Source organism: Marinomonas sp. THO17 (genome assembly GCF_040436405.1).
GTDB lineage: Bacteria > Pseudomonadota > Gammaproteobacteria > Pseudomonadales > Marinomonadaceae > Marinomonas.
Genome location: NZ_AP031575.1, coordinates 1,484,745 through 1,600,087 on the forward strand (window position 1 = coordinate 1,484,745; position 115,343 = coordinate 1,600,087).

Sequence of the window (115,343 nt, forward strand, 5' to 3'; positions counted from 1 at the left end):
ACAACCTATCAAATGGGCTCTACCCGGCCCTATGACTATGATTGATACAGTCTACGATGACCATTATAAAAGTCGCGAGAAGTTGGCTTGGGAATTCGCCAAAATTCTCAACCAAGAAGCTAAAGAATTAGCCGCCGCTGGCGTGGACATCATCCAATTTGATGAGCCTGCGTTTAATGTGTTTTTTGATGATGTGAATGATTGGGGCATTGCCTGTTTAGAAAAAGCCTGTGAAGGACTGAGCTGTGAAACCGCAGTCCATATTTGTTATGGATACGGCATCAAAGCCAATACTGACTGGAAAAAGACGCTGGGCTCTGAATGGCGTCAGTACGAAGAAGTGTTTCCCAAACTACAACAATCCACTATAGATATTATTTCACTGGAATGTCATAACTCACATGTACCAATCGAGTTATTGGAACTGATTCGTGGCAAAAAAGTCATGGTTGGTGCGATAGACGTTGCCACTAATAAGATTGAAACGCCTGAAGAAGTCGCCGACACCCTGCGTAAAGCACTCAAATATGTCGATGTGGATAAACTCTACCCGTGCACCAACTGTGGCATGGCGCCTTTGTCACGTAAAGTTGCTAACGCCAAATTAAAAGCACTCAGTGACGGAGCGGCTATTGTTCGACAAGAAATTGCTTTGCAAAAACAAGCGTCGATTGCTTAAGGAAGGTACGAACAAGTCCACTGACTTCAGCGTGTGGATAACTCTCTTTTATTCGAGGCAAGTTTCGCTGTCCAATATAAGCATATTGGCAAGAAGCTTAACAAAGAATAAAGAGAGCTTAGCCCACGCCCTTCGGGTCTTTCAGAGAAACGCCCTCTCTGTGTTAAGAGTGATTGAAAGGTATTAACATTCCTGCTCACTCTTGCCTTGATAGGCCGTTTCTCTGATAAGACTGATGTTCAGAAGACTTATTCGCACCTTCCTTAACGTTTTAACCAAGGACAAGGTAAAGGCATCACTTGCCTTGTCCCCAGTTAGGCGATCAATTATTTGGCCAATATGACAAATGCCCCTCACTCTCCACTTTATTTGCAGCGGATCACTGTTGGCTTCAAATCACTGTTGGCTGCGGATCCATTGCCCTGCTAAACGACTCACATTCAACTGCACAAATAATGAGCAGGAAAGCCTTTTTTGATCCAATATCGACCATATGGTCAGCTAATGATTTTTAATCATTTCATAACTCTTTGTAATTTATAAGAAAAATTTATTGGCATAGTTAATGCAAAATGAATACTGATCAAATGGTCAGGAATGAATTCATTCTACCAAATCCCTGTTTTTATAAATGATGAATAACTAGAGAAGACAAGAGAGGCAATTATGGACGTAGGCGTATTTATCCCCATTGGTAATAATGGTTGGCTGATTTCAAAAACCTCACCTCAGTACAAACCGAGTTTTGATCTCAATAAAGAAATTGTTATGAAAGCAGAAGAATATGGAATGGATTTCGCGCTTTCCATGATCAAACTGAGAGGCTTCGGCGGTGAAACCGAATTTTGGGACTACAATCTTGAATCTTTCACCCTAATGGCTGGCTTAGCGGCCGTTACCAGTAAAATCCAACTCTATGCAACAGCGCCAACCTTGGTGCTCCCCCCTGCCATTATGGCACGCATGGCAACCACCATTGATTCCATTTCTAATGGGCGCTTCGGCGTTAACCTAGTAACTGGTTGGCAACGACCAGAATATTCTCAAATGGGCATGTGGCCAGGCGATGAGTACTTCTCTAGTCGCTACAATTATCTTGAAGAATACATCAAAGTCGTCAAAGAATTATGGACAACAGGCAAGAGCGACTTCAAAGGTGAATTCTTCCAAATGGACGATTGCCGCATGCTGCCAAAACCTTCCCGTGACATTCCGATTATTTGTGCTGGACAAAGTGCATCCGGCATGGAGTTCACTGCCAATCATGCCAACTACAATTTCTGTTTCGGTAAAGGCGTCAATACTCCTACCGCTTTTGCCCCTACCGCAGCCAGATTACAAGAAGCCGCTGCCAAAGCAGAACGTGATGTTGATTCCGCTGTACTCATGATGGTCATCGCCGATGAAACGGATGAAAAGGCTATGGCGAAATGGGAACTTTATAAAGAAGGTCAAGATTTTGAAGCTACAGATTGGATGACGGAGCAAGGTGCGGCGGATAAAAAATCAGGCAAGGATACCAATGTACGAGATATGACAAACCCAACGTCGGTGGTGAATTTTAATATGGGTACGCTGGTCGGTTCTTATGAAAAAGTCGCCGCTATGCTAGATGAAATTGCTACCGTACCAGGTTGTGGTGGCGTGTTATTAACCTTCGACGACTTTATCCAAGGCATGGACGATTATGGTAAGAAAATCCAACCGCTGATGAAATCCCGTCAACACATTCAGGCAGCGGCGGTTTAAACATGAGCATTGAAGAACTCAAATTATCAGGCTATTACGATGGCACTCAAGCTAATGAAATCATATTGCCAGCCAAACCTGAGCCATTAACCATTAATCTAAAAGAAACTGCCATTATCGTAGTCGATATGCAAAACGCATACGCCACCAAAAACGGTTACTTGGATCGTGCGGGGTTTGATATTTCAAGCACTGGCCCGGTGATTCAGCAAACCGCCAAAGTATTGGATGTGGCACGTAACGCAGGCATGCCTGTGGTCTACTTCCAAAATGGTTGGGATCCAGAGTACACAGAAGCAGGAGGCCCCGGCTCACCCAACTGGTACAAATCCAACGCCTTAAAAACCATGCGTAAGCAACCTGAACTCATGGGAACCTTGTTAGCAAAAGGCACGTGGGATTATGAACTGGTAGAGGAACTGGCCCCGCAACCTGGTGACATTGTTATTCCAAAAACTCGCTACAGTGGTTTTTACAACACCAACTTGGACAGCATGCTGCGCAGTCGTGGAATCAAAACCCTCGTCTTTACAGGCATCGCCACCAATGTGTGCGTGGAATCGACTTTGCGAGACGGCTTTTTCTTGGAATATTTTGGCGTCGTCTTAGCCGATGCAACTCATCAGGCGGGTTCGGAGTCTATCCAACAAGCTTCTTTATACAACATAGAAACCTTCTTTGGCTGGGTTTCTGACGTAGACACTTTTTGTGACCAAGTCGCAAAACAATCGACATAACAAAACCATTATCAATCGAGGAAACATTTATGAGTAAAAAATCCATTATCCCAGCAGGCACTGGTAAACCTCTTGCTCCATTCGTTCCTGGTTCAATGGCAGACAATGTTCTGTATGTGTCTGGAACCTTACCCTTTGATAAGGACAACAATGTGGTTCACGTTGGCGATGCAGCAGCGCAAACCCGCCACGTTCTTGAAATCATCAAAGGGGTAGTAGAAGAAGCCGGAGGCACCATGGACGATGTTACCTTTAATACTGTGTTAATCACCGACTGGGACAATTACGCAGCAGTAAACGAAGTGTATGCGGAATACTTCCCGGGCGAGAAGCCGGCCCGTTACTGCATCAAATGTGGTTTGGTGAAACCGGATGCCTTGGTCGAAATTGCCAGCTTTGCGCACATTGGCTAATAGAAAGTTGATCGCAGCAGCCTAGGAAAACCACCTAAGCTGCTTTTTCCAATGATTATGGTGATGAGGCCCCAGTATGTATTATGAACTCCACGGGTTAGAACAAGTTGATGCCCCCACATTGGTGTTTAGCTCTGGTTTAGGAGGTTCCGCAAACTTCTGGCAAAGCCAGCTGCCTGAATTAACCGAGCGTTTTCGTATACTGATTTACGATCAAGCTGGAACGGGCCGCAGCCCTGCCAAACTCTCGTCTGATTACAGTATAAAAACCATGACGGACGAATTGCTAACACTGCTAGAAGAGTTAAATATACAAAAATGTCATCTCATCGGTCACGCTCTCGGTGGTTTGGTGGCCTTGCAAATGGCCGATCAAGCCCCTGAAAAGCTGCAAAGTATGGTGCTTATTAATGCCTGGAGCAGCCCGAATCCACACACCCTAAGATGTTTCAATATTCGCAAAGCCATATTAGCCAATTGTGCGCCAGACATTTATCTGCAAATGCAAGCCTTGATCTTGTATCCGCCAGATTGGATTGCCAACAATATCAAAGCATTGGAGGAGGAAGAAGCGCATTTAAAAGCACATTTTCCAGATCGAGACAATTTGTTAGCACGCATTAGCGCATTAAGTGAGTTTGATATTGAAAGCCGCTTAGCCAATATCACCACACCCTCTTTGGTGGTCGCTAACAAAGACGATTTATTAGTGCCTTGGCAACGCTCACAAGTGCTGTCCGATGCTCTCCCCAATGCCCAGTTACGTTTGATGGATTATGGTGGTCATGCCAGTACCATTACGGCAAAAGACCATTTTAATACCTTACTCATCGACTTTTTAGACGCACAAAATTAGCCGAGTCCGCCATGTTTCCATCTAACCAAACAATAAACGGCCCTTATTAAAGCGCCATTACCTCAAAGATTAATAGGATTTCATTATGAGTACCCCTTTAAACCATGACGCTTTGGCACAGCTGTTTAGCGATGCCCACACTCATACCTCTTGGCAGGATAAAACCATTCCTGAGGATGTCATTCAGCAACTGTATCAGCTGGTAAAAGTGGGCCCTACTTCCGCTAATTGCTGCCCTGCACGTTTTGTGTTTGTGCAGTCAGAGGACGCCAAAGAAAAGCTTAGACACTGTCTATCTAGTGGCAATGTAGAACAAACCATGAGCGCCCCTTGCACCGTAATAATTGCCTACGATGAAGCGTTTTATGAGCAACTGCCAAGCCTCTTCCCTTATGCGGATGCACGCAGCTGGTTTACTTCGAGTCCTGAAGCGGCTTATGAAACCGCCATGCGCAACAGCTCATTACAAGGTGGCTACCTCATCAGTGCGGCACGTGCCTTGGGATTAGACAGTGGTGCCATGTCGGGCTTTGATGCCACATTACTGAACGACACCTTCTTCAAAGACAGTACTTGGAAAGTGAATTTCCTTCTCAATATTGGTTATGGCGACGACACCAAAGTACATAAACGCTTGCCACGTTTGAGCTTTGATGAAGCCTGCAAAGTTATCTAATAAAGAACCCCAATAATCTGACAATAAAACAAATATCACGAGAGAATATGCTATGAGCGAAATGCAAATCGAAACCAAATTGGGAATTTCAGCGCAAGCCTTTAAAGATGGTATGGCAAGTTTGGCAGGTGCGGTCAATATTGTCACCACACTGGATCAAGGAGAAAAAGTCGGTTTCACAGCAACCGCCGTTTGCAGTGTCAGTGACAGTCCTGCCACTTTATTGGTGTGTTTAAATCGCAATGCGTCTGTCTACGAACGCTTCAAAAACGCCTCAACACTGGCCATCAATACCCTAGCAAAAGGGCAAGACGGCTTATCTAATGTATTTGGTGGCAAAGCCCCCATGCAAGAGCGCTTTAACAATGGTGAATGGCAAAGCTTACAAACCGGCTCCCCTGTGTTAGCGGATGCCGCAGTGAGTTTTGATTGTCAGATTATCCATCGTCAAAGTGTGGCGACTCACGATGTTTTCTTTTGTGAAGTGTTAGCCATAAAACAGACAGATAACGCTGGCGCCCTACTTTATTTTCAACGTGGCTATCATCACTTAAACGCCAATGCTGTATAAAGCCTTGTGTCGTACTAACGAAAAAGGCAGCTCAGCTGCCTTTTTTACATTTTCAACAATATCACGACATAGATAAACTGATAGCAAAAAGCGGCCCTCTTAAAGCTGCCCGTTCACTAAGATTTAGCCATTGAGATGATCCCAAAATAGCTACACACAAAAAAGACTTTCAGCGGCTCTCAAAGCAACACCGAAAGTCATTCTTGTTTAACCAGCTTAGTGTTTATCGTCCCGTCTTCACTTTCGTCCATAAACGCGTCAATAATCGCTCGATTCTGACCCCACGAACTTTTTGTGTATAGAGGAGCTTTTTCACACTTTCTGGCGGATAAATACCTGGGTTACCTGAAATCTCTTCATCAAGTAAATCAAAGGCTGGCAAGTTTGGGTTAGCGTAGGCAACATAGTTAGACACCTCAGCAATCACCTCAGGCTCCAATAAGTAATTTATAAACTCAAGAGCTGCATCTGGGTTGTTAGCCCCTTTTGGAATGCCTAGCATGTCAAACCACAACTGTGTGCCTTCCTTTGGAATGCGATACTGAATATCAATACCATTCTCGGCTTCCGCGGCACGATCTTGTGCTTGGATGACATCACCAGACCAACCAACGGCTACACAGATGTCGCCATTTGCTAACGCACTAATATAAGAAGAAGAATGGAACTGACGAATATAAGGTCGCACCGCTTCTAACAAAAGCACCCCTTCACTGTCCAAAGCGTAATCGCTACGATTTGTACTGTTTGGATCTTTGCCAAGATAATTTAGCACCAAAGGATAAATTTCATCAGGAGAATCCAAGAACATCACACCACACTCTTGGAGCTTTGCCATGTTCTCAGGTTTAAAAACCAAATCCCAGCTATCAACAGGAGCGTCTTTCCCTAAAATTTTTTCCACTACTGCTTTGTTGTAACCTATACCTGTTGTACCCCACAAATATGGCACGCCATATTGGTTACCTGGATCCAAGTTATTGAGATAACTCAGTAATTCAGGATCAATATTTTGCAAATTGGGTAACTTGCTTTTATCCAGCGGCATAAACACACCCGCTTTAATCTGACGTCCCATAAAAGAAGCCGTCGGGACCACTAGATCATAACCAGAATTTCCGGCCAGCAATTTGGCTTCTAATACCTCATTACTATCAAACACATCAGCAGTCACTTTGATGCCGGTTTTCTCTTCGAAGTTTGCAATCGTATCTTCACCTATATAATCAGACCAATTATAAAACTTCAGTTCATCTTCAGCATGACCAACCACAGGAACCGTTGCCACCATCGACAGCAACAATGGCGACATAATATGTTTTAACGAATGGAATAACGCTTTTTTCATACCTTTTGTGCCTCAATTAATAACGATTGATAATTATTTATAATTATTCTTTATCAAGCTAATTTTAAATGCCCAGAGCCTTTGCTAAAACAACGGCCTTAGACATTCAACAACAGATGCTCTCGCTCCCACGAACTGATGACCTTATTGAAGGTTTCAAACTCAGATCGCTTCACACCAATATAAGCATCGACAAACTGTTGCCCCATGATTTCACAAATCTCAGGACACCCCTCTAAAAGACGCAGTGCCTCTTCTAAAGTACGAGCCAACTCAATTTCTTCCATATCAATGGCTTCTTCCTCATTAGAAGGCTCACTTGGACGAAGCTTCTCTTTCATGCCTAAATAGCCGCAAGCCAAGCTCGCCGCAATGGCTAAATAAGGATTGCAATCTGAACCGGAAAAGCGATTTTCAATACGGAAACCTTCCGGCGAAGACACCGGAATGCGTAATCCCGCAGTACGATCATCTACCCCCCACTTCATATTGATTGGCGCCGCCATTTCTGGCGCAAAACGTCGATAAGAATTTACGTTTGGTGCAAAAAAACTGATGGCATTTGGGGTATATTTCTGCAAACCACCTAAGTAATGATAAAAAGTCTCACTGTACTTACCATCAGTATTAAAAATATTCTGGCCTGTTTTTATGTCCACAACACTTTGGTGAATATGCATTGCACTGCCTGGCTCATTCTGCATCGGCTTAGCCATGAAGGTGGCATGAATATTATGCTTTATCGCAGTCTCACGCATGGTACGTTTAAAGACAAATACCTGATCGGCAAGATCAAGTGGATCACCATGCAAAAAGTTAATCTCCATTTGCGCCGCGCCAGATTCATGAATTAGAGTATCTACGTCCAAATCCTGTGCTTCACAATAGGCGTAAAGAGTGTCTATAACAGGATTAAACTCATTTGCAGCATCAATACTATAAGACCGACGTGCGGTCTCGCGACGTCCCGAACGCCCTTCTGCAGGTTTAAGTTCGTAATCCGGATCTTTATTCTTTTGTACCAAATAAAACTCCATTTCTGGTGCAATAACCGGGCGTAATCCTTCCTTTTCATACAAGGCCAATACATGGCGCAAAATAGTTCTGCTGTACAAAGGATGAGGATTGCCTTCAGAATCATAACAATCATTAATTAACTGTGCCGTTGGTTCATCTGCCCAAGGCACAATTCGTAAGGTATTCGTATCTGGTACTAAAATCATGTCCCGATCACGGGCATCGACAATATCATAGTGGTTATACGCCCAGTCTCCCGTCACGCTTTGTACCAAAACAGTTTCAGGCAAGCGACCTTCTTTTTCAGCCAAAAATTTTCGCGTCGGATAAAACTTACCTCGCGCATTCCCCGTCATATCTGACAGTAAGGACTCAATTTCTGTAATTGCATTTTTTTTAAGGAAATCCTCTAGGACACCCATATATCACCTTTTATAAAATCTCTATGGAAGGTCAAAAAAACGCTCTGTACTATCTTCTCAGGCATATGACACTATTTTCAGACATATGACACTATTTACAAAAAAACCGTCAGAGTGTTTTTCTTATCGAGCAGTTCATTCAGTAAACAAAAAACCGAATCATTACTCGAATTAAACCCTATTTAATGATCGAATAAAAATCAACAAAAATTTAAAAACGTGACTCTAATAGGCAAAAAGTCGTTTTTTTAATTGAATTATTATTCGGCTTTCATTAGATTTCATTGCTAAATTGTTTGCCTAGGGAACACCTTATGAAAAACCATGGATTTGAAGCGTCTTACTACGCCAATACAGTCAATCAAACCCTAAGTTTTCCTTCATTAGGTAGCGATATGGAAACGGACGTCTGCATTATAGGTGGAGGTTACACAGGGCTGTCCGCGGCACTTCATCTCTCTCAACAAGGTTATCGAGTCATTTTACTGGAAGCACACCTTATTGGCTCTGGCGCTTCTGGGCGTAATGGTGGTCAAATTTGCCAAGGTCACAACATGAGTCATCAGGCAATCGCAAAACGCACTAACAAAACAGTAGCAGATAAACTCTGGCAGCTGTCGATTGACTCCGTTGACTTGGTTAAACAGCTCATTAAAGAACACCAGATTGACTGTGATTTCAAAACTGGCGTCCTACATGTGGCCGCAAAATCGTCTCACATTAATGAGATAAAAGAAGCCGTTGACTACAAAAATACCATCCTAGGCTACGATAAAATTCACTACCTTGATAGACAGAGTGTCGCCGCAAAACTAGGCACTGAAAAATTTCACGCTGGCGAATTTTATCAAGACGGTGGGCATCTTCATCCCCTTAATTTTGCCCTTGGTCTTGCTAAAGCGGCACACAATAAAGGTGCTAAGATTTTTGAACACACTAAAGTATTAAGTTACTCAGCCGGTGAAAATCCCAGCGTAAAAACGGCAAAAGGCACGGTGAAAGCCAACTACCTGTTATTCGCATGCAATGGCTATCTCGGCAAGCTTAACCAGCAAGCGGCCAAAAAGATCATGCCGATTAACAACTTCATTATTGCTACCGAACCACTAGCAGACGAAGTGGTTAATCACATTAATCCTGACGATCTTGCTGTCGCGGATTCCAAATTTGTTATCAATTATTTTCGTTTATCCGCAGACAAGCGTATGTTGTGGGGCGGTGGCGAAAACTACAGGTCACGATTTCCAAAAGACATTGCTGCATTTGTACAAAAGCACATGCTATCTGTCTATCCCGAATTACAATCCAGCAAAATCGATTTCAGCTGGGGCGGCACCTTAGCCATCACGCTCAACCGAATGCCGTATTTTGCTCACCAAGAAAAAAATGTCTTTGTGGCCCAAGGTTACTCAGGACACGGTGTCGCATTGGCAACGTTTGCAGGCAAACTGATTAGTGAAGCCATCGCAGGAACCGCAGAGCGTTTTGATCTGTTTGCTGAAATCCCAACGGCCAATTTCCCAGGAGGCACTCTGTTACGTTGGCCGGGCTTAGTCGCAGGTATGTTGTATTACTCACTTAGAGATAGGTTATCCTAACAAGCGACACATGAGGTAAAAGAATCCTATGACGCCACCCCGTAAAACTCAGCAACTTGATGAGATCACACAAAACTTGTCACCACGCAGCGAACCGGTACAAAACCGCTCTATTCGCCGTTCAAAACAAATTATTGATGTGACCGCTGAGCTCTTGGAGCGCGTTGGCTTAGATGAACTGAACACCATTATCATTGCCAAAGAAGTGGGCATTTCTATTGGCTCTCTCTATCACTACTTTCCCAACAAATACGCCATTCTGTATGCCATGGGCACCCGTTGGCTAGACAGCATCGAAAGCGTGTTCACAGAAGTCCATCAATGGCCCCTTGAACATCTGGCGGTAAACGATCTGATCGACAAAATATTGGCAATCCACCTCAAAACCTATAAGAAACAAAAAGCCATTCTTGCCCTAGTGCAAGCCATGTTTTCCGTCAAAGAACTCAGAGAATTAGATGAAAAGCATGACGAATTGGTCATCAACCAAATGTCCGATGTCTTTAAACGAATTGGTATTCAATGCCATATTCGGGAAAGAGAACGTATCGCACGCCTCTACCTTGAAGTGACCCACAGCACCTTTCTTGTCGTGGTAAATCAAAATGAACAAAGAGCGAAACGCACTTTGGCTGACTTAAAGCGTATGATAGAAAGCTTATTTCATTACCATCTAGCGGCAAAAGAAAGTTAACAAGACTACAAATATCACTATGTTTATCTTTATAGGAAATCACGACTCATTCAGCGCATTTACGGCTCATGTTCAAACCTAATAAGAGGCTATAACCTCACGCGCTTTTTCAGCTTACCCACTTTCTCAATCGCGTCTTCTAAGCCTTGATCCGCCGCGAGTTTATACCAATGATAGGCTTGCTCTTGGTCTTTGGGCACAGCATAGCCAAACTCATAAAAAATCCCCAAGTTAAACTGGCCTTGCTTTTCGCCCTGCTCGGCTGCTTTTGAATACCATGCAAACGCAGTGGTTAGGTTTTTCTTTACCCCCTGTCCATTTTCATAGGCAAAACCGACATTCACTTGTGCAGAGGAGTAACCTTGCTGAGCGGACTTTAAAAACCATTCATAAGCAATCGCATGGTCCTTTTCAACACCTTTACCATCAGTATAAAAGACCCCCATTTTATATTGTGCATATTGGTCGCCTTGTTGTGCTGCTTTTAGGTACCAGTTTAGCGCTTCATTATTATTTTGCTCTACGCCCAGACCATATTCGTAGCTATAAGCTAAGCTATATTGCGCCCTACCATAACCTTGTTGCGCTGCTTTTTGATACCAGTAAACAGCCATCTGATAATCTTGTTCTCCCCCTACTCCCTCATCATAAAGGTCGGCGAGATTCGCTTGCGCATACATGTAGTCTTTATCGGCTGCCTTTTGGTACCAATCTCTTGCGTACTGATAATTTTGTTCCACCCCCAAGCCTTCTTCGTACATATGGGCAAGATTATTCTGCGCTCTTAGATTACCTTGCTGCGCCGCTAAGAGATACCAGTGGGCGGCTTGACGATAGTCTTGCAATACGCCCATTCCCTTTTGATAAACATAGCCTAAATTCACTTGAGCAGGCGCATAGCCTCGTTGAGCCGCTTCATCATAAAAATGAGCGGCTTTCACAAGATCCTTGGTAACCCCAAGCCCTTGCTCATAAAAATACCCAAGGTTAGTCAAGGCACGGCGGTTACCTAATTGCGCGGCTTTTTCATACCAATGAAGCGCAATGTTATAATCTTGCTCGACCCCAATGCCTTGATCGTAGAAATAACCAAGATTAACTTGCGCATAAGCATAATTTTGCTCTGCCGCTTTAGCATACCAATATCTAGCTTGTTGGAAATCCTGTTTGACGGAAAAACCATTTTCGTAGAAAAAGCCCAAATTCGCCTGCGCTTTTACTTCCCCCAATGCAGCCGCCTGCCGAAACCATTTCTCGGCTTCTTGATAACTTTGCTTCACCCCTAAACCGTCTCTTAACAAGTAACCAAGATTACTCTGAGACGAAGCATGTCCTTTGTTCGCAGCCAGTAAATACCATTTCGCCGCTTGCTCATAACTTTGTTCAACTCCCGAACCTTCTTCATACATAACGCCGAGATTGTTTTGCGCATAAATATTGCCTTGATCAGCCGCTAACTGATACCAAGACACCGCCAGCTTATCGTTCTCTGGTACACCAATACCATCATCATAAAGATACCCCATGACATTTTGCGCCGGGGCATAATCTTGTTGTGCCGCTTTCAAATACCACTCACGGGCCATATCATAATCTTGCTCAACCCCTAAGCCTTTACGATACAAGGTTGCCAAACTGTATTGACCATTCATGTCACCCTGCTCTGCCGCATTACGGTACCAAGCTTCCGCTTTGTTATAATCTTGGTTAACTCCTAAGCCTGTCTCATAAAGATAACCAAGGTTCACTTGTGCTCGGGCAAAATTGCGACTCGCCGCTTCTTGATACCAATAAAACGCCTGAGCATAATCCTGTTCAACACCCTTTCCCTCTTCATACAAATAACCTAAATTGGTCTGCGAATAATAGTCGCCTTCTTGTGCCGCGATGCGATAAAAGTCGGCTGCTTTAGAGAAGCTTTGTTCAACACCCAAACCATTTTCATGTAAATAACCTAGATGGGCATTGGCCACATATTCCTTATGATCCGCTGCCTTTTGATACCAGAAAAGAGCTTGTTGATAATCCACAGACATTCCCATGCCATACTGATACAGATAAGCTAAATTAAATTCAGCGCTGCCATAGCCTTGCGCGGCTGCCAATTCATACCAATACTTAGCTTTTGAATAATCTTGCTCTATTTTTGACGCACCTTCATACCACCAACCGAGATTATTTTGCGCTTCTGCCAATCCTGATTCGGCTGCCAAGGTCATCCACTTAAGCGCCAAGTTCATATCTTCGGCCACTTGCTTTTCACCAAACAGCATTCTGGCCAAATACATTTGCGCTTGCGCATCACCTTGCTCAGCCGCCGCCAGACAAAATGGCAACGCCTTAACATAGGCTTCACTATCGTATTTGAAATAACATTGTCCAGACTGAGATACGAGAACCTGATCAGCCACCATATCCTGAGTTATTTGTGGAAGAGGCTCGATCACAGGCTGAGATGGCTTACTGACACAAGCACTCAACACCAACAGGCACAGGGAAAAAAGAACCCAAACAGAGAAAAAACGTGACAACGAGCGCAGTTTGAGGTGAAGCATTACATTTCCTTGCTAATCTGATTCACACTTCCATGAAAAGAAGCTTTACCATTTTTAATGAGGATTTATCCTAAACACAATACCTCAAGCGAAAGAAAATATTGAATGTTGAATATGACAAAGTCTGCAAGCGCTCTTGTTGAGCCTTTCAATGAAGCAAAATAATAGGAAGGTAAGGGACAGCCCACTCATGTTGGTCAATTCGGCTACAAAAGAAAAAGAGGCGAAACATGCCGCCTCTTGAATTGGACTCGCTTTAAGGCTTATTTCAAATCCGCGTCGTATTCCGCCTGAATTTTTTGTTCAGCCGCTTTCGCCGCGTCGTTGAGGAGCTTGTACCACTTTTCGCCGTCTTGAATGTTTTCTTGGAACCAAGCGTAAACAGGTTCAGCGGCTTTAGCGAACTGCTCTTTCTCTGCTGGAGTAGGTACATATAATTCGCCGCCTGCTTCAGCGAAAGCTTGATATGCGGTAATGGACTTACGCTTTGGCGAAGCAAAGGTAGCTTGCTGCAACGCCGAGAAACCATCAACTACAACGCGACGTAAGTCATCTGGCATAGCCATAAAGACTTCATTGTTCATGTACCACAAGGCAGACATATATGCATGGCCGTCTAGAGTAACGTGTTTTAATCCTGCATCAGTAAACTTCATACCCATGATGTCAGTAATGCCGTTTTTAGAGCCTTCTACTACGCCAGTTTGCAACGAAGTAAACAAGTCACCCCATGGAATCGGTGTCGGGCTCGCACCTAACGAACGTACTAGTTCCTGCGGTAGATCTGACACCACGGTACGAATCTTCAGCCCCTCTAGGTCTTCAGGTGTTTTCACCGTACGTTGAGTGTTGGCAAAGTTACGCCAGCCACCAGTATTACCTATGGTCATCAAGCGAACAGTATCCCCTGAGTCTGCTAAGATTTGCGCACGTAGTTGACGAGTGAAATCCCCAGTGAATACTTCTTCTGCAACACGGTCATCACGCAATACATAAGGCAGATCCAGCACTTGTACATATGGATACATAGCTGAAGCACCGCCCGAGGTGGAAATATAAATGTCTACCGAACCGTACTCAACCGCTTCAAGACACTCAACACCATTGCCACAAAGCTGAGTTCCCATAAAGATATCAACGGCGATTTTGCCATTTGAATGGGATTCTACAAAGTCTTTAAAGACCACTAGGCCATCATAGTCTTCATCGTTCTCGTTGGAGTTTGCTACGGCGCGCAGATTAAAATCCGCTGCTTGTGCCAAGCCACTTAACATGACTCCAGCACCGATTAACGTCGCGGCAATTACACTATTTATTTTTGTTTTCGTGAACATGTAACAGTCCTCTTTAATGGTTTTGCTTTGCTTTTGCACCTATCCAGCCACCAATCCGAGCATGCGTGGTAAAGTCATGGATAGAGATGGGAAAAAGGTCACCAAGAAGATCACTAAGACCTCCACGGCTAAGAAGGGCAGGATCGCCTTGGAAATGCTTTCGATACGCTCACCAGAAACACTGGACGCCACGAACAAGACTAAGCCCATGGGCGGTGTCGCCAACCCTACGGTCAAGTTGACACTCATGATGATGGCAAAGTGTACTGGGTCTATGCCTAAATTGATAAAAATTGGCCCTAAGATTGGTCCCAGGATAATAATGGCTGGACCGGCATCTAAGAACATACCCACCACAAATAACAGTAGGTTGATCAAGAACAACAACATCAATGGATTTTCACTGATGCTCAGTACCCAGTCAGCCAAAATCTCAGCACTGTGGGACAAGCTCACCACTGTCTTAAACGCAATAGCGGAGCCAACCAACAAGAGCACCACAGCTGAAGCCTGCGCCCCCTTGATAAAAATGTCTGGCAGGTCTCTTAGCTTAACGGTTTTCATCACCCAAACACTGATGATCAAGGCATAAGCTGTTGCAATGGCAGAGGCTTCGGTTGGCGTGAAGATACCACCTATAATGCCCCCCAAGATGATCACAGGTGCAAACAGCGGAAAAATAGCATTGCGCGTCGCCGTACCACGCTGTTGCCAGGTTGATTTGGGACCAGCCACAGGAAAATCGTATTTCTTCGCCATCATAGCGATCATAATCATCAAGCCGCCACCAATCATGACCCCCGGCACAAGACCCGCAGCAAACAGGGCAGCAACAGACACTTCCATGGTGTAAGCATAAATAATCATAATGCCAGACGGCGGAATGATGGGGCCAATGACAGAAGACGCCGCGGTAATCGCGGTAGCAAACTTACGGCTGTAACCATTCTTCTCCATGGCTGGAATCATCATGGAACCTATGGCTGAGGTATCCGCCACCGCCGAGCCCGACAGGCCCGCAAACAACATACTGGAAAGCACGTTAACATGCGCCAAACCACCACGCACATGACCGATAAAAGCTTGTGAGAACTGCACTAGATTCATGGTGATACCGCCACGGTTCATCAGCTCACCAGCTAGCATAAAGAATGGAATGGCCATCAAAGGAAAGGAATCAATGCCGTTATAAATATTGCGGAACAGTAAAGAAATGTCTCGTTCCATGCCCGTCACATAAAGCATGGCACCAGGTGCTGCCAACATGGCGAAAAACACCGGCATACCGATCAACAGCAAGACTAAAAATAAAGGTAAAAACAGAGCTAACATAATGTGCGTCTCTTGTTATTATTGTTCTAAATAAGCGCCGTCAAACTGCGACCTGACTATTCGGCAGGGGCATCCACATCAACGTCAGCACCCAGGGCAAAATGCTTATGGCCAAGCAGGCAACCAATTTCCCGCAGACACAACTCGATATTTGCCAACAACATGGTGAAAAAACACACCGGCATAGCGAGGTAAATCCATGCACGAGAAATGTGAATCGAGGCCGCTCGAGAACGGAAACCTCGATCAAAGAAGTCGATACCCAACACTGTTAATTTTACCAATACGGCTCCTGCGACCAGTAACAAGACCAATTTCAACACACTGGACGCTCGTTCAGGTAACGCGCTTAAAAACATATCAATAGCAACGAATGAACCGCGTCGGTAGGCTTCTCCGGCTACCATTGCCATCATCCAAATCATCAAAGCACGCGCCGCTTCTTCCGGCCAAGGTAAAGCATTACCCAGCACATAACGACAGAAGACTTGCAACAAAATCACACTGATCATCATTGCCACCAGCACCCAAGCGATGTTTCGCCCGATGCGGTTAAGCAGCATATTAATGGCGGTAAAGCAGGACACCAGCATTCTAAGAATGGCCATGTGTTACTCCCTCATAAACCTATTGTTATTATTATCGTATGTTACCTTTAAGGGACTTCATGTCCGGCTGCCGCGGTCCAAAGCTCGAACCAAGTTTCACGGTCAATTTGAATATCCAAGATGCTTGAAAGATCTTTGATACGCTCAAGATTATTGGTTCCCACCACTGGCAAAATATTCGCTGGGTGGGCTAACAACCAAGCTAAGGCAAGATGATCAGAGGATGCCCCCTGCTCTTTCCCTAAACGTTCAAACAAAGGTGTCAAACGGCGAGTTTCAGGCGTATCAGCAAACAAAGCACCGCCACCTAGAGGCGACCATGCCATTGGCGTGATTTGATCTAACTGCATGGCACTCAAGCTACCATTGGTAAAAGCGTCTCGCTGCAACAGGCTCATTTCCACTTGGTTTACCACAAGTGGATGACGCATATTGGCCTGCAATAAACGCCAATCCCAAACATCAAAGTTAGACACGCCCACAGCGCGAACTTTACCACTGTCTACTAAAGCATCTAACGCAGCGCCGGTTTCGGCAGCATTCATCAAGGGATCAGGGCGGTGAATTAATAATAAGTCTAGATAGTCTGTGTGAAGATTGTTAAGACTCTGTTCAACACTGGCTGTGATGTATTCAGCACTGGTGTCATAGAACTTCACTCGGCGGTCAGGGAACTTTTCTGACATCAGGGCAATGTCACATTTTGAAATAAGCTGCATCTTAGGACGCAGGTTAGGGTCTTGAGCTAAAGCTTGACCGAAAAGCTTTTCGCATTCGTAATCGCCATAAATATCTGCGTGGTCGAAGGTAGTAATGTCTTGCTCAAGACATAGGTCAATTTTCTTTCTAACATGAGCAAGTGACACATCACTAGCGTCTGCTAAACGCCAAACACCGTAAACTAATCGGCTGAACTGCAGATCAGATTTGCCAATTTGAACCATTCGCATTGTTTTTCTCTCCGAATTTTGAGCGTTACTGGCTTTTGTAGGACACTCAGAATTTTTGTTTTTATTTTGTGCTCCTCGTTTTCGGCGAGTTAAAACCGCTACCATTACGAGAACTTGTATATTTACACTAACAGTGTATTCTTGTGATGTAAATCAATAGTGAATGAATTTTCTCAAATATTTCTTTCCTCTTGCCAAACCATGCTTGACTTGATGAGCGCATACTCTGCTAAGTCAGTCAGTTAGAGTATTTTAGCTACTTACAATTGCTCATTTGACTTGTAAGATAAGGATACATATTGCGCAGAATCAGGTGAAAAAGTGGAAAAGAAGAATAAGACAAAACAGCTACCGCTCTATATCCAAATTAGCGAATTATTGCATCGCGAGATTGCAGCGGGACATTGGTTACCTGGAGATAGACTGCCTATCGAAGCCGAGCTTGCTGCGAAATTAGGTGTGGCCATTGGCACCCTTCGTAAAGCTTTAAAAAAGCTTGAAGAAGATGGCTTTTTAGAGCGCCGCCAAGGCTCAGGCAACTATATAAAACGCGCTCCTAGCGGTCGCGCTATTTATCAGTTTTTCCACCTAGAAACCTTAGCAGGTGGTGGCGTGCCAAGCGCTGATATCTTGTCTCTCACGCTTGATGAAGATGAGTTTGTAAAACGCCAGTTGAATGTCAAAGCAGATGGCAAACTTTGGTGTATCAAACGCGCTCGCTATCTCAATCGTGAACTGGTTGCCATGGAACAGATTTGGTTCAAACATGCTCATGCACCAAATCTCAAAGCCAAAGATTTGCACGAATCACTTTATCTTCACTATCGTGATCACTTTTCCTTTTGGATTAGCCGAGTGGAAGACGAAGTGGATTGTGCCCCCGCACCTAAATGGGTGACGGATAACCTGGAGCTGGCTCCAGAAACAACCATGCCAAAGGTGCATCGTAGAAGTTGGTCAAACGCAGGCTTAATCGAAGAGTTCTCGTTTACATGGTACAACCCAGCCAAATGTCGTTATGTTGCTCGTTGGCACTAACATTTAATAAAAACAAGAGGTTAGAAAAATGGGGAAGTCGGTTCGATATGGCATCCTAGGCTGTGGAATGATGGGGCAAGAACACCTCAGAAACTTAGCCTTAATTGATGGCGCTCGGGTGGTCGCGATCACCGAACCCAATCAAGACATGCAAAAACGCTGCGCACAGCTAGTGCCTGACGCGCAGTTTTTCAACAATCTCGATGACATGCTTAACGCTGACCTTGATCTTGAAGCCCTTGTCATCGCCACACCCAACTACCAACACGCCGATCAACTGCTTGAGCTATTTGAACGTACCACTCTGCCAATCTTGGTAGAAAAACCCGTGGTCAGTGACATTAACCAAGTAGCTAAAATTCGCGATGCCGCAGCCAAACACCCCGCTCCAGTATGGGTAGCCATGGAATACCGCTACATGCCTCCGGTTGCTCAGTTTCGTAAACAGCTTTTAGAAGGTGATATTGGCACCCTGAAAATGCTTAACATTCGTGAGCACCGTTTCCCATTCTTGGAAAAGGTGGATGATTGGAACCGTTTTAATCGCCAAACTGGTGGCACTTTAGTCGAAAAATGCTGTCACTTTTTCGACCTGATGCGCCTTTTAATCCAAGGGGAAGTAAAACGTGTTTACGCATCCACTGGCCAAGATTGCAACCATCTGGAAGAGTGTTACAACGGAGCAACACCAGACATCATAGACAACGCTTTTGTCCTAGTGGATTTTGAAAACGGTCAACGTGCTTGCTTGGATCTCAACATGTTTGCCGAAGGCTCCCGTTACCAAGAAGAAATCTGCGCCATTGGTCCTAAAGCCAAACTGGAATGTTTCGTACCTGGTCCAGGACGCTTCTGGCCAACTGACACCCTAGGCGCTGCCCCAATTCCAAAAGTGGTTCTTAGCCCACGCAATCCGAAAGGCCCAATCGAGTCTGATATCCCAGTAGACCCGACTCTGCTCGATGCGGGCGATCATAATGGCTCCACTTTTTATCAGCACCTTGGCTTCTTCAAAGCCATCACAGAAAAGGCCGTAGTAGAGGTCACAATAGAAGATGGTTTGAAAGCGGTAGTAATAGGTTTAGCCGCCCAGCACTCTGCACAAACTGGCCAAGCAGTCACAATCACAGATTCCGGTTACGCTTTCGCATGAATTAATTTCATAAAACAAAACTAAGTAAATCAATAAGTAATGAGTTAATAAGGCGTTTCATAAAGAAAAATCATTCACTATTGATTTACTTTTAAAACTCATGTGATTAGAGTAAATAAAATTCATTCACTATTGATTCACATCAATAAATGGATCTCCGACATCACCATGACCTAAATCGGGAGTAGATATGAGTGTGGTAATTTCCAAACTAGAAGAACAAAAACAAGTAAATGGGTTGGATTTTCCATTGCTAGTAACGCCTCACAATTCGGACGTTCAAAGCAATAAATTGGCGTTTCTCAACTGGGTTGAAGACAACAAAGCTGAGCTTCATGACTTATTGATTAAACACGGAGCAGTATTATTCCGTGGTTTTCCGGTTGACAACTCCGACGAATTCGAGAAGATGCTCGATCAAACAAACTATCAGAATATGCCCTATGTTGGGGGCGCTGCGCCCCGCGCTCAGGTAACCGCATCGCGTATTGTGACCGCCAACGAGTCTCCTGCATCCGAGAAAATCCCATTCCACCACGAAATGGCACAAGTACCAACGCCTCCGGGCTACATTTTCTTCTACTGTGAAACCTCGGCTGCTAAAGGGGGCGCGACATCCATTCTGCACTCTGGCGAAATCTGTGAAAAGTTTTTTGAGATCGCGCCTGACTTTGCCCAAAAAGTCGAACAACAAGGCGTTCGCTATGTTCGCGTGATGCCAGAAATCACCGACAATACCTCTGCCATTGGCCGCTCTTGGAAAGACACCTTCCACGTTTCCACTCACGAGGCAGCTGAAGAAAAAATGCGCGAAGCTGGTATGGATTGGGAATGGTTAGAAAATGGTGATGTGCGCACCGAAACTCGCGTCTTGCCTGGTATTCGCTTTGATGATGAAACCCAACAAAAAACCTTCTTTAACTCTATTGTGGCGGTATTCACTGGCTGGAATGATGCCCGCAATCAAGGGGAAAAAGCCGTCACCACAGCAGATGGTCAGCCAATGAACGCAAATGCGCTTGCCCAGCTCGTAAAAGCCATGGACGAATTATGTGTGAACTTTAAGTGGCAGTCAGGTGACGTACTATGGATCAATAACCATACGGTATTACACGCCCGCCAGCCGTTTGAAGGCGAACGCCGCATCTTAGCCTCTATCTCTTATAAATAAGCTACTTTACCTTGCTTAAAGACCAAAAGATGGAACACCCTACTCGGTGTTCCTTCGATAAATGGGGGACACAGTTAAATTGATTCATCATTGCATGTATCGTCTTTTCATTTACGCCAACTCTTTTTTGCCCCCACGTTTTCCATCAGGCTAACATTGTTCTGTTAGCACTTCCATCTGTGCCTAGATCATTTACACAAGGCCATTCTCAGCATGCCCCTAACATAAAAGAGCCACTTGATTCGTCATCAAGCCCCAAGGATGGATAGACACATCAAGGTCGCTTAATCAGTTTTCGCTGTCTTTCCACGCCCCAAAAGACAATTCAGCTGTTTTTTCCAACACCATAAGACACCTTCTAAGGGGTTATGCAATAGGCTCTCTCCTATGTTTTTCATCCTATAAGAGTCAAATTATGAAAACATCCTTCTCTGTTTCTTTACAGCCATGGTGGAGCGCATAATGTTGTTTTTTCGAGGTTTTATTTATCTGGTTTTGGTCTCAGTTGTGGCTCAGATTATTTCATTGGAAGGCTACAAAATGCTATCGGCAGCGCAATACAGTGAACAATCACTCACTGAACATATGCAGGATATGTTGTCTTTCTTAAGTTGTATCTTGTTCTTATATGTCTCACGTCGCGATAAATCCATGAAAATCGCCGCAACATTATTAGCCGCTCTCATGGCGATGATGTTTGTACGGGAATCGGATTCCTTGTTGGATCAGTATGTCTTTGATGGTGCTTGGCAAAGTATCGTACTGGTCATTATTGCTTGTGTATTTGTGTTTCTTTGGGGGCGTTTTAATACGCTTTATCCCGCCCTGAAGCACTATGCAAATCAAGCTTGTTTTGGCACATTTTTGGCTGGCCTGGTGACCTTGCTTGGATTTTCACGTTTGATGGGACGGGGCTCATTTTGGGAAGCTGTCATGGGTGATGTCTATATGCGAGTCGTTAAAAACATTGTTGAAGAAGGGATTGAAACACTCGGTTATACCTTGATCTTTATTTCTGCCGTTGAACTCGCTTTAGCCTGCCGTCGTCAACCACCAAAAATCTTAAATACTCTAGTAAAACAAGCACCTTAGAAAAATCAATCACCTGCAACATGCTTAATGAGGCTTTAACGATAATTTCGACCTATCTATGCCAACAAGCGTGGAAGCTTTTGCTGATAAAACGCTTGTTGGTGATATTCACAACCTATTCCTCAACTTGCTATTTCTTATCACACCAAGCGACTTTGCATAGTCAGTATAGTGGTTGAAGCAAAAAAACCTTATCCTTAAAAGCATCTTTGAACTGACTAAATAATAAAATGACCTCTCTGACACCCGCTTGCCAAAATACCATCTCTCTTAAAACCGTATCCGGGCCGGATTTATTGCCTTATATTGAACAGATTGCCCAATTAAGAATCCAGATATTTCGTGCTTTTCCATACCTCTATGAAGGTTCATTAGCATACGAGCAGAAATACTTACAACGTTATCTTGATGCAAGTCATGCTGCCGCCATACTAGCGTTTGATGGTGAACAACTCGTAGGTGCCTCTACTTGTCTCCCGATGAGCCAAGAAGACGAGGCTTTTAAACAGCCTTTTATCGAATCCGGTTATCCCATAGAGCGCCTCTTCTATTTTGCCGAATCCGTATTAGATGCTCGCTTTCGAGGACAAGGTATAGGACAAAGATTCTTTACCGAAAGAGAAAAGTTTATGCGCAGCGTGGGGAATTTTCAGTGGGCGACGTTTTGCGCAGTGGATCGCGGAATCAACCACCCTCAACAGCCGCAAAACTATCGGCCATTAGATCCGCTATGGCACAAAAATGGCTTTGTAAAAACACACTTAACAACACACTATGCTTGGCAAGATATAGGAGAATCAAACGAAACCTCCAAGCCCATGATCTTCTGGATAAAAGAATTCCCCAAATCAGCAAGTGTGTTTATCGATTAAAAATTGCAGATGATTTTGGTTAGCAAATAGCTGTTTATACTGTTTCATAAAAGGACTTTATAAGAGGAAATGGCTTTTTTGCGACATCTATCCTGTTAAATCAATTTCACTAGATAGTGAACCATAGGAGTATGAGACTAACCTCCCGAGAGGCTTTGATAGAAGTAACAATTCAGAACTTAATAACGCATCAGCTTCTGCGTTTCTTCTTCAATACGCAGGTAAAACTGCTTATGCTCCAAGTCTTGTCCGGCTTCGGCATCAACAATCAGTTTGACATTCGGGTGGAATTGCAGAATCGATGCTGGACAGGACGCGCTCACCGGCCCTTCCGCAGTCGCTTTAACAGCGGCTGCCTTTGCACTGCCGGTTGCCAACAAAACAATATCGCGTGCTTGCATAATCGTTTCGATGCCAACAGTAATGGCTAACTGAGGCTGAAACTCATCGGCTGAAAAAAAACGGGCATTATCCTCAATGGTCTGGCTAGACAGAGTTTTCACCCGAGTACGTGAGCGCAAGCTGGAACCGGGTTCATTAAAACCAATATGTCCGTTCACACCAATACCCAAAAGTTGCCAGTCAATGCCACCACTTTGCTGAATTTTACTTTCGTAGTCCACGCAGGACGCCTCAATGTCATCCGCAAAACCATCAGGAACAAAGGTATTTTCAACCGCAATATCGACCTGATTAAAGAAATTCTGCTGCATAAAATAGCGGTAACTTTGAGAATGATCTGGCGTCAAACCTATGTATTCATCCAGATTAAAACTGCGACATGCGGCCAGAGACAGATCGCCCTTTTTAACCTGTTCAATAACATGCTGGTACATTTTAATCGGGGTTGATCCAGTTGCCAGACCCAAAACAGAATCTGGCTTGTTTTTTATCTGCTGGCTCATAAGCCGAGCACCATAAGACGCAACATCTTCCGGCTTATCACAAAGAATAATTCTCATAAAATACTAACCTTCAATGTGTTTTTTCATCTGGCCATCAATCCAAGTGTGACAGACTTTTTTATCACTGATATGAATAATGTTGGCTTTGTATCCCGGCTTAAGTTCACCAAGCTGATCCGTAAGCCCCATAGCTTGAGCGGGATACATAGTCGCCATGCGAATGGCCTCAGCCTCTTCGACTGCCAATGCATCCTGCACATAATTTACCGCATCCAACAGGCTGATTGCTGAACCAGCCAGAGTCCCTTGGGCGTTTTTCAAAACGCCATCGACCGCATAAATGGTCTGGCCATCCAGTTGAAAATCAGCACCATCAGTACCTACCGTACTCATTGCATCGGATACCAGCAGTAACTTGCCAGCTGGCTTACATCGCATCGCGATCTGCAGTGACGTCGGATGCAGGTGATGCCCGTCCGCAATAACACTTGCCCAGCAATGATCGGTAACCAAGGCACTGCCAAGCATCGCTGGCTCGCGTGCACTCAGCATAGACATGGCATTGTACAGATGCGTAAAACCAGAAAGACCAGCAGCGATTGCCTGATTAACCGAGTCAGCGTCTGCGTTACTGTGCCCAGCCCAAACCTGATACCCCAACTCAGATAACTGCTTGATAAGATCAACTGCTGTTTTTTCAGGGGCTAGGGTTAACAGGCGAGTGCCTTCCGCTTTTGCCAATATCTCGATGTCGTCTGTCGTTAATTGTCGAAGGTACTTTTCATTATGTATGCCTTTTTTTGCAACATTAAAAAACGGACCTTCAATATGAATGCCTAGCAACTGACTGGGCTTTAGCGCATGAACAGCATTGGCGGCGTGAATAGCTTTCGCCATGATTTCGGGGCTATCGCTCATCAGGGTTGGTAGAATTGATGTCGTACCAAAGCTACGATGAGCTTCGGCCATGGTATAGAGGGTCTGTACTTGGGGTTGATCATTAAATAACAAACCACCACCGCCGTTGACTTGTAAGTCAATAAAACCGGCACAGAGCAACCCATCAAAAAAATGAAAGGATTCAGCGTGAGTGTCAATTTGTGAAAGCGGTTTTAACTCAACAATACGATCATGCTCAATAAGGATGGCATAATCGCTTAAATAGGATTCACCGGTGAAAATCCGAGTGGCACTTATCGTTTGTTTCATGCTGCTTTAATCTTGTTAATCTGATTGGTCACTGTCAAAAAAATACCCTAACCCTAAAGGTCGTTAAGGCGCCGTTCGAGCCAGTTGTAATGCGCCGGATAATGCATCGCCTTTACTGTCTGCAATCCATGACTGATATTCTGCGGCCAGATTTTGTTTTACGATTTCAGCCAAACCGCCCATTAACACCACTGGTTGATCATTAAAATCGTGCATGGATTTAATTAATGCCTGAATGATGCTTTGCTGTTCAGCAAGAATAGATGTCGCATTGGAATCATTCTGCGCAGCATTCTGCACAACCAAAGGTGCCAACTTTGCAAAACTGGCCGGTGTCGCATTGCGATAAAACTGAACGATTGCCTCAGCTTTAAAATCAAAATCCGCAGCAAAAGAATGGGTAAGGTCACTGGCCGCAATAACACCATCGAGCGCTTGCAGCGTCAGTTGATACAGTCTTAATCCCAACCAAGCACCACTGCCCTGATCCGCAAAAGGAAACCCCCAGCCACTCCAGGAACTATGCTGTTCACCTATAATCGACCAACCACAAATACCAGTCCCAATAATTAAAATGCTGCCATTCTTACCTGCATGGGCTCCCAAGCAGGCTATATGAGCATCACTCGCATGAGCCAACTTAGCAAAGGGGTGCCGCCACTGACCCAAAAAGCTTTTCGCAACCCTCATTTCAGCCCCAGCTAATCCCAAGCCAAGGTGCAATCGAGAAAATGCTTGTTCGTCTAAACCGGCTTGATGCAGAGCTTTGCGAATCGCATCGAGAATCGACACAACGGCCCCTTCCGCATCGCTATAGACATTTGCTGAGCCAGATACCCCCTCTCCCAGCACTTGGCCATGATGATCAGTTAAGCGCGCACGACAATGGGTACCACCACCATCAACACCAACATAAAAAATTTCGCCTTTCTGCTTCATTGTCGTCTGATCATCTTTTTAAAAATTCTGAGACTAACGCGCCAGCCCCAATGCCATACCCTGTCCAAGACAGGTATTGCTTCCTGTCACTATGGCAACCTTGCCAGCTAAACTAAACGACGCCAACATACTATTCTCTCAACCAATTCTTTATGCTGATAGGGACTGGTTTACAACGCATCCTCTGATCATTGTTAATAGCAGACTCTGATCAATCAGGATCTGCTTGTCTAAATTTGCACTTACGATATATCTCGACAGGTACGGCGGGCGATTAACCGGCATCCCAGCTCAACTTTTCGAATCGGTGCATTTATGTGAGTCTCACGAGCCAACTGTTCTAACTCTTCCAATGCCGTTTTGGCGATATGGTGAAGTGGAGTATGAATGGTTGATAATGGTGGTGATGTCATTTGCCCTGCTAAAATATCGTCGAAGCCAAGCAAAGAAACATCCTGAGGTACTTTAATGCCTCTCTGTTGAAACGCTTTAAGCGCACCTAACGCTATGTTATCGGCCATACAGAAGAAGGCCGTCAAGCCTTGCAAATCAGGATTGACATCAAGCCAGTCAAGCATGCCTTTTTGCGCCACTTCCGGCCTGAAACTTTCCAGTAAAATCGTCACGCCGTTTAAATCATGGTCACTGTATTCGCGAATCGCTTCTTTGAAGCCATCTTGGCGTTGACGAATGGTGTATCGACCTGGCCAGGTAACAATACAGATATTCTTGTGACCTAAATCTTTCAAATACTCAACACCTAAACGCGCACCATTTCGGTCACCAATACCGACTGAACCTACGTGCATAATCGGGTCTTGTCCTGCCAGTAATAAGCAAGGCATGCCGGTTGCCAATACTTGATCCAGCAAAGTTCGATCTTCATCGAAATACACCAGAATACCGTCACACTTTTGTGATTTAATCTGTTCGATAACCTGATGATAATCATCAGCGGCTTCATCCAGCATAATGGGTTCAATGTCGATTTTTCGATCAGCGCATTCTTTACGCAAGGTATCGAGAATGGTCCAAGAAACGTAATTCTCTGAGGTATGCAACAAGCGCTCAGACTTTACGACCAAAGCAATACGACGTAAGGACGGAGGCATGGCCCGCTTGCGGCGGCTATCCAGATAGCCAATTTCATTGGCTACAGCGAGCACTCGCTCGCGCACTTCATCCGATATTTTGGCGGTACCATTCAGTACATGGCTGACTGTACTGATGGCAACACCGGCTTTCTCTGATATTTTTTTCAGGCTCACGTTATTTAACGCCAGAACTGGCGACCCCTTGTGTGATGTATTTTTGCAACAGAATAAAGACAACCGTCACCGGCAGTAATGCGATAACAGTCATTGCCAGAATATAATGCCACTGCACGGAGAACTGGCCTTGGAAGGAATTCAAACCAATCTGCAAGGTATAATTTTCTGGACTTGAAAGCACAATTAATGGCCATAAGAAATCATTCCAACGCCAAATAACCGAGAAGATAGCAAGCACGGCAAGTGCCGGTGCACACAGGGGCAAAACAACCTTCCAGTAAACCCGGAACTCAGAAGCAGCATCGACACGCGCCGCTTCGATTAAATCGTCGGGAATGGTCAGCATATACTGTCGTAGCAGGAAAACACCCGTCGGTGTTGCCACAGTCGCCAAGATAACGCCCCATAAATTATCGGCCAGATTTAAACCAACAACGACAATAAATGCCGGCACCATAATGACCGAAAGCGGCAGCATTAAGGTCGACAGAATCGCAACGAAAATGGCGTTCTTACCCCTGAAGTTATACTTAGATAACGCGAAGGCTGACATGGAATTCAGCAGCAATGTCAGCAATGTCGCAACCAGGGTTACAAAAGTGGTGTTTTTAATGTAAGTCACAAAATCAAACTGTTCCAGCGGCTCAGAATAGTTATTCCATGCAAAATGAACATCCTTTATCTGTTTGATTTCATTTATCGGCACCTGAAACTTTTTATTAGGTTCGGCCGGATCAATCATGGTCGCCTTAATACCAATACGGCGTACCATAGCAACCTCTTTGGTCTCTCCTTCCGGTGTGGTCCACTGCCACATAGACAAAGGCTTGGATTGACCTTCAATTTCAACCGTACTTGCAGCTTGTGGCATCAGCGTGGGTGGGAAGCTATTAATTTCCGACTCAGATTTAAATGACGATAAAAGCGCCCAAGCAATTGGAATGGCAATCATAGTGGTGCCAAAAAACAGCCAGATCCAGGAAATAATATCAACGGGTTCGATACGCCCAGGATGACGGGTTCGAGTTAAAAATTTAATCATGCTCAATGCTCCGCTTTCTTGGACATCCAAACCTGAACAAGTGTTAATACCAGTAACACTAGTCCCATTAATACTGAGGCTGCAGAAGCCAGACCATAGAGGCGAACTTCAGAGTTAAAGGCCGTCTGATAAATAAATTGTACAATAAAGGTGTTCGCCGTTCCCGGTCCACCGCCATCTGTCAGTACCCAGGCTTCATCGAATACCTGTACTGAGCGAATCAGCAAGAGTACCGTCACAACCAATAAATTAGGTATCAGCAAAGGCAAGGTGAGTTTACGGAACTGACGCCAACGGCTGGTGCCATCCACTTGTGCGGCTTCATAGATATCGTTAGGGATCGCCTGCAAACCAGCAAGAATAATTAAGGTATAGAACCCCATCTGGAACCAGATAGAAATATAAACAACCCAGAACCGCGACCAAAAAACATCGAGCATAAAAATAATGCGCTCACCGCCAAAGTTTTCAACAAAGAGGTTTAACAAGCCATTTCGCGCTAGGAACCATTTCCATACCAGACCAATAACAACCGGGGACAGCAACACAGGGTAAAAGAAAACTGCCCTGAAAAATGCTTTACCACGGGTAAGTCGATTGAGAACCAAGGCAGTGGCAAGTGAGATTAATAAAGTGCCAATCACATTTAAAGCAGTATACCAACCTGTATTATGAATGGCTGTCCAAAAAATATCGTATTCGCAGGTCGCTGGGTCCATATAGGAGGAGCAGGATAATAACCGGCGAAAGTTTTCCAGTCCCACAAATGGGCGATTCCAGATCAGCATTTCCGTGCCACCAGTAAAGGCATAGGCTATTGCCAGCCCCACCGGCAGAAACACAAATAAAGCAAACAGAATCATGTTAGGCGCAAGAAAAAAATACGCCATACGATGAATACCAATCACTTTTTGCAGCGCTAACAGTGGCCGCTCAAGCAAACGTAAAAATCGATCAAAAAAGTCACAAATATATTCTAAGAGTATGTTCATAGTGCTACCCGCTCAAACGCTTTGGCTGATTTTTCTGAAAACAAGTGAATGAACTCCTGAGGGAACGCCAAAGTTAACCTTTCACCCGCTTCAGCAACAAAGTTTTTCGCAATATGAACAACCACTTCTTCTTCCAGCTCAGGGACTTGACCATAAATAAAGGTTTCATGTCCCATGGACTCGATATTCGATATGGTAAATGGCACGCCATCAGAAGCTTCCACCACCTCAATATGTGATGGACGAATCCCGACCGAAACCTCATCCCCCACCCTAGCTTCGTCTAGCATCATTGGCAGTGACAACTGACCTAACGCGGTCGAACTAATCTCAAGTTGCCCCTCCTGAATATCAGTAATTTTCGCTGGGAACATATTCATCTTGGGGGAACCGATAAACTCAGCAACAAATTTGTTTGCCGGGCGTTCAAACAATTCCAATGGCTTACCGACCTGTTCAACACGCCCCTGATTCACAACCACAATTTTCTGTGCCATGGTCATCGCTTCGATCTGATCATGGGTCACATAAATCATTGTTGTGGCTAATTTTTTATGTAAGCGGGTTAATTCAGAGCGCGTTTGTACACGCAGCTTTGCATCCAGATTCGATAAGGGTTCATCAAACAAGAAGACTCGTGGATTACGAACAATCGCACGGCCAATAGCAACCCTCTGACGCTGACCACCGGACAAGGCCTTAGGCTTTCTGTCCAAATAAGGCTCAAGATCCAACATCTTGGCCGCAGCAGTAATGCGTTTTTTGATCTCTTCTTTTTCCATGCTCAGGTTTTCCAACCCGAACGACAGATTTTTGTAGACATTCATATGTGGGTAAAGAGCATATGATTGGAACACCATGGCGATTTCCCGTTGAGCGGGCGGTAAGCCGTTTACTTTTTCATCATCAAAAAAAATCTCGCCGGAACTGACCTCTTCCAAACCTGAAAGCAAACGCAGCAAGGTTGATTTACCACACCCGGATGGGCCAACCAAAGCCACAAACTCACCTTTATCGATATCTATATTGACGTCATGCATAACCTCGCTTTTGCCAAAACTTTTATATAGATTTTTTATTTTTATCGCTGCCATAGGTGTTTACTCCAAATAATTTTTAACTCATATTGACAGGCTGATCAGCGCCTCTTGGTCATTTGTTCAAGGTATCGATCAATGCGCGATACTCAGATAAAAATAATGATGCAAGTGCCTGCCCATAGGGTGCAGGTGTATTGCCAATCTCATGATAGAACTGAAGGCTGTGGCCCATGGCCGTACCATCGGACACTTCTTCAACAATGCCATCACTGTTAATTCGTTTAGCGACTGCGTTGAGGCAGCCATTTAACATTTCGTGGTAAGGTTCAAGCTCAATCAATCCTTCCCGGTAGCCTGCCAACACACCGTAACCAAAACCTGCAGTGGCAGAGGCTTCGACTGGCGAAGTCGGATCATCAAGCAGGGTATGAAACATGCCATCCTCTCGCTGCAAGCCAACCAATGCCTGCAACTGGGTCTGAAACACTGCTTTCAGATAGCGGGCAACAACAGGCTCAGGTTTTAAAATGTAAAAAATCTCTGGGATAGCAATGGTCAGCCAGGAATTGCCGCGCGCCCATAAAGCTTTGGCAAAGTTATGACGCCCATTAAAAGTCCAACCGTGATAAAACAAACCACTTTTCACTTCACCTAAAAACCGGATGTGACAAAGGTATTGATATTGGGCTTGCTCAATCCATTCCTGACGACTAAAAACTCGACCCGCAGCGCCCATAAACAAAGCCGCCATAAATAGCGTGTCGTCCCAAAGTTCACCATCGTTATCACGTTCTTTGACCAGATGCTGAAAACCACCTTCGTCTGTTTTTGGCATTGAGCTATGCAACCAGTCTGCCCAGTCGATAATAATTTCATTCCAATCCGGTCGATCAAAGTGTTCTGACAATAATGTCAGCGCCAGCATGGGAGCAGTTGAATTCACTTGACGGCGAGGCAAGCCACGATCAATTTGCCAGTCATACCAACGGGCAATGCGCTCTAGTGCAACCTGATCCTTACGACGCTCGGCATCGCGCAAGTCACCGTAAAGGCCTACACCCACTTCCCAATCCCATTCATCAAACAGTATGTCATCTCGCTCGGCTGACTGGACTTCGCCAATGCCTTTGAGAGAACGGAAACCTTTAGAAATTAAACCCAAAGATTCCGTTAATTGTTGATCATTCATTCATTGCTCCTATCGAACACATACACGATGTCATCATCGTCTGTGGTGCGCTTTTATTGATAATCTTGCCAAGGCTGTGACTTACTGTTATTGATTGCGATATGCGGTACTACATTTAGTGGTGCAAAGGTTATTGCCTGATCATCAATCGAAATTCCTTTGTCATAATCCAAGCGCAGCACGCCATCATCATGATGAACACTGAGCTGGTTTTGTTGAGCATCGAAGACGACTTGTCGTGCCTGGCAGGCTGCTTTAAAGGCTTTAAAATCTAGGGTTTGTGATACTTCATCAACTATGGTCAACCACGCCGATTGCGAACCGGCAACACGCCATTCCATACCGGCATACAAACCCTGCTGATGTGCAGTCAAAAGACCTGATGAGTAAACCCCGATTAGAGCCTTACCAGTGCGTGCAAACAGCCAGTTATCCGAGGCTTCAAATTCATCACAGATACTGACTGGAACAAAGGTGTGAACAAAATCAATCACATCGTTATAGGCACGATGATCGTAAATCATCATCGCAAAATTTTTGTAATGGGCGACTTTTGGATGAACCGCATTACCTGCCCAATAAGATGGTCGACTGCCCCCCCAGACTCGTAAATCACCCGGATGATTAATCCAGAATCGTGCCATCGGATGTGCGTTCGTCTGAATATCGACAAAATGCTGCTGATGACCTTTGATACCGGTTTTATAGTCCGACACGGTTGACAGCTGAAGCGAAGGTGTTTTCCAAAGTGTGACCCGCGCATTGTGATCAAGCCCCTGCGTGTACTTTGCATAAATCGACTCACCATCTGGCACTTGCATTAATTGCTGACAGATTTTTGGTGTCTCGTAATCACTTAACGCCAACAAAGCACTGACACGGTCATAACCAGGATACCAATCACCGCCAAAGGCAACCGCTGCAATTGATGCCAGTTCAGTTGCTGGACCGGCGAGCAATTCTTTCTCATACACCCGACCTTGTGAGCCTGCTGAAACACTGCCGATTTTATGCAGTGCAGTCATCACAAAAATCTGATCGATCAGATTTTTGGAGCGCTCAGCCAAGCTTGTATCTTCAGCGTTAACCATGAGTGTGAACAGACCCAATAGGTCAATAGGGTAATAAGCTGCGGAATTCCATTCAGCTAGGCCATGCTGATCAATAGCATCAAACCAAAGTTGCAAACGGGCAAAAGCCTGAGCTTTATGTTGCTCCCCTGTCTTGCCACTGTTTGGAAATACGTCGTTTGGAAATAAACAGCCAGCCAGATACTGTGAAACGTGGAAGCACAGCACGTGATTTTCACTCCAGAACCACATTACGTCATCACCCGGTTCATCGAGCCAATAACGAAAGTTCAAAACTTGATGTTTCACCTGCTGCCAGAATTCATCCGTTAAACGAATATCACTAAAACCTTGATACGCCCAAAGTACTGGCAACATCCAAAAGTCAGCACAATCGTGACGTTCAGAAATTGGTAACAGAGCAGTGCGCAGAATATCTTCTGCAACATCCAGTGACGTATTTTGTGCTAATGCCGCTAATGCACGTGCAGGTTCCTGCTTACCCTGCTCCAACATATAAGCCAGCGCTCGCTTTTTGCGTTCTACAAGGGTTGGCATATTCATGGATTTAGGAGGAGGTAATAAGGTCGTACCAAGGGTACGGCTGAAATGCGTTTTATCGACTTGAACAACAAAACGAAGAGAAACACAGCCTGCACGTAAACCTGTACTGTCAAACAGATCCGCACTTTTAAAATCCTGATCAACAACAAATGAAATTTCCCGATCCATTTTCATGCCATCGAGCAGTACATTCATGGTTACTGTTTCAGAGGGATGACTGTCAGTATCGAGCAGAATTTTTACTGCTTGGCTTGGTAAATAGTCCGCCGCAATTTTTACCCATTCATCGCAATAAAAAACTTTATCAGTTCGCAGCCCGTTCAAAGTACGTTCAATTTCTTTTGCGTACTCTTCATCAAGATCCAATACGATACCTGACTGAATGCCTTTACCTTCAAGTAAGGTCATCACGAAATAACAACTGGTATCACGCTCGTGTAAATCTTCTAAAAAAACGACCAGCTCCGTTTCACCCTGATCAAGGTCTAACTGATATTCTGCAACCGTCGATTCATTACGCTGATAATGATCCAGCTGAATGACTTTATGATGGTTTTGCCAAACATGAACACCGCCACAAGTTTCAATAGACACTTTAATATGCTGTGCCACAGCACTGGTCAGTTTACAACGCAACCACCTTGTCACTAACGTCGGGCGAAAACAGAATGTAGAAAAATCCACCCGTGGATCTTCACCACCAAGATAGATCTCTGGACAGTTGAGTTCAGTAGGTAGCTCAACAGAACGCGTTTGTAATTCCTTGCGCAATGCTTCTCGACAAGGTAAATCACCCGTCGCCACCCAGCCATTCACGAAACGATAATCTACGGCATCTGGCATTGGGCGAGACTCACCCGGGTAATAACAATTTTCTGCATCGGAATACGACCAACGATTTAACGTTTCACCTTCCGCGACAGACCAAAAAGTAGTTTTATTAATCGACATCTTTGCATCCAAACAGTTTTAATGAAAAAAATTTCATTACATTCCCTTTTTACACTTATTTAATTGCGAACATGTAATTTATATTTGACTTTATTCGGCAGTATAGCCATATAATCAAACCTCAAGCAAGGCAAAACCAAATATGAAATAAATGAAAATATTTTCATTTATATAGGAATAAAATAAAATTTGGAGGAACACTAATGACGCGTTCAAGCTTGGTTTTAAGTGCGCTGGCCTTAGCAACTTCTGTTTGCGCTGGCTCAGCAATGGCGAAAGACACAATTACCTTCTGGTTTACTGATGATGATCCAAACTATGTCAAAAGAATTAGCGAATTGGTTGATCAATTTGAGACTAAGAACCCAGATATTGAAGTCGAGTTTGTCACCACTGGCTACTCTCAATCACGCGAACAATTGTCTCTGCAATTATCTGTTGGTGAAGGACCTGACCTCGCAAAATATGCCGATCAATCCTTGATAAAATATACTCTGGATTTACGTCCTTACATGGACGATCCTGACGCTTTCGCAGCCCTTCACGGCAACACTCTCGACTACCTTCGCAACAAAGGCGACTCAGCAAATAAAATCGGCGGTTATCTGGCCTCACAAACTCTTAACCTGCCTTTTGTCAACGTAACTCTGTTCGAACAAGCCGGTGTTCCAATCCCTAAGCCCGGTTCCTCTCTTAAAGATCTCGTCGAAGCCTCTGTGAAGGTTGCTGATGCAACCGGTGTTGATATTCCCTTTACTATGGACCGTTCTGGTCACCGCTTCTCCGGTCCTGCCTTCTCTTATGGATCTGTCTATGTTGCTGACAATGGTGCATTCACATTCCCGGATGAAGCCGCGCAAGCTTACATAAAAGATTTGTATGAATGGACTCAGACGGGCGCTTTCCCGAAAGAAATGTGGGGCGCTGCCGGTGGTATCCGCTATAAGAGCATGGGGGATGAGTTTATCAATGCCAACGCAGTAACTTACTTTGCCGGTAACTGGATGGTTAACCCATTCCAGAAAAACATTCAGGATGCCTTTAACTGGACGGTACTAGACGCGCCATGTGGCCCGGGGGGCTGTGTACCAATGCCAGGTACAACCTATTTGACTGGTTTCAATCGCACCAAACATCCAGAAGCCGTTGCTAAACTGATTGAATATCTGGGGTCAGAACCCATTCAACGAGAACTGGCTGAAAACTTCATCATTATTCCAGGCGCTGAGGTTAAAAACATCAATTACAAGCTTGATGATGAAAACGCAAAATCTGCCATGACGGTGTTCGCCCGAAATGCAGATAAAGTTTCTGAAGCGGCAATCAACTTCTACAAAGCGCTAGGCTCCAATCTGGTTTACGACACTATTGTTCAGCGTATGAGTCAGTTGATAGTTGGTGAGCTGTCCCTTGAGGAAACCTACGAGCGTATGGCATCTGATATTGCTAAAGGCAATAAAGAACTGGGCTATTAAGATTTTTCTACCCTCCTGGTGATGCTTTGAAATAATCATTAACTTATTTCATTGTACTTGCCAATATTGCCCCTGTTTTGCAGGGGCTTTTTTTGCGCATTAGCTGCGGATCATTCTGAATCGCAGCTAAAACACCACTCAATCAATTCACAATATGGCGACTGTGGCGTCACTAAGGTCGAGGGGAACTCGAGACAATTGGGCGAGTCCGAAAAAGACTACGACTCCAGACAGAACATAGCTTGCTTTTATTCGAGGCAAGTGACGATGATAAATATTGAACATATTTCCGGTAGGCAGCATTGGCTCGTCAAGCTAAGTAATTTCATCACTGTAAAAGAAAACTGATTTTCTAATCGACGAGCTCAGCCAAATTTTTACAACCAAATACAACATTCAAATCAAACAAACGGAGCGAAACTTTACTCCCTCGCTCATTAATCAATGTCACTAATTCAACGTCAGTAGCATCCGCTAGCCGAGCAAATATTTCTTTTTTTAATTGAAGGCATAATGACAGGCGCATGAGGTTTTAACTACTGCTTTCAACATTAGATAAATACTTAAATATTTTCTAACTTATGCAAAACACAAACATGAAAAATGGCCTTCTCTTAAAAGATTAGGCCATTTATTTTCATATGTACCAAACAATTAGTGAAAGTTACTCTATCGTGCTAGTTGCTCTTTCCATCCTTGTTCAATACTCGTTATGGAGGTCACACCATACAATGCGTGCCTTTCTCCCTTATTAATGGCCCATAATTGGTTACCAAAATCATAATGCCACCACTCACTAGGTAAATTGGTAAAACCAGCTTGAGTCATTGCGTGAAAAAGCATTCTTCTATTTTGTATCGCCACTTGAGTGCTTTTATCTGGAGAGGTCTTGTTTTCTAGTGCTGCCGTCCATGAATCATCACTCGCTTCATCAAACAAGGTACCCATATTAAGAAAGCGGCCATTCTGATCGCATAACGTAACATCAACAGAGCCGCCAGTCAGATGAGGACTAGGAGTTTCTGGATTATCACTGGGTGGAGATACCAGTGTTCTAGCCTTTGCTCGAACCTTTTCCAGTGGCAAATCTGGCAAGGATTTGGTCAGCAAGTTAGTTAACGAATCAAACAAATATTGCTGGACAGAAAAAGGCCGCCAACCATCCAATACAACCAGATAAAGGTGTCCTGGCAGAAAAGTGGCAGCTAAGTTAAGCCTGTCTAGTACGGAGGATCTAACGAAACACTCAGGCAAAGCATTAGCAACTCGTAACTTATAGTAGGCAGGATACATTTTTAGCTTATTTGCTAAACTAACCGGCTCAAGCGGCTCATTATTTTCTTGTATAGGAATCATACTTAGCTTTTCCCAATCTGGAAAAGAGTATGATGGTATTTCTGGATAAACTAAATTTAACATAACTTATTTGAATACCAATGGTAGAGCCAGAGTCAAACTCGGTACAAAAATCAACAATGCCAGCACCACCATAGCAACCGCAACAAATGGCCATATAGATTTAAACATATCCGTTAGTTCAATCTTACTTACTGCTGCTGCAACGTAGACACAAGCCCCCATAGGTGGCGTAATTAATGCAATGGTAATGTTCATCGTAATGATAATTCCGAGATGGATTGGATCCACTCCTGCGTGCATTGCAACGGGGGCAAACACTGGAGTAAGTAACATAAGTGCAGAAACTTCTTCCATCAACATACCTGTGACAAACGTAATCAAGCTAATCACAATCAAAATAAGAGTTGGTGAGTCTAAATATGGACGCAACATAACGGCAAACTCATTTGGCACCTGAGCATAAGCCAACAACCAACTTACAATCGAAGAAGCGCCAATTATCACAAAGATTGCACAGGTTAAGACAAGGGTTTCTTTTAAAGCTTTACCAATTGCAACGAAAGACAGTTGTTTACTCAACAGCCCAACAATCAAGCTATAGAGTACAATCAGTACACCTGATTCGGTCGGCGTTACAAAACCAAATACGATACTGGCCACAATTAAAATCGGTGCCAATAATGCAGGTATCGCAATACTCAAGCTTTGCATAATCTTTCTAATACTTGGCTTCTCTCGCGACACACCAATATTCGCTTTACGAGCATAAATATAATTAATCACCATAAAGGCTATTCCCAGTAATAAGCCAGGAATCACACCTGCTAAAAACAGATCTCCTACCGATGTATTGGTAATAGATGAATACAGAATCATAAAAATACTAGGTGGAATAATAGGGCCAATCAAAGAGCTACCAGCGGTCAATCCGGCAGCATAGGATGCAGAATAGCCGTCTTTTTTCATGGCAGGCACAAGCAAAGAACCTAAGGCAGAAGTATCAGCAACTGCAGAACCATTTACCCCGGCGAAAAACACACTCGATACCACATTGACATAACCCAACCCTCCTTTAAGATGACCAACCAAGGATTTCGCAAAGTCGATGAGTCTGACAGTCAATCCAGCACTGTTCATGAGATTACCCGCCAAAATAAACAACGGGATTGCCATCAAAGAAAAGACATTAATACCGCTGAAAAATTGTTGAGGCATCATCCTCATTGCCATATTCATGTCAACGAAGAAAAAACCTGTCACACCGGTAATCAATAGACTAATAAAAAGAGGCAGCCCCAATAAAACATTAACAACAAACACTAATAACATGACAGTTAACATGACTCTTCCCTCTTTTCTTTTTCTTGCTCTTCAACTACTTGCTGCTCAACAAATGGACCACGAAAAAGAACAAATAGAGCCAATACAGTAAAACCAATTGGCAAAGACAAGAGAGGTAATGTTTTACTAACACCCAGCCCTGCAGTATGGAACCGAGATAATGACAAAGCGTACTTAGCACTTGCATAAGCGAGAAAAATACTAACCGCAAGAATAGCAAGCCAACGGTACCATAATAAAAAAGGATGCAACCTAGGTGGTATCAAACGACCAATAATAGACACTCGCATGTGATCATCGCTAAGGTATACAAAACCCATTGCGAACAGGACACAACCAACCATAAGAAAGCGAGCAAGCTCATCACTCCAAATAGGAGCACCATTGAGAATATAGCGTGATACAACACCATTTAATAACACAAGAAGATTAAGAACCAACATGGTACAGGCTATATATTTCATCATTCTTGAGGCAAGTCTTAATTTGTTTTGAAGCATTGAGGACACTCAATATGGGCAAGCTAGTGAAATTTTTAACAACTTCTTCAACACTAGGCCCAGTCAGTTATTTTTGAAATTTCCCCAAGCACCGACTGGTGCCGGGGAGATAGGACACAAGAGATTATTTTACGTCTTCTAGGGCCATATCAATCCATTTAGAATCGATATCTTGTTCACGCAACCAAGAAAGGTAAGATGGCTGACCTATGTTCTTGAATTGGTCTAGCTCTGCCTGAGTTGGACGATATACTTCCATACCATTTTCAGCAAGAAACTCAATGCGCTCTTCAACCTGCGCCTCTACTTTTTTACGATTTATCAATGTGGCTTCTTTAACCGCTGCCATTAACGCTGTTTTCTCACTAGGCGTTAAGCTTTTCATTAACTCATCGTTGGCCACAAGAAACTGATCAGAATACTGTATATTCGCCAATGTTAAATACTTTTGGACTTCGTTCAGACTGCCTAAAATGATATACATAGGAGGGTTCATTTGACCATCAGCAACACCAGTGCGCAGAGCCATGTAAACTTCAGTCCAAGGGATAGGTGTACCAGACGCACCAAATGATTCATACAAAGCAACCTGGCTCTTATCCATTGCGCGGAACCTTAATCCTTTAAAATCACTCGGCGTATGTATTGGTTTTTTGTTATTGGTAAAGGCTAGGAAACCACCTTCTTCAACAACTGATAACATGTGTACATTAGTTCGCTTATAGAATTCTTTTTCAGCTGCTTGCCAATAGTTTCCGTTATCAAAGAAATCATGAGCTTCTTCGAATGAAGCAAACATAAATGGTATAGAACTGACAAAAATCTCTGGAAACAATGGCGCAACGCCACCAAAAGACGCAATATTAAGCATAGGAGAGTTCATTACCTGCTCCATACGCTCTTCTTCTTCACCTAACATACTATTTGGATAAAGCTTTATTTCTAGGTCGCCATTCGTTTTTTCTTCCACTAACTGCTTAAGATTCGTAGCGAACATATGCACAGCATTTTTCTTCGCATCCGCTGCGCCGTTATAACTTAAGTTGATAGTTTGTGCGAACAAACTTGACGCACCGAGAACAAGACTACTCACCAAAACCGCCCTTGCCGTTTTAGTAAGAGCACCTGTATTAATTGATTTAAACATGTCATCAGTTCCTATTGTGTGATTTATATTATGTCATTTGTGATATGCCATATCAGACTAATCGTTGACCTGTTGATCATTCAATAGAAAAGGTGTTGATAATTAGTCAACACCTTTTCCAAGGTTACCTTTATTTTTCGCTAACATATGATCTGGTGCATCACTGTTTAAAAATTTTGTAGATACCTGTAAATGATTCAACAACTCATTGGCGGACATGGTAAGTTCTCTTCCTTTTTTACTAAGTACTCTCGCTCGAGCATTGGATAAAAAAGAATCCTTTACTTCAATGATATTAATCGCACCACTTTCAACTTCCTGCTCTACAGATAGTCTAGGCATAAAGCTAATGCCAGAACCTGACGCCACAAAATTCTTCAGTACTGATACCGAATTCGTTCGTAATCTTGGAACAAGCAGGATATCTTCGGTTTCCTCCGCAATATTAATGAGACGTCCCATACCAGTTGATTGATCAATCACCGCCAATGGAAATTCTGTCAGCTCCTGTAAAGCGATTGGCAAGGATCGTTCAGTAAGCGGATGACCTGCAGGAGCAATGATGTCTAGCGGATGTCGAGTTTCCACATGACAATACAAGTTTGGTTGATTGGAAGAAGCATAGGTAACAGCGAAATCAATCTGATCATCTTCAAGAAGCTGAATCGCTTCCTTTGCTCCCGCCATTTGAATACTTAGCTGAATGCCAGGATAACGTTCTAAAAAGCTTTGCAGAGAGTTTGAAATTAAGTCTGTAATAAAGCCCTCACCCACAGCAATTCTAACCTCACCGGCTTTTAGACCTATAATGTCGTGAATCTTAGAGATGGTCGCCGCTTCACTTGCCTGCATCTTTCTAAAATAATTCAATAATTCTCTACCTGCCGACGTTATTTCACTCTGGTTACCTCGCCTCTCCCAGATTTTTGAACCCACTCCTTCTTCTAACTGTGAAATAGAACGACTAATAGCAGACGGATCAATATTCAATTTTAAAGCGGCTTTGCGCAATGAACGATATCGATCAATGGCGTTTAAATACTCTAATGCTCGTGGATTGAGAAATCTCATACCAATACCTAATACAATCTATTTGACACAAACTTAACGAGCTTATTTTACGAAAAAAATCTCCATATTCGCCATTGAAGCTTACCAAATTACTTCGCCCCTGTTATTACTACTGCCAGCAATAGGTTTCTTACTCTTTTCGGTGCAACTAAACCATTATAACGTTCGTAGTAACTAAATTCATGGTAATGAGTACCGTCTGCGGTGGACGAAATAATTGGTTTTCACCTATAAGTCAACCGGTGTCAATGTTTCGATAAAGTTCGGATCACGATTATTCAGCAGAGAAAAAACCAACTTTATTTTTGTGTTTTTTTACTTATTTTTTGCATTTTTTCATTGTGTACTTTGGTTATTTTTTGTAATAACTTGTTTTCCGTTGATTAAAAAATCAACAAAAAGATATTTGATTAAATTCTAATTCTAAAATGGAGTAATATCATGGAAAGTAAAAAAATTGATTTAGATATTTCGGAAATTTCTGTTAACTATGCTATTGGAAGTGAAGTTTTAGAGAGCATTATTAGTGCAGATCCTGGCGATAGTGAAGCTGACCAAGATAACGACCTATAACGCTTCAGTTGGCAGCATGGTAAATAATGAAGAATTTTACACTATCTGATATAACTATAATCCTGAAAAAAAGCCTAAAAGTTGAATTAACTGAACAGGACTATATAAGAGACATAGAGATCCATGAAAAGACTTCTAGAGATGATGCTTTTTTTCATTGGGTAAAAAAAAGAAATAATGTAAATAAAACCTCATTGATCCATAACTTATTGCTACTAAAACCTATTTCAGGGTTATGTCTCTTTGTTTTAGGTATATTGATGGCAATATCCTTAACCCTTATACCGTATGCATTAAGATATGTCCTGAGTTTCTTGGAAAACCAAAATGATAATATAAGCTCTCTTTTAGCAGCATCTCTTCTGCTTTTCATTTCTATGATATCTTCTGGCATCTTATCAACACAATTTTATTACTATAATAACGTAATTTATCTTAATATTAGACGACTTCTTATAAAAGTATGTACCAAAAAAATACTGGCCGTAGATAGTAAAAGACTTGATTTTTTTAATGGTAGGGTTCAGGAAATAATTGTATCTGATAGCTCAAATGTAGCTCCATTTTTTATGTTTTTGATGGGGCTTATCGTATCATTAATTCAAATAGTAGGTTATCTTTATCTACTCTTCTATCAAATAGGTTTTATTGCAGTTTATTCATTTCCCATTCTTTTTTTGATGGTTTTTTTACAGGTTTTATTTGGCAAGAAAAGCTCTGTTATTCAGAAAAAAATAAGACATAAAACAGATCAAAGAATGAAGCTGATTACAGAGTTCATAGATAAATTCAAACCCATAAGAACTGCTAATTATAGTGATTTCTTCAAGAAAAATGTACAGAATATAAGGGACGAAGAGACTGCTTTATTATATAAAAGAAATTTAATTACCCTAGTGATAAGCTCAATATCTCATGTTTCTGTATTAGCTATGATGTTGATGTGTTTTTTTCTTTTAATTCAAAACGATCATGATTTTAATATGGGAGATGTTTTTGTTCTAGTTTCTATTTTTACTTTAATACAGTTTCCTATTGTCGATATGCCAAAAAAAATCAATGCGCTTATTAATTCTACAATTTCATTAAACAGGCTTGTCGAATTTTTCAATATAGATGATAGTGTAGAAAATGAAATTGATATATCAATGAATTTGGGTGATCTAGAGTTAATAAATCTATCGACGGAAAACAAAGAAATATTAAGTGATGTAAATCTTTATGTGAATAAAGGAGAATGCATTGCTATCTTTGGAGATACTGCTTCAGGGAAAACCCTTATTTTTGATATTATCACAGGTAAAAAAACAGATTTTATGGGGTGCATTAGATTTAATGGAAAGATCCATTATTTAGAGCATTCTCCTTGGTTAGCAAATGATACAATTAAAAATAATATCCTCTTCGGACAAGATTATAGAGAAGAAGATTATAAAAAAATATTGTTTCAATGTGATTTGTATGATGACTTGGAAAAATTTCCTTTTGGTGACAATACTCTAGTTGGAGAAATGGGTTCTCTATTATCTGGAGGTCAGAAACAACGTGTTGCAATAGCCAGAGCCTTGTATTCAAAATCAGATATTATACTCTTAGATAATCCAACTTCGTCCTTAGATCCGATAGTAACGAAAAAAATCATTAATAATGCATTTGTACAATGTGCTTCAACTTTACTTATTACAACGAATGATAAAAATGTGTTGTCTGTATGTGATCGATCCTATGAAATTAAAGGTAGGAGTCTAATAGAAAGTCCTACACATATGAAGTTTTTTAAGGCTTCTTTATCAGAGGATTATAGGAAATCATATCCCAGTGATAAAGAAATAAAAGATGAAGAAAAAACGGAAAATTATTCTCTAAATTTTAGTTCACTGTCCGTTTTTTTTGATTTCTTACATAGTAAAAAAACAGTTTATTTTATTTTTTCTTTGATCTTTTTAGCTGAAGCCATGAGGATTTCAACCGAATTGTGGATAGCTTACGCTTCTAATATAAGAGATATACTTACCCCAAAACAAATCATATGGCCCTTTTTGGGTTTAGGATTAATGAGTCTATTACTTATATTTACATATAATTCTATCTTGTTGTTTTATATAAAGAAGCTTTCTAAAGACTCTCACGAGAAGTTTTTTAATGCGATTGCTAGCGCGCAAACTCAATTTCACGACAAAACACCAATTGGAAGGATTTTAAACAGGTTTAACCTCGATATCATGACTATTTCAGGTCCACTCCTGATGAACATGATGACTTTAGTAACATTAATATCAGCTATTTTTTTACAGTTTATATCTGCTTCTTTAAAGTTACACTTTTTATGGATTCTAGTTTTTTTTATTTCTCTTCTTTATATTAGGATCCAAAAGCTTTATAGAAATGCCACTTTACAAATAAGAAAACAGCAAGCTGTAAATAGCTCTTTTTTCTACTCTAGTATCATTGAGATAATTAGAGGTGCTAATATTTTTAGGTTAGGTGGATCTCAAGTTTATGCAGAAAGCCAAGTTATGAAAACGCTAAGCAAGCTAACAAATGGTCGATTTACTTTGGTGAATATTCATTTATGGTTTGAGCTCCGCCAATGTCTTCTGACAGCATCTTTGGCATCTTCTATTGCAGTATATTCTGGTATGAATGACGGAGGTGCTATTGCCTCGTTGTCGGTTACCTATGCTGTACTTGCAAGTAATTCAATTAAGAGTTTGATACTTTTTTATACAGCATTCGAGCAAAATTTAAATTCAGCACTGCGAGTAAAAGAATATTGCGACCTTCCTAGTGATGATTTTATCTTAAATAAAAAATCGTCGAACAAGAATAAAATTTCTAGAGGTAGCATAAGATTCGAGAAGGTTTTCTTTAAATACCCTAATAAAAGTGATTTTTCTATTAAAGACTTTAATGTGAATATTAATCTAGGTGAAAAAATAGGTGTATGCGGTAGAACTGGCTCAGGGAAAAGTTCGTTTGTTAATCTGATAAACACTTTATATCAACCAACAAGTGGCGAAATATATGTTGATGATTTCCCTTATTCTGAAGTAGATAAATCAGAGATTAGAGATCTCATATTTATAATACCTCAATCTCCTTTTACTCTTAATGGAACATTGAGAAATAATCTGGACGTGCTGAACAAATTCACAGATAAAGAAATACATTATGCATTAAAAAAAGTTGGACTCTCTAAAATTAAAGAAAATGAACTTAGTGAGAACATCGAGAACTTTTCATTTTCTGCAGGAGAGAAGCAGTTGCTCATGATAGCCCGAATGTTAATTGAAAAAAAATCTATTATTATTTTAGATGAATCAACATCTAATATGTCCAATAATATGATAGAAAAAATAATGAAAATAATAGATGAATATCTAGTGAAAGAAAATTCAAATACTACTTTTATTATAATTTCGCATCAAATGGCTCCTTTGTTAAGCATGGATAGGATTATCATTTTGGATTCGGGAGAAATAATTGAAGGCGGAGAACCAAATACTTTATTGGCTGATAAAAACAGTCGCTTTCATCATCTGTTTAATAATGAGTAAATTAAACTTTAACATCCAAGCCTACAAATCCTATTAGAAAATTTGATGTTTAACCAAATAAACTAGATCAGTGTTTACCAAACCCGCGCGCCAGTGCACAAGTGGCTTTGGTGTTTTTTCGCTTGTTCACAACAAGCTCAGGAGAGGAGTTGGAGGCGTTTTGAGCGGCAAGGAGTGCGGCGGATTCGGCCACGCCGTATACGCCAACGGTATTGAAAATGTATTCTGAGCGGGTACTGAGCAGGGTTTCCATTGCCATCAGTGCGTCCGCAGAATAGGTGTGGAAAGGCCATTGGTATTTTTGTGCCAGGGCGATCAATTGGGTTTCATCGGCTTTGATGTCGATGCTGTTTAAGGAAGCTATATCCTTAGGGGTAAGTCCCTTTTGTTGTAAGGTTTCCAGCATGATGTCTTCCAAATAGGAAAAAGGACAGTTCCGCTCACACCCCATACCCAAAGTGTAAATGGGGTTGAGGTATTCCTTGGCCGTTGTCATCACTAATTGCGCTTGGATTTTTTGTGCAATTTGCGCGGCCCATTGGTTAGCGCCGCCTTCGTGTCCTGACAACAAAGGGATCACAAATTGTCCTAATTCATCCATCACCAATACCGGTGGGTCTTGGTATTTGTCTTCTAATACTGGTGCTAAAGTACGCATGACGATGCCAGTGGCGCAGATAAAAATCATCGGCTCTTGTGCCATGAAAACCGCTTGCACATGCTCTGCAAAGGGCTTTGGCTTGTAATCCAATTGCCCTTCTGGATAGTGCTGCAAAATCCGCTCAGCCAATGTTTTACCAGCCGATGTCAAAGCGATGATGCGCATCAGCGAGTCCCTCGCTCCGTTTTGGTAACAACGAATAAGGAGAAATACGGCCCCGCTTTGTCTTCTAATAAACTGACATCGTCGACAATTCTTTCGTTATCACGGCCAATGTATTCCAAATATTTCGCCTGATGAAGACGTTGAGTTTTACGCAATGCGGTGAGGATTTTAGGTCGCGCACGGCCAGCTTTCATAATAACAACCGTATCGTGCTCAGCCAGTGCCGTATCAATCTGCTGAGCAGAGTGACGACCACTGACCACGGCAAAGGACTCTTTTAATAGGGTTAACGGGTGACGAAGCGCGGAGGCAGCCGCATTAATGGAGGACACCCCTGGCACCACCTGACATTCAAAGGCGCCGTTAATACGCTCCAAAAGATAGGCAAAAGAACCAAAAAACAGTGGATCCCCTTCACATAAAAACACCACGTCAACCCCTTGCTTTAAGGCTTGGGTAATGCGCTGAGCACCATTATCATAGGCTTGATTGGCCAATTCTCTGTCGGTTGACATGGGCATTTTAATGGCTATTTCTTGTTGCGGATGTTGTACTGCAGCAAAAGCTTCCCGCGCAATGCTCTTAGCTTGCGATGCGCCTTGCTCATTCGCCAGAAAACTCACCACCTGAGCGCTTTGAATTAGCCTTAGGGCTTTCAAGGTAATCAGTTCTGGATCCCCAGGCCCAACACCCACGCCTATAAAACGGCCTTTAATGGCTGGCGTTGGGGTGTGATTCGCAGTGCTCATTAACTCTTCCTATGTAAAACGATCTAACTCAACAAGATCACTTAACAGCATTGCAAGCCATGCCGATGAAAGTGAGTTTATGGTGTAATAGGATGCTTGTCGTTGGTCGACACTATCCATTGCAGAAAGGCGATGGCAGGATCTGACAAAGCTTGCTGATTTGATGTGACCATATAATACCCGTGTTCGGAAGTCACAGCAAAATCCTCTAATGGTACCAAAACGCCACTCTTGATAAAGTCGTCCAGCAATGGCGACCAGCCCAATCCAACCCCTTGGCCCGAAATCACCGCCTGAACCAATAAGGTATAATTATCAAACTCCATCACGGGTTCTGGTGGTGTCGTATTCGCATCATTTAGACGAAATACCCTAGCCCAATCCATCCATTGCTGCCCTGCTTCTAAATTCAGTTTTAATAAAGGTAAGGATGACAAAGCTTGCATAGAATCAATCGGAGGAATATTTGCTAACAATTTTGGACTGCAAACCGGATAAACCCGCTCCGCTAATAGTCTTTCACTGCGATAACCTTGGTACTGACCATCACCAAATAAAATCGCAACATCCGCTTGGGTTGAGGCTAAATCCACTTCCGACTGTGATGCCTGAATCCGAATATCAATATTAGGGTATTGTTTACGGAACTCTGGCAACCTTGGCATGAGTCTAAAAGCGGCAAAGGCGAAATCCGTTGCGACATTGATTCGTGGATGACGATTTTTCTGCTGCAATTTTTGCAAGGCATCACGCAGCTCTTTAAGATGTTTTTGCGTCGTTTTGAGTAGACTATGTCCTTCATCCGTGAGCATCACTCCACGATAAATCCGCGCAAACAATTTCACCCCTAATGCCGTCTCTATGCTGCGAATTTGCTGACTTACCGCAGGTTGTGTCATATTCAATTCTTTCGCTGCGGCAGTAAAGCTCAGTAAACGAGCAGACGCTTCGAACACAACAAGGGATTGCAATGGCGGTAAATCATCACGCTCTAACATAAGCAAAACTAATCCTATCTATAATTTTACAACCAGTTTACAGCCTTATTAAATGGGTGCAATCCTATGAAGATATAGAAGCGCTTCTAATCACATCAAAACAGCTTATTTTTAATTTGTATAGGAATTGCTCTTAATGTCACAGCAAAATACGCCTTCATCCTCGCCAAATATTCTCTTTATCATGGCAGACCAAATGGCCGCTTCGGCTTTATCCACCTATGGTCATACTGTCACCAAAACCCCTCATTTAGACAAATTGGCCAAACAAGGTGTGGTGTTTGATTCCGCTTACTGCAACAGTCCCTTATGTGCCCCTTCTCGCTATGTACTGATGACGGGGCAGCTGCCCAGCAAAATTGGCGCCTTTGACAACGCCGCTGACTTTCCAGCGGACATTCCAACTTTTGCTCATTATTTACGTGCACAAAACTACAAAACCGCTTTATCTGGAAAAATGCATTTTTGCGGGCCAGACCAGCTGCATGGCTTTGAGGAGAGACTCACCACGGACATTTATCCCGCTGATTATGGCTGGTTCCCTAATTGGGATGACCCTGCTACTCGCCCTACTTGGTACCACAATATGTCATCGGTTACCCAAGCGGGCCCTTGTGTACGCAGCAACCAACTCGACTTTGATGATGAAGTGGTATTCCATGCACAGCGATATCTATACGACTATGTTCGTCGTGAGCAAGAGCGCCCGTTTTGCTTAACGGTTTCCATGACGCACCCACACGACCCTTATGCCATTCCACAAGAGTACTGGGATAGATATCAAGACGAAGACATCGACTTGCCGAAAGTAACCATTGCTAAAGAAGATCAAGACCCTCATTCAGCAAGGTTACAAGAGGTCTATGCCTACTATGACCAAGAACTGAGTGAGCAACAAGTACGCAATGCTCGACGTGCCTACTATGGTGCCATCAGTTACGTAGATGATAAAATTGGTTTATTACTCAAGACGTTAGAAGAAACCGGGTTGGATAAAAATACCATCATAGTATTTTCCGGCGACCATGGAGACATGCTGGGAGAACGTAATTTATGGTACAAGATGTCCTTCTTTGAAGGCTCAGCTCGGGTGCCTATGATCATTCACGCACCAGATCGTTTTGAACCTAAACGAGTTAAGCAATCGGTTTCCACCATGGATTTGTTGCCCACCTTTTTAGACATGGCTTGCGCTGATCACAACACAGAATTTGCCATGCCCATTCAAGGACAAAGTTTATTCCCACACCTCACCGGTAAAAATGACGGTCATGACGAAGTCATTGGCGAGTACTTTGGCGAAGGCACACTGGCACCGTTATTTATGATACGACGCAAGCAGTACAAATACGTTTGTTGCTCTCTCGACCCTGAACAATTATTTGATTTAGAAAAAGACCCATTCGAGCTCAACAACCTAGCAGAACAAACAGAATACCAAGAAGTATTAATGGAGTTCCGCAAAGAAGCCGCAAGCCGTTGGGATTCAAATGCACTCAGCCAGCAAGTGCTGATCAGCCAGCGACGCAGACGCTTAATAGTTAAAGCTCTGAACAAAGGCAAGAAAGTCGCTTGGGATCATCAACCCCTATTTGATAGCAGTGATATGTATATGAGAAATCATATTGATTTGGACGACCTAGAAGGTCGTTCTCGCTTCCCTAAAGTGAGTTAATTCAAATGTCATTGTTGAATGATAAACACACAATAACCAAAAGGAGCACCATAGTGAGAACATTTATAAACACCAAAATTGGCCTTAAAACGCTTGGCTTCACTGCCCTGATCGCCTCTAGTGGTATGGCTTTAGCAAGTGATCCCGCCAGTTGCCAAAAAGTCACCTTTAGCGACCCTGGTTGGTCAGACATTGGCGTTACCAATGCCATTACCACCAGCTTGCTGAATGCCATGGGTTACGAAACAAACGTGCAATTACTCAGCGTGCCAATTGGTTATGAAAGTATCAAAAACGGTGGTGTGGATGTGTTTATGGGCAATTGGATGCCTGCTCAAAAACATTTTATCAATCAGTACAAAGACAACTTAGATGTGGTGAAAACCAATCTCACTGGCGTCAAGTTTACCCTTGCAGTGCCCAGCTATGTCTATGATGCAGGGGTAAAAGATTTCGCCGATCTGGAAGCCCATGCTCGTGACTTTAACTATCGAATTTATGGTATCGCAGCCGGTTCCCCTGCTAATGAAAACCTGCAATCCATGGTCGACAAAAATGACTTTGACCTAGGCGATTGGAAAGTGGTTGCATCCAGCGAACAAGGCATGTTGTCACAAGTGTCACGTGCGGTTAAACGCGATAAGTTTATCGTTTTCTTAGGTTGGGAACCGCACCCAATGAACGTCAAATTTGATATGAAATACCTCAGCGGCGGCGATGACTATTTCGGCCCTAACTATGGCGGTGCCACCATTCATACCGTGACCCGTAAGGGCTATTCAGAGGCGTGTCCCAATGTGGCTAAATTGTTGACCAATTTGGAGTTCAGTCTAAATATGGAAAACAGCATCATGACGACCGCTGCCGACAAAGGAGAACCGATCGCAAAAGCTGCCAACGACTGGCTGTTGGCAAACCCTCAAGCTTTGGACAATTGGTTAGAAGGCGTAACGACCTTATCAGGGCTGCCCGCGTTAGGCGTGGTGAAAGAGAAAATGGGCTTATAGTCGTTTAACAAACTGCCATAAAGTCACCGGCAAGTTAGGTCGATAGAGGGTTTGCCCAGCCAAAGACTGCGCTTTAGACACAGCCATTGCTATGCTGGTTTGATGTGCATCTTGGGCATACTCTCTTTGTTTTGCAAAGGCGCTAACTTGCCATTTGGTGTCTTCTGTCACCGCACTCACCACCAGCACGCCATTCTCAGGTAACATTGACCAAGCTTGATTCAAGAGTGTATCCAACTCCCCATCACTACCGCCAATAAATACCTTATTAGGCGTAGGTAAATCCGACAATATGTCAGGCGCTCGACCTTTAACGAGATGCAGATTTTGCATGACACCAAACTTTTGCTGATTGGCTTGCAAGCAAGTCCAACGATCATGGTGGTGTTCCACGGCATGAATATCGGCGTCTGGGTGCCAATAAGCCAACTCGACACTAACCCCACCACAACCTGCGCCAATGTCCCACACTATGTCTTTCGCCGCTAGCTGCATATAAGACAAAATCATCAAACGTACTTCTCGCTTGGTGATCATGCCTTTACCTTCCTCTTTGTCAGTGACAAATAAGGTATCGGCAATGCCAACCGAAGCAGGATAAAGACTCGTTTGAGAAGAGGTTTCCAACACCACGATATTTAGCGGGTCAAAGGTTTGCTGGGATTGGCTGAGTTCATTCGCATCAAAAGAAGTGATTTTTTCATGCGGGTAACCCAAGGCTTCACAGACGGTGATTCTGCTTTTGTCTAACCCAGCCAACACACATTCTTGTGCAATGGCCACGGGATGACTTTGCCCATCGGTCAACAAAATCAGACTTTTATTGGCTTGTAAATGACGACGCAATGATGGCAAAGGTCGACCATGCAAACTCACCACATGAGTCTGTTGCAGGGACATTCCCAAACGGTGGCACGCCTCCTGTACACTAGACACATTGGGATAAAAAATTACCTTACGGGTACCAAAGTGCTTCACCAACCAAGTGCCAATACCATAGAAAAGTGGATCACCGGAGGCCAATACAATGACGGTATTGGTGCCTTGCGATTGCCAATGATCAAACTCAGCAGACAACTGAGACAGCTTTGGCAAAACCTTCGTTTGTCCTAACTGTACATAGTCGGCAACGGTTTTTTGCTGCCTTGAAGAACCCAGTATCACATCTTGCTCGCTCAAGGAGGCGAAAACAGACTGGGCCTTAGGATCTAAAGTCGCCCGTTCATTAACGCCTAAGCCTATGACATGAATTCGCATCAGTAATACTCACCTAAATTACAACGCAATAAGGCATTACAACTGGCCGAGGTCACCGCACTGCCCCCCATTCGCCCCAGTAAAGTAATGCATTCAACACCCAAGTCTCGATGCGCATGCCACAAAGCCTCTTTGGATTCCGCTGCGCCCACAAAGCCAACCGGCATACCTATGATTAAAGCGGGCTTTGGCGCACCTTGAGAAATCATCTCTAAAAGGCGAAACAAAGCGGTAGGCGCATTACCAATCAAGACCAGGCTACCTGCAAGATGATCTTGCCAGAGAGACAAGGCCGCCATAGAACGTGTCTCGCCATCTTGCTTTGCCAATTCAGCCGTTTTTGGGTGATTTAAGAAACACAAAGGCTCCTTTTCGATCATACGCTTGGTCACCCCTTGCTTAACCATTTCCACATCACAAAGAATGCTGGCATTTTTCCCTAAAGCATCTCGCCCAGCTTGCGTGGCGTGCTCACTAAAACGCACCTGTTCAGCCACTTCTGGCAAGCCCAAACTGTGCACAATACGCATCACTACTTGCTGTTGATCCTGATCCCATGCTGACAAATCCGTTAAGGCACGAATCTGACGAAAGCTGTCTTGTTCAATCGCTTTGGGATCGGGCTGGTACTGAAACTTGCAATCAGCAGAAGGCGGTTTTTTTTGCATACTATAAGTGTCTTTATTTCAATATAGTGTTATGAATATAAACAGATAATCAATTTGCCCAAGCTTGCTGGCAAGCCTGTAAGCAGACCGCTAGATCATCAAATTCTCTGTCTGCTGGCGGTAATTCTGGCCGCGCCTGCAAATACACAGGCAAATTCAGTTTCCGCGCGGCGACAAGCTTAGCATAGGTTGCTTGACCGCCGCTGTTTTTACTAACGATCACGTCAATCTTATGTTGTTTTATTAAAGCCTGTTCGTCCTCATAAGCAAAAGGGCCGATGGCTTTTAACCACACCACTTTTTCAGGTAAGGAAAACTTGGCGGGCACAGCCGTGCGCCAGATTATGCTGTCTATTTGAGGCTGAGCCGCTATAGTCTGCAGCCATTCTTTTGTCATTTGCCCAGCACTTAATAGCGGACGCTGAAACTTTGCTAATGCGGACAACAATTCCTCTTGGTTTTGATAAAAGTGCCAATTGTCACCCGTTTCCTGTTGCCACGCCGGACGATGAAAGCGCCAACAGGGTATGCCTGCTTGTTGCGCGGCCAAGACAGCCTTGCTGCTCATCGTCTGAGCGTAGGGATGCGTCACATCGACAATGGCATCAATGGTTTGGCCTTGTTGAGCTTGGCTTTGTAAATAGTTTACTAAACCGCCAAACTGAGTGAAGCCACCGACTAAAAGCTCACAATCCACCTGAGGAATACGCACCAAGCCCGCCAAGCTATAAATCACATGAATGCCGGATTGGTGCAAAGCATCGGCCAGGCGCCGCGCATCCGCAGTGCCACCTAATAACAAGATACGCTTAGGCTTCATTCAGAACTATCCTTAGCACCGTCCTTAGCATCGTCCTTAGCAAAGCCCACAAACTGACCTTTTCGATCAATGGCCCACACTTCCAATACCATGTGTTTGGGAATATAACGACGAGCAAAGTTCACCGCTTGGGCGCAAACCGCGTCCGCTAAGGCAAGGTTTTCTTGCTGGGCAAAACTCAAGGCTTCGACACTGGTGTTTGCGCCTCGCATGCGTTTTTGCAACTCATCACTTGCCCCTAAAGTTGCCGCTAATGTCGCCAAGGCAGGTAAATCAATACTGGAGGCTCGACTGTTGAGGTCCATATGCTGTTGCGCCAGTTTACTGATTTTGCCAAAACCACCGCATATACTCAGCTTGATCAATTGTGGCTGTTGCGAGTTTTCCACCTTACGAAGGTGTTTTAGTACGGCGCCAACAAAATCCCCCATTTCCAACAAGGCCATGTCGTCTAAGCCATATTGTTTTTTAATAGCGGTCTCGCTGGCATTGCCTGTGGTGGCGGCCAGATGAGTCAAACCATTGGCGCGCGCTACATCGATACCCTGATGAATAGACGCAATGTAAGCTGCACAGGAAAAAGGTCGCACTATGCCTGTGGTGCCTAAAATGGACAAACCTCCCTGAATGCCCAAACGCGGATTCATGGTTTTCTGTGCAATGGCGGCACCATTCTCAATGCCAACAGCAACCTTGAAACCACCTTGATACTGGTAAGTCTCAGCAAAGCCTAATAAATGCTCTGTCATCATTTGGCGTGGTACAGGATTAATCGCAGCTTCCCCTACCGCCAATACCAAACCGGTTCGCGTGACTGTGCCAACACCGTCTGCCGCGTGGAAATGCACGCCGGGATCCGCGCACAAACTCAGCTCGACAAAAATTTTTGCGCCATGAGTCACATCAGGGTCATCTCCTGCATCTTTGATGGTGCTGGTGCGAACGCCATTGGCTATGGCTTGATAAGATTCAATCATCAGATCAACAGGCTTGCCCTTGGGCAACAAGATGCTGACGGTTTCATCTTGGCGTTGAGCAAATATGTATTGCGCCGCCGCCACGCAACAAGCGGTGGCGCAGCTGCCTGTCGTCAGACCTGTGCGCAGTGGTGCCTTATCTTCACCGCTCTCTGGCCACACGTTAGCAAGCCTCGTCCATGCTTGCCGAATTGCCAAGGAAAACCTGCCCTATGGCCTCTGGGTTGGATGGAAAGAACAAATGTAAGTAGCTGGCAATGAGTCCGCGGGATTGGTAAATCGCCTCACCAGGGGCTGGGTGACGTTGACGACGACCATGAGCCACGGGGGTTGGTGTATTCGCGCTGCGCGATCTGTGGTGCGCATGAGCTCGCACTTCCCCTTGTGGTAACACAGCGGTTTGCATACCTTGGCAACCTCGCTTACCACGCATGGCACCTTGGCCCGTTAAAATCCCCAACATGGGATGAGTCTTCTCTTCTAAATCCGTCAGGCTTTCCAAGCTATACAACATACCGCCACATTCCGCCAAGATACCTTTTCCCGATTGGTAAAAATCTTGAATCGCCGCCTTCATCGCATGATTTTCTGCTAACCCTTGCGCATGAAGTTCTGGGTAACCACCCGGTAACCACAAGGCATCCGCAGCGGGCAAATCTTGATCGCGCAAAGGCGAAAAGAACACATAATTAGCGCCTAAAGAGCTTAAGGTCACCAAGTTTGCATCGTAAATAAAGCTAAAAGCTTCGTCTTTTGCTATGGCAATAGTTTTGCCTTGTAAAGACTGAGGTATGCTGTGACTCGACGTCTTTTTATTACTGGATGAAAAGGCCACGGCTTTGGGCAAAGAGAGCAAAGCCTTATCTTCTGATGACTCTAGCCATGCCACGGCAGCTTGAAATTTTTCTTCCAGCTCATGTGAGACTTCATGGGCCTGCACCAAACCCAGATGTCGCTCAGGCAAGCTTACTTCTTCATCGCGCTTTAGACTGGCCAATAAAGGTAAATCACTAGGTAAGGCATCACGAATCAGCTGCGCATGACGCTCACTTCCACAACGGTTGGCGATCAGACCTACCACGCTCACATCTTGACGGAAGTGCGCCAAGCCGGTTGCTAATGCCGCTGCGGTTTGCGCCATGCCTTTGACGTCCATCACTATGACCATAGGCAAACCAAAGCGCGCGGCCAAATCCGCACTTGAAGGCTCGCCATCAAACATACCCATTGCCCCTTCAACTAAAATCAAATCTGCTTCTAAGGCTGCTTGATAAAGTTTGTCTTGGCAGTAGTCTTCACCCGCCATCCAAATATCTAACTGCTCAACTGGCTGTTGTGAGGCTTGCGCTAAGATTTGCGGATCCAGATAGTCAGGCCCGGTTTTGAACACACGAACACGCTTACCTTGCAGAGTAAAGTAGCGTGCTAACGCCGCAGTAATTGTCGTTTTGCCTTGGTTTGACGCCGGTGCCGTCAAAAATAAAGCGGGGCAATAAGCCACAGATGTTGTCATAATTCGGTCTCAAACAAGGAATCTAAAGAAACATACTGAGCATTCAAGGCTTGAGCAATGTCGCCACCTCGTCCGCGTTTAATCGCTGAAGCTTCCGTATCAATCAAGGCCAGCTCTCCGGGTAATACTAAATCTGCCACATCCGCCTGAGTACGACCATCCGTTAACAAATAAGTCCGACTTAATAGTGCTGAATCCTTTTTATGCTCCTGTTGCAAATAGCTCTGAGCTTGCTGCAACACCTGCCGAAAGGGGGTGCCACCACCAGCGGGTACTTCATCCAGCCAGTTAGCTATGTCTTTCGGCGCTCGTACTCTGGCCATGAGTTCAGTGACACCGTCTTGCCCAAAACCCAATATGGTCAAGTGTTCACGCGCCAAATAGGCTTGTTGCGCTAGGTCTAAAATCACCGCTTTAGCCTTGGCCAGAGTATTCTCTTGCAAGCTTGACGCTGAGGTATCCAACAACACCAAATGCAATATGGTTTGTCCGCTCTTCGCCCCTTTGAAACTCAAATTTTCAGGCGGCCATTGCTGTGGCTGACGCGATAAGCTACGAAACCAATCCACACTTTGCGATGTTTGTTGCACATCATGACGATAGCCGCCACGATGTGACCCTTTAGACTTTCCCGGCGTTACCTCACGCAAGTTTTGAGGGTTAGAAGTCGTGGCCTGCTTTGCAGACAAAGTCACTCGAATGGCCTGATCCGCCGCTAAGCTCTGTGGTGGCATACTGCCCCATTCTCCTTGAGCTTGCTCTGACATGTCACCTTGTTCGGACGCTTTGCTTTGTTGCAATGACGACTGACCTTGGGAAGAATCAAGCTGCGGTGGTTTACTGGCTTCGGGGCGTCGTGAAGGCGGAGGTGTCGGATCACTGACTTCATGACGACGATGGGCCAATACCAACTCAGCCACCGCTTGCACATCGTCGCTGGTGACGCTTTGTCGATTACACCAAGCAGCATGAGTCATGGCCGCTCGCAGCCAAACAATGTCGCCACGAACACCATCGATATTGGCCTGCTGGCAAAGTTCAGCGATGTTAAAGCGTATTTCATCAGCACAACCTACTTGCTGTAACTTTTCTCGCGCCTGCAAAATACTCTGCTTAAGATTGCGTTGTTTGTATTTAAAGGCCTCACAAAAGCCGCTCGGATCTTGGTCAAATTGATCACGCAAACGCACAATTTGCACACGTTCTTCTATGCTGTATTGATTGCCAAGATTGACCATGAAACCAAATCTGTCTTTTAGCTGGGGACGCAATTCCCCTTCGTCGGGATTCATGGTGCCAACCAACAAAAATTTAGCCTCATGCTGATGACTCAAACCGTCACGCTCTACCCGATTCACACCACTGGCCGACACATCCAATAACTGATCCACCAAATGATCTGCCAGCAGATTCACTTCGTCCACATACAAGACGCCACCGTGAGCTTGGCTTAATAAACCGGGCTGAAAAGAGACTTGCTTGTCTTGCAGCACTTGTTCTAAATTCAGAGCGCCCAATAATCTGTCTTCACTAGCGCCTAAGGGCAAGGTCGCAAAAGGCACATCGCCCTCACTAATAAAGGCTGGCATAACCCCAGCTAACCCTCGCGCTAACGTCGATTTGGCCGAACCTCGTGGACCACTGATTAAGACACCACCAATCAAAGGATTAACCGCATTGAGGAGCAAAGCCAATTTCAGTTGTTCTTGCCCTGCTACGGCGGTAAAAGGGAAATCAAAAGAGGTGTTCGATGTCATGAATGTATCCGTGATCGCGGGATTAAAATAGCATTGCTTGACCTTATCCGCAGGAGCCAAATCTGTCAAACGCAATGCATTCAGTCAAGCGTGAATTAAATTAACCCTCAACACCCTGCTGAAATTGCCTCACTAACCTTTCCACCATAGCAAAATCAAACACGTCAATTGCCTTGGATAAAGCCGCTTTATGGGCTTGCGTTAACTTATCTTCCAGATAAGCAAACTCTTGTTCTATGGCAGCCACATCGCCATTTTGAGCCGCATTGAGTAAAGCTTGCCAATCAGCGTCTGTGACCTCTTGTGCGACAAGATGTTGTTCAGCATTTTGTCGCTCAATCATGTCAATTTGCTCAGTCTCAACTGCATCTTTCACGCTAGAAACTATTGCCCCTATATTCACACTGGAAGCATGACGATCTTCGGTTAAGCTAACAAACTGCACCTCTAAATGATTACTAATAGCACGATAAATATCTTCCATTTGATAAGGCTTTGGTATCACTTGCCAAAACCCTTGTTCCATTAAGGCCCTTTGTTCATGCTCTAACGTTGAGGCAGTTACCGCTATCACAGGGATATTGTCTTCAGAATTTGTTTGTTGAATCGCCCGCAGAAGTTCTAAGCCCGTTTTTTTGGGCATGCGAATATCCGTCAACACCAAATCTGGCGCATCCTGTTGAAACGCCTGCCAAGCCTGTTCACCATCTTGGGTTTCTATGACCTGACAACCGGCTTTTTCTAACAAGGACACCAAAATGTCTCTCGACCATTCGTCGTCCTCTGCCACCAGTACTTTGACTGGTGTTTTCAGGCGCATGTTAACAGAGAACTGATTTTCGTCCGTGTTATTGGCAACAAGATCGGGCGCCAGATTCAAAGGCAAATCCACCAAAATATGCGTACCAGTGGAAGCGGTGCTGGTGACCTTTAATTGTCCCTGCATCAGGTTGACCAAGGTCGAAGCCAATGCCAGTCCTAAGCCCGTACCACCAGATTGTTCACCTGCTTTGCCTTGTACAAATGGGGTAAAGAGATTTTCCATGAGCTCTTGCTCAATACCCGGCCCAGTATCGTCAACACGCACATGTATACGATCGTGCAAGATATCCACACTCAGTTTCACTGAACCTTGCTGAGTGAATTTAATCGCATTCCCCACCAAGTTAGTTAACACCTGATGGAACTTCATAATATCCATCCAGACGATTTGTCTTTCACTCAAATCACACACTACTTCAAACTGCAAACCTTTTGCTTCTGCTTGCCCTTGCAATAATTTGCCTATCTGTTTGACTTCTTTACACAAATCCATTTTTTGCTCTTGTAGCAACAAACGTCCTGATTCAATTCGGGCAATATCTAAAACATCATTAATTAAGCTAAGTAAACGCTCACCAGCATTGGCGATAGCAACAAATCGATTATGCGTCACACCCGTTAAGTTACTTTCTTCACTGATTAATTGGGCATATCCAATGATGGCATTTAATGGTGTACGGATTTCATGACTCATGTTCGCCAAAAATTGGCTTTTGGCACAGTTCGCTTCTTCGGCGGATTCTTTGGCCTGTTTTAGTTGTTGTGATACTTGTTTCTGCTCAGATATATCCGTCATGATGTTACCAACAGAAACAGACTTACCCGACTCATCTTTTAATAAAAAATAAATCTCATAGGTAGGAAAAATCTCTCCATCAAGTCGTTTCGCACGCAACTCTCCTTGCCACATGCCATGTTCTCTCACATAAGGGATAACAATGGTTTCAAGATATTCATGTATGGATTGTGGATAAAACTCTAAGTAATGGAATTCGGCTACTGCTTTGTCATCAATGTCTTCTGCAACTCCCAACAGGGTACGAATGGATGCATTAAAATAACTTATTTGCCCAGTCAAACTTCCCATCGCAAAACCTTGTGCTGAGTTATCAGCAAAGCTTTTAAATAATTTGAGCTGATTAATTAAATCGTGACGTTCCGTAATATCCCGGGCAATACTCAATGTGCCGCGAAAATTAATCTCTGGTTCAATCACTGGTATCCGTTGAATTTCAAATAACCTGTCTTCTTGTAAGGCCTCTGAGTACCCCCAGGATTGATCTTGGATAGTCTGTCCTGACAACAGTGCTGATCGATCACGTTGATGATAAATTTCCCCTATTCCATCAAGGTTCAATTCAATATCTGTTTTGCCCTGTACCTTCTCCGCTGGCATACGGTGAAAGTCGAAATATGCCTGATTACAATTCAAATAACGGCCTGCTTCGTCTTTGTACCAAACGACATCAGGCATATTATTTAGTAGTGTCGATAATGTTAGTTCACGCTGTTGAGCCTTCTTTCGAGCCGCAATTAGCTCATTTTCGGTGTCAATCCAATAGCCAATGTCTTCAATAATACCGGCAATGCTTTTGATGCCCTGACGCGCATCACGGCGTGCCACACGACCACGAATTTCAACCCAGTAATGCTGTTTAATGGGGTTTTGCAATTGCAATCTAAGAGTAACCAGTTGTTGGTCATCTGCAGTATCCGCTAACATGCGTTTTTGCCAATCTTTAAAAGCTTGCTGATCTTTTTCTGACAACAAGGCCAACCACTCAGACACACGCTTAGGGGTTTGACTTTCGGTGAAGCCCAGTTGTAAGAAAAATTCCGATGACATGTATAATCGGTTGGTAGCCGGAAACCATTCCCATACTCCACCTTTGGTGGCTAAAACGGCTCTAGAATAACGACGCTGAAGATGCTTGAAGCGCAATAATGTAATGAACTGAAAAATAACAAAGCACAACAGGGTTGTGACAAAAACCGCTGCCAGCAGATAAAACAACTCTGCAAATCCCATTAACTTTTGCTCCTTAGTGAAGACTTAATTCACTCAATCCATCACAGTTTTTCGGGCTTGTGAAAATGGTAGCCTTGACCCCATTCCACCCCCAGAGATTTCAGTAAATCGACAATGGTTTGATTTTCTACAAATTCTGCAACGACTGGCTTTTTCAGCATTTTGGCGAGTTTGACAATGGAATCGACCATGCCAAAGTGAATTTCATTTTGATGCATGTCTTTAATAAAGATTCCGTCTATCTTAATCAGATCAAAAGGCAAATCCATCAAGTAAGCGAATGAAGAAAAACCCGTACCAAAGTCATCAAGTGCGATGGTACAACCTTGTTCATGCAACAATGACATAAAGTTTCGAGTGTCATTAAAGTTATTTAGAGCTTCCGTTTCAGTGATTTCAAAACAAAACTTGCTTCCATCCAACTGATACTTTTCTAACTGCTCAATAATGAAACCAGAAAAATTCGCCTGACGAACCGACAAAGCAGAAATATTAATAGCGACTTGATCTATGTCTTCCCATAACTGGGTTCGTTTCGACAACTCTCGCATAGTATGCTGAATCACCCAGCGATCTATTTTCGAAATGATGCCAAAGCGCTCTGCGGCACGAATAAAATCATTAGGATAAATTAAGCCACCATTCACCTCGTCTTTGAGACGCACCAAAATCTCGATTTTCTTTTTCGATCGGCTTTGAGTCAATGAACATACTTGTTGGAAATGCACTTCAAATAGGTCTTTTTCTAAGCCGTCAATAATGCGTAATCCCCAATTCAAGTTGCCCCTGTGTTCTTTGAATTCCATGTCATCGGCATCTTTTATGACACGGGTTTTAACACCTGATTTCTTACAGGCATAACACACTTCATCTGCCAACATGACCAACTGTTCAAAAGAAGAAATTTGCTGAGTTAAGGGCAAGGCAACTTGCGTCACACTGATACGAAACTGTCGTTCGTCCCATACAAAAGTAAAGGCTTCTAACGCTTGATTAAACAGACGGAAGAATGACGCCACAGCTTCAGCGCCACCGTTATCCAATACCACGACAAACTTATCCCCACTCATACGTGCACAGAAATCACGCTTAGGGTCAATTTGCTCAGCCAGCAGTTCAGCCAGTTGATGCAGTAGTTCATCACCGGCAATACAACCACAGGAGTCGTTAATTAATCTAAATTCATTAATGTCCAGCAAGGCAAAGTAAGATAATGGTGCATTTGCAGGCTGAGTCGGTAAATCGGAGATCAGATGAGTTACGTGTTCATCCAGTGCATCGCGGTTATATAACTGAGTAACAAAATCATGCTGCGCCAGATACTTGAGCCTATCTTGCATATAACGTCGTTCGTTTACTTCTTTACGCAAATTTCGATTAAGTAAGTTTAAATCCGCCGTACGTTCATGGACCTTGTCTTCCAAGGTGATGGTCAATTCTCTCAGTTCTTGGAGTAGACGATATTTCTCAAGCTGATGTTGTACTCGGACACGCACTTCGTCGACTCGAAATGGCTTACTGATAAAATCATTACCACCCACCTCAAAACCAAGCGATATGTCGTCTGCCAACGCTGTCACAAAAATAACAGGTAACTCTTTATGTTGTTCTAATAAACGAATACGACGGCAAGTTTCGAAACCATCTATGCCACCCATCATCACATCCAACAAAACCAAACAAGGTTGTGTTCTATTAAGTAATTCAAGTGCCCGTTCGCCAGAGGTAGCCACAGCCACCTGACAATCTAATGATGCTATTACGTCATTCAAAATACGTAAGTTTTCCGGTACATCATCAACTATTAAAACCGTTGGAAGAGAATCCATTAGAGACGTCACCTTTCAAACTAATCAATCACACTAGAAAATCAATTTCTTTGGGATAAACCACGTACTAACCACAACACAAAAAGACTAAGGTGAAGGAAGCTACGAACACATCACTGGCGACCGCCATGGTAACTCTGTTGCTCTGTTACCCTACATTTCTGCAGACCTTCTTAAGCCTTATTGCTCAACAATTGAGCAGTACGTTTTTTCAACACTTTTCTAATACTACTCCGCCTTAAGATTGAATTTCTATAAAAGTTACCAATCGAAACAAGAAAGTAAAAAGCAGGCTGCTAGTAAAGCTTAAGGACTTTCCAACAATATCGAATGAGATTATTTTATTTGGTCATTTTTGCTGAAAGCTCCACATCAAGAATCATTTCGGTTTATGATTAGAGACAATGAAACAAAAGGAAGTGCATTTCCCTCTGACTAGATGGCAAACAGTAAGTTTGTTTGCACCTTTCCTAAAACACTTTATTAGCTCGCATAACAAGGTAATGCATCGCGCATGAGAATCACACTTAGACAACTACAGATATTCGAAGCCGTTGTGCACACAGGTTCAGTGACCGCTGCTGCTGAGTTAGTTGCCATCAGTCAACCCGCTGCCAGTCAAGCCTTACGTGAATTGGAAGCACTTCTTGGTCGCCCCTTGTTTCGTCGTCATGGCAAGCGCTTACAAATTACGCCGCAAGCTAGGCACTTATTGCCTCAGGCGCGTTCTGTGCTGAGCCAGATAGAGCAGATAGAAAGCATGGGCAATGATGATGAACTCAGTGGCTCCTTACACCTTGCGGCCAGTGTCAGCGTTGGTAATTACTTGTTACCAAAGCAGATGTCTACTTTTAAACAACAACATCCCAATATTCGTTTTAATCTTGATATTGGTAATACACAAAGTGTGATTCAACAACTGCTAACGGGGAAAGCAGAAGTCGGTTTTATTGAAGGCTATTGTCAACACGCTGAATTGATGACGCAAGTTTGGCTACAAGATGAGTTGGTTGTATTCGGTTCTACGAAAGAAGATCGCCCCGAGGTTCTTTCATGGGAGGATTTAAAACAAGCCAATTGGGTGATGCGTGAATCTGGTTCGGGCACACGCAACATTTTAGAACAAGCCACGGGGGCAGAAATACCGCAACTCAATGTGGTCCTGTCTTTAGCGCATATGGAAGCCGTTAAACAAGCTGTTATTCATCAAATGGGGTTAGGCTGTTTATCACGTATGGCCATTTCTCAAGAATTAAATGCTGACTTGATTCGTCTTTATAAAACACCATTAAAGCTCAATCGTAATTTACTGATCGTCACACCTCGTAATACCGCACTGACGAAAAATGCCCAACGTTTTATTGACCTGTGTAAAACCATTCCGGCACTGAGTAATGTCTGACGAATAAAAATAATGGAGTAACATCACACAATTATATGAATATTAATAAGATCGACCTAAACCTACTCATTTATTTAGACGTGCTATTACGTGAATGCAATGTCACACGCTCTGCAAACAAGCTCAATATTACCCAACCCGCCATGAGTAACGGCTTAAAGCGTTTACGCGATTTGTTAAATGACCCCTTACTAGTACGCACTAGTGAAGGCATGAAGCCCACAGAAAAAGCCTTACGCTTACAGCCCATAGTACGCAAAGTCTTACTCGATCTTGAAGAAGCCTTACAGCCCGAAGCCGATTTTAACGAAAGCACCAGTACTCGAGTATTTCGCATTATGGCCAGTGACTATGCGGCTTCCACTGTGATTCCGCGTTTACTTAATCGCCTTCGTGAATACGCACCTGGCATTACGCTAGACATCATGACGCCGAGTGACGTGACTTTTCATGATGTAGAGGCGGGAAAAATCGATATGGCCATTAATCGTTTTGAAGAATTACCACAATCCTTTCATCAAAAAAGTGTTTGGTTAGATACCTTTGTGTGCATGATGAGCGCTGACAATCCGATCAAAGATCACTTTGATTTGGAAGCCTACTTGCAGGCTCAGCATATTTGGGTAAGTAAAACCGGCTTCGGCATTGGTGTCGGCATGGATCCCACCGATGTGCAAAAGCTGGGATGGGTGGACGAAGCTTTACAAGCCATTGATAAAAAACGCAGCATTCGTGTGTTTACCCGCAGCTATCACACCGCCATGCACTTGGCTCTGGAACAAGATTTGATCGCCACCTTACCGAAGAAAGTGGCCATGGTGAACAAAAAAAATCCAGATTTGGTTATCCTAGAGCCGCCTTTTGATATCCCCAAAATTGAGCTGCAAATGATCTGGAGCCCATTACTTCATCATGATGCCAGCCATATCTGGTTTCGACGTCAAGTCATTGACGTTGCCAACGAGCTAAACGAACAATCTAGCCACTAGAGAGTCATATGCTTGCAGTTTCCCATATTCATCATGTCGCTATAATTTGCTCCAACTATGAAGTGTCAAAACACTTTTATCACCACATCTTGGGATTTGCTATCTTAAGTGAAACCTATCGCGAAGAAAGACAATCCTACAAGTTGGATCTGGCCGTCAACCATAATACGCAATTGGAAGTGTTTTCTTTTCCTAATCCACCACAACGGCCATCGCGCCCTGAAGCACAAGGCTTACGTCACTTAGCATTTGCCGTTACGGATATTGATGGAAGTGTGCGCTATTTGAATGAACAAGGCATAGTCACAGAAGCCATTCGTGTGGATGAGATAACCGGAAAACGTTTTACCTTTTTTGCCGACCCTGACGATTTACCCCTTGAGTTATACGAAGAAGTGAAGCGATACTAGGACACCATATATCTGACCTTCTCCACCTCATAAAAAAACGCACACTCCTTCGAATGTGCGTTTTTATTTTCTTCATTTGCTGTCTATAACAGCAAAGGAATTATAGGGATGTAGCGCTCTCAGCAAGGTAAGAAGCAACGCCTTCTGGCGACGTTTCCATACCTTTATCACCCTTGTTCCAACCCGCTGGGCAAACTTGGCCGTTTTCTTCAAAGAATTGTAGTGCATCAACAATACGTACTAATTCATCCATGTTACGACCGATAGGCTCATCGTTTACCACTTGAGAACGTACGATACCTTTTTGGTCAATCACGAAAGACGCACGCATTGCTACACCAGCTGGGTAGTAAGAGTCACCACCTTCTGATTCGATGCCGTACGCTTTAGCAATCTCATGATCCATATCCGCAGCCAGTGTGTATTCAACTTTACCAATACCACCTTGATCTACAGGTGTATTACGCCACGCATTGTGAGTGAAATGAGAGTCAATAGACACGCCAATTACCTCTACACCCATTGCACGGAATTTTTCCATGCGGTGAGACATAGCAATGATTTCAGACGGACATACGAAAGTGAAGTCCAATGGGTAAAAGAATACGATCGCGTATTTACCTTTGATGGTTGCTGCTAAGTTGAAAGAATCAACAATTTGACCGTCAGCCAATACCGCTGGAACTGTAAAATCTGGTGCTTTTTTTCCGACTAAAATTGACATACAAGTGTCTCCTTTGATTTCCTTAGTTTAAAAAGTATTGGGCAGTAGAAAAATACAAAGGCTTATTCTTCTGAACTGCCCGCCGCTTCTTTGATGAGTTCTTGCAATTCACCATTACTGGCCATTTCGACAATAATGTCACAGCCTCCTACCAACTCACCTTTTACCCACAGCTGTGGGAAGGTTGGCCAGTTAGCATACTTTGGTAATTCTGCGCGAATGTCTGGGTTATCCAAAATATTCACGAAAGCAAAACGTTCGCCGCAAGACATTAAAGCTTGCACTGCTTGAGCAGAAAAACCACATTGTGGTGCACGAGGATTTCCCTTCATGTACAACAAAATATCGTTATTAGTAATCTGCTCTTTGATTGTTTCGATAGTATTACTCACGCTATAAACCTCGCTATTGGTTATAGGAAGATACACTAAAATCCACTGGTTTCAGCCTGTAGATCCTACCTTCCTTATACTCACCGAACCCGAAAATAAACATTTTACACAAAAGCCTTTGGGTATCAGTGTCGATTGTTCTGTAAAGTTGCACCAGTTTATGGGGTCTCATAGGTCATTTACAACCCCACAACCTCGCTTTCGTTTACACATTATCCCATTAAAGCCCCTTTACTCACATAGTCTAGTGTATTAAATTGCTCGATTACCTTTTCAAAAGACAATTAAGGAGTCATCTCGTGTCGCCAAGACATTTTCTTACTCTGAAGGATTTATCCTCTGACGAGTTAAAAAAACTACTGCTTCGAGCTTCTGAGCTTAAGAAAATTTATCGAGAAGGCACTCTATTTCAACCCTTAAAAAATCGAGTATTGGCGATGATCTTTGAAAAATCATCAACACGAACTCGCGTTTCTTTTGAAGCTGGCATGGCACAATTTGGTGGCCACGCCTTATTCTTGTCGCCAAGAGACACTCAGCTAGGCCGTGGCGAACCCGTCGAGGACAGTGCACGCGTTATCTCCAGTATGGTCGATGCGGTAATGATTCGTACTTTTGATCACAAAACAGTGGAAACCTTTGCAAAATATTCCTCCGTGCCTGTGATTAACGCCTTAACAGACGATTATCACCCATGCCAATTATTGGCAGATATGCAAACCTACCAAGAGCACAGAGGCTCTATTGAGGGTAAGAAAGTGGTTTGGGTGGGTGATGGCAACAACATGTGTAATTCCTACATCAATGCTGCTGCTATGTTGGACTTTAATCTGGTTGTCGCCTGTCCAAAAGGCTATGAGCCAGACGCTAAGTTGCTGGCGGAACATAAAGACAGAGTCTCCATTACTCACAACGCCCATGAAGCAGCAAGCAATGCGGATCTAATTGTCACAGACGTGTTCGCTTCTATGGGTCAAGAAGACGAACAGGAACAACGTCTGAAAGACTTTGATGGTTTCCAAGTCAATGAAGCTCTGATGGCAAAAGCACACCCAGATGCTCTGTTCATGCATTGCTTACCAGCTCACCGTGGTGAAGAAGTGAGCGCTGGCGTATTAGATCACCCTGACTCAGTGGTGTGGGACGAAGCTGAAAACCGCCTACACGCACAAAAAGCCTTACTTGAATTTTTGCTTTGTCGCTAAGACAATAGACCAGCTCGTTTGAACTCAAGTTGAAACGAGCTTTTTTCTATCGCGAGCATTGAATAAAACTCATATATAGTGAATTACCATGAGCATCATTGAAGTTCGACACTTAAAAACTCTCACCGCATTAAGAGAGACAGGAAGCCTAGTTGAAGCCGCTGAGCGCGTGCATTTGACTCAGTCTGCATTGTCACACCAGCTTAAAGATCTAGAAGAAAAATTAGGCTGCCCGCTCTTTATTCGTAAAACCAAGCCAGTACGATTTACCAGTGCCGGACTGAGACTTTTACAACTGGCCGACGATGTATTGGTGTCCTTTCGCTCTGCGCAACGTGATATTCAGCGTTTTGCTGAAGGCGAAAGTGGTCGCTTACACATTGCGATTGAATGCCACAGTTGCTATGAGTGGCTGATGCCAACCATAGATCATTTTCGAGAGCATTGGCCCGATGTAGAACTGGATTTATCAACAGCATTTGGCTTTATGCCATTACCCGCTTTGGCCCGGGGTGATTTGGATTTGGTGGTGACCTCAGACCCGCAAGACATTCCCAATATTGAATACATTCCATTGTTTCAATACGAATCTCAAGTGGCGCTGTCACGTCATCACCCACTGGCGAAAAAAGACTTTTTGGTGGCTGAGGATTTTGCCAATGAAACCCTGATCAGTTACCCAGTAGAAGTAGAACGCTTGGATATTTTCAAACACTTTCTCAACCCAGCAGGCATTGCACCTGCTAAGATTCGTCACAGTGAATTAACCTTAATGATGATGCAATTAGTAGCCAGCGGTCGCGGTGTGTGTTGTTTACCAAATTGGGCTCTCACAGAATACACCAATCGCCAATATGTGATTACCAAATCGCTGGGCGAAGAAGGCATTTGGTGCAAGTTGTATCTGGCTATTCGTCGTGACCAAAGAGACAATGCCTATATGGAAGATTTGATTAATACGGCGTCTAAAACCTGCTTTAAAAACCTCAAAGGCATTTTAGCGCCAGAGCTTTAAGGTCTTTCAAAGGCTGAAAAAAAGTATAATGAATCACTCTCATCACAAGCAAAGTGATCAGCATCAAGCCAACTAGGACAAAGTGGTTTGATGCTGACTGCTAGGACAAAGTGGTTTGATGCTGACTGCGCGACCAGATTAAACTGAACTTAGCGCCACCCGTTTCACTGGCGTCAATTAAGACGGCTCCACCATGCCAAAAGGCAATACGCTGCACAATGGCCAACCCTAAACCATACCCTCCCGATGCACGGGTACGGCTATTATCCAAACGCTGGAAAGGAATAAACACCTTATCCCTGTCTTCAAACGCGATTCCAGGGCCATCGTCTTCAATATCTACCTGCCAACGCTCCGTGTCTTGTGTAAAGGTGATGGTAATTTTCTTCGCGGCGTATTTGGCCGCATTCAAAATCAAGTTTTGCAAAGCTCGGTTAAGGTGATGTTCATCCGCAACAACCAAGTCTTCTTCATCCATGCGCACTTCCACTTCCAAATGCTTAAGCAAAGGATTATTGTGCTGTAATATTCCTTCGATCAATTCAGACAACTCAATTTCGCTAAAATTCAATGCCAACGAACCGTCTTCCAGCTTGCCATAGGTCAATACTTCGTCGACTAAGGTATTAAGTTCCTCTACATCCCCTTCTAGTGCCTCGACCGTTGAGGCTACCTCTTCATCCACTTCATCTTTCATTACTTCCAGACCAAAACGCAAGCGTGCAATCGGAGTCCGCAACTCATGAGAGATAGCATTGATCATTTCACGCTGTACTTTCAACAATCTCTGGATATGGGACGACATAGAGTCAAAGGAATAGGCCAGCTCCTTTAGCGTTCCGCTGCTGTCTGGAATCCCTTTAGGCAGGCCACTGCGGCCACGAGCAATTTGACGTGTGATACTTTCAAATGTTTTACGTTTAAAATCTAAACTTAATAATTCTCGCCATATCAACACCAACATAATGGTGATACCCACACCACAAACCAAGACTACAATTAAAGAAAAAGAAAGGTAATCCTCTTCCTCAACCGCTATATAAACAGGTGTTTCATCATCGGCAAAATTCCATATGTAGCCATAGTCACTGTCAATGCCCTCTACTCGTACGACTCCAGTTAAATCTCTATCCATATTGCTCTCAATGGGCTGTATGGAAACACAAGACATAGCAGAAAATAGCCGCTTTTTATCTTCTATTGTGAATGCATCTGAATAAATTATCTTTCTTAGCTCTATACCCATTTTAAAAAAGGTCTGCTTAGCCGAAGCCCGACCTATCAGTATCGGCGCATCTGTATAGCCTAAAGCCAATTGATAACTACCGTCAGGCAATTTAAACCAACTTTTATTAGCGATTAACTGGGTAATTTGATCGACGTTATAAGTCTCGGTGGGTTTTACTGTCCAGTTAAAAAGAGACTCATTTAACTCAGTCTCAATCCCAGACAGTAATAATACCGAACTTAATTCAGCATCCACACACAGCAGTTGTTCTGTACGTAAGGCGCTAAAGCGGATTTGCGTGAATTCCATTACGGCATAGCAAGCCGACACTATAATGACACCTCCAATAATAAGGTGTCGATACAGTCGCCACATTTCTTCACGCATTAGTGATTAAACTTCTTTTACGAATAAATAACCTTTACTGCGGATGGTTTTTATTCGACGAGGATGAATTGGGTCATCGCCAATTTTGGAACGAATTCGAGAAATACGCACATCCACAGAACGATCTTGACCATCGTATTCAATGCCACGCAATTCACCAAAAATTTCTTCCCGACTCAAGATTCGTCCAGCATTGCTAGCCAATAACCACAATAAATCAAATTCGGCACTGGTTAATTCTACTTCTTCACTGTTTAACCAAGCTTCACGACGGGAATTATCAATTTTAAGTGGGCCAAAAACCAAATTTTGTTCTTCCTTGGCCACATCACTGGTCAGATCCACATCTTGTGTGCTGCGACGTAGTAAAGATTGCACTCGAGCCAATAAAACACGAGGCTTAGCAGGCTTGGAGACATAATCGTCTGCACCAATTTCAAGACCAAGAATTTGATCCACATCGTCACTGCGAGCCGTCAGCATTAAAATCGGGCCTTTGTAATCATTGCGAACACTGCGACAAACAGTAAATCCATCTGCCCCGGGTAGCATCAAATCCAGAATCACCAGAGAAGGCTGTTCGGTAACAATTCGACTGATGGCTTTGCGGCCATCTGGCTCTATGCTTACTGTAAAACCATTTTTTTGTAAGTATTCTTGAGTGAGCGAGGCCAAGCGCTCATCATCCTCAACAATTAGAATTGTTTGGTCTTCATTCACACTCATGGGCAGTCCTCGTCCAATTTCTGCTTATGTTTTAATTAGTTAGAAAGCTATTTACCTAACTTCAATCTACTAGAAGATTTTTAATTTGTCTAACTCTGTCACGATTAATTGCAAAATCAGAATATCCCAGACGTGACGCCGAGCGGATATGGACCACGCTGTCACCTTCTGGAAAGTAAAACTCTACATCATCAATATAGCCAACAATGTCGCTTTTTACTTCAAAGTGAACATAACCAAAGGTATTTTTAACCATTTTGGCTCCCTGCTCCAACATCAGGGCTTCCACACGCAGCTGTATGTCTTTTCGGGAACCCGAATACACAAATGGCTCAACGTAATGCTCCTGATCAGCTGGGTCAGCCTGAGTAGAAACACAGTTTGGCGACTCTGGACAGACTTTTAACTGGCCATTTGTGACTCCTAATCCCTCAGGCATTTGACTGTTCAATTTAACATAGCCAAAGAAGCCTGCGAGTAGTACAACAATCAACACAAGTATCCAGCGAACCATGCTTCAACTCTCTCCCAATTTATTCATACTTATCGAAACGATCTTTTACCTGGTTTTTTAGGCTTAAATTCCGGTTTATCACTGGATTGCCAATCAAAACCTTTGTTACTTCGACGGGCGCCGCCCGCCGTTGCTTTGTTCTTGTTACGCTTGATGTCCAACTTTTGTTGCTGCGTTTTGGGTTTTACGGTTGCAACTTGCAAATCCACCATATCACACAAGGCATTAACTTCCTGTTCTTCCATTTCCACCCAACGGCCCACTTTGGCTTTGGAAGGTAAGAAAACTGGGCCAAAACGCACACGCTTCAAACGATTTACTTTCAGTCCTTGGGATTCCCAAAGACGACGCACCTCACGGTTACGACCTTCCATCAAGCAGACGTAAAACCAACGGTTAATACCTTCACCACCGCCATCAACAATATCAGTAAATTTCGCTGGACCATCTTCTAATTGAATACCTTTCTTCAAGTTTTCCAGATGCTCATCTGTCACCTCACCCATCACACGCACTAGGTACTCACGGTCAATTTCCGTTGACGGATGCATCAAACGATTGGCCAATTCACCGTCGGTGGTGAACAACAACAAACCAGAAGTATTAATATCCAGACGACCCACAGCAATCCAACGCTCACCACGCAGTTTGGGCAGTTTTTCAAAAACCGTAGTACGGCCTTCAGGATCTTTGCGGGTACAAACTTCACCTTCAGGCTTGTTATAAATAATCACTCGACGATTCTCACCCGCTTCCGTGGTGGTGATTGGATAGCCATCTAAGGTGATATTGTCAGAAACGCTGACACGGTCTCCCAAGGTCGCAACTTCGCCGTTTACCATGACACGACCTTCGCGAATACGATTTTCCATTTCACGACGAGAACCTTGCCCTGCTCGTGCCAATACTTTCTGTAACTTTTCGTCCATTCGGAACCTCTTTTGGGGATGCTTCTCAGCAACCCAGATTGATAATACACTTACTAAATGTCGGTAATTATAGGACAGACAATCCAGCGCTAACAGCTGTTAATACAACAATTTACATGAAAGGAGAGGTATCACCAGCTCCCACGCGAACCACTTCTACTTGATCAGCATCCATGACTACCACTGTGGTCGGTTGCAAACCACAAAACCCACCGTCTATCACTAAATCTAGAGCATGTTCTAAAGTATCGCGAATATCATAAGGGTCCGTCATCGGATCCGATTCTCCAGGCAAAATCAAAGAGACACTCATCATCGGTTCCCCTAATTCTTCTAGCAAAGCCGATACAATTCGACTATTCGGCACTCGAATACCAATGGTTTTGCGTTTTGGGTGTAATAAGCGACGCGGTACTTCTGAGGTCGCCTGAAAAATAAAGGTATAAGGACCCGGCGTATTTTTTTTTAACAAGCGATATAAACGATTGTCAAAACGCGCATAAGTTGAAATTTCTGATAAATCTCGACACACCAAGGTAAAATTATGCTTATCGTCCAAACGACGTATGGCACGAATTCGATCCAACGCGGCTTTGTCGCCGAGATGACAACCCAGCGAGTAACCACAATCCGTAGGATAAGCAACCACGCCCCCTTGTCGAATTACCTCAGCGGCCTGTTTAATCAAACGCACTTGAGGATTTTCAGGGTGAACTTGAAAGAACTGACTCATATTGCCTTCCCACATATATTTACGACTGGCATTGCAGACAAATCAACTTTATCAACGACGCCCTCCAATTTATTAAAGAACAACTAAAGACTTCACCAATCTTGCCATACCAAATCCACCTCACTGGCGTGAATTTGTGTGTATTTACCCACCTGCATCCAAGGCCCAAACGGACCATGATAGTCGCTACCAGCGGACGCTTTTAAAGAAAATTGAGTGGACAACTTTTCTAACAATCGAACATGATCCGGCTTTTCATTACCCGATACCACTTCAATTCCAGTTCCCCCCCAGCGTGCGAAATCTGCCAATAAACGACGCAATTTTGTTACCGTTAAAGGGTAGCGTTTGGGGTGCGCCAAAATCAGTTCCATCCCTTGACCAGAAAGTTGATTCAACACCTCTTCTAACTCAGGCCAGACATCTCGTAACTTGCCTAAACGCTTATTTCCCAAGTAGCGGTCAAAGGCTTTATTAGCATCTTTTACTAAGCCTTTTTCCACCAACAATCGAGCAAAATGGGGTCGCCCAAGTTGGCTATCTCCCGCCAAAGCAAACGCTTCATCATACAAATCAGGCAAACCTTGTTTAACCAACAAATCGGCAATGCGCCTAGCTCGTTCAAGACGAATTTTTTGGTTTTGTGTCACTACAGATTGCAGGGCCTGATTCTCTTCATCAAAGTTCAATGCCACCATATGCAAAGGGATACCATGCCATTGAGTCGATAACTCTACCCCATTGATAAAACTCAACCCCTGTTCTTTGGCTCTTTGTCTTGCCTCTGGTAAGCCTGCAACACTGTCATGATCCGTTAACGCAAATAAGCTGACTTGTTGTTCAACAGCCAAATCAACCAGTTCTGTGGGAGTCAGTTTGCCATCCGAACGAATGGAATGGGTATGTAAATCAACTTTTCGGTAACTCGCAGCATCGGACATAGACAGACTGTTTTTTCAAGGAAATGACGGTTATTATAAGTCAGCATACATAAATTGGTTTTTATATGAAATTACTATTCGACTTTCTACCTATCGTTATTTTCTTTGTTGTTTATAAAATGACAAACGATCTTATTATCGCCACCGCTGTGTTGATCCCAGCCACCTTATTGCAAGTCGGCTATACTTGGCTAAAACACAAAACCGTGGAAAAAATGCATCTGGTCTCATTAGCCCTTGTCGTTTTACTGGGTGGCGCCACTGTGATGATGGGAGACGGAGACTTCATTAAATGGAAACCCACTGTAGTCAATGGTTTGTTCGCCATTGTATTTTTTGCCAGTCAATTTATTGGCAATAAAAACATACTGCAACGCATGATGGGCGACAAATTGGAACTTCCTTTCAAAGTGTGGCGCAACCTAAACATGGCATGGGTAGGCTTTTTTATCCTATCAGGTTTAACCAACCTTTATGTGGCCTTTACTTTTAGTGAAGACATTTGGGTGGATTTCAAACTCTTTGGCCTACTTGGCATGACCTTAGTATTCATTATTCTGCAGGGCATTTACCTGTCTTCTCACCTACAAAACAAAGAATAATTAAGGAACTAAAATGCTGTATTCCATTGTCGGACAAGACGTACCTAACAGCCTAAGCGCACGTCAATCGGCTCGTCCAGCTCATCTTGAACGCCTTGAGGAACTACAAAAACAAGGTCGTTTGGTACTGGCAGGCCCCAACCCTGCCATTGAATCAGATAATCCAGGTGATGCGGGGTTTACCGGCAGCCTGATTGTGGCAGAGTTTGTCAGCCTTGCTGAAGCCAAAACGTGGGCAGAAGCCGATCCTTATGTGGCCGCAGGTGTGTATCAATCAGTTGCGGTAAAGCCTTTTAAACAGGTTTTTCCTAACTAATTTCCTAACTGACCCTACAATAAATCGTATTGGCCCCAATCCCAATACCTAGCCCTATAACAAAAAAGCGAAGCATCATAGCTTCGCTTTTTTGTGGGGCCGTATCGCGATGCTTTAGCGGGTATTTTTGTCTTTCACATCGGAATGGCCAAGATCCCGTTGAGGATCGATCACATCTCTTAAGCGTTGTTTTAGCACTTTTGCCTCAGGAAAGCCTTCTTCGGCTTTACGACACCATATTTCTTTATCATTCACGCGGACCTTAAAAACTCCACCTTGGCTCGGCAATAAGGTCACGCTTTTGATATCATCGTCGAAGGTTGTTAGTAGCTCTTGTGCTAACCAAGCAGCGCGCAACATCCAACGACATAAAGTACAATATTCGATTTCAACCACAGCCGTTCGCATTTGCTTTCTCCAACAGGTAAATGAGTGCTGTTTTAATTTATCCACGCCTCAGTGTAAGGTGAGGCAAACTAAGAGGAATTTGTTAATGCGTCACCTCATCATAACGGCTTTCACCCTTCTAGCTTTTAGTATTCAAGCACAGGCAACTCAAGTTGACATTGTAACGTCACAGGGCACTATTCGAGTAGACTTAAATGAACAGGCGGCACCAAAAACCGTCGCTAACTTCCTACGCTACGTTGATGAAGGCTTTTACGACAACACCATTTTTCACCGTGTGATTCGTGGTTTTATGATTCAAGGTGGCGGTTTTACCAAAGACATGGAACGCAAATCCACACATAAGGCGGTTGCCTATGAGGGCGACAATGGGCTGGCGAATAATCGCGGCACTCTAGCCATGGCAAGAACTCAAGATCCAAACAGTGCCACTTCCCAATTCTTCATAAATCAAGTAGATAACAGTTTTCTCAACCACGGAGCCCGTGGTGGAGCAGGTTATACCGTGTTTGGTAATGTTGTAACCGGTATGGAGGTTATCGATAATATCGCAGTGACGGATACTCGCAACCTCGGCCCATTTCAAAATGTTCCTAGCACGCCCATTATGATCGAGAGCATAACGCGTGTTGAATAGTTATCGCCTTGCTTCTCCAAAATTGGATTGGAGCCCGGAAGGCGCGCCCATTTCCAGTGAATTTGATGACGTTTATTTCGATAAGGAATCTGGCCTGGAAGAAACCCGTTATGTCTTCATAAAACACAATCGTTTGATTGAGCGTTGGTCAAGTATGACTCAGCGCCATTTTGTGATTGCTGAAACGGGATTTGGCACCGGACTCAATTTTCTTTGCGCTATACAAGGCTTTCTTGACTGCGCCCCAAAGGATAAACAATTGCATTTCATCTCGGTGGAAAAATTCCCCATGAGCAAAGATGCTTTGCACTCTGCGCTCAAGATGTGGCCATCATTAACATCTTTTAGTGAAGAGCTCATAGCGGTTTACCCTGAAGCTTGCCATGGCTTACACCGCTTATCGCTGGCCAATGGACGGATCCAGCTCAGCCTTTGGTTTGGTGAAGCAGAGCAAGGCTTTGCAAGTCTAGACGCGGATGTGGACGCTTGGTTTTTAGACGGCTTCGCGCCCAGTAAAAACCCAGAAATGTGGAGCGAAAAGTTATTCCACCACATTCACCGTCTGAGCCATCAAGGAACTACTTTCGCTACCTTTACCGCCGCAGGTATAGTACGCCGCGGTTTACAACAAGTGGGTTTCGACGTTCGCAAAGTAAAAGGTTTTGGTCATAAGCGCGAAATGGCGATCGGTCAACTTGAGAAAACGAGCAAAACCTTATCGGAACGCATGTCGCAAGGACAAGCATGGTTTAATGTACGACAAGACTCGCCAGCACAAATTGGTCGCGTGTTAGTGGTTGGTTCCGGCCTATCTGGTGCGCATACCGCCTTTGCTTTAGCTCAGCAAGGTATTGAAGTAACGGTTTGGGAACAAGAAGATGTAATTGCCAAACACGCATCCGGTAATCCACAAGGCATGCTTTATCCTAAACTGGCAGCTGAAGATACTCCTCTTAACCGTTTTTATTTAAGCGGTTTTTTGCAGGCTGCGGCCATGTATCAAACACTCGATCCAGATGGCGAATTTTGGCGTCAATCTGGTTTGTTGCAAATTCCTAAAAACGCAAAGGAAGCGCAACGTTTTGAGAAACTCTTAACAGCCAAGCTATATCCTGAAACCGTATTAACAGCTTCTAAGCAGAAACCGGGTAGCCTTCATCTGCCTTTATCTGGCTGGGTCGCCCCACAAGCCCTGTGCGAACACTTACTCAGTCATGACAAAATTCATGTCCAACTCAATTGCAAATTGCAGTCGATCAGCAAAGTTCAAGAAGAAAACACTCAAGATAAGGTTTGGCAAGTCAGCAATGGTAAGGAAAAGCATTTTTTTTCCCATGTGGTGATTTGCACCGCTAATCAGACACACCAGTTAAAAGATCTTCCTGATAATCCGGCCTATGCCATTCGCGGTCAGGTCGCCAACATGCCTCTTGAAGCGGCCGAGCAAGCCTGCATAAAAGCCACAGGTAATACGCAAGCTTTAGACTTTAAACAGGTTTTGTGTGAATTTGGTTATGTCTCACCGGCTTTAAAGGGCAAGCTGCATTTTGGTTCTACTTACGATCTTAATGACACAGATACCGATGTGCGCCCAGAAGGCCATGAGCGTAACTTAAAAATATTAGAAAGCTTGTTAGCATTACCCGACAATACTTTTAATGTGTCGGACTGCCAGGGAAGAACCGCCTTTCGTTGTGCCGTGCCAGATTACACGCCAATTGTTGGACCTATTCAATCTGACATCCAGTATCGCCAAACGTTTGAGCCCCTCAGTAAAAATGCCAAATGGCAAAGTAATCAGATTGCCGAACCAGCCAGTCAACTGTATCTGAATATTGGTCACGGTTCTCGCGGTTTGGTATCAACCCCATTGAGTGGACAATATATCGCCAGCTTGATCTTATCGACACCCTCACCGCTTGAGCAAAACATCAGCCGCATCTTGCACCCAAGCCGTTTTCTTATTCGCAACTTAAAACGCGGACAATAAGTTTTCGCTAGAAAGACACCTAATATAGAGAGGCACCTAATATAAAGCCCCATATATATTGATCAATGAATGACCTAATGGGGCTTTTCATCCTAACTAAACTGCATTCCCGCTAGACTTAAGATTCAAACAACTCACAGGCGCTTGGAATTAATTCGGCAAAACGTTTCGCTGTATGTGGCCTGATAACCACTTGATTAAGGCTGGGTAACAGAGTTTGTAGAGTCTTACTAAGTTGTTGCAAACTAGGATTCATTGGTTCATATGGGTATTCGTGATCTTGTAGACTCAGTTTGTGCAGCTCATCTAGCTCATCTTGCAAGATGGATTTCATGGCAAAAAAACGGTCTTTTTGGTCGATATCATTGGTTTCCCAATAGGCATCCGAAAAACAAGCATTAAGCTCATAAAATAGATGCAATGCATCAGCAACATTTTTCTTAGACATAGTTTCTCCATCTTTCTTGGACAATCTAGGACTTGCCCCTTGTAAACTTTAACCCTAACCTTATAACTTCATTCTAAACTTGAATCAACATAGGTGAATACCCCTTGAGCACATCAATGAGTTATGCTGTGACATCTGACAATTTATGGCACTCTTTGCAAACTGAAGCGAAGAAACTCGCCCAAGACGAGCCAATTCTTGCCAGTTATTTTAACACCACCATATTACGTCACGACTCATTGTGTTCCGCGTTAAGCTTCTTGCTCGCCAGTAAGTTAGACAGCATCTCGATTCCTGCTATGGTACTTCGCGAAGTATTTGAAGAAGCAATGGCAGATTCTCACTCTGGTATTGTCCGCTGCATCGAGCAAGATATTTTAGCTATTAATGAACGTGATGCAGCATGCAACGGATTCACTACACCCCTATTGTTTTTTAAAGGGTTTCATGCACTGCAGACCTATCGTGTAGCAAACTGGTTATGGAAAAATAATAGAAGAAGCTTAGCTTTATATCTACAAGGACAAATGTCGATGGCCTTTAGTGTCGACATTCATCCTGCAGCCACCATTGGCTGCGGAGTCATGCTTGACCACGCAACGGGCTTAGTAGTAGGGGAAACTTGTGTCATCGAAGACAATGTCTCCATACTGCAATCCGTTACCTTAGGAGGTACTGGCAAAGAACATGGAGATCGTCATCCTAAGATTCGTTCAGGTGTTTTAATTGGCGCTGGCGCCAAGATACTTGGCAATATCGAAGTAGGCGAAGGTGCAAAAGTGGGAGCAGGAAGTGTGGTGCTCGAACCAGTTGAACATCACACCACAGTGGCTGGTGTGCCGGCCAAGGTTGTAGGACGTAACACAGAAGAAGAACCAGCCTTGGTAATGGATCACAACATCAACCATTGTCTGAAAGATTGAGCCAAAGACTAAATCATTGTAAAGCTTATACTCAAGTTACGAGTATAAGCTTTGTTTTCTATTAACTTATTATCGTATTCTAAGAAAAGCCTTTAAAGCGTTACGCTCTGTGGGTAAGCAAAGCGACCCAATGGGTCTAAATGCCGTTTTAACTTCTGCAACCTTGCATAATGATCACCATAATACGCCACGGTGTAATCTTGAATATTGACATCAGGGTAGTTAGCATAGTGCTGGTTGATGCCATGGGCAGCCAGAGTCTCTTGCAGCTCTTTCATAACCGTCATCCCTACCGCTTGATGTTCACTCTTTTCCCAGTAGCATTGCGCTTCACCAAGATAGGTCTTATTACGATGTGGATAAGCCCCTTGTTGAGCCAGTTCTGGATGATTAATAGCCCCACCTAGGGTATTAATTTGAAATAAGGCTCCCGGTACCGACATGACCTTACTAAATACTTCGCCTATACAAGATTCAAGATCCTCATAACCTTGATAATAGCCCGCACTGATGTTTTTGAAGTTTAGAGGCTTTTTACGGCCATAGTAATATTTCACCCCAATCGCGATGGGGTCAGGTTTTAAACCCGCATTGGTATCCATTTGAGCATCAAAGGCGTGCAGAATATCCGACATTTTTTGATCATCTTGAGTTGCCGTAAACATCACAGTTAAGGTGTTCCCATTCAGTACAAAAGCCGAAAAAGCATGCGTAGGAAGTTGAGCGGTTTGTGCAAACCAAAAACGAGCCAAGTCGGTCGCTTTACTGGGCGTCAAATCAAAAGAACGAAACCTATGCTGGTATAAAGTTGCAGGGGCTGAATGACTTAGGTAACGTAACTGTGTTACCACACCGAAATGACCATTGCCACCACCACGACAGGCCCATAATAATTCTGGTGATTGATCACTATCTATGATTTCGCCTGTTGCTGTGACCATTCTAACACCAATCAAATGGTCACAAGTTAAACCAAATTCTCGAGCAAAGAAGCCATAACCACCACCCAGAGTTAACCCAGATAGACCCACGCTTCCACAAGACCCCGCAGGTACCAACCGGCCCTTGGGCAACATGAATTGATTTAGTTGTTGCAGCGTCACACCGGGTTGAGCAAGCAATCTCATGTCGGAAGTTAGCTGCATCGATTGCATATTCGACACATCAATCACCAAGCCGTCATTGTTCAGCGAAAACCCCTCAAAACTATGACCTCCGCTTTTAATGGTCATAGTCAAAGCTTGCTGATTTGCATACTCTACCGCTTGCTGAACGCCTTTCTCTGTATAGCAAAGGGCTATCACTTTAGGCAGAAAGGTCAAACGCTTATTAAATAGCTGACAATGATCTTGATAGGCGGCATCCTGTTTAATTAGAAAGATCACATCCTGAGAGTTCGCTGTAGCGAACACTTGCTTAGTAGTAAAGCAAAGAGAAAGCGCACCAAGTCCGGAGTATTTAATAAAGTCCCTGCGTTTAACTGTCATCTTGTATTCTTACTCTCACCATTAGAGTTATTCACATCCATCGTTATAAGACATTAACAGCCTATTTATATGGCGTCTTTTGGTACCATTTTGATGGTTTCACTTTCCGTATCAAACAACAAAACCGCGCTGCCTGAAGACAATGCTTGCAAAGCCTGCTGGCGCTTTTGCTCTGCTGACAATTCATAATTGCCATAGTCTGTACCGTCACGGGAGACAATATCGTCGAGAATGTTCTCCAGTGTTTCTGGCGCTAAAGAGTCGTAAGGAATCAAGGTATCCATCTAGTTAGCTCCATGTTCTTCAAACAAGGCAATAACCCCTGCTTCATCAATGACAGCCACATTGAGCGCTTGAGCTTTGGCGAGTTTGGAACCGGCCTTTTCACCAGCCACCAAACAATCTGTCTTCGCCGATACCGAACCGCTGACTTTGGCCCCTAAACTTTGCAGCTTGTCTTTCACTTGATCTCGACTAAATTGACTCAAAGTGCCAGTCACCACATAGGTTTTACCGTTCAGAGGTAGTGCGTCAGCATCAAGACTTTTCTGCTTTTGCCAAACCACACCGGCGTCTAATAATCCTGCAATGGTGGCACGATTAGCAGCTTGCTCAAAAAAGATATGTACATGCTGAGCCACAATAGGGCCAACGTCTTCCACTTCCACTAGCGTTTCTGTATCGGCCGCCATCAAGCTATCAAGGTCTTTAAAATAATTGGTCAAAGCACGTGCTGTCGCTTCACCTACCTCGCGAATGCCTAACGCGTAGAGGAAACGATTAAATTGGGTTTGCTTAGCCGCTTCAATGGAAGCCAATAAATTGTCTACCGACTTCTGCCCCATTCGTTCCATTGCCAGCAACTCATCGCGTTTTTCCGACAAGCAAAATATGTCCACGGGGGTTTTGACTAAAGACTGATCCACCAGCTGTTCGATTAATTTATCTCCTAAGCCATCTATGTCCATGGCTTTGCGAGACACGAAGTGTTTTAAGGATTCTTTCAACTGAGCGCCACATACCAGACCACCGGTACAACGCACAACGGCCTCTCCTTCAACTTGCTCAACATCCGAACCACACACTGGACAAACTGCTGGAAACACCACTGGCGTAGCATTATCTGGACGCTTATCTTTAATCACTTGCACTACTTGAGGAATTACATCGCCTGCGCGACGAATCACCACAAAGTCCTTTACTTGTACGCCCAAACGCGCAATTTCATCTTTATTGTGCAAGGTGGCATTGGATACAGTAACGCCCCCCACAAACACAGGTTCAAGTCTTGCTACAGGTGTGATGGCACCAGTACGTCCCACTTGGAAATCAATCTCCAAAACTTGTGTCATTTCTTCTTGTGCAGGAAATTTACGAGCAATCGCCCAACGGGGTGCACGGGCAATGAAACCCAATTGATTTTGCAAAGCAATAGTGTCGACCTTGTAGACAATGCCATCAATGTCGTAAGACAAAGCTTCACGTTTATTACTGAGCATTTCATAGTAGTCAATACAACCCTCTGCACCTTCTACCTTCTGCATAAGATCATTGGTGCGAAAACCCCACTCATTAAGCTGTAACAAGCCTTCATAATGACTGGATGGTTGCTGCCAACCTTCCACATAACCAATCGAATAAGCGCACATGACCAGTGGACGCGCTGCAGTGATTTTCGGATCTAATTGACGCAAACTACCCGCAGCCGCATTACGAGGATTCACGAAGGTTTTCTCACCTTGCTCTGCTGCCTGTCGATTAAGTTTTTCAAAACCCTCTTTTGGCATGTAGATTTCACCACGCACTTCTAACACATCCGGAGGTGAGACTGTGCGTAACTTCATTGGTACCGTGTGAATGGTTTTGATGTTGGAAGTAATGTCTTCACCAGATAAGCCGTCACCACGGGTCACTCCACGTACTAGACTGCCTTTTTCGTAACGCAAACTAATAGCAAGTCCATCCAATTTGGGTTCACAACAATAGGTAATGGTATCTTCTTTGCCTAATAATTTTTTGATACGTTGGTCAAAGTCGTTTAAAGACTCATCATCAAAGGCATTATCAAGTGACAACATGGGCACAGTGTGGGTGACATTAGCAAAACCATTGTCCGGTTTTTCCCCTACACGCTGGGTCGGAGAATCGACCTCAATCCAGTCTGGGTGGGCCGCCTCAATGGCTTGCAAAGCTCGATACTCCCTATCGTAAACCGCATCCGGTACCACAGGATCATCTTTGACATGGTAGGCATAGCTGTAGTCGTTTAGTTTCTCAATTAACGCCAGCATATGTTCGCGGCTGAAATCGCTCTGTTGACTCATAGATTCTCTTTCCACTTCTTATAAAACAATCAAGGCCCCGCAGGGCCTTGTCGTCTTATTCAATCTTACTGCTTATTGCGCATCAATCGGCGACGCTCAAAATCACGAATACGCTGACGACAATGGGCAATGGTTTGATCACTCATTGGCGAGCGTCGTTCATCCCGCAACTCACCACCTAAGTTTCTCACTAGGGTTTGTGCTGTTTCTAGCATGAAGTCAAAGGCTTTCATGCTGTTCTTAGGGCCGGGCAAGCCCATAAAGAAACTGACTCCAGGGCAGTCACTTTCGCCCATGGTATCCAAATCAAAGGTGCCTGGTTCGATGGCATTGGCCATGCTGAACTGCACACGTCCGCGATCAAAACCGTCTTCGTGACGGTGAAAGATGTCCATTTCGCCATAGCGCATACCGCAATTCAAAATCAACTGGAGTAGTTCCATACCAGCAAAGCTTTGCCCTTCCGGTGCAAAAATATTAATCACTATAACTTCTTCAATCTCAGCCATAGTGGTTTCGTCTTGAAGGTCATCCTCTTCTTCCATCGCATCCAAGCTACCTTGTGGTGTGACTTGGTCAAAATTCACCTCGGAATAGCTACGTTCATAATCTTCGGTATGAAAATGCGTGGTTGGCTGCTCATCTGCGGTATTTTCTGAGAAGTCTAGGTCTAATTCATCTTGTTCATAAAAGCCATCATCCGAATAATTTTGTTCAGAAATAGCTGAATCACCAAAATCACGTTCTGGTACCAAGGAAGCTAACTCATCTAAATGCAACTCTTCTGTTCTTTGTAACGCAGGCCCAGAATCCACTTTATGTGGGACATCGGTTAATGGCGCTTTTGATGTTTTACGAGCAGCTTCAAAGGCACTGGTAATTGGATCATGATCGACAGCAGGCTCATGCTGATCTTGCAATTCGTCTTCCACAAACTCGATTGATGACTTATGACGCAACACAATCTCTTCAGAGGAACGCTTTACCGTCTTTCCTGTTGAGTTGGCCTGTTGACCTTTTTTATAACGACGAAAACCATCGATTAAAATGACAACAATGATGACAACACCAATTAAGATCAGCCACTCACGCAAGCTAAATTCCATCACACAGTCCGAAATAGTATTAAATAAAAGTTGCCTATATTATCAGGCGAAGCGCATCAGGATTCAATTACAAGGCTAACTTGATAACGTAAATCTCTTTACGATTTGTAAAGACGCCTGATTTTGTGCCGATTATTTGACCTTTGGTCAAATCTGCGTCCTGCAAATTGGCTAATTTTACCACCAGATTAACTTGTTGCACCTCTGACAGATTGGCTGTTGGCATAACAGCGTCCAGATTGGTCAACAAGATAGGGCTAGCCAGATCCTTTGGAAAGACTCTTTGTATTGCCACTGGCATTACTTGACCAACCTGTTGAGCATACACTAAAAGCACTTGGTTTGGCTGCCATTGAATGTCTTTTGGATCCCACTCGAGTTGCACCGCAATCTGATGTGTAATGATGGGCGGAAGACTTTGATAATCAATCTTGCCTAAGTTTCTGGCTTTATTGATGGCCGTTAGCAAAGCCAAACGCTCGGTCGAGTTAGCGTTATAACGAATGGCTTCTTGCCAAGCCAATACGGCTGCCAAATAGTTTTTGCGATCAAACTCCACAACCCCTTTTAATCCCAATGCGTTAGCTTGATGCGGATCCAGCAATAAAATTTGTGCGATAAGATTCTCTAATTCCACTGAGCTCTGATTGTTGTTGGCATAAAATACGGCTTGCGCGTATTCCACTAAGAGATTCAATCTGTCAGCACTCTTCTCTGGCAATTTGTCTAATGCGTGTTGGAAAGCGCTTAACGCTTCTTGATACTGACCTTTTTGCACCAAATCTACTGCTTCGAAATACCAATCTTCTGCGCGATCATAACGACGACTTCGATACTGCAAAAAAGTCGTTATTTTTTCGGCTGTTAATTCTTGTGCTTGCATGGCTTGCTGAAAACGCCAATCTCTGGAGAATCCGAGATGTTGATAAATCAGCAAACTACCCAACACACTAATAATAAAAAATCCACCAATCGCCCAAAAAGTCAGCCCATTGGTCTCTTTCCACTTGATATCAGCTAACCTGCTTTGTTGTTTTTCAGTTTGCAAATCTTTTAACAACTGTTTCGACTCGGCTGCCGTCAAACGATCATCAGCCAAGTCGACAGCAATTTCACTTTTACGCGCTTGGTAGAAGTCATCTTGCCAATTTTCATTGCCAGAATTTACAAAACAAAGACTGTAAAAAAGATAAGCGAAGCTCAGTAACAGAACTAAGACTAAAAGCAAATTCAATATCATAGATTTGCCCTTTTATGACGTGATCGCCAAATAACACCAATAAACACCAATAAACCCAACGCCAGTAATGCAAATGGCCCATACCAAAGAAGCATAGTCGAGCCAGTGTTTTGCGGTCGATATAAAACAAATTGACCGTATCGCGCCACCATATAATCAATAATTTCTTGATCGGTTTTACCAGCTTCTATCATGTTATGAACCTGATTTCTAAGATCAATCGCGATCTCAGCATTCGAATCCGCCAAATTCTGGTTTAAACATTTAGGACAACGTAGCTCTTCTACCAAACTTTGGTATCGCACTTGATTTAGGGTCGAACTAAAGGACAATAAATCGTCCGCCTGTAAGCTTCCCGTTAATGAAAACAGGCTTATGATCAAGATAAGTAAAGGTTTCATTGTAAATGCCTCTGAACCTCTTGCCAGCTTTGTTCATTGAGAACACCTTGCAGGCGAAAAGTAATCATACCTTGTCCATTCACGACAAAAGTCTCTGGTGCGCCGGTCACTCCCATATCTAAACCAAATTGCCCCAACTCGTCTTGTAATACTAACTGATAAGGATTGCCCTTCTGTGCCAACCACTGTTTGGCTGCGGAGGCTTCATCTTTATAATCAATACCAATGATGATCACCCCTTGCTGAGCCAATTCCACCAAAAATGGGTGCTCCACATGGCAAGCTGGGCACCAAGTGCCCCAAAAATTAATAAGATAGGGCTGTTTTGGCATGTGAGAAGAAGTGACTAAGTCATTTCCCTCCAAGGTCACTAATCTAAAGTCAGGTACGGATTGACCAACCAAAGCCGAAGGCATGTATTGTGGGTCTTTACCTAGCTGAAAAAACAGTACTAAAGCCAACACTAAGAAAATAAAAAATGGTAGTAATCTAAGGCTCCATTTCATCATGATGTGCCTCGCTTTCTGTAACCTTTATCGATTGCTGCCAGCAAGCCCCCTAGCATCATCAATACTCCACCTAACCAAATCCAGCGCACAAACGACTTAATATGTATTCTCACGCCCCAGGCATCATCCGGTAACTGTTCACCAAGTGATATATAAAGATCACGAGTAAAACCTGCCCCGAGAGCGGCTTCCGTCATCACTTGTTGACGCGTCGTAAAGAAACGTTTTTCCGGGTACAAATCCGCAATCAATCGATCATTTTGATAGACTTCAAAATGCGCTTTATCGGAGACAAAATTAGGTCCTTTTATTATCTGCATTTTTTCGAAAACAAAACGATAGCCACCTAATTCAGTATCTTCTCCAGGTGCCATTTTCACCATAGCCTGATGACTATTCACTGTTACCAGAATAATACCAATCAAACAAATTGCCATGCCAAAATGCGCTAACAACATGCCATAGTAACCCGCAGCTAAACGGCGCCATCGAGAAAGCTTCCAGCCTATTAATTGCTTACTTAGCCATTCATATGAGGTCAATGAAATCACCCAAAAAGCCACACTAAGACTCACCCAAGCCCAAGCATCAAAAGCTTGCCAATAGACAATCAATGATGCTCCTACTATGGCAACAGCAGCTGAGAAACACATTGGTTTAAGGAGTACACGCAAATTAGTGCGATGCCACCGGGACAGGGGGCCAAGGGACATGAAGACCATTAACAGTAAAGCAATGGGACTAAAAACCGCATTAAAATAAGGTGCCCCCACGGAAATACGACCTAACCCCAAGACATCAAAAATTAAGGGATAAAGTGTGCCAAGTAACACAGTTAAAGTAAGTACGGTTAGGAAAATATTATTGAGCAATAACCAAGCTTCACGACCACTAAAACCAAAACTCACACTGGATTTAACTTGATTGGCACGTAACGCGTAAAGCAACAAACTGCCGCCCACAAGAAGAATCAGCAAGGCAAGGATAAAAACTCCACGAGTTGGGTCCGCTGCAAAAGCATGTACTGAAGTCAACACTCCAGAACGAACGAGGAAAGTCCCTAATAAAGACAAGCTGAAAGTAAAAATCGCCAGCAACACTGTCCAGCTTTTAAACACACCACGCTTTTCCGTTACTGCCAAAGAATGCAAAAGTGCAGTACCCGCTAACCAAGGCATAAAAGAAGCATTCTCGACTGGATCCCAAAACCACCAGCCTCCCCAGCCTAATTCATAATAAGCCCACCAGCTTCCCAAGGTAATACCGAGCGTCAATGAGGCCCATGCCAACGCCGTCCAAGGCCGAGCCCATCGAGCCCAAGCGGCATTCAGGTTCCCCGTCAACAAAGCCACCACAGCAAAAGCAAAGGCAACGGAAAATCCTACATAGCCCATGTACAATATAGGTGGATGAAGAATTAGGCCAATATCCTGTAAGAGAGGATTTAAATCTCCTCCATCCGTCGGCACATCAGGCAGCACTCGAATAAAAGGCGAAGAAGTAAACAACAGAAAGGCCAAAAAGCCACTCGCCACCCAGCCTAATACCGACAGAACCAAGGGGCCAATTTCACTCGGCAAGGATCGAATGCGAAGCGCTACCGCAGAACACCAAGCTGACAGAATCAATACCCACAGCAATAAAGAACCTTCATGTCCTCCCCACACTGCACTGATCTTATAACGCATTGGCAATTGGCTATTGGAGTTTTGAGTAACATAAAGCACAGAAAAATCGTCGCTTACGAAAGCCCAGGTAAGCGCTAGAAACGCCAACATGACCAACACAGACATGACTAAAGTCAAAGGCCGAGCCGTGGCTAACAAAACTAAATTAGTGCAAAAATAACCAACAATAGGAAGACAGGCCAGAGCCACCGCAAAAAACAGGGCCAGTATTAAAGAGAAATGTCCAATTTCAACAAACATATAAAGAGAAAGCCTTATTAATTTGTGTATTGTGACGAAGTTTGGCTTTGCTGTAACGCCTCAGTCACTTCTGGGGGCATGTATTTTTCATCATGCTTAGCAAGCACTTCAGTCGCTTGAAAAACACCATCTTTTCTAAGCTGACCTTGTGCAACTATGCCTTGGCCTTCACGAAATAAGTCAGGCAAAATACCCACATATTCAATACGCACATTGTGTTGGAAGTCGGTTACCAAAAATGCTACCGCTAAACTATCTGGATCACGCTCTACACTACCCGCTAATACCATACCACCAGCACGAATATTGGTGTCATAGGGTGCTTCTTGTTGAACTATTTGTGTTGGTGAATAAAACAAATTTATGTTTTGCTGCAAAGCGTATAACACCAAGCCTAATGCGCAAGCCAATAAACTCACACAAAGCAAAATCCATAATAATCGTTTTCGTCGAACAGGGTGCATTTACTCTTCCTTTTGATAACGCTTCTTCAGGGCAATCCTTGCGTTACGGCGCTGACATATACTCGTCAAAATAAAAATCAACAAACTACCACAACCTATGGCGTAAGCAGACCAAACATACAGTCCGTGTTTACCCATTGCTAAAAAATCACTCAAGGTGTCAAATGCCATCCTTTAAAACCTCTGTTTTCAACCATTCCGATCTGGCTTCTGTCTGCATAATTTGTGTTTCTATTCGCCACAACACCAAGGCCGCCGTCAATAGATAGAAAGCAATAACAGACAGTAATAAGGGTAACCACATTTCCACTGGCATGCTGGGTTTCTCGGTCAATTTAAAACTCGCACCTTGGTGCAAGGTATTCCACCATACGACTGAGTATTTGATGATGGGCAAATTTAACAGTCCCAGCAAACCAATCACGGCAGCGGTTTTATCAGCTACGCTTCTATCCTCAAGTGCGTTTTGTATGGCCATTATGCCGAAATACAAAAACAAGAGTATCAATACCGAAGTCAGTCGAGCATCCCACACCCACCAAGTGCCCCAAGTTGGCTTACCCCAAATAGCGCCACTAGCAAGCGCCACAAATGCCATTAAGGCCCCCAGCGGCGCAACCGCTCTCATGAATAAAGGAGCCATCTTGATTTTCCAGACAAGAAAAATCAAACCGGCAAGGCCCAAGGCTAGATAGCAAGACTGTGCCAGTATGGCGGCTGGAACATGCAAATAGATAATACGAAAACTGTTACCTTGTTGATAATCTTCTGGCGCAAATGCTAATCCCCATATCAAGGCTGTTATTAGCAATACACTGGCAATGACGAACAAAGGTGTTGGCCAGCGTTTGAAGCTTTGATAAAACCATTTTGGTGAACCCAATTTATGTAACCAGACCCAATTCATTAACTCACGCTCGCTTTGATGCAGATAGCAGTCATCCAAGGAGACAATACTAAGCAAAATAAAAACATGGCCGCTAAAATGGCCAGTGAACCATCATATGGCAACCCCGAATACGTTAATTTCATCACAGAGGTAGCAAAAATAATAATAGGTACATATAAGGGCAAAACAATCAATAACATCAATACCGCTCCTTGTCGCAAGGACACAGTAACTGCAGCGCCAATTCCTCCCAATAAAAACAGACTTGGCACAGCAAGCAATAAACTCAGTAGCAAAGGCCAAAAGCTGTTCGCAGGCAAAAACAACATCTGACTTAATAATGGCAACATAATAATCAATGCCAATATAACCATTACAGAATGCAATATCACTTTCAGCAAAACCAAAATTGGCAAAGACAAACCACTGACGACCCACTGTTCTAACGAGCCATCATGGTAATCTTCTTTGAACAAAGCTTCTACGGACAAAAGACAAGCTAAGGCAGTTGCACACCAAATGATGCCTCCTGCGGCTTTACTAAGAAACACCTCAGATGAATCGATGCCAAGTGGAAATAATACGATCACCAAAAGAAAAAACAGCAAGCTGTTCATCACATTCTGCTTGCGCCGCCACATTACCAAAAGTTCAGCTTGTATAAAGGACAAATAGGTCATGACAAAAGTTCAATCGTTTTAACAGACACAGACAATAATTCTTGATGGCTCGTCAAGACGATCAGCCCACCTGAATTTATATGTTCTTGAAATTTAGCCTCCAATAAGGCAACGCCATCTTTATCCAAACTCGCCAAAGGTTCATCTAATAACCAAATGGCCTTATCAGACAACCATAAACGCGCCAACGCTACTCGCTTTCTTTGTCCTTCAGACAAATGTTTAACCAAACTATGCTGATAAGAATAAAGTTTAAGGTGCAACAACACCCTTTTTATCTTTTCATTGCTCGCTTGTGGGCAATAGCAGGTCACATTTTCAAGCACACTAAGGTGACTTTTAATGCCGTATCTGTGCCCCAAATAAAGACTGTTTTTAATGAGTGTATCTTGATCGTCTTGATCGTCTTGATCGTCTTGATCATGAGAATTATCAACAATCACTCGCCCCTCAAGTGGCATGAGAATCCCTGAGATGACCTTTAACAATGAGGTTTTGCCGGCACCATTTTCCCCAAGAATACGGTACAAATGCCCCGATTTGAGAGAATAGTTTAATTGCTGACACAAAATATGTTCGGCACGTTCTATACAAATGTCAGATAATGTTAAAGATAGATTGGTCTGCAAAAGGTTTATCCATTCTTGCCGATAAAGAAAAAGGCGTAAATTCACCTCATTATATGAGAATATTTCTAAAATAACGATGCAATAGGTAGGCGAAATGATCTCTGACATTAAATCAATGATTAGCGGCCAATCTTCTTCAACGGACACCTCATCCGCTCGCCTAAATACTGTTGGCACCCTAGCCAAACTCAGCAACGAAATGAAGCTGATTGAAAACCTTTCGCTCATCAAATTTCTAGGCAGTGAAAATACCTTATTTCAGGGGAAGCCTGTACAGCTGCTTCACGCTTCTAGCCAGCATCAGCCTTTTACCTTAATTAACTCAGGTCCTGCTATTGATATCAGTGACTTAAACAACGTTAAAATGAGTCGAAACGGTCATCATCAAGCCAGTTTAGAATTGCCTGCTAACAGCAACACTCAGCTTAGTAATCAGACAAGCCCTACCCAAACGCGCCTTGGTAACCTAAACATTGCTTCACAGGTTATTCAACTGACCGTAGTTTCCAGCTTACCAAACCCTTTATCCGCTAATGTTACAAGCCAGCAAACTACCCCTAACCAGACACAGCTAAATACGCAACAAGCCATTCAGCCAGGTACTGCACAGTCATCATCTAATGTGGCGTCCGCCAATCCTTCTACCTCTAATCAAGCCAGCAGCCCTCAAACACAAACAACAGCATCCACTTCCAGTAATCCATCTCAAGCGCAGACCAACGTCAGTAACAACAGCTCATTAGGTAACAATCAGACGAATGCAACCAACGCTACTAAAACAACACAGAATACAGTCTCTAACTCGGTAAATCAGAGTCTCACTAATACCTCAGCAAACGCCACTAACAATGCCTCTCAAACCCAACCTCAAGGGCCAACCGAGTTGACTTACGCCTCTCTTAATAAACGACCCTTGAGTAACCTCAGCCTTACTAATAACAGCAGTACGCCAACAGCAAGTAACCAAGCTGCTCAATCATCGTCAAACACAACATCTGGAGGTCAAACGCCCCATGTCGGAAGCAATACTCAACCGACTCAAACACCTGCATCTAACCAGTTTCAGCACACTCAGGGACAGCATATTCTGCAAGTGACAGACGGTCAGTCCGAGTTTCAGTTAATCAGTCAACAAGCGCTTAAAAAAGGTGACACACTTAGAGTATTTGTCGATGCGAATCATCAACTGCAAAGCCTGCCAGCCAAACAGGCAAACGAATCTATGCCATTACAGACACAGGCCTTAAGACAAAGCTTACCAAAACAACTGGCGGCCTCTGAAATGAATAGTTTAATCAATCAATTACAAAGGATTTCCCAAACGGAAGGGGCTGATTTACCACCACGAACACAACAGGCACTGCAACAGCTTCTGCAACACCTGCCCAACCTGCCTCAGGTTACTGGCTCACCCGAAGCAATGAAACAAGCCATGCAGACCAGCGGCACTTTTGCTGAATCCTTGCTACTTAATGATCAAAAAAATCAGATTCCAGCGGATTTCAAATTGAACTTGGAACGCCTTAAAGACAGCCAAGATGCCATGCTGATTACGCGAACAACAAGCACAATCCCCACAGAGCAAATTGCCAATGCGATTGAGCGTATTACAACTAATCAGCTACGCCATCTTAGCGAACCTGGTCAATTAAACAGCCAAATGTACCCTTTGCACATTGAAGTGCCGATCAAAGATCAGCAACAACAGCACAGGTTAGTTCACATTGAAATAGATCAAGATAACAACCAAACGCAGCATGAAAAGCACGAGCGCCGTTGGTTAGTGAAATTACAATTTGATTTTGAAGAAACCGGTCGCTTTGACGCCCGAACCAGTATCCAAGGCAATAAAGTGGGTATTTTATTTGCTGCAGAAAGTCTCGATACGGTACAAAAGCTACAACATAACATGCCCATTTTAAAGGACAAGCTCAATCAAAAAGACATTGAAATAGAACGTCTTGATGCTTTTCAAGCAAAATTAGTTCAGACAGAGAAAAATAAACCCAGTCAACAATCTTTGATCGACGTGAGAACCTAATGAAAAAAGCAGTAGCACTCAAATACGATTATCAAAACGCTCCTGTTATAGCAGCTAAAGGAAGCGGATTGTTAGCAGAAAGAATCATGCAGGTAGCAGAAGAGAATGATGTCATGCTCCACCAGAGCCCTGAACTGGTTGAGGTACTGAGCACTTTGGAGTTGGGTGAGGAAATACCCGAATCTTTATATCTCGCAGTGGCAGAAATTATCGCGTTTGCTCACCAAATTAAGGATCATCAATGGTAGTCTGAATCCCGGCGAGACTCTTTCTTGAGCAAGCTAATCAATTCTGCCTCAGCACGAATCAAACCACATTTAGAGACTAAATCGTCTATGGTGGCGCCCATCTCCAACAACTCCATGGCACGATTGTAAGAAACACTGCCCTCTTTAGACAAAATCTCGGACTGTTTCTCTACTGCCAAGTTTAATTTCTTCTCAATGGCTACCAAGCGACGTCCCATTCCGATAGAACCCGATGCCAATACCTGTACTTGCTTTTTATGGTTAATGTCCGCTTCAAATTGCTGTGACTTAAGCTGCTTGATTCGTTTTGATAGACGAAAGGCCCACGTCATCACAACCAGCAGTAATACAAACTGCAGCACCAGAAGAAGGTTAAATAACCATTGAGATTCCATTAAATACAACTACCCTAAATTATATTGAAGCGACTTCAGACCACTCATCTTCGGACAACAGCTTATCGAGGTCAACCAAGATCAATAAAGTATCGTTTTTGTGACACACACCCTGAATAAATTTAGATGACTCATCATTGCCCACACTCGGTGATATTTCAATTTCTGATTGACGTAAATACACCACTTCAGAAACCGCATCCACCAATATACCAATCACATGGCCTTCCACTTCTAGGATCATAATACGCGTAGCATCGGTAATTTCACCTGAGGGCAAACCAAAGCGCTGGCAGGTATCGATAACAGTGACCACGGTACCACGTAAATGAATGATACCCAGTACAAAAGCTGGCGCACCTGGTACCGGCGCAATTTCTGAGTACCGAAGAACTTCTTTCACCTGCATGACGTTAACGCCATAAATTTCATTTTCTAGGCGAAAAGTCACCCATTGCAACATTGGGTCTTCCGATTGATTCGCGCCTTTTAACGCAATATTCGTAGACATAACACATCTCCCAAGATCACGCTGTGATCACTAGCCCTATTGTGAAGGACCCTTAAAGCCATTTTTAGGGTCGTCTAATAATTCTATAAAACCTTGTACATCCAGTATGGCACACATATGATCAATTACCGTACCAGCCAACCAAGGACGCTTGCTTCTGTCTTTTCGCCATTTTACTTGAGCAGGTTCCAAAGTAATGGCCTCAGCCACTTTTTCACATGCGACCCCCCAGTTTGAGCGATCTAATTGAATAACAAATTTAAAATGCTCTTTGAGCTCACCTTCATAATGATTTGGCATTACCCAGCGAGCGGTATCTACAGTTCTTAGATTGAAATCTCCTACGTTAGCCACACCGATAAACCAATCAGGCTGACCAAAAATAGAAGTTATTTTTTCTTCTCCACTTTGAAAAATACCGCCCAGTTCCACTAAAGGAACCGCCATTTTCAAGCCACCAACGTAAAACAATAAACATTCAAAACGACCTTTGGCCCAAGGCAAAGGCTCTGTTTTTCCAACGCGAGGCGAAAGGGTCACCACTTCAGCAGGAGCAGATTCTTCTTGCTGCAACGCCTCTTCTGTCTCACTAGGTTTAGGCGTAGCCATTAATCCTTTTGGCTCTGGCTCTGGCTCTGGCTCTGGCTCTGGCTCTGGCTCTGGCTCTGGCTCTGGCTCTGGCTCTGGCTCAATAGCCTGCTCACTTTCCAGCTCAATTGGCAAACTTTCTTCTACATGATCTGCAACGGCGCTCTCAAAATCCTTAAAAGACGCATCAATGGAAGACCAATCAGCATCAGACAAATCAGTACTTGGCTCGTTATCTGCTGAAGTGTCAGTCTCTGCACTCGGCTCAGCATCAAGGGTTTGTTCTTGAGGCTCTGCTATCTCTTCTGTATTGTCAAAAGAACTTGCTTCAACATCTTCAGCAAGAGCCTCATTCTCTTGTAAACCTTCTTCCGATACAGGCTGTTCCGACTCAGAAGCCTCTGACGTTGCTTCTTGCAGCAAATCATCCAAATAACGTTGTACCGCGGCTTGCGGCCCAATCAATACGTCTTCTTTGTTCTTTGTTTCTTTCATATGTATTTTCTATCCCGCTGGATTCATCAATGAATCCATCAGACTCGCGTATGCTTTGATGCCACGAGCACTTGAATCCAATGCCGACGGAGCAATTCCTGCTGTACTGGCATCTCGTAATTTTGTGTCTACGGGAATCACTGAGTGCCAAACAAGTTCTTCGTACATGTCTTTTAAATTACGCAAACTCTTATTGGATGCCTGAGTACGACGATCAAATAAAGTTGGTACGATCAAATAAGGTACGGGACGCTTACGTGCTCTGTTAATCATAGTCAAAGTACGCACCATACGCTCCAATCCCTTAATAGCCAAAAATTCCGTTTGTACCGGAATAATCAATTGTTGGCATGCCGCCAGAGCATTAATCATTAGTACACCTAACACTGGCGGACTGTCGATTAAAACGTAATCATAATCATCCCATAAAATGGCTAGGGTTTTGGAGATCACTAAGCCCATACCACCTTGAGCTTGGGCATGGCGTTCTAAAGTAGCCAAAGCTGTAGAGGCAGGCAGCAGAGATAAGTTGGGATGGCCAGTTTCCAATATCAAAGAAGGTGGCAATTCATCCGGAATTTTTCCAGATACTTGAAAAAGGTTATAAGCGCTGTTCTCTATTGAGTCTGGGTCAAATCGGAAATAGCTTGTTAGTGAACCATGAGGGTCTAAATCCACCATTAATACACGGTGCCCTGCGTCCGCCAATAGTCCGGCTAAAGACACAACTGTCGTCGTTTTACCTACACCACCTTTTTGATTCGCCACCGCCCAAATGTGCACTCTGACTCTCCGCTATCCTAAACTGTTTTTCTGCTTACGAATTCTTTGCAATCAATCATATACAGTAACTGCTTACTTAAACAAGTAATCATATAAATTATCGGCTCTTCGCTTGCTAATTCGTATTACCACACGACGATTTTGTTGCCGAGCAAAGTCATTGGTATTTCTTACTTTGGGATGCTCACTCGCAAATCCCATTGGAGCAACCATTGCTGGATTCATACCGCGATATACCAACTCATCTACAACTGACGAAGCACGTAAACTAGATAAGTTCCAATTGTTACCAATACGTGGAGAGTTTACCGGCAAATTATCTGTGTGACCTTCCACTATTACTGCAGATGGGTAAGCCTTTAAGACATTTGCAACCATTATCAGTAGGGCTACCGCTTCATTAGTCAGTTCATACTCGCCAGTACCGAACAATAAAGCCGATTTCATTTCTAGACTGACCCAATCAGCCGACTCTGAGACTTGAATTTGACCAGTTTGATGTAAACCAGAAAATTGCTGTTCAACCAAACGACTCAATAAAGCATAAACAGCGGAAGATTGATCTTCCTCAACGTCAGCCGCTTCTTGAGGAATGGGTATACTTTCGATTAATTCTGCGTCTTTGGGCTCTCCAACAATAGGTTCTCCTATATTGATGGGTTTTACTGATTTTTGTACCGCCTCAAACACCCCTTGTAAACTTTCCTTTAGACGCTTCTCATCATCAGAATTTTTTAATGACAAGGAATACAAAGCTACAAAGAAGGCAAAGAGTAGAGTGATAAAATCAGCGTAAGAGAGAATCCATCGATCTTTTCCCGACGCATGTACGGGAGAAGACTTTACTAATTTACGGCGTTTAGATGAACGAGATTCAACATCACTCATAAGTCGCCAACTCAAGTTCTAAGCGATATGGATGCTTACCGATCGCAATACCACAAATGCCATCAATAAGAAGTTGATGGTATAGCAATTCTTTATCAATATAATTGGACAACTTTCTCGCAATAGGAAACACCACCAAATTCGCAAAACCTTGTCCATATAAAGTTGATACAAAAGCCACTGCGATCCCTTGCCCCAGCGCTTCAGGACTGTTCAAATTAGCCATTGCCTGTATCAGCCCTAGAACAGATCCCATGATCCCCAAAGTTGGAGCATAGCCACCAATGGACTCAATAAAAGACACACTTTTTATTCGTCTTTCGTGAATGCGAATTGCATCATCGTGCAAACGATCAGACAACACATTTGGGTCAGTGCCATCTATCGCCATCTGCAAGGCGCGTGTAGAAAAAGGATTGTTGATAGCACCGACATCCGAATCTAAAGATAGTAAGGATAAACGTCGTGCCTTATGGGCGAGATTATTTATGGTAGTTCGCGCTGAGGTAAAATCGAAAACGGGTGGAAATAAACTCCATTTAAGTAAAACTAAAGCGCGAATTGCTTCTTGAATGCTGCTCTGAATGAGTGTTGCACCGAGACTACCGAAAATAACGATAATCGCGGATGGGAAATTGAGCAGTAGAACCACTTCCCCACCGCCCAACCAATTAGCAAGGAAAACTGAGCTAAATGCAATTAACAAACCTGCTAAGGTGACTAAGTCCACTAACCGACCTCGCGTACAATACGTTCACCAATGTGATTCAAGTCGATAATTTCATCGGCCAAATTAGCCTTTTCAACCGCCATTGGCATGCCGTAAATAACACAGGTATCTTCACTTTGAATCCACACTTTAGAACCTGAGCTTTTTAGCATCCTGGCACCTTCTCGGCCATCTACACCCATACCCGTCATAACTACTGACAGTACTTTTCCTGGGTAACATTTTGATGCCGAACCAAAAGTCACATCGACCGATGGTTTGTAATTAAGACGTTCATCACCATCCAAAATACGTACACAACCGCCATTACGTGAATCTATCATCATTTGTTTCCCACCTGGAGCAAGTAAAGCCACTCCAGCTTCAAGACGATCGCCATCCTTTGCTTCTTTCACTTTAATCTGACATATGTTGTTTAAACGTTCTGCAAAAGCCCCGGTAAAAGCGGCAGGCATATGCTGTATCAACACAAGAGGTGCCGAAAAGTCTTCAGGGATTTTACTTAATACTGCTTGGAGCGCCATAGGCCCCCCCGTCGAAGTACCAATAGCCACAAGGCTAACGCGTTTTCGCGAACGAGGGATAATTACCCCACGATCAGTAACAATGGCTTTGTGTTCTTTACGCGGTGCAAGCGGCTCAGTACTTCCGCCACCACCCGATAAACGGGTACGAGCCACAGCCAAAACACGATCGACCAAAGCTTTCTTCACCACCACAGAATCTCGAGATATGTCCTCAAAGTTCTTTGGCATGAAATCAACTGCACCAGCTTCAAGCGCATCTAAGGTTACTTTCGCGCCTTCGTGGGTCAAAGATGAAAACATCAACACCGGAGTCGGCTTAGTTTTCATTATGTTAGAAACAGCCGCAATACCGTCCATTACGGGCATTTCATAATCCATTGTCACCACATCAGGTGACAGCGACTGAACCTTATCAATCGCTTCTTTACCATTATTAGCGGTGCCTACTACAGATAGCCGAGGGTCCGCTTCAAATATTTCCACCAATCGGCGTCTGAAAAAGCCTGAGTCATCAACAACCAGCACTTTTACCGGCATACTACATCTCCAAAATGTATAACTTAGTTGTTACCTTGATGCATAACTTTTTAGCATGCTAGGCACATCCAGAATCAATGCAATACGACCATCACCCGTAATTGTTGCCCCTGCCATACCTGCAGTACCTTGCAACATTTTCCCTAGTGGTTTAATAACAACTTCTTCCTGTCCGACCAGTTGATCCACAACAAAGCCAACTTCATTCATTCCTACCTGAACCACAACAACGTGAGCTTCAGAAGGATTTTCATCCGTTTTAGAACCTTTCACTAACCAATTCTGTAAGTGGAATATTGGTAGTGTCTTACCGCGAATCACCACCACTTGCTGACCATCAACAATATTGGTTTTCTTTAGATCTAAATGGAAAATTTCATTCACGCTTACCAATGGGAAAGCAAAAGCTTGATCAGATAACGTCACCATCAAGGTCGGCATAATAGCCAGTGTTAATGGTACTTTAATGATAAAGCGAGAACCTTGACCCAATACAGATTTGATGTCCAAAGTACCGTTTAGTTGAGAAATCTTGGTTTTCACCACATCCATCCCAACACCACGTCCAGACACGTCCGTGATTTCAACTTTAGTAGAGAAACCAGGAGCAAAAATCAAGTTAAAGGCTTCGTCGTCAGATAAACGCTCGGCTGCATCCGTATCCATCAAGCCTTTTTCAACGGCTTTTTTACGCAATACATCTGGATCCATACCCGCACCATCGTCTTCGATAGACAAGAGGATATGGTCACCTTCTTGCTCCGCTGACAAGATAACGGTACCCATGCGAGGCTTACCATTTGCTTCACGCTTTTCTGGGGATTCTACACCATGGTCAACAGAGTTCCGCACCAAGTGAACCAACGGATCAGCAAGGGCCTCAACCAAGTTTTTATCGAGATCGGTATCTTCCCCTTTTAACACTAGGTTAACTTCTTTCTTCATGTTACGAGCCAAATCTCGTACCACTCGAGGGAAACGACCAAACACTTTCTTGATAGGCTGCATGCGAGTTTTCATAACCGCATTCTGCAAATCGCCTGTTACCACATCAAGATTGGCAACGGCTTTACCCATAGACTCATCGTCGCTCTGCAAACCTAAGCGCACCAAACGATTTCGTACTAATACCAGTTCCCCTACCATGTTCATGATGTCATCTAGACGTTTGGTATCAACACGAACCGTTGCTTCTTGCGTGACAGGAGCATTGGCGGCTTTTTCTTTCGGAGCGTCAGCTTTAGCCGCTGCAGGCGCAGGCTTAGTCGCAGGTTTCGGCGCCGGAGCTGCTTTTGGTTTTGCCGTCTGCTCTTGTTTTGGCGCGGCTTTCTTGGTTTCAGACTTTGCCGGTTCTGCTGTTTGCTGAGCTTTTTTCTCAGCTTGTAAGGTGTCTAAAAGCGACTCAAATTCATCCTCAGTAATCAGATCAGATTCTGCATTATCAGTTACTGCATCTGCCTTTGATGTTTCTTGCTTGTTGTCTTCTTTCTTTTCTTTTGCAGCCTCTTTTACTGAATCATCTTTTTCAGCCGATGATCCTGGCGCGCCTTCACCGTGCAAGCTATCTAATAACTCTTCGAATTCATCTTCTGTGATATCATCAGACTCAGCCGCTGTACTGGCATTGGCATCCGTATCAACAGATTTACTTGATGACTCATCCGCATCATTCACACCAGGTGCTCCGCTACCATGCAACTGATCAAGCAATGCATCGAATTCATCTTCGGTAATATCATCGTCTCCAGCTTCAGCTGTATTCGATGTAGTATCTGCAGATGCTGCAGCTGGCGCATCATCACCTAGCGCATCTAGTAGAGATTCAAATTCATCATCAGAAATATCCACTGACTCTGACTTTTCATCCTGTGCAGGAGTTTCTTCTGGTTCAGGTTCAGAGACAGGTTCTTCTGGCTCTGGCTCAGGTTCTGGCTCCGCTTCGGCAGCCATTTCTTCTTCAGAGGGAGGAGTCGCGTAAGCACTCAAAGTAGCAATCAATTCAGGATCAGCAGGTTCGGGTTCTCCACCAGAACGAACGACTTCAAACATTTCGTTTACCGCATCCAAAGCTTGCAATACGGTATCCATTAGGTCGGAATCAATTTGACGCTGACCATTTCTCAAAATGTCAAAAACGTTTTCTGCATAATGGCAACAATCAACCAATGCCGTTAATTGCAAAAATCCAGCACCACCTTTAACGGTATGGAAACCACGAAATATGGCATTAAGCAGAGCTTTATCTTCAGGATTTTGCTCTAGATCTACTAATTGTTCGGAAAGCTGCTCTAGAATTTCTCCAGCTTCTACCAAAAAATCCTGTAGAATTTCTTCATCGACTTCGAAACTCATCCTCAGCTCCTTCTTCTAGAAACCAAGACTTGATAGCAAGTCGTCTACTTCGTCTTGACTATTCAGTACTTCAGGGTTGTTTTGTTTATTAATAGAAGGACCATGGCCTCGTGTATCATCAGCCTCTTGTGCCTTCTCTTGATGCTCAATGCCGGAAATGCTATCAACACGCCCCGCAACTGCAACGAGATGTACAAGCTTATCTTCTACATCTCGAATCAGTTCATTTACTCTAGAAATTACTTGACCCGTTAAGTCCTGGTAGCCTTGTTCTAGAAGAATCGTATTTAGATTTGAATGCAATGTGGTAGCGCTTTCGTCAGCGTACGACAAAAAAACGTCGATTCGCTTATACAAATCTCGAAATTCTTGCGGCGATAAATCCCGTTGAATTAAGCGTCCCCAATCTTTTCGTAGCTCACGCGCCTGTTTTTGCAGCTCACTGGCAACTGGCACACTACTGTCAACCATGTCCATGGTCTTATTGGCAGCTGCACTAGTTGTTTCAATAACATAGGTCAGTCGATCGGACGCATCCGTTATCTTAGAAGAACCTTCTGACTCTTCATTAACAACCAAGTCCATCGAATCAATTTGAAAATCACGAATAGCATCATGCAGACTTCGCGTTAGGCATCCCACTTCGTTATAAAAGCTGTTATGTCTAGCTTCGCTTAACTCTTGGATAATCTTTATCGCACCACTGAAATCACCGACTTCAATATGGTTCAAAAGTTCTACAGCGCCATCTTTTACTTGTTTTTCAAAATCCACTAGTCCAGATCCCAATTTATTTGACATCTAAATATCCCTATTTGGCAGCATCGATTCGTTCGAATATCTTCTCAATTTTTTCTTTCAGTGCTACGGCTGTGAAAGGCTTAACAACATAACCATTCACACCAGCTTGTGCTGCCGCAATGATCTGGTCACGCTTTGCTTCTGCCGTTACCATTAATACTGGGATACTTTTCAACTTCTCATCAGCCCGAACGGCACGCAATAGCTCAATACCCGTCATTCCGGGCATGTTCCAGTCCGTTACGAGGAAATCGATTGTACCAGCTTGAAGTATTGGTAACGCAGTCGTTCCATCATCCGCTTCAACTGTATTGGTAAACCCTAAATCCCGTAACAAGTTTTTAATGATTCGTCTCATTGTCGAGAAATCATCAACAATCAGGATCTTCATGTTTTTATCCAATGCAACCTCCACACCCCAAAGGTATATTTCCACAACACATAATTTAATCTCGCCAATCGCTCAACCTAGCACGTAATCTCATTGCCGCTTGGCTATGAATTTGGCTAACCCTTGATTCACTGACGCCTAAAACAGCACCAATCTCTTTTAAGTTTAGTTCATCATTGTAATACAAGGATAAAACCAACTTTTCCCGTTCTGGTAAATTCTCAATTTCAGCAGCTAATTGCCCCTGAAAACCACTTTCTTCTACCAATGCATATGGAGCATTTTCACTTTCACTTTCCGCTCCATCAAAATTATTTGCGTCAGAGTCTAGCATTTCTTCATAACTAAACAGCTGCGTCGACATGGATGAATGCAACATATCATGGTATTCATCCATACCAATTCCCATATGGGCTGCAACCTCCATATCGGAAACATCTCTTCCTAACTTTGCCTCAAGCTCTTTAATGGCGTTGGTTACTGCACGTCCATTTCGACGTACAGAACGAGGAGCCCAATCAGATTTACGCACTTCATCCATAATAGAGCCACGGATACGAATACCCGCGTAGGTTTCAAAGCTCGCACCCTTGGTTGACTCAAAGCGCTTATAAGCTTCAATCAAGCCCATCATACCTGCTTGAGTCAAATCATCTATATCCACACTGTCAGGCAATCGAGCTAATAGGTGATAGGCAATTTTCTTTACCAAATACCCATACTGCTCGACAATCGCATCAATCGATAGCGTTGCCTTTTTGGTGTAGGTGTCATATCCACTTTTGGTTTGCATAAAATCGTCTGAGCAACCTTCGTCTTTAAGTAAGTTGCGCATTCAAACTGTACTACATAGTTTGGCGCAACGCTTTCTGAAATAACATAATTTTACTAACTACCATACTTTAGTGACCCAAAAAGGTGGTTGTAGTGTTCTGCTGTATACACAGCACGACTAATTAAATTATGTGCTCGAGCTGGTTCAATATCATCTGGGATACGTTGACCATCAGCCAAATATACTACAGGTAAACCTTCTTCAATGACCACACTTATTGCCTCGCCTAAGGAAGCAGACTCGTCAAGTTTACTTAATACACAACCATCCAACTGCACTTGAGAGTAAACATCCACTACAGTTTTCAACACTTGGCGCTGGCTGGTACAAGGTAATACTAATAATTTTTTTAAGCTTGCACGGGCTCGTTTCATCATGAGCAATTGACGCTCAAGATTCGAATCGCGAGGGTTCATCCCTGCAGTATCCACCAAGACTAAGGAATAATGAGCGTATTTGGCCAAGACTTCGTTTAAATCCGAATACTCGTTTACCACCTCAACAGGAACGTTCAAAATGCGTCCAAAAGTACGCAACTGCTCATGAGCCGCTATTCGATAGGTATCTGTGGTAATTAACACCACACCTTCAGGACCATGCTTTAGCACATGTTGAGCGGCAATTTTACCAATTGAAGTTGTTTTACCGACGCCGGTTGGCCCCATAAAAGCAATACAACCGCTCAGCTCTGCACCACCAGAACGTACGGGAATATAATCGGCTAAATGCGCTAATAATCGGTTCCAATCGTCTTCTCGACCTTTCAGGTCAATATCATCCATTAAACGCGATGCGACTAAATCAGATAAACCAAGCGCTTTCAGTTGTTCACGCGCCTTGCCTTCCAACTGACCACGCTTAGATTGATGGTCTGAGCCTTCATTCTGGCGTTGTTCCAACATAGCACGAACTTGTTGTAACTCTCGTTCCATGTCACGAAGCTGTTGAGCACTTTCGGTATTTCGAATTGAGAGAGCTTCTTCCACTTCCGCTTTTTCAACGTCCTCTGCGGCAGGCATTTCAATTGGCGAAACAGCTTCATATCGATAAGACGGCTTAGGCGATACCATGTCAGAAGAAGGTTTGTTTGACTGGACGTGTTGCGAGGAAGTACCCCTTTGCTGTTTAGCACGTTCAATTCGTTCTAAATAATCTGCACTTGGGTCTTGCGTAAAATCTTGTCTTGCTGCTGGAGTAGATTCTTGACGACCAAATTGAGAGCGAGGAGAAGCAGACCCTTTTGACATGGAAGATGGCATAGAGCCATCGTAGTCAAGGGCCGCAACAATTTCTATCTCACCTGTCGGCAAACGCTGATTTGATAATATCACAGCGTCTGGACCTACAGCATCTCGAACTTTCCGTATCGCTTGACGCATGTCAGGTGCACGAAAACGCCTAATTTGCATGAATAACCTAATCCTTCCAGCTTATTTCTCTTACAAATCCATAGCTTACCCGAAAGAACAGAATAAATATAGCCACAATATTTACCATCAATAGGCAAACTTTATTGGCCTATTACACCCACCACTGTTATGCGCTTGTGATCCGGTACTTCCTGATAGGAAAGCACTGCCATATTAACCATGCCATAACGCATAAATCGCGCAAGCATTGGGCGAATAGGCGCTGATACTATGAGGATTGGCGTATTCCCCATAGCCTCTTGCTGTTCTGCAGATTGCCGCAAAGAAGTTTGCAATTGTTCCGCCATTTGCGGCTCGAGAATCAGCGCTTCTTCGTTTTTGATGCCAGACTGTTGACTTTGCTGTACTGTCTGCATCAGCATCTTTTCCAATTGAGGCTCTAACGTCAGCACAGGAATCTCTTCCACGCCATCTGCCAATGTTTGAATAATCAATCGTGATAATGCCGTTCTTACTGCCGCAGTTAATATCATAGGATCTTGTGTTTTTGGCTGCACTCCCATGATAGCTTCAGCAATGGTACGCATATCCCGTAATGGCACCCCTTCAATTAGCAAATTCTGCAACACTTTAAGTAGTACGCTCAAAGGCACTGTGTTCGGCACTAACTCTTCTGCGAGTTTAGGGTTGTATTGCTTCAACAAGCTAAGCAATTGCTGAACTTCATCATGGCCTATCAGTTCGTAGGCATGCTTATGCATAATCTGATTCACATGAGTTGCCACTACAGTACTGACATCCACTACGGTATAACCGAATGTTTGCGCCTGATCACGCTTTTTCGGATCAATCCAAACCGCGTCCAATCCAAATGAAGGATCCTTACCCGGCACCCCTTCAATGGTTCCAAATACCTGCCCTGGGTCGATCGCCAAGTCCTTATCCGGGTGTACTTCGGCCTCAGCCAAACTCACTCCCATCAAAGTCACTCGATAAGCATTAGGCATCAGATCCAAGTTGTCACGAATATGAACACTGGGCACCAAAAAGCCCAGATCTTGGGACAATTTTCGGCGCACTCCCTTGATACGCGCCAATAACTCGCCCCCTTGAGTTTTATCTACCAATGGAATCAAACGATAGCCAACTTCTAGACCTAACATGTCCACTGGAGCCACATCATCCCAACTTAAATCTTTCGATTCCGCCGGTACTGGGGCATCTGTTGCTGAAGACTCAGAAGATTTTTTACCCTGATTGACCTTTTGTTTTTTACGATACTCTAAGAAATAGGCTAATCCCCCTAAGCAAGCAGCCAAACTTAAAAACGCAAGGTGTGGCATACCAGGAACCACTCCCATAATGGTCATTACTCCTGCCGCAATATAGAGCGCCTTAGAAGAGCCAAACATTTGTTTGACTACTTGCGACCCCATATCCCCTGTCTCATTGACTCGAGTTACCATGATAGCAGCGGCCGTCGATAGCATTAATGATGGCAATTGCGCCACCAAACCATCACCAATGGTCAAAAGTGAATAACGCTCAATAGCTTGTGTAAAAGACAAATCATGCTGGGCGATACCAATTGACAAACCACCAATAATATTGATCCCCAAGATCAATAAGCCAGCGATAGCATCCCCTTTTACAAACTTCGACGCACCATCCATAGAACCATAAAACTCAGCCTCAGAAGCAATTTCGGTACGACGTTGCTTAGCCTGATCCGCATCAATCATGCCTGCATTCAAGTCCGCATCAATCGCCATTTGTTTACCCGGCATAGCATCCAAGGTAAAACGAGCACTCACTTCGGAAATACGACCCGCACCCTTGGTCACTACCGCAAAGTTGATAATCATCAAAATAGCAAAGACAACAAAGCCCACTACATAATTACCACCAATTACTACTTCACCAAAGGCCTGAATCACCTTACCTGCAGCGTCTCCACCCTCATGACCATTAAGCAGCACCACTCGAGTAGAAGCCACATTCAGCGCCAATCTCATCAAGGTGGATACCAACAAAACAGTAGGAAAAACAGCAAAATCCAGCGGACGCATGGAATAAATCGCTACCAACAGAACGACGATGGCAAGTGCTATATTAAAGGTAAACAAAACGTCCAGAAGAAAAGCTGGAATAGGCAATATCATCATCGCCAACAGCGACAATAACAAGATAGGAATCCCTAAGTTCCCGCTAAAAATGCTTTGAACTTGTCCAGTTATTCGGCTTCTGTCGAAATTCACACAAGTTCCCTAGCAAATAAAACTATTTTCATGATCAATTACCATCCCATTGAAATTCATCTGGCACATCTAAATCTGGCATAGATTCAGGCATAGGCGCTCCTGTTCTTGCATTACGCAATTGGTAAACATAAGCCAATAACTGAGCCACCACTTTAAACAAACCTTGCGGTATCTCTTCACCAATCTCCGTATGATGATATACCGCACGCGCCAGCGCTGGCGATTGTATCACAGGGATATCATAATGATTGCCTACCTCTCGTATTTTCAGAGCAATAAAATCACCCCCCTTCGCCAATAATACGGGCGCAGAGCCACTCACTTGGTCGTATTTGAGCGCAACAGAAAAATGCGTCGGGTTAGTAATAATTACATCCGCTTCAGGCACATCTGACATCATTCGACTCATTGCCGCCTGTCGCTGAAGTTGACGAATACGCCCACGGACCAGAGGGTCACCTTCTTGTTGTTTAAATTCGTCTTTCACTTCCTGTTTGGTCATTTTCAACTTTTCTTTGTGCGACCACACTTGAAAAGGCACATCAATGGCAGCAATCAAAACCAAGGCCAGCGTCACAAAAATAAATGACCAAATAATGATATCAACACCATGCTCTAGGGCTAACTGGATATTCTGAAAAGTTAGCCCAAGGGTTTCCGGCAAAAAATGCAAAGTCACCAACACTGAAATCAAAGTCACCAAACTAACCTTAGCAACCGACTTGAGCAATTCCACTAAAGATTGCACTGAGAACATTCGCTTTAATCCAGCAATCGGATCCATTTTACTCAGTTTAGGAATCAGTGGCTCCCATGAAAAGTTCAACCCACCCAAAGCAATACTGCCAATAACACCTGCAGCAGCCAACACCGACATAAGAAGTACCATGGAGTCCATCATAGCAACCACAGACTCATAGAGATGAAAAACCATACGGTTCAAATCAAACAAGTCTTTTCGTTCAACGAGAAAATTAAAGTCGAATAGAATGGCTAGATCCTTTACCAAAAGAGTACCTGTTCCATACAAGGTGACAGCGGCGACAACTAACAACAAAGCCGTGCTAAGGTCTTTTGAACGGGGAATATTGCCTTTGTTACGTGCGTCTTGGAGTTTCTTACTACTGGCACTTTCCGTTTTTTCACTACCGTCTTCGTTTTCAGCCATTAACCTGAATCCCCCAAGTAACCTTCAACCAGTTGGTAATTTCTTCGAAGAAAAGCGCATAAATACGCAAGAACTCTTCCAGCATAATCCAAAAGAAGAATAAGGAAAACAGCATTATGATAGGAAAACCTAACGCAAAGATATTGAGTTGTGGTGATGCCTTAGCCACCACACCAAATGCCAAGTTGATAATCAGCACCACAACCGCCAATGGCAACACAATCAACAAAGCCTTTTCAAACATCCAACCACCCAACAGCACTAATTGCCAATAACGCTGACTATCAAACCCAGCCCCAATGGGCCAATAACGAAAGCTTTCAGCCAAATATTCAATCATTACCAAATGACCATTGGTACCGAGAAACGCCAAAGCCACCATAGACAAATAATATTGCCCCATGGTCGCTACTGAAATACCGTTAGCAGGATCGTTGGACATAGCAAAACCAAGACCTGCTTTCATAGCGGCTAATTGTCCTGCTAAAGAAAATAACTGAAAGAGAATTGTCACCACAAAACCAAGCACAAAACCAATCACTAACTGCTCTGCAATCAACACAATATAAGCAGGGGAAATTGGGTCATAATTCGGCACGTTAATCACTGGAGTAATGATAATAGACACAACAAAAGCAAAAGCTGCACGTACTGGGGTACTAACTAGACGACTACCAAATAGAGGAAGCGCCATAAAGAAGGCGCCTATACGAAAGAAAGGCAACAAGAAACTGATGGTTAACTCGAGTAACTGTTGTGGGTCAAGCTCAAGCATTAGCCTATTATCATAGGGATATTAATGAAAAGATCAGTAGTAAAATCCACCAATTCAGTAAGAATCCAAGGGCCTAACTGCATAATTACCAAGATAGTGACTATTAACCTAGGTAAAAAGGATAACGTTTGTTCATTAATCTGAGTAGCGGCCTGAAAAACACTCACCAAAAGACCAACCAGCAAGCTAGGCATCATTACCACTCCGACAATCAACACAATCAGATAAAAACCCTGCCCATAAAGATCCAATACCACTTGTGGATTCATCTTTAGATCCCAAAACTCGCCGCTAGTGTCCCCATTATCATAGCCCAACCATCCACCATGACAAACAACATAATTTTAAAAGGTAATGAGATAATAATAGGCGACAACATCATCATACCCATCGCCATCAAAACACTGGCCACCACCATGTCAACGATCAAGAAAGGAATAAAGATCATAAAACCTATTTGGAAAGCTGTTTTTAACTCACTGGTCACAAAAGCTGGCATCAAAATAGTAAAAGGCAGATTATCAAGCGAGTCGATAGTACCTTCCTGCCCTGCTAACTTAACAAATAAATTGATATCGTCTTCTCGGGTTTGCGCCAGCATAAAATCACGCATAGGAACAGAGGCTGCTTCTACCGCTTGCACCGAGGTCATTTCATCATTCAGATAAGGCTGCAACGCCACTTGGTTCACCTGATTCAGGGTCGGTGTCATAATAAACAGTGTCAAAAACAATGCCATCCCAATCATAATTTGATTCGAGGGTGTTTGCTGCAAACCTATCGCCTGCCGCAGAATAGCCAACACCACCACAATACGGGTGAAGGAAGTCATCATCATTAACGCTGCTGGCAGCAAGGTCAACGCCGTCATGATGAAAAGGATTTGCAAGGAAACAGAATACTCCTGACTGCCGTCAGGATTGGTCACTAATTTAACCGCTGGTAAGCCAGTTTCTGCCCAAGCCAACACAGGGAGAAACAATAGACAAAGTAAAAATACGATACGCTTCATTTGTCATCGCCTTGAGACTGACGAACTTGCTCATGCTGCGCTTGTACGAGCTCAGAGTCAAAGGGGCGGCCTCGCTTAGGAAAGCTCTTGAGATGGGTAATGGTATGACTGGTCACGCCAAGCAATACCTTTTCATTCTCTACTTCAACTAACATTAGCTTCTCTTTTGTTCCCAAAGACTGAACACTCAGAATCTTAATATCCGTCTTACCCAATTTCATTTGCGCCAGCTGAAATCGCTTCAACAACCACAAACTGGCAGGTATAAAAGCAATAATCACCAACAAAGATAAAGCAACTTTCCACAAGGAAGCAGTAGCAGACACTTCTTGCATACCAGATGCAAAAAGGCCAGTTGCAAATAAAGATCCACAACTGGCTGATATAAATTTATGTATATAAGATGTTTTCAAGACACTATTTCAATCTTTTGATTCGCTCGGAAGGACTTACAACATCCGTTAATCGAATACCATACTTGTCGTTAACGACCACCACTTCTCCATGAGCAATAAGGGTACCATTCACCAAAACGTCCAATGGCTCACCAGCAAATCTATCCAGCTCAACCACAGACCCCTGTGTTAATTGCATTAGGTTACGAATAGCGATTTCTGTATTTCCTAACTCCATCGACAAGACCACAGGAATATCCATGATCAAATCTAAATCCGAGCCAATTCCGCCTTCAGGAACGTTCGGTACAGTTAAAGTTTCCAACTTGGCAGGCTGAACGTCCTGCTCATTCATCGCTGCGGCCCATTCATCATCAACCGCGCCTTCGTCTGAATCATCAGTTTCCCCAGCTTCAGACATTGCCGCTGCCCATTCATCCGCGAGGTTCTCGTCCATTCCTTCTTGATCTGGGGATTGCTCTTCTGCCATGTTACTTCGTTACCTTGTTCGGTTTAATATTTTCCGTCACCTGAATCGAATAGCGTTCGTTACTGACACCCAATTTACCTTTAAAACTCGGCACACCATTGGCTCGTACTGTAACAAACTCAGGCATTTCCACTGGGATAATATCGCCTGCTTTAAATTTTAAAACTTCACCTAGTGTAGCTTTTTTATTTGCCACATTCACTGAGAGTTTTACATCTATGTCTTTTACATCTTGTTCAAGAGATTTACCCCAGCGATCGTCTTTTTCATCGACATCACTTTGTACGCCTGCGTCCAATAATTCACGCACTGGCTCAATCATGGAGTAAGGTAAAGTAATGTGCAGTTCGCCACCGCCACCATCTAATTCAATATGGAATGTAGACACCACTACCACTTCACTAGGGCTAACTATGTTTGCCATGGCTGGGTTCACTTCGGAACTAATGTATTCTAATTCCAATTTTAAAACAGGTGCCCAAGCCTCAGTCAGATCCACAAACACTTGCTCAAGCATAAGCTGAACAATTCGAATCTCAGTTGGGGTAAACTCACGGCCTTCAATTTTAGCATGACGACCATCACCACCAAAAAAGTTGTCTACCAGCTTGAATACTAATTTGGCATCAAGAATAAACAACGCAGTACTTCGCAACGGACGAAATTTTACTAAGTTTAAACTGGTTGGAACATACAGGGTATGCACATACTCCCCAAATTTCATAACCTGCAATCCGCCTGAAGACACATCGGCAGTGCGTCGGAGCATATTAAATAAACTGATCCGAGTATAACGAGCAAATCGTTCATTAATCATTTCTAAGGTCGGCATGCGACCTCGAACAATTCGCTCTTGACTGGTTATGTCATAGGAAGCGACACCATTTGCATCGGCGTTATCATCGTCGGCTGGCTTCTCATCAGCACCATGTAAGAGTGCATCAATTTCGTCCTGGGATAAAAGATCTTGAGCCGACATAATGATTACTGCATCACAAAGTTAGTAAAAAGAACACCATCAATGCCGCCTTGCCCAGTTTCTTGCTCCAAAATACCATTAATGGCATCCAGGGCTGCGATTTTCAGCATATCTTTCCCCTCGGTTGTTCTAAGTTCATCAAACGATTGACTAGAAAACAACAATACCAAACTATTACGTATCAAAGGCATATGTTGAGTAACTGCTTCCATTTGTTCTTTATTTTTTGATTTAACCGTCATATTTAACTGCACATAACGTTGTCGTCCATTCACCATCATATCTATGGTAAAAGCCGGCTCTAATGCTAGATAAATCGACGGTTCTGCTGCTAAAGCCGCCGCTTCAGCCTCTGCGGAATCTGCAGGTGCTTCAGAACCACTAAACAAAAGAAAATACGCCGCTGCACCACCACCCAAAAGAACGACAACCAAAGCAATGATGATAATAAGTTTCTTCTTGCCACCAGACGCTCCTTCCTCGGAACCAATATCTAAACCATCTTCTTCAGCCATATACTTAACCTTTGGTGCTTAAAATCTTAACGCTCAACATATTAAAGAAGGCAAACAAGAGTATTGCAAACCCAGTTAAACCATCCTCAAACAACTAACTCTATATTCTACAAAGAATAAAGCAGAGCACCATCAATTTCTTTTACTATGTTCAATGACAAAGGCAATTAAGCATAATAATCCACCCCTGTAGGTGATACATAAGACATCATAGCGGTCGACATTTCTTCCTCTCCCTGCTCATCTAAGGCCGCATCATTACTAGCAACAAGTGTCGCTTGTCGTGGATCTTTTTGTGCTCCTGAGGCATCTTGCTGTGATACATCTACTTCCGCACGACTCAAATCCATACCTTGTTGTGCCAACATGTCACGCAAACGTCCCATTTGACCTTCTAAAAGATCTCGAGCCTGCGACGTAGCTGCGACAAAGTTAATTTGCGTATTCGCATCATTATCTACTGACACCTTAACCGTTAAGCTACCAAGCTCTGGAGGATCCAAACGAATATGAGCAGTATGCCCACCCTCGCGAGCAATCCATGCCACTTTCTGACCCATTTCAGCAGCCCAGTTAGGGTGACCCGGCGGCACACTCATTGCCATATTCATAGCAGCCTGATTTGGTGTCGCTAATTGACTGGCAACACCCGCCGCGCCCATCACGCGCCCAAGCTGCTGTTGATTAAGAGATGAATTAAACATAGCGACATCGTCAGGAAGAGGGTTTTGCCCAGCCATTTTACTCAACATGGCTTCGTGCTCTTTTTTACGCAATTCAATTGGCTCGTTAGGCATCATATCGATCGTTTCAAGATCCACTCCATCTAACATCTCTGTCGCTGCAGAGCCAGTGAGTTCACCATTCAGTTTATTTGCCGTCATAGCAAGTCCAGCGCCAGCAAGAAGTGCTTGCTTAGCGTTATCTTTGGCCGCTTGATCGGCTAACATCCCCGCCGTCAAACCATCTTGATTGGTCTGCTTTGACGAGCTGGTCATTTGGTCCAATACCCATGACAATTGACCATCAACCGCCGCTTCCGCGCTATCAGCAGAAACAGCCATTCCAGCAGAAACTGCAGCCGCAACCGCTGTAGGCTTAACCTGCTGTTGGATCTCATCTATTTGAGTTGTGGCTTGAACAGTAGCTAACGTAAGCGCAGCCTTTTGTTCTTCTGTTAAGCCAGTTTCACCACTAAGGGATGCAATTAATTCAGGAGACAATTCAGTATTAGCGACACCTTCTTTCTCCATCTTCAGTGATAACGCTGATTGTGCTTGCAAAGCAGCAATTTGATCGGCATTTAAACTTTCTAATTGCTCTTCAGTAAGGGATAAATCTGCTGAAGGCTTACCTATTAGTTGTCCATCTAGCATAACCTGAACAACATTTTCTCGGTGCTGTGACACTGATTGAAGTGAACTGTCTCCTGTCACAACATCCACTGCTTGCTGAGCAAGCTGTAATTCATTATTCGCCTGACCTTGCACAACATTCGCCGTTACACCAGATGCATTGACACTAGCTTGCTCAATTTCCGTTGACAATAACTGAGACTGAGTCGAATCAACGGCCGCTTGTTTTACTGCGCCGGCAACTTGCGAGGCATCAATAACGGTTTGCTTAACTTTTTCTTGATTTACATCTGTCGTTTGTTTTGGAGAAGCTTCGCCACTTAACTGCAAGTTTTTGCCGCCATTCTCCCCATCCGAACCAAAGGATTCATCATTTTTTACTGCTACCTTGTTACTATCATCAGTCGTCTTCGAGGAAGAAGATAAGGTCTGCTGCCCATCTTTTTTGGCATTTTGAGTAGCCAATTCAGAAGAGGCTTTCTGTTGGCCTTCGTTCCGAGATCGACGGGCTTCCATCACAGTATTTTGATCATGAGATGCTGACTTTGTGCGGGCTTCGCTGATGTTAGATGGTTGGTCATGAGAGTCTTTTTTTGGCGAAAAAGCTTCTTTAGCACGGGAAAAATCATCCGAAAACGCCGTTCCGTTACGTTCTGGCACGCGATTGATTGGGGCTTTTTTAGCTGTCGACGGAGCCGAAATCGATAATAAGCTGTTAGAATCTGTGCGCATAATGTCCTCCTAAGATATAGAAGAGTATGCAATAGTGAGGCCAACTAGAAAAATGCACTGAAAGTCTAGTAAAAATCAAGCTTACAGACGAGGTAGATACAAATTAATCCTGTCCAACTTGCCAGTGATAATAAGCAGTAACAGCACTTCCTCCCTTAGAAAATTCCAGTTTATGACAAAGCTGATCCAACAAAGCCAAGCCACGATTGTAAAGCAGTTCACTGTTCGCCATATCAAAATTGATGTGTTGGTAATCAAAACCCGAACCACTGTCTTCAACATATAAGACCAGCACCCTACTATTGCCTTCTGAGGTGACTTTCACCGATATTTTGACATACCCTTCTTTAAGATTTGCCAAACTCCTTTCACGTTCTTCGTAATATTGGGAAAAGCCATCACTGGAACTCTTTTTGTCTGAGTTTAACTTAAGCACGCCATGCTCAAGAGCATTAGAATAAAGCTCTGACAAGATCATAAAAATCTGACTGGAAAAACTGCTTAAACCAGGCACTGTGGTAATAATCTGTAATACATAAGGCAATGGGTCAGTATTACGAAGGGAGTCGGCATTCAAAACGTATTCAAACGAAAAATCTGCTGGTGCCTCATGATGACTAATCGGCATATCTCGTTCTGGCGATTCGATACCTATATTGGTGTCAAGACACACACTCAAACAAGAAATATCGTCATGAGGGTTTTCTAATACCCCCTGCTCCGTAAGCTGCTCTACCAACCAGTCTAAGGCCTTATTCGCCTCAACCTGACCTTGATAAAAAGGATCCAATATCGAATGACAAAACATCACTCCAGATTTATCTAGCGCTTCGTAAACACCATCGGAAAACACTACTAAACGATCACCTGGAATAAAGGTAATAGGATCGATCTGACACTCAAATTCGTCGGGATGCAAAATGCCCAAGGGAAGGTTTTTAGAGGGAAAGCGCTGCGGTGCCATAGATTGCTGAGAAAAAAACAGTAAATCTGGCAAACCACCATTCCAAATCTCGATACTTTTGTTGTTCACTTTTATATCGACAAAGGCTGCACTGCAAAACATATTGGCAGGTAAGATAGTCTTTAATCTAGTATTAATCTCTGGAATGATCTGCCGCATTAAGAAACCTTTTTTGGTCCAATCAAAAAAGATATCCGCCAGTGGTAAAGCACCAATCGCTGCTGACAAACCGTGCCCGGTAAAATCACCTAGTAATATGTGCATGCCACCGTTGGGCTTATAAGCAGCTAAAATAACATCGCCATTAAAGGTATGCGTACCATAGTGAACGGTTGATATTGCAGGGTCTTTCAAGCAATTTGAGTGAGTAATATTTTCATATACTACCTTAGCTACATTTTGATCATGTACCAATTGCTCATTATACAATGACATGGCATCGCGCTGTTCTTCGAGTGTTTTCTGCATTACCAGCAAGCGTACAATGGCATTTAACTTGGCAGTAATAAGAGCAGGATTGTAGGGCTTGGATATAAAATCGGTACCGCCAATTCGCAGACAATTAGATAAAGCGACTGGATCTGCAACACCGGATAAAAAAATAATGGGAACAAAAACATTACCGGCCGCACGCTGAATTTC

At 43.6% G+C, this 115,343-nt stretch carries 109 protein-coding genes and 1 pseudogene (2 of these 110 cut by a window edge); 31 read left to right on the plus strand and 79 right to left on the minus strand.

Going from position 1 to position 115,343, the window contains the following annotated elements; genetic code table 11:
• From ABXS85_RS07010 to ABXS85_RS07040, 7 genes are all read left to right on the plus strand, one after another.
• A protein-coding gene (locus ABXS85_RS07010; RefSeq protein ID WP_353669324.1) for a methionine synthase crosses the window boundary here: on the plus strand, positions 1-679 show its 3' portion. Its footprint begins 371 nt before the window's first position; only the last 679 of its 1,050 coding nucleotides appear in the window; its start codon lies beyond the left edge, outside the window; the stop codon is at positions 677-679.
• Positions 680-1,345: 666 nt separating this feature from the next.
• Entirely contained in the window at positions 1,346-2,428 is a 1,083-nt protein-coding gene (gene rutA, locus ABXS85_RS07015) for a pyrimidine utilization protein A (RefSeq protein WP_353669325.1), read from the plus strand.
• A 2-nt stretch (positions 2,429-2,430) separates the two neighbouring features.
• Complete coding sequence (gene rutB, locus ABXS85_RS07020) at positions 2,431-3,165, plus strand: pyrimidine utilization protein B (RefSeq protein ID WP_353669326.1); 735 nt, start codon at positions 2,431-2,433, stop codon at positions 3,163-3,165.
• A gap of 29 nt (positions 3,166-3,194) precedes the next feature.
• On the plus strand, positions 3,195-3,578 hold the full coding sequence (gene rutC, locus ABXS85_RS07025; RefSeq protein ID WP_353669327.1) for a pyrimidine utilization protein C: 384 nt from the start codon (positions 3,195-3,197) through the stop codon (positions 3,576-3,578).
• A 76-nt stretch (positions 3,579-3,654) separates the two neighbouring features.
• Positions 3,655-4,434 carry a pyrimidine utilization protein D gene (gene rutD, locus ABXS85_RS07030; protein ID WP_353669328.1) on the plus strand — a complete coding sequence of 260 codons (780 nt, stop codon included), beginning with the start codon at positions 3,655-3,657 and terminating at the stop codon, positions 4,432-4,434.
• A gap of 85 nt (positions 4,435-4,519) precedes the next feature.
• Complete coding sequence (locus ABXS85_RS07035; protein WP_353669329.1) at positions 4,520-5,110, plus strand: malonic semialdehyde reductase; 591 nt, start codon at positions 4,520-4,522, stop codon at positions 5,108-5,110.
• 52 nt (positions 5,111-5,162) lie between these two features.
• Positions 5,163-5,681: a flavin reductase gene (locus ABXS85_RS07040; protein WP_353669330.1), complete on the plus strand. Its 519-nt coding sequence runs from the start codon at positions 5,163-5,165 to the stop codon at positions 5,679-5,681.
• 223 nt (positions 5,682-5,904) lie between these two features.
• Here ABXS85_RS07040 and ABXS85_RS07045 read toward each other — a convergent pair whose 3' ends face one another.
• Together ABXS85_RS07045 and ABXS85_RS07050 are read right to left on the minus strand one after the other, a co-directional pair.
• Positions 5,905-7,029 (minus strand): extracellular solute-binding protein, encoded by a 1,125-nt coding sequence (locus ABXS85_RS07045; RefSeq protein ID WP_353669331.1) that lies wholly within the window; start codon positions 7,027-7,029, stop codon positions 5,905-5,907.
• Between the two features lie 98 nt (positions 7,030-7,127).
• Positions 7,128-8,468 (minus strand): glutamine synthetase family protein, encoded by a 1,341-nt coding sequence (locus ABXS85_RS07050; protein WP_353669332.1) that lies wholly within the window; start codon positions 8,466-8,468, stop codon positions 7,128-7,130.
• A 314-nt stretch (positions 8,469-8,782) separates the two neighbouring features.
• Here ABXS85_RS07050 and ABXS85_RS07055 point away from each other — a divergent pair, with 314 nt between their 5' ends.
• Both ABXS85_RS07055 and ABXS85_RS07060 read left to right on the plus strand, forming a co-directional pair.
• A complete protein-coding gene (locus ABXS85_RS07055) occupies positions 8,783-10,066 on the plus strand; it encodes an FAD-binding oxidoreductase (RefSeq protein ID WP_353669333.1) in 1,284 nt (427 codons plus the stop codon).
• Positions 10,067-10,094: 28 nt separating this feature from the next.
• Positions 10,095-10,760: a TetR/AcrR family transcriptional regulator gene (locus ABXS85_RS07060; RefSeq protein ID WP_353669334.1), complete on the plus strand. Its 666-nt coding sequence runs from the start codon at positions 10,095-10,097 to the stop codon at positions 10,758-10,760.
• Between the two features lie 89 nt (positions 10,761-10,849).
• Here the strand turns inward: ABXS85_RS07060 and ABXS85_RS07065 are convergent, their stop codons facing one another.
• The 5 genes from ABXS85_RS07065 to ABXS85_RS07085 form a co-directional block, all read right to left on the minus strand.
• Positions 10,850-13,315 (minus strand): tetratricopeptide repeat protein, encoded by a 2,466-nt coding sequence (locus tag ABXS85_RS07065; protein ID WP_353669335.1) that lies wholly within the window; start codon positions 13,313-13,315, stop codon positions 10,850-10,852.
• Between the two features lie 263 nt (positions 13,316-13,578).
• Positions 13,579-14,649, minus strand: a complete 1,071-nt coding sequence (gene dctP, locus ABXS85_RS07070; RefSeq protein ID WP_353669336.1) for a TRAP transporter substrate-binding protein DctP — start codon at positions 14,647-14,649, stop codon at positions 13,579-13,581.
• Between the two features lie 39 nt (positions 14,650-14,688).
• A complete protein-coding gene (locus ABXS85_RS07075) occupies positions 14,689-15,981 on the minus strand; it encodes a TRAP transporter large permease (RefSeq protein ID WP_353669337.1) in 1,293 nt (430 codons plus the stop codon).
• A gap of 56 nt (positions 15,982-16,037) precedes the next feature.
• Positions 16,038-16,589: a TRAP transporter small permease subunit gene (locus ABXS85_RS07080; RefSeq protein ID WP_353669338.1), complete on the minus strand. Its 552-nt coding sequence runs from the start codon at positions 16,587-16,589 to the stop codon at positions 16,038-16,040.
• A gap of 47 nt (positions 16,590-16,636) precedes the next feature.
• Positions 16,637-17,539 (minus strand): aldo/keto reductase, encoded by a 903-nt coding sequence (locus tag ABXS85_RS07085; protein ID WP_353669339.1) that lies wholly within the window; start codon positions 17,537-17,539, stop codon positions 16,637-16,639.
• Between the two features lie 321 nt (positions 17,540-17,860).
• Here ABXS85_RS07085 and ABXS85_RS07090 point away from each other — a divergent pair, with 321 nt between their 5' ends.
• The 5 genes from ABXS85_RS07090 (at position 17,861) to ABXS85_RS07110 (ending at position 22,865) form a co-directional block, all read left to right on the plus strand.
• Positions 17,861-18,577 carry a GntR family transcriptional regulator gene (locus ABXS85_RS07090; protein WP_353669340.1) on the plus strand — a complete coding sequence of 239 codons (717 nt, stop codon included), beginning with the start codon at positions 17,861-17,863 and terminating at the stop codon, positions 18,575-18,577.
• A 28-nt stretch (positions 18,578-18,605) separates the two neighbouring features.
• A complete protein-coding gene (locus ABXS85_RS07095; RefSeq protein ID WP_353669341.1) occupies positions 18,606-19,730 on the plus strand; it encodes a Gfo/Idh/MocA family oxidoreductase in 1,125 nt (374 codons plus the stop codon).
• A 190-nt stretch (positions 19,731-19,920) separates the two neighbouring features.
• On the plus strand, positions 19,921-20,901 hold the full coding sequence (locus tag ABXS85_RS07100; protein ID WP_353669342.1) for a TauD/TfdA family dioxygenase: 981 nt from the start codon (positions 19,921-19,923) through the stop codon (positions 20,899-20,901).
• Positions 20,902-21,363: 462 nt separating this feature from the next.
• Positions 21,364-21,993 (plus strand): hypothetical protein, encoded by a 630-nt coding sequence (locus ABXS85_RS07105; protein ID WP_353669343.1) that lies wholly within the window; start codon positions 21,364-21,366, stop codon positions 21,991-21,993.
• Between the two features lie 230 nt (positions 21,994-22,223).
• Entirely contained in the window at positions 22,224-22,865 is a 642-nt protein-coding gene (locus ABXS85_RS07110) for a GNAT family N-acetyltransferase (protein WP_353669344.1), read from the plus strand.
• A 179-nt stretch (positions 22,866-23,044) separates the two neighbouring features.
• On the opposite strand, the gene nagB is transcribed toward ABXS85_RS07110, so the two are convergent.
• The 10 genes and pseudogenes from nagB to ABXS85_RS07160 all read right to left on the minus strand — a co-directional run bounded on the left by nagB (position 23,045) and on the right by ABXS85_RS07160 (position 34,037).
• A complete protein-coding gene (gene nagB, locus ABXS85_RS07115; protein ID WP_353669345.1) occupies positions 23,045-23,827 on the minus strand; it encodes a glucosamine-6-phosphate deaminase in 783 nt (260 codons plus the stop codon).
• A gap of 6 nt (positions 23,828-23,833) precedes the next feature.
• A complete protein-coding gene (gene nagA / locus ABXS85_RS07120) occupies positions 23,834-24,979 on the minus strand; it encodes an N-acetylglucosamine-6-phosphate deacetylase (RefSeq protein WP_353669346.1) in 1,146 nt (381 codons plus the stop codon).
• Between the two features lie 63 nt (positions 24,980-25,042).
• Positions 25,043-25,918, minus strand: a complete 876-nt coding sequence (locus ABXS85_RS07125) for a BadF/BadG/BcrA/BcrD ATPase family protein (protein ID WP_353669347.1) — start codon at positions 25,916-25,918, stop codon at positions 25,043-25,045.
• A 39-nt stretch (positions 25,919-25,957) separates the two neighbouring features.
• A pseudogene (locus ABXS85_RS07130) lies at positions 25,958-26,047 on the minus strand (2-deoxy-D-gluconate 3-dehydrogenase); the annotation flags it as partial.
• 113 nt (positions 26,048-26,160) lie between these two features.
• Positions 26,161-27,186 (minus strand): LacI family DNA-binding transcriptional regulator, encoded by a 1,026-nt coding sequence (locus ABXS85_RS07135; RefSeq protein WP_353669348.1) that lies wholly within the window; start codon positions 27,184-27,186, stop codon positions 26,161-26,163.
• 1 nt (position 27,187) lies between these two features.
• Positions 27,188-28,231, minus strand: a complete 1,044-nt coding sequence (locus ABXS85_RS07140; RefSeq protein ID WP_353669349.1) for a carbohydrate ABC transporter permease — start codon at positions 28,229-28,231, stop codon at positions 27,188-27,190.
• A 2-nt stretch (positions 28,232-28,233) separates the two neighbouring features.
• The gene (locus tag ABXS85_RS07145; RefSeq protein ID WP_353669350.1) at positions 28,234-29,223 is read right to left on the minus strand and encodes a sugar ABC transporter permease; all 990 of its coding nucleotides are present in this window, start codon (positions 29,221-29,223) and stop codon (positions 28,234-28,236) included.
• On the minus strand, positions 29,220-30,263 hold the full coding sequence (gene ugpC, locus ABXS85_RS07150; RefSeq protein WP_353669351.1) for a sn-glycerol-3-phosphate ABC transporter ATP-binding protein UgpC: 1,044 nt from the start codon (positions 30,261-30,263) through the stop codon (positions 29,220-29,222). Before ugpC ends, ABXS85_RS07145 begins: the two co-directional genes overlap by 4 nt.
• A gap of 112 nt (positions 30,264-30,375) precedes the next feature.
• Positions 30,376-31,452, minus strand: a complete 1,077-nt coding sequence (locus ABXS85_RS07155; protein WP_353669352.1) for a glycoside hydrolase family 88 protein — start codon at positions 31,450-31,452, stop codon at positions 30,376-30,378.
• 53 nt (positions 31,453-31,505) lie between these two features.
• Positions 31,506-34,037, minus strand: a complete 2,532-nt coding sequence (locus tag ABXS85_RS07160; protein ID WP_353669353.1) for a hypothetical protein — start codon at positions 34,035-34,037, stop codon at positions 31,506-31,508.
• A gap of 203 nt (positions 34,038-34,240) precedes the next feature.
• Between ABXS85_RS07160 and ABXS85_RS07165 the strand changes: the two genes are divergently transcribed.
• On the plus strand, positions 34,241-35,512 hold the full coding sequence (locus ABXS85_RS07165) for an ABC transporter substrate-binding protein (protein ID WP_353669354.1): 1,272 nt from the start codon (positions 34,241-34,243) through the stop codon (positions 35,510-35,512).
• 669 nt (positions 35,513-36,181) lie between these two features.
• Here the strand turns inward: ABXS85_RS07165 and ABXS85_RS07170 are convergent.
• The 5 genes from ABXS85_RS07170 to ABXS85_RS07190 all read right to left on the minus strand — a co-directional run bounded on the left by ABXS85_RS07170 (position 36,182) and on the right by ABXS85_RS07190 (position 40,930).
• Complete coding sequence (locus ABXS85_RS07170; RefSeq protein ID WP_353669355.1) at positions 36,182-36,868, minus strand: M15 family metallopeptidase; 687 nt, start codon at positions 36,866-36,868, stop codon at positions 36,182-36,184.
• A 66-nt stretch (positions 36,869-36,934) separates the two neighbouring features.
• Positions 36,935-38,212 carry a TRAP transporter large permease gene (locus ABXS85_RS07175; RefSeq protein WP_353669356.1) on the minus strand — a complete coding sequence of 426 codons (1,278 nt, stop codon included), beginning with the start codon at positions 38,210-38,212 and terminating at the stop codon, positions 36,935-36,937.
• Positions 38,206-38,679, minus strand: coding sequence for a TRAP transporter small permease subunit (locus ABXS85_RS07180; protein WP_353669357.1), 474 nt, complete (start codon positions 38,677-38,679; stop codon positions 38,206-38,208). Before ABXS85_RS07180 ends, ABXS85_RS07175 begins: the two co-directional genes overlap by 7 nt.
• Before the next feature lie 157 nt (positions 38,680-38,836).
• Positions 38,837-39,859: a TRAP transporter substrate-binding protein DctP gene (dctP, locus tag ABXS85_RS07185; RefSeq protein WP_353669358.1), complete on the minus strand. Its 1,023-nt coding sequence runs from the start codon at positions 39,857-39,859 to the stop codon at positions 38,837-38,839.
• A gap of 102 nt (positions 39,860-39,961) precedes the next feature.
• Positions 39,962-40,930 carry a LysR family transcriptional regulator gene (locus tag ABXS85_RS07190; protein ID WP_353669359.1) on the minus strand — a complete coding sequence of 323 codons (969 nt, stop codon included), beginning with the start codon at positions 40,928-40,930 and terminating at the stop codon, positions 39,962-39,964.
• Between the two features lie 441 nt (positions 40,931-41,371).
• Between ABXS85_RS07190 and ABXS85_RS07195 the strand changes: the two genes are divergently transcribed.
• Complete coding sequence (locus tag ABXS85_RS07195) at positions 41,372-41,503, plus strand: hypothetical protein (RefSeq protein ID WP_353669360.1); 132 nt, start codon at positions 41,372-41,374, stop codon at positions 41,501-41,503.
• A gap of 26 nt (positions 41,504-41,529) precedes the next feature.
• Complete coding sequence (locus ABXS85_RS07200) at positions 41,530-45,060, plus strand: ATP-binding cassette domain-containing protein (RefSeq protein ID WP_353669361.1); 3,531 nt, start codon at positions 41,530-41,532, stop codon at positions 45,058-45,060.
• Positions 45,061-45,127: 67 nt separating this feature from the next.
• On the opposite strand, the gene ABXS85_RS07205 is transcribed toward ABXS85_RS07200, so the two are convergent.
• From ABXS85_RS07205 to ABXS85_RS07215, 3 genes are all read right to left on the minus strand, one after another.
• Positions 45,128-45,886, minus strand: coding sequence for a cobalamin biosynthesis protein (locus tag ABXS85_RS07205; protein WP_353669362.1), 759 nt, complete (start codon positions 45,884-45,886; stop codon positions 45,128-45,130).
• Positions 45,886-46,635 (minus strand): precorrin-2 C(20)-methyltransferase, encoded by a 750-nt coding sequence (gene cobI / locus ABXS85_RS07210; RefSeq protein WP_353669363.1) that lies wholly within the window; start codon positions 46,633-46,635, stop codon positions 45,886-45,888. Before cobI ends, ABXS85_RS07205 begins: the two co-directional genes overlap by 1 nt.
• 77 nt (positions 46,636-46,712) lie before the next feature.
• On the minus strand, positions 46,713-47,633 hold the full coding sequence (locus ABXS85_RS07215; protein WP_353669364.1) for a LysR substrate-binding domain-containing protein: 921 nt from the start codon (positions 47,631-47,633) through the stop codon (positions 46,713-46,715).
• Positions 47,634-47,769: 136 nt separating this feature from the next.
• Between ABXS85_RS07215 and betC the strand changes: the two genes are divergently transcribed.
• Together betC and choX are read left to right on the plus strand one after the other, a co-directional pair.
• Positions 47,770-49,308 carry a choline-sulfatase gene (betC, locus tag ABXS85_RS07220; RefSeq protein WP_353669365.1) on the plus strand — a complete coding sequence of 513 codons (1,539 nt, stop codon included), beginning with the start codon at positions 47,770-47,772 and terminating at the stop codon, positions 49,306-49,308.
• Between the two features lie 53 nt (positions 49,309-49,361).
• Positions 49,362-50,315 carry a choline ABC transporter substrate-binding protein gene (choX, locus tag ABXS85_RS07225; protein WP_353669366.1) on the plus strand — a complete coding sequence of 318 codons (954 nt, stop codon included), beginning with the start codon at positions 49,362-49,364 and terminating at the stop codon, positions 50,313-50,315.
• On the opposite strand, the gene cbiE is transcribed toward choX, so the two are convergent.
• The 8 genes from cbiE to ABXS85_RS07265 all read right to left on the minus strand — a co-directional run bounded on the left by cbiE (position 50,310) and on the right by ABXS85_RS07265 (position 61,987).
• Positions 50,310-51,572 (minus strand): precorrin-6y C5,15-methyltransferase (decarboxylating) subunit CbiE, encoded by a 1,263-nt coding sequence (cbiE, locus tag ABXS85_RS07230; protein WP_353669367.1) that lies wholly within the window; start codon positions 51,570-51,572, stop codon positions 50,310-50,312. The genes choX and cbiE overlap by 6 nt on opposite strands.
• The gene (locus ABXS85_RS07235; protein WP_353669368.1) at positions 51,572-52,240 is read right to left on the minus strand and encodes a precorrin-8X methylmutase; all 669 of its coding nucleotides are present in this window, start codon (positions 52,238-52,240) and stop codon (positions 51,572-51,574) included. Before ABXS85_RS07235 ends, cbiE begins: the two co-directional genes overlap by 1 nt.
• 49 nt (positions 52,241-52,289) lie before the next feature.
• Positions 52,290-53,060: a precorrin-6A/cobalt-precorrin-6A reductase gene (locus ABXS85_RS07240; RefSeq protein ID WP_353669369.1), complete on the minus strand. Its 771-nt coding sequence runs from the start codon at positions 53,058-53,060 to the stop codon at positions 52,290-52,292.
• Complete coding sequence (locus ABXS85_RS07245; protein ID WP_353669370.1) at positions 53,057-54,199, minus strand: cobalt-precorrin-5B (C(1))-methyltransferase; 1,143 nt, start codon at positions 54,197-54,199, stop codon at positions 53,057-53,059. Before ABXS85_RS07245 ends, ABXS85_RS07240 begins: the two co-directional genes overlap by 4 nt.
• A 1-nt stretch (position 54,200) precedes the next feature.
• Complete coding sequence (locus tag ABXS85_RS07250) at positions 54,201-55,550, minus strand: cobyrinate a,c-diamide synthase (RefSeq protein WP_353669371.1); 1,350 nt, start codon at positions 55,548-55,550, stop codon at positions 54,201-54,203.
• The gene (locus ABXS85_RS07255; protein ID WP_353669372.1) at positions 55,547-57,307 is read right to left on the minus strand and encodes an ATP-binding protein; all 1,761 of its coding nucleotides are present in this window, start codon (positions 57,305-57,307) and stop codon (positions 55,547-55,549) included. The genes ABXS85_RS07250 and ABXS85_RS07255 overlap by 4 nt, the downstream gene beginning before the upstream one ends.
• A 100-nt stretch (positions 57,308-57,407) precedes the next feature.
• Positions 57,408-60,158: an ATP-binding protein gene (locus ABXS85_RS07260; RefSeq protein ID WP_353669373.1), complete on the minus strand. Its 2,751-nt coding sequence runs from the start codon at positions 60,156-60,158 to the stop codon at positions 57,408-57,410.
• 41 nt (positions 60,159-60,199) lie between these two features.
• Entirely contained in the window at positions 60,200-61,987 is a 1,788-nt protein-coding gene (locus ABXS85_RS07265; protein WP_353669374.1) for an EAL domain-containing protein, read from the minus strand.
• 514 nt (positions 61,988-62,501) lie between these two features.
• On the opposite strand from ABXS85_RS07265, the gene ABXS85_RS07270 reads away from it, so the two are divergent.
• Genes ABXS85_RS07270 through ABXS85_RS07280 form a run of 3 tightly spaced genes read left to right on the plus strand, consistent with a single transcriptional unit; the run spans position 62,502 to position 64,788 of the window.
• A complete protein-coding gene (locus ABXS85_RS07270) occupies positions 62,502-63,389 on the plus strand; it encodes a LysR substrate-binding domain-containing protein (RefSeq protein WP_353669375.1) in 888 nt (295 codons plus the stop codon).
• A gap of 35 nt (positions 63,390-63,424) precedes the next feature.
• Positions 63,425-64,378 (plus strand): LysR family transcriptional regulator, encoded by a 954-nt coding sequence (locus ABXS85_RS07275; protein WP_353669376.1) that lies wholly within the window; start codon positions 63,425-63,427, stop codon positions 64,376-64,378.
• A gap of 8 nt (positions 64,379-64,386) precedes the next feature.
• Positions 64,387-64,788 (plus strand): VOC family protein, encoded by a 402-nt coding sequence (locus ABXS85_RS07280; protein WP_353669377.1) that lies wholly within the window; start codon positions 64,387-64,389, stop codon positions 64,786-64,788.
• A gap of 100 nt (positions 64,789-64,888) precedes the next feature.
• On the opposite strand, the gene ABXS85_RS07285 is transcribed toward ABXS85_RS07280, so the two are convergent.
• On the minus strand, positions 64,889-65,512 hold the full coding sequence (locus tag ABXS85_RS07285; RefSeq protein ID WP_353669378.1) for a peroxiredoxin: 624 nt from the start codon (positions 65,510-65,512) through the stop codon (positions 64,889-64,891).
• A 62-nt stretch (positions 65,513-65,574) separates the two neighbouring features.
• Positions 65,575-65,904, minus strand: a complete 330-nt coding sequence (gene grxD / locus ABXS85_RS07290) for a Grx4 family monothiol glutaredoxin (protein WP_353669379.1) — start codon at positions 65,902-65,904, stop codon at positions 65,575-65,577.
• 299 nt (positions 65,905-66,203) lie between these two features.
• On the opposite strand from grxD, the gene argF reads away from it, so the two are divergent.
• Positions 66,204-67,109 carry an ornithine carbamoyltransferase gene (gene argF, locus ABXS85_RS07295; RefSeq protein ID WP_353669380.1) on the plus strand — a complete coding sequence of 302 codons (906 nt, stop codon included), beginning with the start codon at positions 66,204-66,206 and terminating at the stop codon, positions 67,107-67,109.
• 88 nt (positions 67,110-67,197) lie between these two features.
• Positions 67,198-68,124 (plus strand): LysR family transcriptional regulator, encoded by a 927-nt coding sequence (locus tag ABXS85_RS07300; RefSeq protein WP_353669381.1) that lies wholly within the window; start codon positions 67,198-67,200, stop codon positions 68,122-68,124.
• 100 nt (positions 68,125-68,224) lie between these two features.
• Here the strand turns inward: ABXS85_RS07300 and ABXS85_RS07305 are convergent, their stop codons facing one another.
• The 6 genes from ABXS85_RS07305 to ABXS85_RS07330 all read right to left on the minus strand — a co-directional run bounded on the left by ABXS85_RS07305 (position 68,225) and on the right by ABXS85_RS07330 (position 73,582).
• The gene (locus tag ABXS85_RS07305; protein ID WP_353669382.1) at positions 68,225-69,739 is read right to left on the minus strand and encodes an ATP-binding protein; all 1,515 of its coding nucleotides are present in this window, start codon (positions 69,737-69,739) and stop codon (positions 68,225-68,227) included.
• Positions 69,740-69,745: 6 nt separating this feature from the next.
• On the minus strand, positions 69,746-70,465 hold the full coding sequence (locus ABXS85_RS07310; RefSeq protein WP_353669383.1) for a response regulator: 720 nt from the start codon (positions 70,463-70,465) through the stop codon (positions 69,746-69,748).
• Between the two features lie 61 nt (positions 70,466-70,526).
• Positions 70,527-70,979, minus strand: a complete 453-nt coding sequence (locus tag ABXS85_RS07315; RefSeq protein WP_353669384.1) for a DUF1499 domain-containing protein — start codon at positions 70,977-70,979, stop codon at positions 70,527-70,529.
• A 29-nt stretch (positions 70,980-71,008) separates the two neighbouring features.
• Positions 71,009-71,908: a 23S rRNA pseudouridine(2605) synthase RluB gene (rluB, locus tag ABXS85_RS07320; RefSeq protein ID WP_353669385.1), complete on the minus strand. Its 900-nt coding sequence runs from the start codon at positions 71,906-71,908 to the stop codon at positions 71,009-71,011.
• A 112-nt stretch (positions 71,909-72,020) separates the two neighbouring features.
• On the minus strand, positions 72,021-72,641 hold the full coding sequence (locus ABXS85_RS07325; RefSeq protein WP_353669386.1) for an L-threonylcarbamoyladenylate synthase: 621 nt from the start codon (positions 72,639-72,641) through the stop codon (positions 72,021-72,023).
• 92 nt (positions 72,642-72,733) lie between these two features.
• A complete protein-coding gene (locus ABXS85_RS07330) occupies positions 72,734-73,582 on the minus strand; it encodes a PHP domain-containing protein (RefSeq protein ID WP_353669387.1) in 849 nt (282 codons plus the stop codon).
• A 65-nt stretch (positions 73,583-73,647) separates the two neighbouring features.
• Here ABXS85_RS07330 and ABXS85_RS07335 point away from each other — a divergent pair, with 65 nt between their 5' ends.
• Together ABXS85_RS07335 and ABXS85_RS07340 are read left to right on the plus strand one after the other, a co-directional pair.
• Positions 73,648-74,184 (plus strand): septation protein A, encoded by a 537-nt coding sequence (locus ABXS85_RS07335; RefSeq protein ID WP_353669388.1) that lies wholly within the window; start codon positions 73,648-73,650, stop codon positions 74,182-74,184.
• Between the two features lie 13 nt (positions 74,185-74,197).
• On the plus strand, positions 74,198-74,500 hold the full coding sequence (locus tag ABXS85_RS07340) for a YciI family protein (RefSeq protein WP_353669389.1): 303 nt from the start codon (positions 74,198-74,200) through the stop codon (positions 74,498-74,500).
• Between the two features lie 114 nt (positions 74,501-74,614).
• On the opposite strand, the gene ABXS85_RS07345 is transcribed toward ABXS85_RS07340, so the two are convergent.
• Positions 74,615-74,908 carry a SelT/SelW/SelH family protein gene (locus ABXS85_RS07345; RefSeq protein ID WP_353669390.1) on the minus strand — a complete coding sequence of 98 codons (294 nt, stop codon included), beginning with the start codon at positions 74,906-74,908 and terminating at the stop codon, positions 74,615-74,617.
• A gap of 85 nt (positions 74,909-74,993) precedes the next feature.
• On the opposite strand from ABXS85_RS07345, the gene ABXS85_RS07350 reads away from it, so the two are divergent.
• Both ABXS85_RS07350 and mnmC read left to right on the plus strand, forming a co-directional pair.
• Entirely contained in the window at positions 74,994-75,545 is a 552-nt protein-coding gene (locus ABXS85_RS07350; RefSeq protein WP_353669391.1) for a peptidylprolyl isomerase, read from the plus strand.
• On the plus strand, positions 75,535-77,535 hold the full coding sequence (gene mnmC / locus ABXS85_RS07355) for a bifunctional tRNA (5-methylaminomethyl-2-thiouridine)(34)-methyltransferase MnmD/FAD-dependent 5-carboxymethylaminomethyl-2-thiouridine(34) oxidoreductase MnmC (protein ID WP_353669392.1): 2,001 nt from the start codon (positions 75,535-75,537) through the stop codon (positions 77,533-77,535). The genes ABXS85_RS07350 and mnmC overlap by 11 nt, the downstream gene beginning before the upstream one ends.
• Positions 77,536-77,653: 118 nt before the next feature.
• On the opposite strand, the gene ABXS85_RS07360 is transcribed toward mnmC, so the two are convergent.
• Complete coding sequence (locus tag ABXS85_RS07360; RefSeq protein ID WP_353669393.1) at positions 77,654-77,983, minus strand: hypothetical protein; 330 nt, start codon at positions 77,981-77,983, stop codon at positions 77,654-77,656.
• A gap of 116 nt (positions 77,984-78,099) precedes the next feature.
• On the opposite strand from ABXS85_RS07360, the gene cysE reads away from it, so the two are divergent.
• The gene (gene cysE / locus ABXS85_RS07365) at positions 78,100-78,906 is read left to right on the plus strand and encodes a serine O-acetyltransferase (protein ID WP_353669763.1); all 807 of its coding nucleotides are present in this window, start codon (positions 78,100-78,102) and stop codon (positions 78,904-78,906) included.
• A gap of 92 nt (positions 78,907-78,998) precedes the next feature.
• On the opposite strand, the gene ABXS85_RS07370 is transcribed toward cysE, so the two are convergent.
• The 13 genes from ABXS85_RS07370 to ccmA form a co-directional block, all read right to left on the minus strand.
• Positions 78,999-80,393 (minus strand): FAD-binding oxidoreductase, encoded by a 1,395-nt coding sequence (locus ABXS85_RS07370; RefSeq protein WP_353669394.1) that lies wholly within the window; start codon positions 80,391-80,393, stop codon positions 78,999-79,001.
• 65 nt (positions 80,394-80,458) lie between these two features.
• The gene (locus tag ABXS85_RS07375; RefSeq protein ID WP_353669395.1) at positions 80,459-80,677 is read right to left on the minus strand and encodes a YheU family protein; all 219 of its coding nucleotides are present in this window, start codon (positions 80,675-80,677) and stop codon (positions 80,459-80,461) included.
• Positions 80,678-82,717, minus strand: a complete 2,040-nt coding sequence (gene ligA, locus ABXS85_RS07380) for an NAD-dependent DNA ligase LigA (protein WP_353669396.1) — start codon at positions 82,715-82,717, stop codon at positions 80,678-80,680.
• 65 nt (positions 82,718-82,782) lie between these two features.
• Positions 82,783-83,823 carry a cell division protein ZipA gene (gene zipA, locus ABXS85_RS07385; RefSeq protein ID WP_353669397.1) on the minus strand — a complete coding sequence of 347 codons (1,041 nt, stop codon included), beginning with the start codon at positions 83,821-83,823 and terminating at the stop codon, positions 82,783-82,785.
• A 67-nt stretch (positions 83,824-83,890) separates the two neighbouring features.
• Complete coding sequence (locus ABXS85_RS07390) at positions 83,891-85,063, minus strand: hypothetical protein (protein WP_353669398.1); 1,173 nt, start codon at positions 85,061-85,063, stop codon at positions 83,891-83,893.
• Positions 85,060-85,464, minus strand: a complete 405-nt coding sequence (locus tag ABXS85_RS07395) for a cytochrome c-type biogenesis protein (protein WP_353669399.1) — start codon at positions 85,462-85,464, stop codon at positions 85,060-85,062. The genes ABXS85_RS07390 and ABXS85_RS07395 overlap by 4 nt, the downstream gene beginning before the upstream one ends.
• Entirely contained in the window at positions 85,461-85,973 is a 513-nt protein-coding gene (locus ABXS85_RS07400) for a DsbE family thiol:disulfide interchange protein (RefSeq protein WP_353669400.1), read from the minus strand. Before ABXS85_RS07400 ends, ABXS85_RS07395 begins: the two co-directional genes overlap by 4 nt.
• Positions 85,970-87,901 carry a heme lyase CcmF/NrfE family subunit gene (locus ABXS85_RS07405; protein ID WP_353669401.1) on the minus strand — a complete coding sequence of 644 codons (1,932 nt, stop codon included), beginning with the start codon at positions 87,899-87,901 and terminating at the stop codon, positions 85,970-85,972. The genes ABXS85_RS07400 and ABXS85_RS07405 overlap by 4 nt, the downstream gene beginning before the upstream one ends.
• Before the next feature lie 17 nt (positions 87,902-87,918).
• Entirely contained in the window at positions 87,919-88,365 is a 447-nt protein-coding gene (ccmE, locus tag ABXS85_RS07410) for a cytochrome c maturation protein CcmE (protein WP_353669402.1), read from the minus strand.
• Positions 88,366-88,536 (minus strand): heme exporter protein CcmD, encoded by a 171-nt coding sequence (gene ccmD, locus ABXS85_RS07415; protein WP_353669403.1) that lies wholly within the window; start codon positions 88,534-88,536, stop codon positions 88,366-88,368.
• Positions 88,526-89,272, minus strand: coding sequence for a heme ABC transporter permease (locus tag ABXS85_RS07420; protein WP_353669404.1), 747 nt, complete (start codon positions 89,270-89,272; stop codon positions 88,526-88,528). Before ABXS85_RS07420 ends, ccmD begins: the two co-directional genes overlap by 11 nt.
• Positions 89,272-89,934: a heme exporter protein CcmB gene (gene ccmB, locus ABXS85_RS07425; RefSeq protein ID WP_353669405.1), complete on the minus strand. Its 663-nt coding sequence runs from the start codon at positions 89,932-89,934 to the stop codon at positions 89,272-89,274. The genes ABXS85_RS07420 and ccmB overlap by 1 nt, the downstream gene beginning before the upstream one ends.
• Complete coding sequence (gene ccmA, locus ABXS85_RS07430) at positions 89,931-90,563, minus strand: cytochrome c biogenesis heme-transporting ATPase CcmA (RefSeq protein WP_353669406.1); 633 nt, start codon at positions 90,561-90,563, stop codon at positions 89,931-89,933. Before ccmA ends, ccmB begins: the two co-directional genes overlap by 4 nt.
• A 94-nt stretch (positions 90,564-90,657) precedes the next feature.
• Here ccmA and ABXS85_RS07435 point away from each other — a divergent pair, with 94 nt between their 5' ends.
• Both ABXS85_RS07435 and ABXS85_RS07440 read left to right on the plus strand, forming a co-directional pair.
• Positions 90,658-92,604: a flagellar hook-length control protein FliK gene (locus tag ABXS85_RS07435; RefSeq protein ID WP_353669407.1), complete on the plus strand. Its 1,947-nt coding sequence runs from the start codon at positions 90,658-90,660 to the stop codon at positions 92,602-92,604.
• On the plus strand, positions 92,604-92,852 hold the full coding sequence (locus ABXS85_RS07440; RefSeq protein ID WP_353669408.1) for an EscU/YscU/HrcU family type III secretion system export apparatus switch protein: 249 nt from the start codon (positions 92,604-92,606) through the stop codon (positions 92,850-92,852). The genes ABXS85_RS07435 and ABXS85_RS07440 overlap by 1 nt, the downstream gene beginning before the upstream one ends.
• Here the strand turns inward: ABXS85_RS07440 and ABXS85_RS07445 are convergent.
• The 23 genes from ABXS85_RS07445 to ABXS85_RS07555 all read right to left on the minus strand — a co-directional run.
• Positions 92,843-93,247 carry a DUF2802 domain-containing protein gene (locus ABXS85_RS07445; RefSeq protein ID WP_353669409.1) on the minus strand — a complete coding sequence of 135 codons (405 nt, stop codon included), beginning with the start codon at positions 93,245-93,247 and terminating at the stop codon, positions 92,843-92,845. The two genes, ABXS85_RS07440 and ABXS85_RS07445, sit on opposite strands and share 10 nt — an antisense overlap.
• Positions 93,248-93,266: 19 nt before the next feature.
• Positions 93,267-93,758 carry a chemotaxis protein CheW gene (locus ABXS85_RS07450; protein ID WP_353669410.1) on the minus strand — a complete coding sequence of 164 codons (492 nt, stop codon included), beginning with the start codon at positions 93,756-93,758 and terminating at the stop codon, positions 93,267-93,269.
• Positions 93,759-93,794: 36 nt separating this feature from the next.
• Positions 93,795-94,841 (minus strand): chemotaxis protein CheW, encoded by a 1,047-nt coding sequence (locus ABXS85_RS07455; protein ID WP_353669411.1) that lies wholly within the window; start codon positions 94,839-94,841, stop codon positions 93,795-93,797.
• A gap of 9 nt (positions 94,842-94,850) precedes the next feature.
• The gene (locus tag ABXS85_RS07460; protein ID WP_353669412.1) at positions 94,851-95,624 is read right to left on the minus strand and encodes a ParA family protein; all 774 of its coding nucleotides are present in this window, start codon (positions 95,622-95,624) and stop codon (positions 94,851-94,853) included.
• 72 nt (positions 95,625-95,696) lie between these two features.
• Positions 95,697-96,512 carry an OmpA family protein gene (locus tag ABXS85_RS07465; RefSeq protein ID WP_353669413.1) on the minus strand — a complete coding sequence of 272 codons (816 nt, stop codon included), beginning with the start codon at positions 96,510-96,512 and terminating at the stop codon, positions 95,697-95,699.
• Entirely contained in the window at positions 96,505-97,242 is a 738-nt protein-coding gene (locus ABXS85_RS07470; protein WP_353669414.1) for a flagellar motor protein, read from the minus strand. The genes ABXS85_RS07465 and ABXS85_RS07470 overlap by 8 nt, the downstream gene beginning before the upstream one ends.
• The gene (locus ABXS85_RS07475) at positions 97,242-98,306 is read right to left on the minus strand and encodes a chemotaxis response regulator protein-glutamate methylesterase (RefSeq protein WP_353669415.1); all 1,065 of its coding nucleotides are present in this window, start codon (positions 98,304-98,306) and stop codon (positions 97,242-97,244) included. Before ABXS85_RS07475 ends, ABXS85_RS07470 begins: the two co-directional genes overlap by 1 nt.
• 30 nt (positions 98,307-98,336) lie before the next feature.
• The gene (locus ABXS85_RS07480) at positions 98,337-100,658 is read right to left on the minus strand and encodes a chemotaxis protein CheA (protein ID WP_353669416.1); all 2,322 of its coding nucleotides are present in this window, start codon (positions 100,656-100,658) and stop codon (positions 98,337-98,339) included.
• Between the two features lie 15 nt (positions 100,659-100,673).
• The gene (locus tag ABXS85_RS07485; protein ID WP_353669417.1) at positions 100,674-101,459 is read right to left on the minus strand and encodes a protein phosphatase CheZ; all 786 of its coding nucleotides are present in this window, start codon (positions 101,457-101,459) and stop codon (positions 100,674-100,676) included.
• A gap of 10 nt (positions 101,460-101,469) precedes the next feature.
• On the minus strand, positions 101,470-101,862 hold the full coding sequence (gene cheY, locus ABXS85_RS07490; RefSeq protein ID WP_048814102.1) for a chemotaxis response regulator CheY: 393 nt from the start codon (positions 101,860-101,862) through the stop codon (positions 101,470-101,472).
• Positions 101,863-101,905: 43 nt separating this feature from the next.
• Entirely contained in the window at positions 101,906-102,643 is a 738-nt protein-coding gene (locus ABXS85_RS07495; RefSeq protein WP_353669764.1) for an RNA polymerase sigma factor FliA, read from the minus strand.
• Between the two features lie 95 nt (positions 102,644-102,738).
• Positions 102,739-104,094, minus strand: coding sequence for a flagellar biosynthesis protein FlhF (gene flhF / locus ABXS85_RS07500; RefSeq protein WP_353669418.1), 1,356 nt, complete (start codon positions 104,092-104,094; stop codon positions 102,739-102,741).
• A 101-nt stretch (positions 104,095-104,195) separates the two neighbouring features.
• On the minus strand, positions 104,196-106,313 hold the full coding sequence (flhA, locus tag ABXS85_RS07505; RefSeq protein WP_353669419.1) for a flagellar biosynthesis protein FlhA: 2,118 nt from the start codon (positions 106,311-106,313) through the stop codon (positions 104,196-104,198).
• 34 nt (positions 106,314-106,347) lie between these two features.
• Complete coding sequence (flhB, locus tag ABXS85_RS07510) at positions 106,348-107,484, minus strand: flagellar biosynthesis protein FlhB (protein WP_353669420.1); 1,137 nt, start codon at positions 107,482-107,484, stop codon at positions 106,348-106,350.
• Positions 107,477-108,259 (minus strand): flagellar biosynthetic protein FliR, encoded by a 783-nt coding sequence (gene fliR, locus ABXS85_RS07515; RefSeq protein ID WP_353669421.1) that lies wholly within the window; start codon positions 108,257-108,259, stop codon positions 107,477-107,479. The genes flhB and fliR overlap by 8 nt, the downstream gene beginning before the upstream one ends.
• On the minus strand, positions 108,259-108,528 hold the full coding sequence (gene fliQ, locus ABXS85_RS07520; RefSeq protein WP_353669422.1) for a flagellar biosynthesis protein FliQ: 270 nt from the start codon (positions 108,526-108,528) through the stop codon (positions 108,259-108,261). Before fliQ ends, fliR begins: the two co-directional genes overlap by 1 nt.
• Before the next feature lie 2 nt (positions 108,529-108,530).
• The gene (gene fliP, locus ABXS85_RS07525) at positions 108,531-109,271 is read right to left on the minus strand and encodes a flagellar type III secretion system pore protein FliP (protein WP_353669423.1); all 741 of its coding nucleotides are present in this window, start codon (positions 109,269-109,271) and stop codon (positions 108,531-108,533) included.
• Complete coding sequence (fliO, locus tag ABXS85_RS07530; RefSeq protein WP_353669424.1) at positions 109,268-109,606, minus strand: flagellar biosynthetic protein FliO; 339 nt, start codon at positions 109,604-109,606, stop codon at positions 109,268-109,270. Before fliO ends, fliP begins: the two co-directional genes overlap by 4 nt.
• An 82-nt stretch (positions 109,607-109,688) precedes the next feature.
• The gene (gene fliN, locus ABXS85_RS07535) at positions 109,689-110,156 is read right to left on the minus strand and encodes a flagellar motor switch protein FliN (protein WP_353669425.1); all 468 of its coding nucleotides are present in this window, start codon (positions 110,154-110,156) and stop codon (positions 109,689-109,691) included.
• 1 nt (position 110,157) lies between these two features.
• Complete coding sequence (gene fliM / locus ABXS85_RS07540; protein ID WP_353669426.1) at positions 110,158-111,135, minus strand: flagellar motor switch protein FliM; 978 nt, start codon at positions 111,133-111,135, stop codon at positions 110,158-110,160.
• 5 nt (positions 111,136-111,140) lie between these two features.
• Positions 111,141-111,650, minus strand: coding sequence for a flagellar basal body-associated FliL family protein (locus tag ABXS85_RS07545; RefSeq protein WP_353669427.1), 510 nt, complete (start codon positions 111,648-111,650; stop codon positions 111,141-111,143).
• A gap of 167 nt (positions 111,651-111,817) precedes the next feature.
• Positions 111,818-113,737: a flagellar hook-length control protein FliK gene (locus tag ABXS85_RS07550; protein ID WP_353669428.1), complete on the minus strand. Its 1,920-nt coding sequence runs from the start codon at positions 113,735-113,737 to the stop codon at positions 111,818-111,820.
• Between the two features lie 103 nt (positions 113,738-113,840).
• Positions 113,841-115,343, minus strand: the 3' portion of a protein-coding gene (locus ABXS85_RS07555) for a SpoIIE family protein phosphatase (RefSeq protein WP_353669429.1). Its footprint extends 204 nt past the window's final position; only the last 1,503 of its 1,707 coding nucleotides appear in the window; its start codon lies off the right edge, out of view; its stop codon occupies positions 113,841-113,843.

What these genes read in the sequence shown, in the direction of transcription:
- rutA (WP_353669325.1), top strand. Translation starts at nt 1,346, where the DNA reads ATGGACGTAGGCGTATTTATCCCCATTGGTAATAATGGTTGGCTGATT.
- rutB (WP_353669326.1), top strand. Translation starts at nt 2,431, where the DNA reads ATGAGCATTGAAGAACTCAAATTATCAGGCTATTACGATGGCACTCAA.
- rutC (WP_353669327.1), top strand. Translation starts at nt 3,195, where the DNA reads ATGAGTAAAAAATCCATTATCCCAGCAGGCACTGGTAAACCTCTTGCT.
- rutD (WP_353669328.1), top strand. Translation starts at nt 3,655, where the DNA reads ATGTATTATGAACTCCACGGGTTAGAACAAGTTGATGCCCCCACATTG.
- ABXS85_RS07035 (WP_353669329.1), top strand. Translation starts at nt 4,520, where the DNA reads ATGAGTACCCCTTTAAACCATGACGCTTTGGCACAGCTGTTTAGCGAT.
- ABXS85_RS07040 (WP_353669330.1), top strand. Translation starts at nt 5,163, where the DNA reads ATGAGCGAAATGCAAATCGAAACCAAATTGGGAATTTCAGCGCAAGCC.
- ABXS85_RS07045 (WP_353669331.1), bottom strand. Translation starts at nt 7,029, where the DNA reads ATGAAAAAAGCGTTATTCCATTCGTTAAAACATATTATGTCGCCATTG.
- ABXS85_RS07050 (WP_353669332.1), bottom strand. Translation starts at nt 8,468, where the DNA reads ATGGGTGTCCTAGAGGATTTCCTTAAAAAAAATGCAATTACAGAAATT.
- ABXS85_RS07055 (WP_353669333.1), top strand. Translation starts at nt 8,783, where the DNA reads ATGAAAAACCATGGATTTGAAGCGTCTTACTACGCCAATACAGTCAAT.
- ABXS85_RS07060 (WP_353669334.1), top strand. Translation starts at nt 10,095, where the DNA reads ATGACGCCACCCCGTAAAACTCAGCAACTTGATGAGATCACACAAAAC.
- ABXS85_RS07065 (WP_353669335.1), bottom strand. Translation starts at nt 13,315, where the DNA reads ATGCTTCACCTCAAACTGCGCTCGTTGTCACGTTTTTTCTCTGTTTGG.
- dctP (WP_353669336.1), bottom strand. Translation starts at nt 14,649, where the DNA reads ATGTTCACGAAAACAAAAATAAATAGTGTAATTGCCGCGACGTTAATC.
- ABXS85_RS07075 (WP_353669337.1), bottom strand. Translation starts at nt 15,981, where the DNA reads ATGTTAGCTCTGTTTTTACCTTTATTTTTAGTCTTGCTGTTGATCGGT.
- ABXS85_RS07080 (WP_353669338.1), bottom strand. Translation starts at nt 16,589, where the DNA reads ATGGCCATTCTTAGAATGCTGGTGTCCTGCTTTACCGCCATTAATATG.
- ABXS85_RS07085 (WP_353669339.1), bottom strand. Translation starts at nt 17,539, where the DNA reads ATGCGAATGGTTCAAATTGGCAAATCTGATCTGCAGTTCAGCCGATTA.
- ABXS85_RS07095 (WP_353669341.1), top strand. Translation starts at nt 18,606, where the DNA reads ATGGGGAAGTCGGTTCGATATGGCATCCTAGGCTGTGGAATGATGGGG.
- ABXS85_RS07100 (WP_353669342.1), top strand. Translation starts at nt 19,921, where the DNA reads ATGAGTGTGGTAATTTCCAAACTAGAAGAACAAAAACAAGTAAATGGG.
- ABXS85_RS07105 (WP_353669343.1), top strand. Translation starts at nt 21,364, where the DNA reads ATGTTGTTTTTTCGAGGTTTTATTTATCTGGTTTTGGTCTCAGTTGTG.
- ABXS85_RS07110 (WP_353669344.1), top strand. Translation starts at nt 22,224, where the DNA reads ATGACCTCTCTGACACCCGCTTGCCAAAATACCATCTCTCTTAAAACC.
- nagB (WP_353669345.1), bottom strand. Translation starts at nt 23,827, where the DNA reads ATGAGAATTATTCTTTGTGATAAGCCGGAAGATGTTGCGTCTTATGGT.
- nagA (WP_353669346.1), bottom strand. Translation starts at nt 24,979, where the DNA reads ATGAAACAAACGATAAGTGCCACTCGGATTTTCACCGGTGAATCCTAT.
- ABXS85_RS07125 (WP_353669347.1), bottom strand. Translation starts at nt 25,918, where the DNA reads ATGAAGCAGAAAGGCGAAATTTTTTATGTTGGTGTTGATGGTGGTGGT.
- ABXS85_RS07140 (WP_353669349.1), bottom strand. Translation starts at nt 28,231, where the DNA reads ATGATTAAATTTTTAACTCGAACCCGTCATCCTGGGCGTATCGAACCC.
- ABXS85_RS07145 (WP_353669350.1), bottom strand. Translation starts at nt 29,223, where the DNA reads ATGAACATACTCTTAGAATATATTTGTGACTTTTTTGATCGATTTTTA.
- ugpC (WP_353669351.1), bottom strand. Translation starts at nt 30,263, where the DNA reads ATGCATGACGTCAATATAGATATCGATAAAGGTGAGTTTGTGGCTTTG.
- ABXS85_RS07155 (WP_353669352.1), bottom strand. Translation starts at nt 31,452, where the DNA reads ATGAATGATCAACAATTAACGGAATCTTTGGGTTTAATTTCTAAAGGT.
- ABXS85_RS07160 (WP_353669353.1), bottom strand. Translation starts at nt 34,037, where the DNA reads ATGTCGATTAATAAAACTACTTTTTGGTCTGTCGCGGAAGGTGAAACG.
- ABXS85_RS07165 (WP_353669354.1), top strand. Translation starts at nt 34,241, where the DNA reads ATGACGCGTTCAAGCTTGGTTTTAAGTGCGCTGGCCTTAGCAACTTCT.
- ABXS85_RS07170 (WP_353669355.1), bottom strand. Translation starts at nt 36,868, where the DNA reads ATGATTCCTATACAAGAAAATAATGAGCCGCTTGAGCCGGTTAGTTTA.
- ABXS85_RS07175 (WP_353669356.1), bottom strand. Translation starts at nt 38,212, where the DNA reads ATGTTAACTGTCATGTTATTAGTGTTTGTTGTTAATGTTTTATTGGGG.
- ABXS85_RS07180 (WP_353669357.1), bottom strand. Translation starts at nt 38,679, where the DNA reads ATGATGAAATATATAGCCTGTACCATGTTGGTTCTTAATCTTCTTGTG.
- dctP (WP_353669358.1), bottom strand. Translation starts at nt 39,859, where the DNA reads ATGTTTAAATCAATTAATACAGGTGCTCTTACTAAAACGGCAAGGGCG.
- ABXS85_RS07190 (WP_353669359.1), bottom strand. Translation starts at nt 40,930, where the DNA reads ATGAGATTTCTCAATCCACGAGCATTAGAGTATTTAAACGCCATTGAT.
- ABXS85_RS07195 (WP_353669360.1), top strand. Translation starts at nt 41,372, where the DNA reads ATGGAAAGTAAAAAAATTGATTTAGATATTTCGGAAATTTCTGTTAAC.
- ABXS85_RS07200 (WP_353669361.1), top strand. Translation starts at nt 41,530, where the DNA reads ATGAAGAATTTTACACTATCTGATATAACTATAATCCTGAAAAAAAGC.
- ABXS85_RS07205 (WP_353669362.1), bottom strand. Translation starts at nt 45,886, where the DNA reads ATGCGCATCATCGCTTTGACATCGGCTGGTAAAACATTGGCTGAGCGG.
- cobI (WP_353669363.1), bottom strand. Translation starts at nt 46,635, where the DNA reads ATGAGCACTGCGAATCACACCCCAACGCCAGCCATTAAAGGCCGTTTT.
- ABXS85_RS07215 (WP_353669364.1), bottom strand. Translation starts at nt 47,633, where the DNA reads ATGTTAGAGCGTGATGATTTACCGCCATTGCAATCCCTTGTTGTGTTC.
- betC (WP_353669365.1), top strand. Translation starts at nt 47,770, where the DNA reads ATGTCACAGCAAAATACGCCTTCATCCTCGCCAAATATTCTCTTTATC.
- cbiE (WP_353669367.1), bottom strand. Translation starts at nt 51,572, where the DNA reads ATGCGAATTCATGTCATAGGCTTAGGCGTTAATGAACGGGCGACTTTA.
- ABXS85_RS07235 (WP_353669368.1), bottom strand. Translation starts at nt 52,240, where the DNA reads ATGCAAAAAAAACCGCCTTCTGCTGATTGCAAGTTTCAGTACCAGCCC.
- ABXS85_RS07240 (WP_353669369.1), bottom strand. Translation starts at nt 53,060, where the DNA reads ATGAAGCCTAAGCGTATCTTGTTATTAGGTGGCACTGCGGATGCGCGG.
- ABXS85_RS07250 (WP_353669371.1), bottom strand. Translation starts at nt 55,550, where the DNA reads ATGACAACATCTGTGGCTTATTGCCCCGCTTTATTTTTGACGGCACCG.
- ABXS85_RS07255 (WP_353669372.1), bottom strand. Translation starts at nt 57,307, where the DNA reads ATGACATCGAACACCTCTTTTGATTTCCCTTTTACCGCCGTAGCAGGG.
- ABXS85_RS07260 (WP_353669373.1), bottom strand. Translation starts at nt 60,158, where the DNA reads ATGGGATTTGCAGAGTTGTTTTATCTGCTGGCAGCGGTTTTTGTCACA.
- ABXS85_RS07265 (WP_353669374.1), bottom strand. Translation starts at nt 61,987, where the DNA reads ATGGATTCTCTTCCAACGGTTTTAATAGTTGATGATGTACCGGAAAAC.
- ABXS85_RS07270 (WP_353669375.1), top strand. Translation starts at nt 62,502, where the DNA reads ATGAGAATCACACTTAGACAACTACAGATATTCGAAGCCGTTGTGCAC.
- ABXS85_RS07275 (WP_353669376.1), top strand. Translation starts at nt 63,425, where the DNA reads ATGAATATTAATAAGATCGACCTAAACCTACTCATTTATTTAGACGTG.
- ABXS85_RS07280 (WP_353669377.1), top strand. Translation starts at nt 64,387, where the DNA reads ATGCTTGCAGTTTCCCATATTCATCATGTCGCTATAATTTGCTCCAAC.
- ABXS85_RS07285 (WP_353669378.1), bottom strand. Translation starts at nt 65,512, where the DNA reads ATGTCAATTTTAGTCGGAAAAAAAGCACCAGATTTTACAGTTCCAGCG.
- ABXS85_RS07300 (WP_353669381.1), top strand. Translation starts at nt 67,198, where the DNA reads ATGAGCATCATTGAAGTTCGACACTTAAAAACTCTCACCGCATTAAGA.
- ABXS85_RS07305 (WP_353669382.1), bottom strand. Translation starts at nt 69,739, where the DNA reads ATGCGTGAAGAAATGTGGCGACTGTATCGACACCTTATTATTGGAGGT.
- ABXS85_RS07310 (WP_353669383.1), bottom strand. Translation starts at nt 70,465, where the DNA reads ATGAGTGTGAATGAAGACCAAACAATTCTAATTGTTGAGGATGATGAG.
- ABXS85_RS07315 (WP_353669384.1), bottom strand. Translation starts at nt 70,979, where the DNA reads ATGGTTCGCTGGATACTTGTGTTGATTGTTGTACTACTCGCAGGCTTC.
- rluB (WP_353669385.1), bottom strand. Translation starts at nt 71,908, where the DNA reads ATGGACGAAAAGTTACAGAAAGTATTGGCACGAGCAGGGCAAGGTTCT.
- ABXS85_RS07325 (WP_353669386.1), bottom strand. Translation starts at nt 72,641, where the DNA reads ATGAGTCAGTTCTTTCAAGTTCACCCTGAAAATCCTCAAGTGCGTTTG.
- ABXS85_RS07330 (WP_353669387.1), bottom strand. Translation starts at nt 73,582, where the DNA reads ATGTCCGATGCTGCGAGTTACCGAAAAGTTGATTTACATACCCATTCC.
- ABXS85_RS07335 (WP_353669388.1), top strand. Translation starts at nt 73,648, where the DNA reads ATGAAATTACTATTCGACTTTCTACCTATCGTTATTTTCTTTGTTGTT.
- ABXS85_RS07340 (WP_353669389.1), top strand. Translation starts at nt 74,198, where the DNA reads ATGCTGTATTCCATTGTCGGACAAGACGTACCTAACAGCCTAAGCGCA.
- ABXS85_RS07345 (WP_353669390.1), bottom strand. Translation starts at nt 74,908, where the DNA reads ATGCGAACGGCTGTGGTTGAAATCGAATATTGTACTTTATGTCGTTGG.
- ABXS85_RS07350 (WP_353669391.1), top strand. Translation starts at nt 74,994, where the DNA reads ATGCGTCACCTCATCATAACGGCTTTCACCCTTCTAGCTTTTAGTATT.
- ABXS85_RS07360 (WP_353669393.1), bottom strand. Translation starts at nt 77,983, where the DNA reads ATGTCTAAGAAAAATGTTGCTGATGCATTGCATCTATTTTATGAGCTT.
- cysE (WP_353669763.1), top strand. Translation starts at nt 78,100, where the DNA reads ATGAGTTATGCTGTGACATCTGACAATTTATGGCACTCTTTGCAAACT.
- ABXS85_RS07370 (WP_353669394.1), bottom strand. Translation starts at nt 80,393, where the DNA reads ATGACAGTTAAACGCAGGGACTTTATTAAATACTCCGGACTTGGTGCG.
- ABXS85_RS07375 (WP_353669395.1), bottom strand. Translation starts at nt 80,677, where the DNA reads ATGGATACCTTGATTCCTTACGACTCTTTAGCGCCAGAAACACTGGAG.
- ligA (WP_353669396.1), bottom strand. Translation starts at nt 82,717, where the DNA reads ATGAGTCAACAGAGCGATTTCAGCCGCGAACATATGCTGGCGTTAATT.
- zipA (WP_353669397.1), bottom strand. Translation starts at nt 83,823, where the DNA reads ATGGAATTTAGCTTGCGTGAGTGGCTGATCTTAATTGGTGTTGTCATC.
- ABXS85_RS07390 (WP_353669398.1), bottom strand. Translation starts at nt 85,063, where the DNA reads ATGATATTGAATTTGCTTTTAGTCTTAGTTCTGTTACTGAGCTTCGCT.
- ABXS85_RS07395 (WP_353669399.1), bottom strand. Translation starts at nt 85,464, where the DNA reads ATGAAACCTTTACTTATCTTGATCATAAGCCTGTTTTCATTAACGGGA.
- ABXS85_RS07400 (WP_353669400.1), bottom strand. Translation starts at nt 85,973, where the DNA reads ATGATGAAATGGAGCCTTAGATTACTACCATTTTTTATTTTCTTAGTG.
- ABXS85_RS07405 (WP_353669401.1), bottom strand. Translation starts at nt 87,901, where the DNA reads ATGTTTGTTGAAATTGGACATTTCTCTTTAATACTGGCCCTGTTTTTT.
- ccmE (WP_353669402.1), bottom strand. Translation starts at nt 88,365, where the DNA reads ATGCACCCTGTTCGACGAAAACGATTATTATGGATTTTGCTTTGTGTG.
- ccmD (WP_353669403.1), bottom strand. Translation starts at nt 88,536, where the DNA reads ATGGCATTTGACACCTTGAGTGATTTTTTAGCAATGGGTAAACACGGA.
- ABXS85_RS07420 (WP_353669404.1), bottom strand. Translation starts at nt 89,272, where the DNA reads ATGAATTGGGTCTGGTTACATAAATTGGGTTCACCAAAATGGTTTTAT.
- ccmB (WP_353669405.1), bottom strand. Translation starts at nt 89,934, where the DNA reads ATGACCTATTTGTCCTTTATACAAGCTGAACTTTTGGTAATGTGGCGG.
- ABXS85_RS07435 (WP_353669407.1), top strand. Translation starts at nt 90,658, where the DNA reads ATGATCTCTGACATTAAATCAATGATTAGCGGCCAATCTTCTTCAACG.
- ABXS85_RS07440 (WP_353669408.1), top strand. Translation starts at nt 92,604, where the DNA reads ATGAAAAAAGCAGTAGCACTCAAATACGATTATCAAAACGCTCCTGTT.
- ABXS85_RS07445 (WP_353669409.1), bottom strand. Translation starts at nt 93,247, where the DNA reads ATGGAATCTCAATGGTTATTTAACCTTCTTCTGGTGCTGCAGTTTGTA.
- ABXS85_RS07450 (WP_353669410.1), bottom strand. Translation starts at nt 93,758, where the DNA reads ATGTCTACGAATATTGCGTTAAAAGGCGCGAATCAATCGGAAGACCCA.
- ABXS85_RS07455 (WP_353669411.1), bottom strand. Translation starts at nt 94,841, where the DNA reads ATGAAAGAAACAAAGAACAAAGAAGACGTATTGATTGGGCCGCAAGCC.
- ABXS85_RS07465 (WP_353669413.1), bottom strand. Translation starts at nt 96,512, where the DNA reads ATGAGTGATGTTGAATCTCGTTCATCTAAACGCCGTAAATTAGTAAAG.
- ABXS85_RS07475 (WP_353669415.1), bottom strand. Translation starts at nt 98,306, where the DNA reads ATGCCGGTAAAAGTGCTGGTTGTTGATGACTCAGGCTTTTTCAGACGC.
- ABXS85_RS07480 (WP_353669416.1), bottom strand. Translation starts at nt 100,658, where the DNA reads ATGAGTTTCGAAGTCGATGAAGAAATTCTACAGGATTTTTTGGTAGAA.
- ABXS85_RS07485 (WP_353669417.1), bottom strand. Translation starts at nt 101,459, where the DNA reads ATGTCAAATAAATTGGGATCTGGACTAGTGGATTTTGAAAAACAAGTA.
- ABXS85_RS07495 (WP_353669764.1), bottom strand. Translation starts at nt 102,643, where the DNA reads ATGCAAACCAAAAGTGGATATGACACCTACACCAAAAAGGCAACGCTA.
- flhF (WP_353669418.1), bottom strand. Translation starts at nt 104,094, where the DNA reads ATGCAAATTAGGCGTTTTCGTGCACCTGACATGCGTCAAGCGATACGG.
- flhB (WP_353669420.1), bottom strand. Translation starts at nt 107,484, where the DNA reads ATGGCTGAAAACGAAGACGGTAGTGAAAAAACGGAAAGTGCCAGTAGT.
- fliR (WP_353669421.1), bottom strand. Translation starts at nt 108,259, where the DNA reads ATGCTTGAGCTTGACCCACAACAGTTACTCGAGTTAACCATCAGTTTC.
- fliQ (WP_353669422.1), bottom strand. Translation starts at nt 108,528, where the DNA reads ATGAATCCACAAGTGGTATTGGATCTTTATGGGCAGGGTTTTTATCTG.
- fliP (WP_353669423.1), bottom strand. Translation starts at nt 109,271, where the DNA reads ATGAAGCGTATCGTATTTTTACTTTGTCTATTGTTTCTCCCTGTGTTG.
- fliO (WP_353669424.1), bottom strand. Translation starts at nt 109,606, where the DNA reads ATGCAAGAAGTGTCTGCTACTGCTTCCTTGTGGAAAGTTGCTTTATCT.
- fliN (WP_353669425.1), bottom strand. Translation starts at nt 110,156, where the DNA reads ATGGCAGAAGAGCAATCCCCAGATCAAGAAGGAATGGACGAGAACCTC.
- fliM (WP_353669426.1), bottom strand. Translation starts at nt 111,135, where the DNA reads ATGTCGGCTCAAGATCTTTTATCCCAGGACGAAATTGATGCACTCTTA.
- ABXS85_RS07545 (WP_353669427.1), bottom strand. Translation starts at nt 111,650, where the DNA reads ATGGCTGAAGAAGATGGTTTAGATATTGGTTCCGAGGAAGGAGCGTCT.
- ABXS85_RS07550 (WP_353669428.1), bottom strand. Translation starts at nt 113,737, where the DNA reads ATGCGCACAGATTCTAACAGCTTATTATCGATTTCGGCTCCGTCGACA.